This window comes from Streptomyces sp. NPDC101118 (assembly GCF_044759445.1).
Lineage (GTDB): Bacteria > Actinomycetota > Actinomycetes > Streptomycetales > Streptomycetaceae > Streptomyces.
Map to the genome: position 1 here is coordinate 150,362 of NZ_JBIVZG010000013.1, position 84,733 is coordinate 235,094.

Annotated in this window: 68 protein-coding genes, 11 tRNA genes, 1 other RNA gene, 1 pseudogene and 1 riboswitch (1 of these 82 only partly in view); of the genes and pseudogenes, 38 read left to right on the forward strand and 43 right to left on the reverse strand. The window is 72.8% G+C overall.

Annotation, left to right across the window (positions count from 1 at the left end):
- The 8 genes from ACIQUQ_RS21665 to ACIQUQ_RS21700 form a co-directional block, all read right to left on the reverse strand.
- A protein-coding gene (locus ACIQUQ_RS21665) for an RNA polymerase sigma factor SigF (RefSeq protein WP_399944415.1) crosses the window boundary here: on the reverse strand, positions 1-568 show its 5' portion. The gene continues 272 nt to the left of window position 1, outside the view; only the first 568 of its 840 coding nucleotides appear in the window; its start codon is at positions 566-568; its stop codon lies off the left edge, out of view.
- Between the two features lie 221 nt (positions 569-789).
- Positions 790-1,623, reverse strand: coding sequence for an RNA polymerase sigma factor SigF (locus ACIQUQ_RS21670; protein ID WP_403978177.1), 834 nt, complete (start codon positions 1,621-1,623; stop codon positions 790-792).
- A gap of 194 nt (positions 1,624-1,817) precedes the next feature.
- Positions 1,818-1,979 carry a hypothetical protein gene (locus tag ACIQUQ_RS21675; RefSeq protein WP_403668189.1) on the reverse strand — a complete coding sequence of 54 codons (162 nt, stop codon included), beginning with the start codon at positions 1,977-1,979 and terminating at the stop codon, positions 1,818-1,820.
- A gap of 406 nt (positions 1,980-2,385) precedes the next feature.
- On the reverse strand, positions 2,386-2,664 hold the full coding sequence (locus tag ACIQUQ_RS21680; RefSeq protein ID WP_403978179.1) for a hypothetical protein: 279 nt from the start codon (positions 2,662-2,664) through the stop codon (positions 2,386-2,388).
- An 80-nt stretch (positions 2,665-2,744) separates the two neighbouring features.
- Positions 2,745-2,829, reverse strand: a tRNA-Ser gene (locus ACIQUQ_RS21685).
- Positions 2,830-2,932: 103 nt separating this feature from the next.
- Complete coding sequence (tadA, locus tag ACIQUQ_RS21690) at positions 2,933-3,361, reverse strand: tRNA adenosine(34) deaminase TadA (protein ID WP_403978337.1); 429 nt, start codon at positions 3,359-3,361, stop codon at positions 2,933-2,935.
- 53 nt (positions 3,362-3,414) lie between these two features.
- Complete coding sequence (locus ACIQUQ_RS21695; RefSeq protein ID WP_403978340.1) at positions 3,415-3,963, reverse strand: hypothetical protein; 549 nt, start codon at positions 3,961-3,963, stop codon at positions 3,415-3,417.
- Between the two features lie 351 nt (positions 3,964-4,314).
- Positions 4,315-4,515, reverse strand: a complete 201-nt coding sequence (locus ACIQUQ_RS21700) for a hypothetical protein (RefSeq protein ID WP_403668180.1) — start codon at positions 4,513-4,515, stop codon at positions 4,315-4,317.
- Positions 4,516-4,655: 140 nt separating this feature from the next.
- Between ACIQUQ_RS21700 and upp the strand changes: the two genes are divergently transcribed.
- The gene (gene upp / locus ACIQUQ_RS21705) at positions 4,656-5,291 is read left to right on the forward strand and encodes a uracil phosphoribosyltransferase (RefSeq protein ID WP_365042905.1); all 636 of its coding nucleotides are present in this window, start codon (positions 4,656-4,658) and stop codon (positions 5,289-5,291) included.
- 48 nt (positions 5,292-5,339) lie between these two features.
- Here upp and ACIQUQ_RS21710 read toward each other — a convergent pair whose 3' ends face one another.
- A complete protein-coding gene (locus ACIQUQ_RS21710; protein ID WP_403978182.1) occupies positions 5,340-5,978 on the reverse strand; it encodes a LytR C-terminal domain-containing protein in 639 nt (212 codons plus the stop codon).
- 134 nt (positions 5,979-6,112) lie between these two features.
- Complete coding sequence (locus tag ACIQUQ_RS21715; protein WP_003955420.1) at positions 6,113-6,409, reverse strand: type II toxin-antitoxin system VapB family antitoxin; 297 nt, start codon at positions 6,407-6,409, stop codon at positions 6,113-6,115.
- 88 nt (positions 6,410-6,497) lie between these two features.
- Between ACIQUQ_RS21715 and ACIQUQ_RS21720 the strand changes: the two genes are divergently transcribed.
- Entirely contained in the window at positions 6,498-8,096 is a 1,599-nt protein-coding gene (locus ACIQUQ_RS21720; RefSeq protein ID WP_403978184.1) for a helicase HerA-like domain-containing protein, read from the forward strand.
- 103 nt (positions 8,097-8,199) lie between these two features.
- Here the strand turns inward: ACIQUQ_RS21720 and opcA are convergent, their stop codons facing one another.
- Together opcA and ACIQUQ_RS21730 are read right to left on the reverse strand one after the other, a co-directional pair.
- Positions 8,200-9,120, reverse strand: a complete 921-nt coding sequence (gene opcA, locus ACIQUQ_RS21725) for a glucose-6-phosphate dehydrogenase assembly protein OpcA (protein ID WP_403978187.1) — start codon at positions 9,118-9,120, stop codon at positions 8,200-8,202.
- Positions 9,121-9,140: 20 nt separating this feature from the next.
- Positions 9,141-9,740: an HhH-GPD-type base excision DNA repair protein gene (locus ACIQUQ_RS21730; RefSeq protein ID WP_403978190.1), complete on the reverse strand. Its 600-nt coding sequence runs from the start codon at positions 9,738-9,740 to the stop codon at positions 9,141-9,143.
- 112 nt (positions 9,741-9,852) lie between these two features.
- Between ACIQUQ_RS21730 and ACIQUQ_RS21735 the strand changes: the two genes are divergently transcribed.
- The gene (locus ACIQUQ_RS21735; RefSeq protein ID WP_403978192.1) at positions 9,853-10,653 is read left to right on the forward strand and encodes a VOC family protein; all 801 of its coding nucleotides are present in this window, start codon (positions 9,853-9,855) and stop codon (positions 10,651-10,653) included.
- Positions 10,654-10,733: 80 nt separating this feature from the next.
- Here ACIQUQ_RS21735 and ACIQUQ_RS21740 read toward each other — a convergent pair whose 3' ends face one another.
- Complete coding sequence (locus tag ACIQUQ_RS21740; protein WP_403978195.1) at positions 10,734-13,571, reverse strand: NACHT domain-containing protein; 2,838 nt, start codon at positions 13,569-13,571, stop codon at positions 10,734-10,736.
- Positions 13,572-13,742: 171 nt separating this feature from the next.
- On the opposite strand from ACIQUQ_RS21740, the gene ACIQUQ_RS21745 reads away from it, so the two are divergent.
- Positions 13,743-14,036: a hypothetical protein gene (locus tag ACIQUQ_RS21745; RefSeq protein WP_403978198.1), complete on the forward strand. Its 294-nt coding sequence runs from the start codon at positions 13,743-13,745 to the stop codon at positions 14,034-14,036.
- Here ACIQUQ_RS21745 and ACIQUQ_RS21750 read toward each other — a convergent pair.
- Positions 14,029-15,012, reverse strand: a complete 984-nt coding sequence (locus ACIQUQ_RS21750) for a DUF5937 family protein (RefSeq protein ID WP_403978201.1) — start codon at positions 15,010-15,012, stop codon at positions 14,029-14,031. The two genes, ACIQUQ_RS21745 and ACIQUQ_RS21750, sit on opposite strands and share 8 nt — an antisense overlap.
- A 128-nt stretch (positions 15,013-15,140) precedes the next feature.
- Between ACIQUQ_RS21750 and ACIQUQ_RS21755 the strand changes: the two genes are divergently transcribed.
- On the forward strand, positions 15,141-16,322 hold the full coding sequence (locus tag ACIQUQ_RS21755) for an MFS transporter (RefSeq protein WP_403978204.1): 1,182 nt from the start codon (positions 15,141-15,143) through the stop codon (positions 16,320-16,322).
- A 114-nt stretch (positions 16,323-16,436) separates the two neighbouring features.
- Here ACIQUQ_RS21755 and ACIQUQ_RS21760 read toward each other — a convergent pair whose 3' ends face one another.
- Entirely contained in the window at positions 16,437-16,619 is a 183-nt protein-coding gene (locus tag ACIQUQ_RS21760; RefSeq protein ID WP_403978207.1) for a hypothetical protein, read from the reverse strand.
- A gap of 280 nt (positions 16,620-16,899) precedes the next feature.
- Positions 16,900-16,984 (reverse strand) — tRNA-Ser (locus ACIQUQ_RS21765).
- Between the two features lie 108 nt (positions 16,985-17,092).
- On the opposite strand from ACIQUQ_RS21765, the gene ffs reads away from it, so the two are divergent.
- From ffs to ACIQUQ_RS21795, 6 genes are all read left to right on the forward strand, one after another.
- An RNA gene (ffs, locus tag ACIQUQ_RS21770) (signal recognition particle sRNA small type) lies at positions 17,093-17,191 on the forward strand.
- A 133-nt stretch (positions 17,192-17,324) separates the two neighbouring features.
- Complete coding sequence (locus tag ACIQUQ_RS21775) at positions 17,325-19,586, forward strand: DNA polymerase III subunit gamma and tau (RefSeq protein ID WP_403978210.1); 2,262 nt, start codon at positions 17,325-17,327, stop codon at positions 19,584-19,586.
- A 60-nt stretch (positions 19,587-19,646) separates the two neighbouring features.
- Complete coding sequence (gene purD / locus ACIQUQ_RS21780) at positions 19,647-20,900, forward strand: phosphoribosylamine--glycine ligase (protein WP_403978213.1); 1,254 nt, start codon at positions 19,647-19,649, stop codon at positions 20,898-20,900.
- 324 nt (positions 20,901-21,224) lie between these two features.
- The gene (locus ACIQUQ_RS21785; RefSeq protein WP_403978216.1) at positions 21,225-22,910 is read left to right on the forward strand and encodes a hypothetical protein; all 1,686 of its coding nucleotides are present in this window, start codon (positions 21,225-21,227) and stop codon (positions 22,908-22,910) included.
- A gap of 254 nt (positions 22,911-23,164) precedes the next feature.
- Entirely contained in the window at positions 23,165-24,658 is a 1,494-nt protein-coding gene (locus ACIQUQ_RS21790; RefSeq protein ID WP_403978219.1) for a N,N-dimethylformamidase beta subunit family domain-containing protein, read from the forward strand.
- Between the two features lie 92 nt (positions 24,659-24,750).
- Complete coding sequence (locus tag ACIQUQ_RS21795; protein ID WP_403978221.1) at positions 24,751-25,653, forward strand: phosphoribosylaminoimidazolesuccinocarboxamide synthase; 903 nt, start codon at positions 24,751-24,753, stop codon at positions 25,651-25,653.
- Positions 25,654-25,776: 123 nt separating this feature from the next.
- Here the strand turns inward: ACIQUQ_RS21795 and ACIQUQ_RS21800 are convergent.
- From ACIQUQ_RS21800 to ACIQUQ_RS21835, 8 genes are all read right to left on the reverse strand, one after another.
- Positions 25,777-25,849, reverse strand: a tRNA-Gly gene (locus ACIQUQ_RS21800).
- A 22-nt stretch (positions 25,850-25,871) separates the two neighbouring features.
- A complete protein-coding gene (locus ACIQUQ_RS21805; RefSeq protein ID WP_399944468.1) occupies positions 25,872-26,483 on the reverse strand; it encodes a response regulator transcription factor in 612 nt (203 codons plus the stop codon).
- Positions 26,480-27,712, reverse strand: coding sequence for a sensor histidine kinase (locus ACIQUQ_RS21810; protein WP_403978225.1), 1,233 nt, complete (start codon positions 27,710-27,712; stop codon positions 26,480-26,482). The genes ACIQUQ_RS21805 and ACIQUQ_RS21810 overlap by 4 nt, the downstream gene beginning before the upstream one ends.
- A 59-nt stretch (positions 27,713-27,771) precedes the next feature.
- The gene (locus ACIQUQ_RS21815; protein WP_403978227.1) at positions 27,772-28,695 is read right to left on the reverse strand and encodes an ABC transporter permease; all 924 of its coding nucleotides are present in this window, start codon (positions 28,693-28,695) and stop codon (positions 27,772-27,774) included.
- A complete protein-coding gene (locus ACIQUQ_RS21820; protein ID WP_403978229.1) occupies positions 28,692-29,633 on the reverse strand; it encodes an ABC transporter ATP-binding protein in 942 nt (313 codons plus the stop codon). The genes ACIQUQ_RS21815 and ACIQUQ_RS21820 overlap by 4 nt, the downstream gene beginning before the upstream one ends.
- 227 nt (positions 29,634-29,860) lie before the next feature.
- Positions 29,861-29,933, reverse strand: a tRNA-Gly gene (locus ACIQUQ_RS21825).
- Between the two features lie 79 nt (positions 29,934-30,012).
- A tRNA-Gly gene (locus ACIQUQ_RS21830) sits at positions 30,013-30,084 on the reverse strand.
- 143 nt (positions 30,085-30,227) lie between these two features.
- Complete coding sequence (locus ACIQUQ_RS21835) at positions 30,228-30,545, reverse strand: Lsr2 family protein (protein ID WP_403668059.1); 318 nt, start codon at positions 30,543-30,545, stop codon at positions 30,228-30,230.
- 344 nt (positions 30,546-30,889) lie between these two features.
- Here ACIQUQ_RS21835 and purS point away from each other — a divergent pair, with 344 nt between their 5' ends.
- From purS to ACIQUQ_RS21865, 6 genes are all read left to right on the forward strand, one after another.
- Complete coding sequence (gene purS / locus ACIQUQ_RS21840) at positions 30,890-31,135, forward strand: phosphoribosylformylglycinamidine synthase subunit PurS (RefSeq protein WP_352197884.1); 246 nt, start codon at positions 30,890-30,892, stop codon at positions 31,133-31,135.
- Between the two features lie 2 nt (positions 31,136-31,137).
- Positions 31,138-31,818: a phosphoribosylformylglycinamidine synthase subunit PurQ gene (purQ, locus tag ACIQUQ_RS21845; protein WP_403978233.1), complete on the forward strand. Its 681-nt coding sequence runs from the start codon at positions 31,138-31,140 to the stop codon at positions 31,816-31,818.
- A complete protein-coding gene (gene purL, locus ACIQUQ_RS21850; protein WP_403978236.1) occupies positions 31,815-34,064 on the forward strand; it encodes a phosphoribosylformylglycinamidine synthase subunit PurL in 2,250 nt (749 codons plus the stop codon). Before purQ ends, purL begins: the two co-directional genes overlap by 4 nt.
- A 96-nt stretch (positions 34,065-34,160) precedes the next feature.
- Complete coding sequence (locus tag ACIQUQ_RS21855; protein ID WP_403978239.1) at positions 34,161-35,438, forward strand: hypothetical protein; 1,278 nt, start codon at positions 34,161-34,163, stop codon at positions 35,436-35,438.
- Between the two features lie 18 nt (positions 35,439-35,456).
- Positions 35,457-36,236, forward strand: a complete 780-nt coding sequence (locus ACIQUQ_RS21860; protein ID WP_403978242.1) for a sterol carrier family protein — start codon at positions 35,457-35,459, stop codon at positions 36,234-36,236.
- 145 nt (positions 36,237-36,381) lie between these two features.
- Positions 36,382-37,185: an META domain-containing protein gene (locus ACIQUQ_RS21865; protein WP_403978245.1), complete on the forward strand. Its 804-nt coding sequence runs from the start codon at positions 36,382-36,384 to the stop codon at positions 37,183-37,185.
- Between the two features lie 75 nt (positions 37,186-37,260).
- On the opposite strand, the gene ACIQUQ_RS21870 is transcribed toward ACIQUQ_RS21865, so the two are convergent.
- Together ACIQUQ_RS21870 and ACIQUQ_RS21875 are read right to left on the reverse strand one after the other, a co-directional pair.
- On the reverse strand, positions 37,261-38,709 hold the full coding sequence (locus ACIQUQ_RS21870; RefSeq protein WP_403978247.1) for a sulfatase: 1,449 nt from the start codon (positions 38,707-38,709) through the stop codon (positions 37,261-37,263).
- A gap of 115 nt (positions 38,710-38,824) precedes the next feature.
- Positions 38,825-38,920: a putative leader peptide gene (locus tag ACIQUQ_RS21875; RefSeq protein WP_399944495.1), complete on the reverse strand. Its 96-nt coding sequence runs from the start codon at positions 38,918-38,920 to the stop codon at positions 38,825-38,827.
- 147 nt (positions 38,921-39,067) lie between these two features.
- Between ACIQUQ_RS21875 and purF the strand changes: the two genes are divergently transcribed.
- Together purF and purM are read left to right on the forward strand one after the other, a co-directional pair.
- Positions 39,068-40,585 (forward strand): amidophosphoribosyltransferase, encoded by a 1,518-nt coding sequence (purF, locus tag ACIQUQ_RS21880; RefSeq protein WP_403978250.1) that lies wholly within the window; start codon positions 39,068-39,070, stop codon positions 40,583-40,585.
- 37 nt (positions 40,586-40,622) lie between these two features.
- On the forward strand, positions 40,623-41,690 hold the full coding sequence (gene purM, locus ACIQUQ_RS21885; protein WP_403978254.1) for a phosphoribosylformylglycinamidine cyclo-ligase: 1,068 nt from the start codon (positions 40,623-40,625) through the stop codon (positions 41,688-41,690).
- A 91-nt stretch (positions 41,691-41,781) separates the two neighbouring features.
- Here purM and ACIQUQ_RS21890 read toward each other — a convergent pair whose 3' ends face one another.
- Complete coding sequence (locus ACIQUQ_RS21890; protein WP_399944503.1) at positions 41,782-42,042, reverse strand: DUF3073 domain-containing protein; 261 nt, start codon at positions 42,040-42,042, stop codon at positions 41,782-41,784.
- Between the two features lie 294 nt (positions 42,043-42,336).
- The gene (locus ACIQUQ_RS21895) at positions 42,337-43,428 is read right to left on the reverse strand and encodes a Leu/Phe/Val dehydrogenase (RefSeq protein WP_403978256.1); all 1,092 of its coding nucleotides are present in this window, start codon (positions 43,426-43,428) and stop codon (positions 42,337-42,339) included.
- 166 nt (positions 43,429-43,594) lie between these two features.
- Between ACIQUQ_RS21895 and ACIQUQ_RS21900 the strand changes: the two genes are divergently transcribed.
- Both ACIQUQ_RS21900 and bldC read left to right on the forward strand, forming a co-directional pair.
- Positions 43,595-44,449, forward strand: a complete 855-nt coding sequence (locus ACIQUQ_RS21900; RefSeq protein WP_403978259.1) for a hypothetical protein — start codon at positions 43,595-43,597, stop codon at positions 44,447-44,449.
- Positions 44,450-44,946: 497 nt separating this feature from the next.
- A complete protein-coding gene (gene bldC, locus ACIQUQ_RS21905; RefSeq protein ID WP_003949541.1) occupies positions 44,947-45,153 on the forward strand; it encodes a developmental transcriptional regulator BldC in 207 nt (68 codons plus the stop codon).
- 502 nt (positions 45,154-45,655) lie between these two features.
- Here bldC and ACIQUQ_RS21910 read toward each other — a convergent pair.
- Positions 45,656-45,729 (reverse strand) — tRNA-Asp (locus ACIQUQ_RS21910).
- A gap of 128 nt (positions 45,730-45,857) precedes the next feature.
- Positions 45,858-49,796, reverse strand: a complete 3,939-nt coding sequence (gene hrpA, locus ACIQUQ_RS21915) for an ATP-dependent RNA helicase HrpA (protein ID WP_403978261.1) — start codon at positions 49,794-49,796, stop codon at positions 45,858-45,860.
- Between the two features lie 121 nt (positions 49,797-49,917).
- Here hrpA and ACIQUQ_RS21920 point away from each other — a divergent pair, with 121 nt between their 5' ends.
- Together ACIQUQ_RS21920 and ACIQUQ_RS21925 are read left to right on the forward strand one after the other, a co-directional pair.
- A complete protein-coding gene (locus tag ACIQUQ_RS21920; protein ID WP_403978264.1) occupies positions 49,918-50,835 on the forward strand; it encodes a DsbA family protein in 918 nt (305 codons plus the stop codon).
- A gap of 2 nt (positions 50,836-50,837) precedes the next feature.
- On the forward strand, positions 50,838-51,683 hold the full coding sequence (locus tag ACIQUQ_RS21925) for a cytochrome c biogenesis CcdA family protein (protein WP_403978267.1): 846 nt from the start codon (positions 50,838-50,840) through the stop codon (positions 51,681-51,683).
- Between the two features lie 99 nt (positions 51,684-51,782).
- Here the strand turns inward: ACIQUQ_RS21925 and ACIQUQ_RS21930 are convergent.
- The 3 genes from ACIQUQ_RS21930 to ACIQUQ_RS21940 form a co-directional block, all read right to left on the reverse strand.
- A tRNA-Phe gene (locus ACIQUQ_RS21930) sits at positions 51,783-51,859 on the reverse strand.
- 23 nt (positions 51,860-51,882) lie between these two features.
- Positions 51,883-51,956 (reverse strand) — tRNA-Asp (locus ACIQUQ_RS21935).
- A 37-nt stretch (positions 51,957-51,993) separates the two neighbouring features.
- A tRNA-Glu gene (locus ACIQUQ_RS21940) sits at positions 51,994-52,066 on the reverse strand.
- Between the two features lie 125 nt (positions 52,067-52,191).
- On the opposite strand from ACIQUQ_RS21940, the gene ACIQUQ_RS21945 reads away from it, so the two are divergent.
- The 8 genes from ACIQUQ_RS21945 (at position 52,192) to ACIQUQ_RS21980 (ending at position 61,425) form a co-directional block, all read left to right on the forward strand.
- Complete coding sequence (locus ACIQUQ_RS21945; RefSeq protein WP_403978269.1) at positions 52,192-52,542, forward strand: metallopeptidase family protein; 351 nt, start codon at positions 52,192-52,194, stop codon at positions 52,540-52,542.
- Positions 52,539-53,030, forward strand: a complete 492-nt coding sequence (locus ACIQUQ_RS21950; RefSeq protein ID WP_403978271.1) for a fluoride efflux transporter FluC — start codon at positions 52,539-52,541, stop codon at positions 53,028-53,030. Before ACIQUQ_RS21945 ends, ACIQUQ_RS21950 begins: the two co-directional genes overlap by 4 nt.
- Positions 53,027-53,416, forward strand: coding sequence for a fluoride efflux transporter CrcB (crcB, locus tag ACIQUQ_RS21955; RefSeq protein WP_403978274.1), 390 nt, complete (start codon positions 53,027-53,029; stop codon positions 53,414-53,416). Before ACIQUQ_RS21950 ends, crcB begins: the two co-directional genes overlap by 4 nt.
- A 107-nt stretch (positions 53,417-53,523) precedes the next feature.
- Positions 53,524-54,108 carry a hypothetical protein gene (locus tag ACIQUQ_RS21960; protein WP_403978277.1) on the forward strand — a complete coding sequence of 195 codons (585 nt, stop codon included), beginning with the start codon at positions 53,524-53,526 and terminating at the stop codon, positions 54,106-54,108.
- 195 nt (positions 54,109-54,303) lie between these two features.
- Positions 54,304-56,475 (forward strand): DEAD/DEAH box helicase, encoded by a 2,172-nt coding sequence (locus ACIQUQ_RS21965; protein WP_403978280.1) that lies wholly within the window; start codon positions 54,304-54,306, stop codon positions 56,473-56,475.
- A gap of 147 nt (positions 56,476-56,622) precedes the next feature.
- Entirely contained in the window at positions 56,623-59,736 is a 3,114-nt protein-coding gene (locus ACIQUQ_RS21970; protein WP_403978283.1) for an FG-GAP-like repeat-containing protein, read from the forward strand.
- 31 nt (positions 59,737-59,767) lie between these two features.
- Entirely contained in the window at positions 59,768-61,282 is a 1,515-nt protein-coding gene (locus tag ACIQUQ_RS21975; RefSeq protein WP_403978286.1) for an FG-GAP-like repeat-containing protein, read from the forward strand.
- Positions 61,283-61,352: 70 nt separating this feature from the next.
- Positions 61,353-61,425: transfer RNA gene (locus tag ACIQUQ_RS21980), tRNA-Lys, on the forward strand.
- A 74-nt stretch (positions 61,426-61,499) separates the two neighbouring features.
- Here the strand turns inward: ACIQUQ_RS21980 and ACIQUQ_RS21985 are convergent.
- Together ACIQUQ_RS21985 and ACIQUQ_RS21990 are read right to left on the reverse strand one after the other, a co-directional pair.
- Complete coding sequence (locus tag ACIQUQ_RS21985) at positions 61,500-61,856, reverse strand: DUF488 domain-containing protein (protein ID WP_403978289.1); 357 nt, start codon at positions 61,854-61,856, stop codon at positions 61,500-61,502.
- Positions 61,853-62,446, reverse strand: coding sequence for a TetR/AcrR family transcriptional regulator (locus tag ACIQUQ_RS21990; protein ID WP_403978291.1), 594 nt, complete (start codon positions 62,444-62,446; stop codon positions 61,853-61,855). The genes ACIQUQ_RS21985 and ACIQUQ_RS21990 overlap by 4 nt, the downstream gene beginning before the upstream one ends.
- Before the next feature lie 60 nt (positions 62,447-62,506).
- Between ACIQUQ_RS21990 and ACIQUQ_RS21995 the strand changes: the two genes are divergently transcribed.
- Positions 62,507-62,995: an FBP domain-containing protein gene (locus ACIQUQ_RS21995; protein WP_403978294.1), complete on the forward strand. Its 489-nt coding sequence runs from the start codon at positions 62,507-62,509 to the stop codon at positions 62,993-62,995.
- A gap of 87 nt (positions 62,996-63,082) precedes the next feature.
- Here ACIQUQ_RS21995 and ACIQUQ_RS22000 read toward each other — a convergent pair.
- Positions 63,083-63,156: transfer RNA gene (locus ACIQUQ_RS22000), tRNA-Met, on the reverse strand.
- Between the two features lie 243 nt (positions 63,157-63,399).
- Here ACIQUQ_RS22000 and ACIQUQ_RS22005 point away from each other — a divergent pair.
- Positions 63,400-64,593, forward strand: a complete 1,194-nt coding sequence (locus ACIQUQ_RS22005; protein ID WP_403978343.1) for a PP2C family protein-serine/threonine phosphatase — start codon at positions 63,400-63,402, stop codon at positions 64,591-64,593.
- A 276-nt stretch (positions 64,594-64,869) separates the two neighbouring features.
- A riboswitch (cyclic di-AMP (ydaO/yuaA leader) is annotated at positions 64,870-65,005 on the forward strand.
- 9 nt (positions 65,006-65,014) lie between these two features.
- Positions 65,015-66,022, forward strand: a complete 1,008-nt coding sequence (locus tag ACIQUQ_RS22010; RefSeq protein ID WP_403978297.1) for a M23 family metallopeptidase — start codon at positions 65,015-65,017, stop codon at positions 66,020-66,022.
- 76 nt (positions 66,023-66,098) lie between these two features.
- Here ACIQUQ_RS22010 and ACIQUQ_RS22015 read toward each other — a convergent pair.
- The 4 genes and pseudogenes from ACIQUQ_RS22015 to ACIQUQ_RS22030 all read right to left on the reverse strand — a co-directional run.
- Positions 66,099-66,977, reverse strand: a pseudogene (locus ACIQUQ_RS22015) (PrsW family intramembrane metalloprotease); the annotation flags it as partial.
- 43 nt (positions 66,978-67,020) lie between these two features.
- Entirely contained in the window at positions 67,021-67,797 is a 777-nt protein-coding gene (gene trmB / locus ACIQUQ_RS22020) for a tRNA (guanosine(46)-N7)-methyltransferase TrmB (protein ID WP_399944552.1), read from the reverse strand.
- Between the two features lie 133 nt (positions 67,798-67,930).
- Entirely contained in the window at positions 67,931-69,127 is a 1,197-nt protein-coding gene (gene lhgO / locus ACIQUQ_RS22025) for an L-2-hydroxyglutarate oxidase (protein ID WP_403978299.1), read from the reverse strand.
- A gap of 44 nt (positions 69,128-69,171) precedes the next feature.
- Positions 69,172-70,947, reverse strand: a complete 1,776-nt coding sequence (locus tag ACIQUQ_RS22030; RefSeq protein ID WP_403978302.1) for a sporulation protein — start codon at positions 70,945-70,947, stop codon at positions 69,172-69,174.
- A 567-nt stretch (positions 70,948-71,514) separates the two neighbouring features.
- Here ACIQUQ_RS22030 and ACIQUQ_RS22035 point away from each other — a divergent pair.
- Positions 71,515-73,659 (forward strand): asparagine synthase-related protein, encoded by a 2,145-nt coding sequence (locus tag ACIQUQ_RS22035; protein WP_403978305.1) that lies wholly within the window; start codon positions 71,515-71,517, stop codon positions 73,657-73,659.
- Positions 73,660-74,945: 1,286 nt separating this feature from the next.
- On the opposite strand, the gene ACIQUQ_RS22040 is transcribed toward ACIQUQ_RS22035, so the two are convergent.
- Entirely contained in the window at positions 74,946-76,934 is a 1,989-nt protein-coding gene (locus ACIQUQ_RS22040; protein ID WP_403978308.1) for a sigma-70 family RNA polymerase sigma factor, read from the reverse strand.
- A 435-nt stretch (positions 76,935-77,369) separates the two neighbouring features.
- Positions 77,370-78,173: a TetR/AcrR family transcriptional regulator gene (locus ACIQUQ_RS22045; protein WP_403978311.1), complete on the reverse strand. Its 804-nt coding sequence runs from the start codon at positions 78,171-78,173 to the stop codon at positions 77,370-77,372.
- Positions 78,174-78,511: 338 nt separating this feature from the next.
- On the opposite strand from ACIQUQ_RS22045, the gene ACIQUQ_RS22050 reads away from it, so the two are divergent.
- Both ACIQUQ_RS22050 and ACIQUQ_RS22055 read left to right on the forward strand, forming a co-directional pair.
- Positions 78,512-80,182: an NAD(P)/FAD-dependent oxidoreductase gene (locus ACIQUQ_RS22050; RefSeq protein ID WP_403978313.1), complete on the forward strand. Its 1,671-nt coding sequence runs from the start codon at positions 78,512-78,514 to the stop codon at positions 80,180-80,182.
- A 196-nt stretch (positions 80,183-80,378) separates the two neighbouring features.
- Positions 80,379-82,205 (forward strand): SpoIIE family protein phosphatase, encoded by a 1,827-nt coding sequence (locus tag ACIQUQ_RS22055; protein ID WP_403978346.1) that lies wholly within the window; start codon positions 80,379-80,381, stop codon positions 82,203-82,205.
- 139 nt (positions 82,206-82,344) lie between these two features.
- Here the strand turns inward: ACIQUQ_RS22055 and ACIQUQ_RS22060 are convergent, their stop codons facing one another.
- Positions 82,345-83,619: an MFS transporter gene (locus ACIQUQ_RS22060; protein WP_403978316.1), complete on the reverse strand. Its 1,275-nt coding sequence runs from the start codon at positions 83,617-83,619 to the stop codon at positions 82,345-82,347.
- Positions 83,620-83,740: 121 nt separating this feature from the next.
- Here ACIQUQ_RS22060 and ACIQUQ_RS22065 point away from each other — a divergent pair, with 121 nt between their 5' ends.
- Positions 83,741-84,283, forward strand: a complete 543-nt coding sequence (locus ACIQUQ_RS22065) for a MarR family winged helix-turn-helix transcriptional regulator (RefSeq protein ID WP_403978319.1) — start codon at positions 83,741-83,743, stop codon at positions 84,281-84,283.
- The last annotated feature ends 450 nt before the right edge of the window (positions 84,284-84,733 follow it).

Sequence of the window (84,733 nt, forward strand, 5' to 3'; positions counted from 1 at the left end):
AGTCCAGCGAGGACGCGGTGTACGCGTTCCCCACCGCGAGGCCGTCGACGACCTCCTCCTCCGACACCCCGAGTACGGCGGCCAGTTCGGTCACCGTCGGCGAGCGGTCCAGCTTCTGGGCCAGCTCGTCGCTCGCCTTGGTCAGGGCCAGCCGCAGCTCCTGGAGCCGCCGCGGGACGCGGACCGACCAGGAGGTGTCGCGGAAGAAGCGCTTGATCTCGCCCACGACGGTCGGCATCGCGAACGTCGGGAACTCCACGCCGCGTTCGCAGTCGAAGCGGTCGATGGCCTTGATCAGGCCGATCGTGCCGACCTGGACGATGTCCTCCATCGGCTCGTTCCGGCTGCGGAAGCGGGCCGCGGCGTACCGGACCAGCGGCAGGTTCAGTTCGATCAGGGTGTCGCGTACGTAGGCCCTTTCGGGGCTGTCCGCGTCGAGAACGGAGAGCCTCAGGAACAGGGAGCGGGAGAGGGTGCGGGTGTCGATGGCTTCCGAGCGGTCGAGCACTGCAGGAGCCTCGCTCTTGACGAGCGTAAGCACCTTGGAGCTGCCCTGTTCTGCGGACATGCCACCCCCTTGAGGTCGCGGACGGTCGCGTACGGCGCGCCCGTCGGAGGAACGCAGCCTCCACCTGAATACCGGAGGCGGGGCTGCGGCAAACGCGGTTCCAGCAGAATGTCACATGTCGGCAACACGCTGTAGCGCCAAGTCGACATATCTGTGCAGCAACAAAGGGGTATGTGCCGGAACTGTCGGGAAAGGCGTCCCGCGATCTCCACCCGTTCTGATTACGCCTCGATCCGGTTTGCGGATCTGAGCCGGGCGAAGCTCCGGGCGAGCAGCCGGGAGACGTGCATCTGCGAGACGCCGAGCTCCGCGCTGATCTGGGACTGCGTCAGGTTGTTGTAGTAGCGCAGGAGCAGGATCCGCTGCTCGCGCTCCGGCAGCTGGACGAGCAGGTGCCGTACGAGGTCCCGGTGCTCCACGCCGGCCAGCTCGGGGTCCTCGTACCCCAGCCGGTCCAGCAGCCCGGGCAGCCCGTCGCCCTCCTGGGCGGCCTCCAGGGAGGTGGCGTGGTACGAGCGTCCCGCCTCGATGCAGGACAGCACCTCCTCCTCGGTGATCCGCAGCCGCTCGGCGATCTCCGGGGTCGTGGGGGTGCGTCCGTGGGCCGTGGTGAGGTCCTCGGTGGCCGCGTTGACCTGGACCCACAGCTCGTGGAGCCGGCGCGGCACGTGCACGGTGCGGACGTTGTCCCGGAAGTACCGCTTGATCTCGCCGACGACGGTCGGCATCGCGAAGGTGGGGAACTGCACGCCCCGGTCCGGGTCGAACCGGTCGATGGCGTTGATCAGGCCGATCGTGCCGACCTGGACCACGTCCTCCATCGGCTCGTTGCGGCTGCGGAAGCGGGCGGCCGCGTACCGGACGAGTGGGAGGTTCGCCTCGATGAGGGCCCCGCGCACCCGGTGGTGCTCGGAGCTGCCACGTTCCAGGCACTTCAGCTGTCCGAAGAGCACCTGGGTGAGGGCCCTGGTGTCGGCGCCCCGGCTCTGGGTCCGCTCCGGGGCGGGGGGCTCGTCCTGCTGGGGCGGCACCTGAGGCGCTGTACTGGCCGGCACGGTCACGCCACCCCTTCATGTCCACTCATCGATCAAAAGCGGTCATAGCATCACAAGAGATGTGCACTGTGTGCAAGCACCGTATATCGCCGTGTTGAGGGCAAGTTGGACATATCGGGGAGGGGGTGCACGGAAGGGCCCCCCACCCGTCGGATGGGGGGCCCGAAGTCCGGAAACCGCTTCAGCGTACGGGTTCAGCGCACCAGTTCGGTCATGAACTCGCCGATGCCCTGGGCGGCGTCCGAGATCCCTTGGAAGCCTATTTGGACGAAATCAGCGGCTTTGGCCGGCTGGGTGATGATCGTGTAGAGCACGAAAACGACGAGGGCCCCCAAGATGATCTTCTTGGTGTCCATGATCGGTTCGGCCTCCCCTGCCGCGCCCTGCAAAGTCGCGTGAGTCTATCGGGTCTGGTAATGGACCTCACCAGACCTTTAAGGACCAATGACCTGGCGGTCCAGGTCCTTTGCCGCCGCTTCTCCGGGTGTGACAGGAGCAGGATTGTTGACGAGCCCCCCGGTTCTGGCAGGAAACCGGAGGGTGGAGGGACAGGACCTCACTGCGGGGTCCGAGCCGCATGCTTCCCCCCTGACTGCGGCCCGGACTGGCAGGTCCGTCCTCATCGGGGGGAGCGGCTTGTCCCCCCGATGCCGCTCCCCCCGCCCCCACGTCAGAAGGCCCCGGCCCCCAGGTCGGGGCCTTCTGCGCGTCTCGGGGAGGGGTGGGGGCGGGGGAACGGGGAGGGCGGGCCGGGGGCGGCCGCTACTCGAAGGCGCCCAGCAGGTTCAGCACCGGCGCCGCGGGCTCGACCACCGGCATCAGCTGGTCGGGGACGCTCATCAGCTGGTTCAGCTCGTTGAGCTTGTTCAGCTGGCCGCCGATCTCCTGGACGGACGGCGAGGCCTCGGCCGGCACGTCGGGTGCCGAGGTCGGGAGGAGTTCCTCGACCGGCAGGGGCGAGGCCGAGGCGGCGGGGGCGGCGAGGCCCGCTGCGGCGCCCGCGAGGGCGATGGCGGCCAGGATGCGCTGGGTCTTCGTCATGCCGTGACAACGCGGCAACGGGGTCCCCGGAAACGGAAGAGAGCCCCGATTCGTCCGAACCGGGGCTCTCGTTCACAGAGCGGTGGTGGAGGGATTTGAACCCCCGATGGGTTGCCCCATACTCGCTTTCGAGGCGAGCTCCTTCGGCCACTCGGACACACCACCGAGAGAGATCCTAGCCCACGATGGGGAGTGCTCCGCAACTTTGCCCGCCGTGGCCCTCCTCACGGCCCCCTGCGGCCTGCGTTCCGGCGGGTGGAGCCCGGGCTCAGCGGTCCCTGAAGAAGGCCGTGAGCTGCGTGGAGCACTCCTCGCCGAGCACTCCGGTGATCACCTCGGGGCGGTGGTTGAGCCGGCGGTCGCGGACCAGGTCCCAGAGCGAGCCGGCCGCCCCGGCCTTCTCGTCGGCCGCCCCGAAGACCACCCGCGCCACCCGCGACTGGACGAGCGCGCCCGCGCACATGACGCAGGGCTCCAGGGTCACGACGAGCGTGCACCCGTTCAGCCGCCACTCGCCGAGCCGTGCGGCGGCCCGCCGCAGGGCGAGCACCTCGGCGTGGGCGGTCGGATCGCCGGCCGCCTCGCGTTCGTTGTGGCCCGTCGCGAGTACGGAGCCGTCGGGCGCGAGTACGACGGCGCCGACCGGTACGTCACCGGTCAGCGCCGCCTTCGCGGCCTCGTCCAGGGCCTGGCGCATCGGGGCGCGCCAGGGGTCCCGTACGGGATCGGGCCGGTCCTGCTCGGCGGGCACTATCGGACGGTCTCCAGCACCTCGGAGGCACCGAGCGCGTCCGCGATCTCCGCGAGCGCGTCGGAACCGAAGGAGAACAGCTCGCGGGCGGAGACCCCGAGGTCGGCCAGGATCCCCGGGTCGCCGAGCGGCCCGGGCGGCACCGCCGGGGTGTCCGCCGACCCCTCGGCCGCCTCGTCCTCGTCGAACCCGGCGGCGGGCTCCGGTTCGCCGTCCTCCGTGCCGTCGAGGTCGACGAGTTCGTCGAGGTCGTCGTCGGACGCCGGGTCACGGCCGAGCAGTTCGTCGGTCAGCAGGATCTCCCCGTACGAGCTGCGGGACGCGGCGGCCGCGTTCGACAGGAAGATGCGGGGGTCGTCCTCGCCGTCGACGCGGACGACGCCGAACCAGGAGTCCTCCTGCTCGATGAAGACGAGGACGGTGTCCTCGTCGGCCGAGGCTTCACGGGCCAGTTCAGTCAGATCGGACAGCGTCTCGACGTCGTCGAGATCCGTGTCGCTCGCTTCCCACCCGTCTTCGGTGCGCGCGAGCAGTGCGGCGAAGTACACCGTGACTCTCCCACTGGTCATAGGCGTGCCGGTTGGGGGTCCCCCCGGCCGGAGGTGGGAGAGGTGGAACGGCCGTCGCGCCGTTCTGTGCCCCGCCCAATCGGCATCGTGGCAGAAACGGCGGCTTTGCGAGAGGTCTTCCGCGCTTGCGTCGCGTGGCGCCGTCCGGGGCTCCGGCCGGATCAGGGCAGGTGGGGCGCGGCGAAGGGCCCCGGGAAGGGGTCCGAACGGCGTGCGAAAACCTTTCGGCGGACGGCTCGGGGACGGTTCGTCACGCCGTGCCGCACGGCGTGGCGGGGCAGGACGGACCGGCGCGGCGCTGCCGGGCGTACGGCCGCGGCGCCCCGTGCCTCACCAGCGGAAGGTGCGCATCCGCATCTGCTGGCGCATCCGGGCGGCGCGGGCCCGGCGCGGCTGGACCCGGTCCCGCAGCTCCCGGGCCTCGTGCAGCTCGCGGAGGAACTGCGCGCGCCGCTGTCTGCGCTGCGCGGCCGTCTCCTCCGGCTCCGCCTCCGCGGTTCCCCGGTCTTCCCTCAGTTGCTCGTCGGGCATCGGCACCACCCCGGGCTGGTCCGTCGTCCTCCTCCGCGACGCGAGGGAGACCCCCGGCTCCCACCTTCCCCCGGACAGCCCCGTTGATGCCAGTGCCGGAGAGCACTCGGCGGGCTTCCCGCCCGGTTACTGTTGGGTCCATGCGGATCCATGTCGTCGACCACCCGCTGGTGGCGCACAAACTCACCACCCTGCGCGACAAGCGCACGGACTCCCCGACCTTCCGGCGGCTCGCCGACGAGCTGGTCACCCTGCTCGCGTACGAGGCCACCCGCGACGTGCGCACCGAGCAGGCCGACATCGAGACCCCGGTCGCGCCGACCACGGGCGTGAAGCTTTCGACCCCGCGTCCGCTGATCGTCCCGATCCTGCGGGCCGGCCTGGGCATGCTCGACGGCATGGTCCGGCTGCTGCCGACCGCCGAGGTGGGCTTCATGGGCATGGTCCGCAACGAGGAGACCCTGGAGGCCTCCACGTACGCGACCCGGATGCCCGAGGACCTCTCCGGCCGCCAGGTGTACGTCGTCGACCCGATGCTGGCGACGGGAGGCACGCTGGTCGCGGCCATCCAGGAGCTGATCAAGCGCGGCGCCGACGACGTCACGGCCGTGGTGCTGCTGGCCGCCCCCGAGGGCATCGAGGTCATGGAGCGCGACCTGGCTGGCCAGCCGGTGACCGTCGTGACGGCCTCGGTCGACGAGCGGCTCAACGAGCACGGCTACATCGTGCCGGGCCTGGGCGACGCGGGCGACCGCATGTACGGCGCGGCCGAGTAGCCGTACCGTCCTGCCGTCCCGGTGCCCGTCAGGCGCGCCGGGACGGGTTCAGCACTTCCGGGAGGGCGCGGGAGCGGGGTGGGCCAGTGCGGCCAGGACCCGGTCCGCGTCCTCCTTCTTGCTGAGCTCCTTGAAGGCGGTGCCCAGGATCAGGTCGACGTCCGCGGTCTCGCGCGTGTCGGTCTGCTGGGTGACCCCGGCGAGCTGCGCGCCGAGCACGGAGTACATGGCCTTGTCGGTCCTGGGCGAGCCGAGCAGTATCCCGGTGCCGGCGACCTTCTTGTCGAAGGTGGCGGGGGCGTTGCCGACCTTGCCCACCCGGAAGCCGCGCTTGCGCAGCTCGTCGCCGACGGCCTTGGCGAGGCCGCTGCGCGGGGTGGCGTTGTAGACGTTGACCGTGATCTGGCCGGGCTTGGGCAGCGCGACGGCCGGGGCGGCGGAGGCGGCCGGTTTCCCGGGCCTGCCCGTGACGCAGTCCCCGGCGTGCCCGGCGGCGGTCTTCTTCTCGTCGCCCCTGAACACCCCGATGAGCTGCAGCGTCCCGTATCCGAGCAGGCCGAGGGCCAGTATCGAGCCGAGGAGTGCGAGCACGATCCGGCGGCGGCGCCGGGGGCGGCGCATGCGGGGGTATGCGGTACCCGTGACGCGGTACTTTCCGCCCATGCCTGGGGGAGTGAGCATGCTCATGGGCGCAGCGTAGTGCGACCCGGTGACGATGCCTACTAAATGATCTATGAATAGCCCAGGGCCGACCCGAAAGGATCAATCGGCCTGCTCGGAGGGGCGGACCGATTGGTTCCGGGGACGGCTCCCGCGGCCGCTCAGCCCAGTTCGAGGACGCGCGCGTGCAGCACCTGGCGCTGCTGCAGCGCGGCGCGGACGGCGCGGTGCAGCCCGTCCTCCAGGTAGAGGTCGCCCTGCCACTTCACGACGTGCGCGAAGAGGTCGCCGTAGAACGTCGAGTCCTCGGCGAGGAGGGTCTCGAGGTCCAGCTGGCCCTTGGTGGTCACGAGCTGGTCGAGCCGTACCGGGCGCGGCGCGACGTCCGCCCACTGCCGGGTGCTTTCCCGTCCGTGGTCGGGGTAAGGCCGCCCGTTTCCGATGCGCTTGAAGATCACACGGAAAGCCTACCGGGCAAGTCCCTGCGGGCGCAGCCTCGGGACGTTGGTGCAAAGGTGGCGAATAGCGCTAATTCGGGAGTGATAGATGACGGGAAGCACCCCCTCGGCCGAGCCGGTGGCCACTCCGGGGCCGGCCGGAGAGATCGCCGCCGGGTACGCGTTCACCGGACCCGCCCTCGAGCTGGGCGCCCTGCTCTGGGACGGCGCGTGCCTGCCGGAGCACCGGATCCGCATCCCGCTGGCCGTGCTGAACCGGCACGGACTGGTCGCGGGAGCCACCGGCACCGGCAAGACCAAGACGCTCCAGCTGATCGCCGAGCAGCTGTCCGCCAACGGGGTGCCCGTCTTCCTCGCCGACATCAAGGGCGACGTGTCCGGCGTCTCCGCCCCCGGCACCCCGAACGACAAGGTCGCCGAGCGCGCCCGCGAGGTCGCCCAGGAGTGGGAGCCCGCCGGCTGCCCCAGCGAGTTCTACTCGCTCGGGGGGATCGGGCCCGGCATCCCGGTCCGCGCGACGGTGACCAGCTTCGGCCCCGTGCTGCTCTCCAAGGTCCTGCAGCTCAACCCGACCCAGGAGCAGTCCCTCGGCCTGATCTTCCACTACGCCGACGCCAAGGGCCTGGAGCTGGTCGACCTGAAGGACCTGCGGGCCGTGGTCGCCTTCCTCGTCTCCGACCGGGGCAAGGCCGAGCTCAAGGGCATCGGCGGGCTCTCGACCGTCACCGCCGGGGTGATCCTGCGGGCGCTGACCGCCTTCGAGCAGCAGGGGGCGACGCAGTTCTTCGGCGAGCCGGAGTTCGACACCGGGGAGTTCCTGCGCACCGGCCCGGACGGCCGGGGTGTGGTCTCCGTGCTGGAGCTGCCCGCCGTCCAGGACAAGCCGCAGCTCTTCTCGACCTTCCTGATGTGGCTGCTGGCCGACCTCTTCAACGACCTCCCGGAGGTCGGCGACCTGGACAAGCCCAAGCTGGTGTTCTTCTTCGACGAGGCGCACCTGCTCTTCAACGGCGCCTCCAAGGCCTTCCTGGAGTCGATCACGCAGACCGTGCGGCTGATCCGCTCCAAGGGCATCGGCGTCTTCTTCGTCACCCAGACACCGAAGGACGTCCCGGGCGACGTGCTCGCCCAGCTCGGCAACCGGGTGCAGCACGCGCTGCGGGTCTTCACCCCGGACGACGCCAAGGCGCTGAAGGCCACGGTGCGGACCTTCCCGCACTCGCCGTACGACCTGGAGGAGCTGCTCACCCGGCTGGGCACCGGCGAGGCCGTGGTCACCGTGCTGAGCGAGAAGGGCGCCCCGACGCCGGTCGCCGCCACCCGGCTGCGCGCGCCGCAGTCGCTCATGGGGCCGGTCGAGCCGGCCGCGCTGGACCGGGCGGTCAAGGCCTCGCTGCTCTGGTCGCGCTACGCGGAGGCGGTCGACCGGGAGTCGGCCTACGAGAAGATCGGCGCCGAGCAGGCCGCCGCCGAGGCCGCGGCGGAGGAGGCGGCCCGGGCGGCCGAGGAGGAGAAGCAGGCCAAGGCCGCGGCGCGGGCCGCTCCCAAGGCCCCGAAGGAGGACAGGTCGCTGGCCGAGCAGGTGGTCGGCAGCAGCCTCTTCCGCTCGCTGGCCCGCTCGGTCGGCACCCAGCTGGGCCGGGAGATCTCCCGCTCGATCTTCGGCACGGCGCGCCGCAGGCGCTGACCGCAGACGTGACCGGGCCCGGTCCGTCCCCGGGCCGCGCGGGAGGGCCCCCGTCCGGTGACCGGGCGGGGGCCCTCCCGTATCGCTGCGGCCTGCGGCCGGGTTACGCCGGCACCCGTCCCTTCCGCAGCGCCGAGCCGTAGGTCTCGTCCGCCGTCAGCCGGCGCAGCTCCTCCGAGATCAGCTCGGCCGTCGTACGGATCTTCAGCGCCACCTTGCGGTCGGGCTGGCCCGGCACGCCCAGCGTGGCGAGCGCCCCGCCGGGCCGGTCGACGGATATCTCGCCGGCCGCCGTGGTCATCCGTACGCGGGTGATCACCGGCCCCTCCGTGGGCACCCGCTCCACGCGCACCCCCAGCCGGTCCTCCAGCCAGCGGGCCAGCAGCTCCGCGCTCGGGTTGTCCGCCTCGCTCTCCACGGCGGCACCGGTCACCTGGTCGTGCCGCTGGTCGAGCGCGGCCGCCAGCAGCGAGCGCCAGGGCGTGAGCCGGGTCCAGGCCAGGTCGGTGTCCCCGGGCGCGTACGAGGCGGCGCGGTGCTCCAGGACCGACAGCGGGTCGAGGTTCGCGTAGGCGTCGGTGATCCGGCGCTGTGCCAGGGCGCCCAGCTCGTCCCGCGCCACGTCGGCGGGCGCGTCCGCGGGCCACCAGGCCACCACCGGAGCGTCCGGCAGCAGCAGCGGCAGCACCACGGAGCCGGTGTGCGAGGTCAGCTCCCCGTGCAGCCGCAGCATCACGATCTCGCCGCTGCCCGCGTCCGAGCCGACCCGCAGCTCGGCGTCCAGCCGGGTCTGGCGCAGCTTGTGGTGTCCGCGGGCGGTGCGCTTGATGACGGCGAGGATGCGACAGGGGTGTTCGCGCGATGCCTCGGAGGCCGCCTTGACCGCGTCGTACGCGTTCTCCTCGTCGGTGACCACGAGGAGGGTGAGGACCATGCCCAGGGTGGGGCTGCCGATGGCCTGGCGGGCCTGCAGCAGGGCGGCGTTGACCTTGCTTGACGTCGTATCGGTGAGTTCGGTCTTCATGATCTGGGAGTCTCGCAGCCCTAGGAGGCCGGCTTGGTGGTCTTGGCGGCTTTGGCGGCGGCCTTGGCCTGCTGTTTGTACGCGCGGACCTTCGCCAGCGACTCGGGCCCGGTGATGTCGGCCGCGGAGCGGTAGCAGTCCTCCTCGCCGTAGGGGCCGGCCGCCTCCTGCCAGCCGCGCGGCCGTACGCCGTACTGCTTGCCCAGCAGCGCGAGGAAGATCCGTGCCTTCTGGTCGCCGAACCCGGGCAGCTCCTTCAGCCGCGCCAGCAGGTCGGCCCCGCTGCCGGCGCCCTCCCAGACCGCCGCCGCGTCGCCGTCGTAGTGCTCGACGAGGAACTGGCAGAGCTGCTGGATCCGCTTGGCCATCGAGCCCGGGTAGCGGTGCACGGCGGGCTTCTCCGAGAGCAGCGCCGCGAAGGCGTCGGGGTCGTACGCGGCGATGGCGTGGGCGTCGAGGTCGTCCGCGTCCATCCGGGAGGCGATCGTGTACGGCCCGGAGAAGGCCCACTCCATGGGCACCTGCTGGTCCAGCAGCATCCCGGTCAGCGCGGCCAGCGGGCTGCGGCCGAGGAGGGCGTCCGCGTCGGGCTGCTGGGCCAGGTGGATCTGGATGTCCATAACTCCATGTTCGACTGATTTCGGTTTCCACGCGCGGGAGGGGCGCCGGATGGCTAGCGTGTGAACCCGGACACACCCACCCATGGTGATCAAGTGAGACGGAGTCATGATCATGACGGCTTTCCCCGAAGGCACGCCGTGCTGGGCCGACGCCATGTTCAAGGACGTCGAGGGCGCGAAGGCGTTCTACGGCTCGGTGCTGGGCTGGACCTTCACCGAGGCCGCGACGGAGTACGGGGGCTACACGCAGGCCTACTCGGACGGCAAGGCGGTCGCGGCCGTCGTCCCGCCGATGCCGGGCCAGGAGGAGGAGGCGCACTCGGCCTGGTGTCTCTACTTCGCCTCGCCGGACGTCGCGGCGACGGCGGAGAAGGTCAAGGCCGCGGGCGGCGAGATGCTGATGGAGCCGATGCAGGTCGGCCCCTTCGGCTCGATGATGCTGGCGAAGGAGCCGGGCGGTGCGGTCTTCGGCGTCTGGCAGGGCGGTGAGCACACGGGCTTCGAGAAGCAGAACGAGCCCGGGGCGTTCGCGTGGGCCGAGGTCTTCTCGCGCGAGCCGGGCAAGTCGGACGCCTTCCTGACGTCGGTCTTCTCGTACCGCAAGCAGAAGATGGCCGACGAGAACATGGACTACGCGGTCTTCGACCTCGGTGAGCAGCCGGTGCTGGGGCGGATGCAGATGGGCGACGACTTCCCGCCGCACATGCCCTCGTACATCTGCGTGTACTTCGCGGTCGACGACTGCGACGCGGCGGTCAAGAAGGCCACGGACCTCGGCGCGAAGCTCCAGTTCGGCCCGATGAGCAGCCCCTTCGGCCGCTTCGCGGCCCTGACGGACCCCCAGGGGGCCAACTTCTCCGTCATCGACCTGAACACGACGGAGGGCGAGATGCCGAAGTTCTCGGACGCGTAGGGGCTGCGCCGCTGCGGTGTGCGGTGGGCCGCGCCCGGGTCGTACGGACGACCCGGGCGCGGCGCACGTGCGCGGGCGGCTCAGTAGTCGGCCGCGGCCAGGCGTACGACCCCGGGTGGGAACGCCAGGGTCCCCCTCACTTCGGAGAAGCCCTTGAGCGTGAGCCTGCGGAGCCCGGGCATTTCCGCGAGAGGACGGATGTCTGCCTCGTGGCCGCGGCTCATGGCCGAGACGGTCAGGGCCCGAGCCCCGGGGAACAGCCGGGCGAGCGGCGCCAGGGGGTAGCTGCGGGTGTGCACGGTGGCGCTGGTGATCCAGGGCATCGCCGCGACGTACCCGACCGCCGGGCGGTCCAACCTCAGGTCCACCAGGGTGAGGTGCTTCAGACGCGGGAGGTGCAGGGCGTCGGCCTGCTCCAGGAAGCACGACCCGGGGAGGAGCAGGCGCCGGAGTGCGGGCCATCGGTTGAGGTGGTCCAGCCGTCCCGGCTCCTCCATGGAGAGCTCGCGCAGCCCTTCGTGGCGCGGGAGGTCGGCCATGGAGATGTACGGCGAAGGCCCGAAGCCGAGCACGCGCAGCGACTCCAGTGCCCCGAGGGCGTCCACGTCCAGCACCGCGCCCGGCGAGTCGAGCGTGAGGCAGCTGATGCGGGTGTTCAGCAGGCCGCCCAGGTCCTGGGCGTTCTGGCAGTCGGACAGTTCGAGAACGCGCAGGTGGGGGAAGGCGGGGCCGATCCAGTCGAGCCCGGTGACGACGTCGTTGGCCTCCAGGGTGAGCGCGGTGACGCTGTCCCGGTGGCGCAGGCCGGTGATGGTCTCGGCCGTGTGACCGCCGCGGAGTGCGAGCTGCTTGACGGGGAGGCCGCTGATCGCCCGTGCCTGCCGTTCCTCCTGCACCGTCACGCGGAGTCGGCCCCCGAGCGGGCGCAGCACGTCGGACACGTAGTCGCACGGGTCGAACCGGCTCCACGTGGAACCCAGCAGCTCGCGGATCCGCGGGTCCCGGGTCCCCGTGAACGCCTTGAGATAGGCCAGCGCGCCGTCGCCCCCGATGCCCAGCGCCGTCTCCACGGCGTACGGGGCGGTGTCGGGGGCGAGCTTCTCCGGCCCTGGCAGCAGGTCCAGAACCAGCGGTCCGACGTCCACGAGTGAGCCCACTTCGGAGGCGGACCGCGGGGGCATCAGCAACTGGGCCCGCGCCTCGACGCGCTCGCGGACGGCAGCCGGAAGCTCCGTGGCGTGCTGGAGGCAGGCCAGTGCCAGCGCCAGCAGACGGCGTTCCTGCGACACCTCGCGGTCTGCCCGCCGGATGATGTCCTCCAGCAGCTTCGCCCGCTCGGCGGGCCGGGCATGCGCGACGGCCATCCGGACGACGTCCTCCCACTGCTCGTCGTGGGCGTTCCGGACGATCAGCGGCAGGTCCAGTGACTCCACCGCGGCCTTGGCGCCGAGGAAGTCCTGGAAGGTGCGGTGGACGAAGTCGATCGTGGAGAGGGTCGGGGCGCGCAGCAGCCCGGTACGTGACAGCAGATGGCCGAGCACGGCCCCTGCATCGCCCTGGGCCGCGACCGTGTGCATCGATTCGAGGGCGTCCTCCACCAGCGAGAGGGCGGTCTCCTTCTGCAGCTCCGTCTGGCCGTTGCGGACCAACCAGTAGGCCAGCTTCTGCAGGAGCTGGACGCTCTCCTTCTCGCTCAGCTCGATGCCCTCGGGGGCGATCACCTCGCGTTCCTGGTCCCGCCGGGTGATCAGCATCGAGAGGGCCGCCTGATAGAGCTCCACCCGGTCGGACGGCAGCCGTCCGCGCCGGTCCCGGTGCAGCGCGCAGACCAGCGCGCACAGCAGGGGGGTGGTGGTGAGGAGGGCGAGGTCGCGCTTGACCCGCACCTTGTCCTTGAGGTCGGACTCCAGGGTGTCGAGGTGGGCCGCCACTTCCGGGTCCGTCGCGCCCGCCCGTGCCGCGGCGTGCCAGCGGGACACGAAGATCCCGACGTCCCGGCGTCCCATCGGGCGGACGGCCAGCTCCCGGAAGCCGGCCGCGAAGAGCCAGCCGTCGGCGACGGCGCTGGGCCGCGTGGTGACGACGAAGCGCGAGTGCCCGTACGCCGAGACCAGCTCCCGCAGCCAGTCCCCGGCCCGGTCCCGCAGCCCCTTCGGTACTTCGTCCAGGCCGTCGACGAGGACCAGTCCGCGCCCCTCCGAGAGCACCCGGTGCGCCCAGCCGGGGGGCTGGTAGGCGGCGAGGGAGCAGTTCACGGCGGCCAGGAAGCCCGCCGGGTCCGCGGGCAGGCCGCCTGTCCGCGCGAGGGTGCGCAGCGGCAGCACGAAGGCGATGCTGCCGCTCAGCTCGACGAGCGCGTCGGGGAGTTGGCCCTCGGCCGTCGCGCAGGCCAGCCACTGGAGCAGGGTCGTCTTGCCGCTGCCGGCCAGACCCCTGACCAGGGTCCGGGGGCGCCCGGCGAGCGCCCGCTCGGCCCGGTCCACGCGCTGTGAAGGGCCGTCGTGCCCCGCCAGCTCCAGGCTGAGGTACGCGGTGTCCAGCGGCCAGCTCGCGGCGGCCGGGCCGCGCAGGTCCAGCCCGACGATGGTGAGCCGGCCGTGGCGCTGGAGGAGGTAGTCGCGGTACCGCGCCTCGAAGGCCGCGTCGACCGCGTCCTGTCCCCCGCGCCCTTTGGGGTCGTACCGCTCCGCGGCCGCCCTGTTCCGCAGCTCCAGCACGTCCTCCACGAGGAGGCCCAGCACCGGGGCCAGCTGGGCGAGGGTGTCCTTGGTGGGAACGCGCCGGGAGTTGAAGGCCTGGCTCACGGTCGTCCTGCTCAGCCCGGAGCGGCGGGACAGCGCCGCCATGCCGAGCCCGCGCTTCAACCGGGCCACGTTCAGCACCTGTTGTAAGCGGCTCAGCGGATCCTCTTCGGCCATCCGGTCACCCACCGTCCCCAAGGCCCTTGGTGTTCAGGGACGTTCATTCTTGTTCGCGCGAACGCCGCTGAACAGCGGAACCCGCAAGGTCGGAGGTGAGCCCGGACACGGCTCGCACCCGGACCGTACTTCGCGGCCCCGGCGCTCCAACTCGCGGGAAAGCGGACCGACATGACCACTTTCATGATCACGGCCACGGCCACGGCCACGGCCACGGCCACGGCCACGGCCACGGCCACGGCCACGGCCATGACCACGCCCATGACCACGACCTGGCAAACCGCAGACACCCTGCTCGCGATGGCCGTCGTCATCGCGTTGCTGATCTCCCTGCTGGCGGCCGTGGTCGCCGGAGTCCTGGCCCGCTCCGACGGCGCCACCCTCCCCGCCGCCGCCTCCCGCGCCGGCGCCGCCTTCGCCGCGACGCTGGCGCTCGCGACGGGCCTGCTGGCCCTCCTCAGGTGAGGGAGCCCGCCGGGGCCAGGAGGGCGTCCGCGACCGCCGTGCGCGCGTACAGGACCGAGCGGCCGCTCCGGTGGGCCGTGACCAGGCCCGCGTCGCGCAGGGCGGTCAGGTGCTGCGAGACGCCCGCGGGGGACAGACCGGTCGACCTGGCCAGCTGCGTCGTGGAGGCCGGGGTGTCCAGTTCGGCGAGCAGCATCGTGCGGGAGCGCCCCAGTACGGCGGCCACCGCCTCCGTGGCGGTGGTCCCCCGGGGCTCCCACAGGTTGCCCACGCCCCGCGCCGGGTACGCGAGCTGCGGCGGCTCCCCCGCGAGCGAGCGGGTCAGCACCCGGGGCCAGGCGAACGCGGACGGCACCAGCAGCAGGCCGGAGCCCGGCTGGTCCCGGGTGAGCGAGCACTGGCGGTGGACCAGGCCCAGGGTGCCGTCGTCCCACCGGACGGTCTCGTGCAGCTCGTTGAGCACGTGCGCGGCGCCGTGCTCGGCCACCTGCCGGGCGCGGTGGAACACGTCGGCCTCCAGCAGCTGCCGGACCCGGGCCCAGTACGGGGCGAGGGCGAGCTCCCAGTACGCCTCGATCTCCGCGGTCACCTTCTCCAGGCCGGCGTCCGGGTCCTCGTACAGCAGCCGCATCCGCGGCGAGGGGGTGCCGAGCCTGTCCACGTCCCGGCGCAGCTGCTCGGGCGTGCTGGCGCGGATCGCGCCGAGTTCGGCGGCCAGGGCGGGGAACGGGGTGGCGGGGACCGGGTTGAGGAAGTCCGCGAGGTAGCCGCGGGGCGGGATCAGGTCGGTCAGCCAGCCCGCGTCGAGCCCGGCGCGCGCCACGCGGGGGCGCACCTGGGCGGCCCAGCACTGGTGCAGCGGTGACGCCGCGGGGGCGCGGAGCAGGCGGAAGCTGGTGACGACCTCCCACATCGGGGACACCGCGAAGCGCATCTGCGCCAGGTCGGCGGCGGAGAAGTCGAGTACGTACTCCATGTCCCGTGCCCCCCGTCCGGCCCGTGGCGGGCGCTGCGCGGCCGTCCGCCGCACGCCCTCGGGCCCGTTTGGATTCGGTCTGAGCTTAATCAATTCGTCCGCGGGCGCCCGGGACGCAGGCTCCTCGCATGTTCTCGACCTTCCGCGGACTCCCGCCCACCGTCTGGACCGTCTTCGCCGGCTCGATCGTCAACCGGATCGGCTACCTCGTGACGCCGTTCCTCGTCTTCTTCCTCGCCGACCGCGGGGTGAGCGGGTCCGGTGCGTCGTACGTCCTCGGCGCGCTCGGCGCCGGCAACCTCCTCGGCCCGGCCCTCGGCGGCGTGCTCGCCGACCGGTTCGGGCGCCGCCCGACGATGCTGCTGGGCCTGACCGGCGCCAGCGCGGCGCAGGGCGCGCTGTTCGTCGCGCCCGGCGTCGTCACGATGGCGGCCGCCGCGCTGCTGCTCAGCGCGGCCGGTGCGGTGGTGGGGCCGGCCGCGTACGCGCTGATGGCCGACACCGTGGACGCCGGGCGCCGACGGCGGGCGTACGCGCTCTTCGGCTGGGGCGTGAACATCGGCACCGCCGTCGCGGGCGTCCTCGGCGGCTTCCTCGCGGAGCGCGGGTACTGGCTGCTCTTCGCCGTGGACATCGGCTCGATGCTGGTCTACGCGGCCATCGTGGCCACCCGGCTCGCCGAGCCGCCGCGCACGGTGAAGGCGGCGGACGGGGCCGGGTACGGCGTCGTCTTCCGCGACCGGCTCGCGCTGGTGCTGCTCGCGGTGCTCGGCGCACAGCTCTTCGTCTACTCGCTCACCGAGGTCGCCCTGCCGCTGGCCGTCCGCGACAGCGGGCTGTCCCCTGCGGTGTACGGCGCGATGGCGGCGGTGAACGCGGTGCTGGTCGTCGCCCTGCAGCCGTTGGCCACCGCCCGGCTGGCCGGGCTGCCGCAACTGCCCGTGCAGGCCGCGGGCGGGGTGCTGGTCGCCGCGGGCGTCGCGCTGACCGGGCTGGCCGACGGCGTCGTGGGGTACGCCCTGTCGGTGGTCGTCTGGTCGCTGGGCGAGCTGGTCGTGGCGGGGATCGCGGCCGCGGTGGTGGCCAACCTGGCGCCGGCCCACGCCCGCGGCCGCTACCAGGGCGCGTACAGCTGGGTCTGGGGCACGGCCCGCTTCGCCGCCCTGACCCTGGGCGTCGCCGTCTACACGGGCCTTGGCCCGGCGGTCCTGTGGTGGTCCGCCCTGACGGTGGGCCTCGCGGCCTCCGCGGCCATCCTGGCCCTGACCCGGCGCATCACCGGCCGCCTCACCCACGAACTGGCGGCGTGACGGTCCCGGGGCGCGCTCCCGGTCCTGGCACTGGAAAGACGGCCCGATGGTGGTCGAGCCGCCTCATGGGTGGTGCGCCCTCCTCTGCTGGAGGCCGGATTGCCTTCGGTCCCGCTACTTGCAGGCGCCTGCCTTGAATCCGGGCTGCGGGCTGCCGTGCTGGCCGGGGACGCACTGCTTGTCGCCCGGACCGGGGCGGTCGGCCAGTGCCGGAGCCGCGGACGCGACGCTGGCGAAGCCGGCCAGGAACACGGCCGCGGTCAGCCTGCGGATCTTGGTCGCCCTGGTGGCCTTCATCTTCCTGGTTCCCTCTGCGGATGGACTGCGGTGCCGCGGGGTGCGCCCACCCCCGGGGAGAGGGGCCGCTCACGGTGTCAGGGGGCTACTGGCACCTGCGTCCGGGTGGCCCGTCCCTTGCGGTCGTGCATGCCACCCCTCCACGCTAGACAATCCGGACAAACCACATCAAGAGCGCGGCGGGCGGCGAGAGAGCCACGGGGCGGCACGTGGGCAGGGGAACAGATCCCCGGGAACGCCGAAGGCCCGGACCGCTTACACGGTCCGGGCCTTCTGCCTGCGGAGGATACGAGATTCGAACTCGTGAGGGGTTGCCCCCAACACGCTTTCCAAGCGTGCGCCCTAGGCCTCTAGGCGAATCCTCCGCCGCAAACAATACAAGACGTTGAGGGGTGCTAGCGAACGTGATCGCCGACGGGCGCTCCGGATGGGGAGCGGGGTCGATCGCCGGGCTCTCCATCCGCTACGCTGGCCCCAGCCCCTCACGTGGCGCTATCTCACCCAACTCCCCCAGGGCCGGAAGGCAGCAAGGGTAAGTGGGCTCTGGCGGGTGCGTGGGGGGCGCTTTGCGTTTCCGGGCGGGGTGCGGATCCGGTCCACCTGCGGGCCGCGGGCGTGTGCGGGCGTGTGGCTCCGCCGCCGGGCCCCGGGGCCGTGGGATGCGGCGGCGCCCGGTTGTCGGCGGGCCCGGATAACCTCGTAAACGTGTCGTCCCTTGCGCTGTACCGCCGCTATCGCCCCGAGTCGTTCGCCGAGGTCATCGGGCAGGAGCATGTCACTGCACCGCTGATGCAGGCCCTGCGGAACAACCGGGTCAATCACGCGTACCTGTTCTCCGGGCCGCGCGGCTGCGGCAAGACGACCAGCGCGCGCATCCTCGCCAGGTGCCTCAACTGTGAGCAAGGTCCCACCCCCACGCCCTGCGGGGAGTGCCAGTCCTGCCAGGACCTGGCCAGGAACGGCCCGGGCTCGATCGACGTGATCGAGATCGACGCCGCGTCCCACGGTGGTGTCGACGACGCCCGTGACCTGCGGGAGAAGGCCTTCTTCGGGCCCGCCTCCAGCCGGTACAAGATCTACATCATCGACGAGGCCCACATGGTCACGTCGGCGGGCTTCAACGCGCTGCTCAAGGTGGTCGAGGAGCCGCCGGAGCACCTCAAGTTCATCTTCGCCACGACCGAGCCCGAGAAGGTCATCGGAACCATCCGGTCGCGCACCCACCACTACCCCTTCCGCCTCGTGCCGCCCGGCACCCTGCGCGAGTACCTCGGCGAGGTCTGCGGGCGCGAGGGCATCCCGGTCGAGGACGGGGTGCTGCCGCTGGTCGTGCGCGCCGGCGCGGGTTCCGTGCGTGACTCCATGTCCGTCATGGACCAGCTGCTGGCCGGCGCGGCGGAGGACGGTGTGACGTACGCCATGGCGACGTCCCTCCTCGGGTACACGGACGGCTCGCTGCTCGACTCGGTGGTCGACGCCTTCGCCGCCGGGGACGGCGCGGCGGCCTTCGAGGTCGTGGACCGGGTGATCGAGGGCGGCAACGACCCGCGCCGGTTCGTCGCCGACCTGCTGGAGCGGCTGCGCGACCTGGTGATCCTCGCCGCCGTGCCCGACGCGGGCGAGAAGGGGCTCATCGACGCCCCCGCCGACGTCGTGGAGCGGATGCAGGCCCAGGCCTCCGTCTTCGGGGCCGCCGAGCTGAGCCGCGCCGCGGACCTGGTGAACGCCGGGCTGACCGAGATGCGCGGGGCCACCTCGCCCCGGCTCCAGCTCGAACTGATCTGTGCCCGCGTGCTGCTGCCCGCCGCGTACGACGACGAGCGCTCCGTACAGGCCCGCCTCGACCGACTGGAGCGCGGCGGTGCCGCCCTCGCCGCGGCAGCCGGGGCCGGTGCCGTGCCCGCCGGACCGGCCATGGGGTACGTGCCCGGGCCCGAGGCGCACCAGATGGCACCCGTGGCGCCCGGTGGCGGTGCCGCCGCGGCCCGCGCGGCGGTACGCGGCCCCGGTGCGGCCCCCGCTGCGCCGGCCCCGGCCCCCGCCCCCGAGGTCCAGGCCCCCGCTCCGGCCGCCCACGCCGCCCCCGAGGCCCCGGCTCCGGCCGCCCCACCCCAGCAGCAGCCCCAGCCGCAGCAGGCCGCCGCGCCCGGCGCCTGGCCGGGCGCCGCGCAGCCCGGCTCCGGCCTCCCCGCCGCCCCGGCGGCCCCCGAGGCTCCGGCCGCCGCCGCACCCGCGGCCCCCGGGGCCCCCCAGCGGGGCGCCTGGCCCAGCGCGGCGCAGCCGGGGTCCGGCGTCCCCGCTCCCGCCCAGTCCGCGGCGGCTCCCGCCCCGCAGCAGGCCCCGGCGCCGGCCCAGGCCGCCGCCCAGCCCGCCCCGGCGCAGCCGTCGCCCGGCATGGCGCAGGGCGCCGGCCAGGTCCAGGCGATGTGGCCCGGCATCCTGGAGGCGGTCAAGAACCGCCGCCGCTTCACCTGGATCCTGCTCAGCCAGAACGCGCAGGTCACCGGCTTCGACGGCACCACGCTCCAGCTCGGCTTCCCGAACCCGGGTGCCCGCGACAACTTCTCCAGCAGCGGCAGCGAGGACGTGCTGAAGCAGGTCCTGGCCGAGCAGTTCCAGGTCAACTGGAAGATCGACGCCGTGGTCGGCGGGTCCCCCGCCGGCGCGCCCGGCACGGCGGCCGGGAACCCGTACGCCGCGCCGCCCGCGCCCGTACAGCCGCAGGCGTACGCCCCCGCCCCGGCGGCCCCCGGTCCCCACGCCGCCCCGTACCAGGCCCCGTCGGCCCAGCCGCCCGCGGCCGAGCCGCCCCGCGCCCACCAGCCCCCCGCCCCCGTGCCGGTCGCCCCCGAGGACGACGTCCCGGAGGAGGACGACCCGGACCTCGTCGAGAGCGCCCTCACGGGCCACGACCTGATCGTGCGGGAGCTCGGGGCCACGGTGGTGGAGGAATATACGAACGAGTAGGGCGGCCCGCTTGGGTGCCCGCACAAAGATCTCCAGGCCAGGCGGGCTAGGCTGCACCCCGTGAAGGTCCTCGTCATCGGCGGCGGCGCCCGCGAACACGCCCTGTGCCGCTCTCTGTCCCTCGACCCCGACGTCACCGCGCTCCACTGCGCCCCCGGCAACGCCGGGATCGCGGAAGTGGCGGAACTCCACCCGGTCGACGCCCTCGACGGCGCCGACGTGACGCGGCTGGCCACCGAGCTGGCGGCCGACCTGGTCGTCGTAGGCCCGGAGGCGCCGCTGGTGGCCGGGGTCGCCGACGCCCTCCGCGCGGCCGGCATCGCCGTCTTCGGCCCGTCCGGGGAGGCGGCGCAATTGGAGGGCTCCAAGGCCTTCGCCAAGGACGTGATGGCCGCCGCCGGCGTCCCGACCGCCCGCAGCTACGTCTGCAGCACGCCCGAGGAGATCGACGAGGCGCTGGACGCCTTCGGCGCCCCCTACGTCGTGAAGGACGACGGCCTGGCCGCCGGCAAGGGCGTGGTCGTCACCTCCGACCTCGCCGCCGCCCGCGACCACGCCCTCGCCTGCGACCGCGTGGTCATCGAGGAGTACCTCGACGGACCCGAGGTGTCGCTGTTCGCGATCACCGACGGCACCACCGTCCTGCCGCTCCAGCCCGCCCAGGACTTCAAGCGCGCCCTCGACGGCGACGAGGGCCCGAACACCGGCGGCATGGGCGCCTACTCCCCGCTGCCGTGGGCCGACCCCAAGCTGGTCGAGGAGGTCATGGAGACGGTCCTCCAGCCGACCGTCGACGAGCTGCGCCGCCGCGGCACCCCCTTCTCCGGCCTGCTGTACGCCGGCCTGGCGATCACCAGCCGCGGGGTGCGGGTCATCGAGTTCAACGCCCGCTTCGGCGACCCCGAGACCCAGGTGGTCCTGGCCCGCCTCAAGACCCCGCTCGCGAGCGTCCTGCTGAACGCCGCGAAGGGCACCCTCGACGCCGAGCCGCCGCTGAACTGGCGCCCGGACGCGGCCGTCACCGTGGTCGTCGCCTCGCACAACTACCCGGACACCCCCCGCACCGGAGACCCGATCGAGGGCCTCGCGGAGGTCGCCGCCGAGGACGGCCCCGAGGCGTACGTGCTCCACGCGGGCACCCGTCAGGAGGGCGACGCGGTCGTCAGCGCGGGCGGCCGCGTGCTGTCCGTGACGGCGACCGGATCCGATCTGGCGCAGGCGCGGGAGCGGGCGTATAAGGCCGTCGCCCGGATCCGGCTCGACGGCTCGCAGCACCGCACCGACATCGCGGAAAAGGCCGCCGAAGGCCGCTGATTCCACGGGCGACCCCGCTGAGCAGGGGTTCGGACGAATGAGGGCCCGGCCCGCGCAACGCGCGGCCGGGCCCTTTCGTACGACAGCATCAGGCCGCCTTCGAACGCACCCACCTTTACCCAAAGCCATTCCATCGGGTGAGCGATCCCCTATCCGGCTGACGCGGGCCGAAGCCCCAACTAGGGTGCCGCGCAGGCGTTCCGGCACTTGGCCCACCGGCATTGCGATGTCGGTGACGGGTGCCAGAGTGGGGGAGTGAGCAAAGTCGCCGCAGGGCAGAGGGGGTGACGTCCGGCCGTGTCCGGAACCGCTTTGGGTATCGAAATGGGCGCGCAGTCGGCGCGCCTCCGCGCCGTCTCCGTGCTGCGCCTGCGCGGCCGGGCGATGGGCGTCGCGCTGCTGCCGGCCGCCGTCGCGGTGGTGCTGGTGGCCGCGCGGGCCACGGGCCGGCTGGCCGGGGACCCCTGGCCCGCCGTGACGCTCGTGGTGTGCGGGGTCGCAGCGCTGGTGCTGCTGCTCGCCGGGGTCTTCGCGGCCGTGGTGCTGCGGGCCAGCCCGGCGACCACGCCGACGGTGCCGCTCTCCGAGACCGCCGCGCCCGACCTCTACCGCCTGGTGCGGGACCTGGCCGAGCGGCTGGAGGTGCCCGCCCCCTCCGCGATAGCGCTGACGCCGGACTGCGACAGCTGGCTGGAGGACCGTACGCACGCCACGCACCGCCGCGGCATATCCGGTGATCCCCCGCCGCGTGACGCCGACGCGGGCTTCGGCACCGCACCCGTGCTGGTCATCGGCTCCCCCTTCCTCTGGTGGATGCGGGTGGCGGAGCTGCGTGCCGTGCTGGCCCCGGTGGTCGCGGGCACGGGCCCGTCGGCCCAGGTGGACATAGCCGCCGCCCGGCGGTTCGTCCGCGGCCTGGACGCGGCGGTCGCCGTCGGACAGCGCCGCGGCCTCGGGTACGTCGCCTGGCTGGGCCGGCTGCTGCTGCGGCTGTGCCGGGACGACGCGGCCGAGATGGAGCGCGGCGTCGCCACGGCCGCCTCCGAGCGTGCACAGGCTGTGGACTACGGACTGAGGATCGTCGCCCAGGAGCAGGTCGGCCTCGCCTACGCGGGCTGGGACCGGCTGCTGACCCGGGTCGCGCTGCCCGCCTGGCGGCTGGGCCGCTGGCCCTGCCGGCTGGACGCGGGCGTGGTCTCGGCCCTCACCGAGCTTTCCCGGCGCGACCGGCTGGCCGAGGGCTTCACCTCGCGGCTGGGCGAGCGCCCGGCGTGCGACCTGCTGGAGGAGCCGGGGGTGGTCGACGAGGCCGCCTCGCTGCTGGCCGCGCGGCTCTTCCACGGCGGACCGGCCGAGCCGGGCCCCGACTGGTCCCCGGTGGACTGGTCGGCGTACCCGGAGGAGGTCGTGGACCGCAAGTGGCGCGTCGAGGCGGCCCGCCTGCACCGCGCCCTGGACGCCCTCGCCCTGCCGGGCGGCGGGTACGGCCCCCAGAACGCCGTGGGCACCAACGCCTCCGACACGAACGCCTCCGACACCGCCGGCACGGCCCCGGACCCGCTGCGGGCCGTGGTCACCGCCGGCTCCCGCGCCGCGGCGCCCGGCCCCACCCTGGAGCGGGTGCTCGCGTACCTCTCCGGAGGCGAGGGCGACGCGCTGGCCGGCCGGATCGCGGCCGACGTGGCCCGCGAGGAGCTCGCCCCGGGCGGGGCCGAGCGGCCGAACGGTTCGGACGCCCTGCCGCTCTTCCCGCTCCAGCCGCCCCGCAGCGGCCGGGACCTGCTGGCCGACCACGTGACCGCGATGGTCTGCTGTGCGGCCGTCGACACCGCGGGCGCCGCCCCGGGCCTCGACTGGCTGGACGGCCCCGCCCTCCTCGTGGACGGCGAGCGCCGCAACGACCTCTCCCCGCGGGTGCTCTCCCTCGTGGAGGACGGCGATCCGGAACCGCTGCGGTCCTGGCTGGCCGAACTCGGCGTGCGCGCCGAGAAGCCCGTCCGCCTGGTCTGATCCGGCCCGTTCGGCCCCCTGAGCTGCCCGAACGGTCCCCGCCCGGGCAGCCGTCAGGCGCGCCCCGGCCCGCATCCCAACCGGACGCCAATGTTCCGTTCACGTCAATTCGCGACGAACGGTGACGGAGTGCGTGCGTTATGTGATGTGCTGGGACCAGTCGTGGCCAGCAGACCACGTCCCCGGCACACCCCAGGCCCCGGCCGGAGGCAGGTCCGGGCGCCGTCGGGGGAGCGAGGGAGGGGAGCAGCGGTATGGGTGGTGCGGACCAGATCCGGCGGTGGGAGTCGGGTGCCCTCGCGCACGCGGTGTCGGACCCCTTCGGGCAAGGCCCGCTTCCCTGGCTCCGGGGCAGCGAGCTGTACTTCGGCGACACCGGGCAGGTCGTCCCCTGGTACGTCGACCCCGCGGCCCCGGGCCGGCTCGGCGACCAGGTCCCGCCGGCCCGGGTCCGTACCAGCGGCCCCCGGACGGCCGACGACGTCCACCGCCAGATCAAGGGCTTCACGTCCACCGGCGCGGTCGCCCCCGGCGAGGCCATCGACTTCCACATCACCGTCGACCCGCCCCAGCAGTTCTCCGTCGACGTCTACCGCATCGGCCACTACGGCGGCGACGGCGCGGCCAAGATCACCACCAGCCCCCGGCTCTCCGGCATCGTCCAGCCCGCCCCGCTGACCGCCGACCGCACCGTGTCCTGCCACCACTGGTGGCTCTCCTGGCGCCTCCAGGTCCCCTCGTACTGGAACCTCGGCGCGTACGTCGCCGTGCTGACCACGGCCGACGGCTACCGCTCCCACATCCCCTTCACGGTCCGCGACAGCCACCCGGCCGACCTGCTCCTGCTGCTCCCGGACGTCACCTGGCAGGCCTACAACCTCTACCCCGAGGACGGCCGCACCGGCGCCAGCCTCTACCACGCCTGGGACGAGCAGGGCCGCCTGCTGGGCGAGCGGGACGCGGCCACCACCGTCTCCTTCGACCGCCCCTACGCGGGCGCCGGCCTGCCCCTCCACGTGGGCCACGCCTACGACTTCATCCGCTGGGCCGAGCGGTACGGGTACGACCTCGCCTACGCCGACGCCCGCGACCTGCACGCAGGCCGCGTGGACCCCACCCGCTACCGCGGGCTGGTCTTCCCCGGGCACGACGAGTACTGGTCCGTCCCCATGCGCCGCACCGCCGAGCGGGCCCGCGACCACGGCACCTCGCTCGTCTTCCTCTCCGCCAACACCATGTACTGGCAGGTCGAGCTGTCCCCCTCCGCCTCCGGCGTCCCGGACCGACTGCTGACCTGCCGAAAACGCCGCGGCCCCGGCCGCCCCGCCCTCTGGCGCGAGATGGACCGGCCGGAGCAGCAGCTCCTCGGCATCCAGTACGCGGGCCGCGTCCCCGAACCGGCCCCGCTGGTCGTCCGCAACGCCGGCCACTGGCTCTGGGACTCCACCGGTGCCGGCGACGGCGACGAGATCGACGGCCTGGTCGCGGGCGAGGCCGACCGCTACTTCCCCCGCACCCAGCTCCCCGAGCACGAGGGCCGCATCCTCCTCGCCCATTCGCCCTACCGCGACGGCGACGGCGTCCTGCGCCACCAGGAGACCTCCCTGTACCGCGCGCCCAGCGGGGCCCTGGTCTTCGCCTCCGGCACCTTCGCCTGGTCACCGGCGCTCGACCGCCCCGGCCACGTCGACGAGCGGGTGCAGCGCGCCACCGCCAACCTCCTCGACCGGATCTGCAAGCGCGACTGATCCGAGGTCCTCCCGCCGGCCGCCCCCTGTCCAAGATCACGGCCAGGTGAGCGAGAATCGGAGTGCTTCATACAGAACCACAGGGAGACACCGTGTCCGGATTCGTCGAAAAGCCCGAGCCGGTTCAGGTTCCGGGCCTTCTCCACCTCCACACCGGCAAGGTGCGCGAGCTCTACCGCAACGAGGCGGGCGACCTCGTGATGGTGGCCAGCAACCGCATGTCGGCGTACGACTGGGTGCTCCCCACCGAGATCCCGGACAAGGGCCGCGTCCTGACGCAGCTCTCCCTCTGGTGGTTCGACCAGCTGGCCGACCTCGTCCCGAACCACGTCATCAGCACCGAGCTGCCCGAGGGCGCCCCCGCCGACTGGGCCGGCCGCACCCTGATCTGCAAGTCGCTCGACATGGTCCCCGTCGAGTGCGTGGCCCGCGGCTACCTCACCGGCTCGGGCCTCGCCGAGTACGAGCAGACCCGCACGGTCTGCGGACTCGGCCTCCCCGAGGGCCTCGTGGACGGCTCCGAGCTGCCCGCCCCGATCTTCACCCCGGCCACCAAGGCCGAGGTCGGCGAGCACGACGAGAACGTCTCGTACGAGGAGGTCGCCCGCCAGGTCGGCGCCGAGACCGCGGCGCTGCTGCGCCAGACCACCCTCGCCGTCTACGGCCGGGCCCGGGACATCGCGCGCGAGCGCGGGATCATCCTGGCCGACACCAAGTTCGAGTTCGGCTTCGACGGCGAGACCCTGATCGCGGCCGACGAGGTGCTCACCCCGGACTCCTCCCGCTTCTGGCCGGCCGACCAGTGGCAGCCGGGCCGCGCGCAGCCCTCGTACGACAAGCAGTTCGTCCGGGACTGGCTGACCTCGGCCGAGTCGGGCTGGGACCGCAAGAGCGAGCAGCCCCCGCCGGCCCTGCCGCAGCACATCGTGGAAGCCACCCGCGCCAAGTACATCGAGGCGTACGAGCTGCTCACCGGCACTCCCTGGCAGCACTGAGCCACCGCCGCGCCGGTCCGGCCCCCTCCCGGGAGCCGGGCCGGCGCCGGCGTACGCACCGGTGAACCCGGCGAACCCGGAAAACGCGGAAGGCCCGGTCTGATGACCGGGCCTTCCTTCACGAGCGGACGACGAGATTCGAACTCGCGACCCTCACCTTGGCAAGGTGATGCTCTACCAACTGAGCCACGTCCGCATGCGCCGTAGCGCGGGACCCACTATACCCAACCTTTGAGGCGGGCGAGACGCACGGCCGCGTGCCGGTTCTCGGCGCCCAGCTTCGCGGCCGCCGACGAGAGGTAGTTCCGCACCGTCCCGGGCGACAGCGCGGCCCGCTCCGCGATCTCCGCCACCGGCGCCCCGTCCGCCGCGAGTTCGAGCACCTCGGCCTCCCGAGCGGTCAGCGGCGAGTCCCCGGCACTGATCGCGTCGGCCGCCAACTCCGGGTCCACGTACCGGCCCCCGGCCTGCACGGTCCTGATGATCTCGGCCAGCCGGCGGGCCGACACGGTCTTGGGCACGAAGGCCCGCACCCCCGCCTCCAGGGCCCGCTTCAGGTACCCGGGCCGACCGTGGCTGGTCACGATCATGGTCCGGCAGCCCGGGAGTTCGGCCCGCAGTGATGTGGCCACGCTCACCCCGTCCGCCCCGGGCATCTGCAGGTCCAGCACGGCCACGTCGGGCCGGTGCGCGAGGGCCATCGCCAGCGCCTCCGGCCCCGAGGCCGCCTCGGCCACCACCAGAAGGTCGTCCTCCAGCCCCAGGAGCGCCGCGAGCGCCCCCCGGATCAGGTGCTCGTCGTCGGCCAGCAGTACGCGTACGGGCGTCATGCCCCCACCCCTTCCCCGGCGACGGCAGCCGCCGGAACCACGGCCGTCAGCCGGAACCGTCCCTTGGCTACCGGCCCGGCGTCCAGCGTGCCGCCGAGCGCGGCCAGCCGTTCCCGCAGCCCGGCGAGCCCCGAACCCGGCGGGCCCGCGGGCGTCCCGGGCGCCCCGTCGTTCTCCACCGCCAGCACCACACGGCCGCCCTCCCCGGGACCGCCGGTGAGCCGTATCAGGCAGTCCCGCGCGTCCCCGTGCCGCAGCACGTTCGTGGTGGCCTCCCGCACGACCCAGCCGAGCGCGGACTGCACCTCGGCCGGCAGCCCGCCCCCGGCCGCGCCGTCCACGCGGCATTCGATGCCCGCCGCGGCGAGCACGCTTCGGGCGCCCTCCAGCTCCACGGCCAGGTCCGCCTCGCGGTAGCCCCGCACCACGTCCCTGACCTCCTTCTGGGATTCCTGCGCGATCCGCTGCACCTCGACCATCTGGTCCATGGCCTCCGGGCGCTCCCGCCGGGCCAGTTGCACCGCCAGCTCGCTCTTGAGGGCGATCACGGCGAGGTTCCGGCCCAGTACGTCGTGCAGGTCGCGCCCGAAGCGCAGCCGCTCCTCGGCGACCGCGAGCCGGGCCCGCAGCTCCCGCGACCGGTCCAGCTCCCGGACCACGCGCACCAGCCACGAGGAGAACCCGGCGGTGACGGAGAACAGCAGGCCGGTGAGCACCACCGCGACCCCGAACGGGACCGCCTCCACGCCCCGGCCGAAGGCGAGCGCCGCCGCGGCCGTGAAGCCGGCCCAGCCCAGCACGAGGTACGTCATCTCCCGCACCCGCCGCAGGCACAGCACGAGCGCGCAGATCCCGAAGCCGACCGGCCCGATCACCAGGGTGAGTCCCAGGTCCCCGGTGATCAGCCCGCCCGCGGTCATCCCGAACACGCCGAGCACGATGGACGCGGTCAGCGCGGTCAGCGCGTACGCGGTCCTGTCGGGGCGCTCGCGCCGGCCGGCCGCCCAGCCCAGCGCCCGGGCGGAAAGGGTGGCGCAGAGGCCCGCGTGCCCGCAGACCAGGATCCCGATGCCGGCCGCGAGCGGGGTCGGCCCGAGCTGCCCGCCCGTCGAGCCCAGAGCGACGGTCAGCACCTCGATCAGGGCGAAGGAGTGGAAGGACCACCGCGTGTACAGCTCGACCTTGGCCGCGCTGCCCCGCCCCGCCCACCAGCCCGTCAGTCTGGACATCCCCGCCGTTCCCCCCTCGCGTCCGGCCGCTCCGCGGACCGCGCCCGCCGTCCCGTACGTCAGCGCCGCGGCTCCCAGCGGAACCACCGCCCCACCGCCGACACGGTGATGATCGCCCACACGAGCGTCATCACGCCCGCCTGGAACAGGTCCCCCGCGGCATCCGTGCCGAGCCAGCCCGCCCGTACGAACTCCATCACCCCGCTGAAGGGCAGCAGTTCGCAGAGATCGCCGACCGGCCCGGGCAGCGCGTCCCGCGGGGTCATCATTCCCGACCCGAGGACGGTGACGAGGAAGAGCGGCAGGGTGGTGAGCCCTGCGCTCTCGACGGTGCGCGTGACGGCAGAGGTGAGCGCCGACAGCCCGGCCATCAGCGGTACGGCGGCCAGCACGCCCAGCAGCAGCAGCTCGGGCCGCTCCGGCGCGGGCACGTCCAGCACCGCCACCCCGCCGGCCGTCAGCACGGCGCACTGGACGAGGGCGATCACGGCGGCCGGCAGCGCGGCCCCGGCCAGGATCTCGGGGTCGGTCGCCTCGCCGGTACGCAGCCGCTTGAGCACCAGCTCCTCGCGGCGGGCGGTGTAGGTGGCGACCAGGCCCATGTAGACGACGAGCAGCAGGGTCATGCCGGTGCCGCCGATGAGGGTGGCCGCGCCCGCACCCATGGGGAGGTCGCCGGACGGCATCCCGGCGAGCACCGAGCGCAGCACGAACAGCATCAGCGCGGGCATGAGGAGGGCCATGAACAGCCCGTTGCGGTTGCGCAGCAGGAGGGTCAGCTCGGCCCGCCCCAGGGCAGCGAGCCGGGCGGGACTGACGGCACCGAGCGCGGGGCGGTCCTGCGGGCCGCCGGCCCCGCCCTTGCCGTGGAACCCGTGCCGGAGCATCCGTGCGGCGGCCTCGCGGCCCCTGCCGCCGCCGGCCTTGGTGGTGCCGGTCTCGCCGCCGGTGCCAGCGTTCCCGGTGGTGCGGACGGTGCTCATCGGACGGCCTCCGGGGTGCTCGCGGCGATGTCGAGGAACGCCTCCTCCAGGGAGGCGGAGCGGGCGTCGAGCCGGTCCAGCGCGACGCCGGAGTCCTCGGCCCAGCGCAGGAGTTCGGCGAGGGTCTGCTGGAGCGTGGTGGTACGGATCTCCACGCGGGGCCCGTCGGCCGCGGCCCGCAGCGCCAGCGGCAGCCGGGCGGCCGGCACGCCTTCCGGCAGCCGGAACCTGATGCGGGCCGGGCGGGCCGCGGTGACCTCGTCGGGCGTGCCGGACAGGACGAGTTCGCCCGCGTGCAGGATGCCCAGCCGGTCCGCGAGCTGCTCGGCCTCCTCCAGGTAGTGGGTGGTGAGCAGCACGGTGGTGCCCTCGTCCCGCAGTTCGCGGACCAGGGCCCAGGTGTCGCGGCGGCCCTCGGGGTCCATGCCGGTGGTCGGCTCGTCGAGGAAGAGCACCTCGGGCCGGCCGAGCAGGGCGAGCGCGAGGTCGAGCCGGCGGCGTTCGCCCCCGGAAAGCTGCTTCACCCGTACGTCGGCCCGCGCGCCGAGTCCGACGCGCTCCAGCACCTCCGTACGGCGCCGGGCACCGGCGGGTCCGCGTGCGGCGGAGGTCACGCCGGCCCACATCCGGACCGTCTCGGCGACCGTGAGGTCGGAGGGGAAGCCGCCGTCCTGGAGCATCACTCCGGTGCGCGGCCGGACCTCGGCCCGGCGGCTCCAGGGGTCGAGGCCGAGGACGCGGACCTGCCCGTCGGCGGGGCGGGCCAGGCCTTCGAGGAGTTCGACGGTGGAGGTCTTGCCGGCGCCGTTGGTGCCGAGGAGGGCGAAGACCTCGCCGCGTGCCACGGCGAAGGAGACGCCCCGGACGGCCTCGAAGCCGCCCGCGTACGAGCGGCGCAGCCGCTCGGCGGTGATGACGTGCTCGTCGGTTGGGGTCATGCCTCCAGACTTCCGGCGCCCCGCGGGGCCGGGCAGTGCGCGCTGTCACGGCCTCCGATGACATTTGTCATCGCGGCCGCGGAACCGGAGGGTCCTGGAACGACCGGAGGTGGAGGGGGCCGGGAAGGACCGGAGGTGGAGGGACCGGGAAGGGCTGAAGGTGGAGGGGCCGGGAAGGACCGGGAAAACGCAGAAGGCCCGGTCTGATGACCGGGCCTTCTTTTACGAGCGGACGACGAGATTCGAACTCGCGACCCTCACCTTGGCAAGGTGATGCTCTACCAACTGAGCCACGTCCGCATGCTTCCGATCGGCTTTCGCCGGTCGGTGCGAGCACCACTCTACCTGATCCACCGGAGTGGTTGGCAAAGCGATGCAGAGCGGGTGACAGGAATCGCACACTGCGCCTTCCCCCTGGAAGGGGGATGTTCTGCTACTGAACTACACCCGCACGACCTTCGAGGCTTTGACCTGCGGTCTTGCCCCTCGGCGTGATCCACACACTAGCGGATCCCCGGGGGTGCTTGGCAAATCCGTTCCGGCCCGCGGGTCCGCGGGCACGCCCCGGACCCGCGGACCCGGACGGCCGGGCCGTCAGTGCGCCTCGCTGTAGGCCTCGTAGACCTTCTTGGGGATCCGGCCCCGCGGGGGCACGTCGAGCTGGTTCGAGCGGGCCCACGCGCGGACGACCGCCGGGTCGGGTGCGAGGGAGGTGTGCTTGAAGGTCTTGCCCGAGCGCGCCTGCCGCCGGCCGGCCGCCACGTAAGGCGCCAGGCTCTTGCGCAGTTTCTTCGCGTTCGCAAGATTGAGGTCGATCTCGTACGACTTACCGTCCAGCCCGAAGACGACCGTTTCCGCCGCTTCTCCGCCATCGATGTCGTCGGAGATCGTGACTACTACGCGCTGCGCCACGGATATCGGCCCCTTCGTGTCCCGACACCGCGTTGACGTGCGGTGATGGAGACTGTATGGATGTTTCGGAACAATGCGTCTTTACCGGGGAATCCCCGTGGATTCCTTTGTACCGCGATTCGCAATGAAGTGGGAAGCCCAGTTAATTGTCTCCGCGTGTCCCGCCGCAATCCCGGACGCGGGGTTTTCCGGGCGATTTTGTGAAGTGTTGGTGCGCCCGAAACCCTCCGCGGGAAGGGCGCCGTGATCTGCGCGTGATCGGGGCTCGCGATATCTACCCGCGTAGAAATTTCGGGCGGGTACGCTGAAGGAACCGCCGCACCAACCACCTTTCGGGAGTGCCAGTGGCACGCGTCGTAGTCGACGTCATGCTCAAGCCGGAGATCCTCGACCCCCAGGGCCAGGCGGTGCAGCGTGCACTGCCGCGCCTGGGCTTCGAGGGCATCGCCGACGTCCGCCAGGGGAAGCGCTTCGAGCTCGAGGTGGAGGGACCGGTCGACCAGGCCGCCCTCGACCGCATCCACGAGATGGCCGAAACGTTCCTCGCCAACACCGTCATCGAAGACTTCACCGTGAAGGTCGAGGCCTGACGGTGACCACTCGCATCGGAGTCGTCACGTTCCCCGGAACGCTCGACGACCGTGACTCGCTCCGTGCCGTCCGCCTCGCGGGCGCCGAGCCGGTCTCGCTGTGGCACCGCGACAAGGACCTCCACCAGGTCGACGCGGTCGTCCTCGCGGGCGGCTTCTCCTACGGCGACTACCTCCGGGCGGGAGCCATCTCCCGCTTCTCGCCGGTCATGGAGACGATCATCGAGCAGGCCAAGGCGGGCATGCCCGTCCTCGGCATCTGCAACGGCTTCCAGATCCTCACCGAGGCCCACCTGCTGCCGGGCGCCATGCTCCGCAACAACCACCTGCACTTCATCTGCCGCGACCAGAAGCTGCGCGTCGAGAACGCCCAGACCGCCTGGACCGGCGACTACGAGCAGGGCGAGGAGATCTCGGTCCCCCTCAAGAACATGGACGGCCGCTACGTCGCCGACGAGCGCACGCTCGACGAGCTGGAGGCCGAGGGGCGGGTCGCCTTCCGTTACCTCGACTTCAACCCGAACGGTTCGCTCCGCGACATCGCCGGCATCACCAACGCGGCGGGCAACGTCGTCGGCCTGATGCCGCACCCCGAGCACGCGGTCGAGCCGCTGGTCGGAACGGGTCGCACCGACGGCCTGCCGTTCTTCACCTCGGTACTGAAGAAGCTGGTAAGCGCATGACCCTCGACACCGTCAAGAACGCGACCGAGACCCCCGACGCGTCCCAGCCGTGGAAGGAGCTCGGCCTCAAGGAGGACGAGTACGCCCGGATCCGCGAGATCCTGGGCCGCCGTCCCACCGGTGCCGAGCTCGCCATGTACTCGGTCATGTGGTCCGAGCACTGCTCGTACAAGAGCAGCAAGGTCCACCTGAAGCAGTTCGGCGAGAAGGCCCCCGAGAACGACGCCATGCTCGTCGGCATCGGCGAGAACGCCGGCGTCGTCGACGTGGGCCAGGGCTACGCGGTCACCTTCAAGGTCGAGTCGCACAACCACCCCTCGTACATCGAGCCCTACCAGGGCGCGGCCACCGGCGTCGGCGGCATCGTCCGCGACATCCTCGCCATGGGTGCCCGCCCGGTCGCCGTCGTCGACCCGCTGCGCTTCGGCGCCGCGGACCACCCCGACACCAAGCGCGTCCTGCCGGGCGTCGTCGCGGGCATCGGCGGCTACGGCAACTGCCTGGGCCTGCCCAACATCGGCGGCGAGGTCGTCTTCGACTCCTGCTACCAGGGCAACCCGCTGGTCAACGCCGGCTGCATCGGCGTCATGAAGCACGAGGACATCCACCTCGCCAAGGCCTCCGGCCCCGGCAACAAGGTCATCCTCTACGGCGCCCGCACGGGCGGCGACGGCATCGGCGGCGTCTCGGTCCTCGCGTCCGAGACCTTCGACGACACCAAGCCCACCAAGCGCCCCGCCGTCCAGGTCGGCGACCCCTTCCAGGAGAAGCTCCTCATCGAGTGCACCCTGGAGATCTTCAAGGAGAAGCTGGTCGCGGGCATCCAGGACCTCGGCGGCGCCGGCCTGTCCTGCGCCACCTCCGAGCTGGCCTCGGCCGGTTCCGGCGGCATGCGGGTCGAGCTGGACACCGTCCCGCTGCGCGACGCGACGCTCTCGCCCGAGGAGATCCTCATGAGCGAGTCGCAGGAGCGCATGTGCGCGATCGTCGAGCCGCAGCACGTCGACCGCTTCATGGAGATCTGCGAGAAGTGGGACGTCATCGCCACCGTCATCGGTGAGGTGACCGACGGCGAGCGCCTGGAGATCTTCTGGCACGGCGAGCAGATCGTGGACGTGCCCCCGGGCACCGTCGCCCACGAGGGCCCGGTCTACCACCGCCCGTACGCCCGTCCGGACTGGCAGGACGCCCTCCAGGCCGACGACGCGAACAAGCTGCCCCGCCCGGCCACCTCCGAGGAGCTGCGCGCGCAGGTCCTGGCCCTGGTCTCGTCGCCGAACCAGGCGTCGAAGTCCTGGGTGACCGACCAGTACGACCGCTTCGTGCAGGGCAACACCGTCCTCGCGCAGCCCGAGGACGCCGGCATGGTCCGCATCGACGAGGAGACCAACCTCGGCGTGGCCATGGCGACCGACGGCAACGGCCGGTACGCCAAGCTCGACCCCTACACGGGCGCGCAGCTCGCGCTGGCCGAGGCGTACCGCAACGTCGCCGCGACCGGCGCCAAGCCGCTGGCCATCTCCGACTGCCTGAACTTCGGCTCGCCCGAGGACCCGGCCGTCATGTGGCAGTTCGCCGAGGCCACCCGCGGTCTCGCGGACGGCTGCCTGGAGCTGGGCACCCCGGTCACCGGCGGCAACGTCTCCCTCTACAACCAGACGGGCGACACCGCGATCCACCCGACCCCGGTCGTGGCGGTCCTCGGCGTGATCGACGACGTCAACCGCCGCACGCCGATGGCGTTCAAGGAGGAGGGCCAGCTGCTGTACCTCCTCGGCGACACCCGTGAGGAGCTCGGCGGCTCGGCCTGGTCCCAGGTCGTCCACGACCACCTCGGCGGCATGCCCCCGAAGGTGGACCTGGGCCGCGAGAAGCTGCTCGGCGAGATCCTGATCTCCGCCTCCCGCGACGGCATGATCGACGCCGCGCACGACCTGTCGGACGGCGGCGTCGTCCAGGCGCTCACCGAGTCCTGCCTGCGCGGCGGGAACGGCGCCCGCGTGGTCGTGCCCGAGGGTCTGGACGCGTTCATCTTCCTCTTCTCCGAGTCGGCGGGCCGGGCCATCGTGTCCGTCCCCCGCAGCGAGGAGCTCCGCTTCACCGACATGTGCGGCGCCCGGGGCCTCCCGGCCACCCGCATCGGTGTCGTGGACGGCGACGCGATCGAGATCCAGGGCGAGTTCGCCATCCCGCTGGCCGAGCTGCGCGAGGCCCACGAGGCGACCATCCCGGCGCTGCTCGCGTAACGCCGGTCAGGTACCGCACCCGGCCCGAGCGGCCGTAGCGATTCCGTTGCCCCCGCGGCCCTTCTGGGACGCGGGGGCGCTTCGCATACTGGCGGCGTGAGTGACCACGTCAAGTTCCTGCCGCCCGCCGCGATACCCGAGGGCGGCGCCGCCACCTGGTCCGTCGAGGACGCCGAGCGCTGGCGCGCGGCCGGCCCGCCCGCCGTCTTCGCCCCGAACGCCGGGAGCTGGGTGCTCTGGGTGCTCGTGTTCGTCTCGATCGTGCTGGTGGCCTGGAACGAACCCGAGGCGGCCGCGAGCGGCACCGGCTGGGAGGCCCACTGGGAGGGGTACCCCGAGGCCGTCCTGACGTTCAGCCTCCCGCTGGCCTACCGGCTCGCCCCGTGGCTGACGCTCGTGATGTCCGGCCTGCTCGGCGCCCGGCTGCTGGTGTCCTGGGGCGGTGTCCCCGTCGACGACACGCCGGCCCGGGCGGGCACGCTCCTGCTCCTCGCCCTCCTGGCCTGGACGGCCACCGGTGCCTGGTTCCGCCTGCGGGCCCGCCGGCGCCAGGGTGCGCTGGCCCTGGCCGCCGCGGGCGAGCGGCGCGTACCCGTGCCGGAGGGACTGCCCGGCTCCCACCGCCTCCGGGGCCTTCCGCAGCTGCTGTCCGGGTCGCTGCTCTGCCTGGCCGGAGGCGGGCTCCTCGTCTGGGGAGCGGTGGCGGAGGCCGCTGCCGGCACGGCCCACCCGTACGACCCGACGGGCCAGCAGGTCATCGCCCTCCTGGCCCTCGCCCCCGGGATGCCGCTGCTCGCGCGGGGGCTGTCCCGGCAGTGGGCGGCCCGCCGGCTGCACGCCGGCCCGCAGCCCGTCCTGGTCGTCGGCGTCCGGGCCGACAGCTACGACCACAGCTGGCTCTACCCGAACGCCGCCGACACCACCGGCAGGCCGCTGATCGGCTTCCGCGACCGCTTCGAGGACATGGCCTTCACCGGCCGGACCCTCGTCGGCGGCGCCGAGGAGCGGCTGCGCGCAGACCACCACGACGTCAACGAGTACGCCGAGCCGTACGAGGCGCTGCTCTACGGAGTCCCGCGCGAAGGGGCGGAAGTGGTGATGGAGTTCGCGGACTTCTACGGCGACACCCGGATCGGGGTGCGGATCAAGGCGGTCCCGCTGCTCGCGCGCCGCCGCCACTCCCTGTACGGGTGGCAGCCGGCGGGCACCTCGTACACCCTGGCGCAGCGTGCGGAGCGGGAGGCGCGCCGCGAGCGCCAGAGGGCGTCCTCCTCTTCGTCGTCCTCCGACAGCGGCGGCTGCGGGTCCTCCGGCGACTCCTGCGGGAGCAGTTGCGGCAGCAGCTGCGGCGGTGGCTGCGGCGGCGGTGACTGATCGGGCAGACTCGCCGGCATGGCACCCAAGACGCGCAGCTACGACCCGGCGAAGACCAGGGCGGCGGTGCTCGCCCAGTTCCGGCACCTCGCCGAGGCGGTGGACCGCCTGACCGAGGAGCAGCTCGCCGCGGACGCGGGCGTCGGTGAGTGGACCGTGCGGGACCTCGCCGAGCACATCGCCTGGGCCGTCGGCTCGCTGGCCGGGGCCGCGGGCCTGCCCCCGGCGGAGAAGGCCGAAGTCACCGTACGGACCTGGCCGTTCACCACCGAGCCCATCGCGGACCGGATCGTGGGCGCGCACCGCGGGGACGAGCCGCTGGACCTCGGGGAGCTGTACGCGCGGACGGGCGAGCGCCTCACCGAGCTGCTGGGCGTGCTGCCCGGCGACCGGCTGCTCGCGCTCTGGATCGGCGGCATGTCCGTGGCGGACTTCGTCGTGACCAGGACCGTGGAGCTGGTCGTCCACACCGATGACCTCAACCGCGCCCTGGGCCTGTCCGTCCCGCTCGACCGCCAGGCCCTGGCCACCTGCGTACGGGTGCTCGCCGACGCCCTCGCGACCAAGGCCCCGGGCGGTTCCGTCGAGGTCCGCGTGCCGCCCTTCGCCGTGGTCCAGTGCGTCGAGGGCCCCCGGCACACCCGCGGTACGCCGCCCAACGTGGTGGAGACCGACCCGCTCACCTGGCTCCGGCTGGCCACCGGCCGTACCGGCTGGGCGGCGGCGGTGGCGGACGCGGCGGTCAGCGCGAGCGGGGAGCGGGCCGACCTGAGTGCCGTCCTGCCGGTGATGAGCTGAGCCACACCGCGCGCCCGGACCCCGAACGGGGTTGATTCCAGGGCGTATCCGGCGCAACCGGGCGCGCTGCACAGCGGATCCGGAACGGATCCGGGAATCGGCGGATCCAGGGGAACCGGCCCGCCGTCCGCCACGTCAGAGCGGCATGCGTACCCATCACGTCATCACCGCGGCCCTCGCCGCGTCCCTGGCCCTGACGGCCTGCGGTGCCACCGAGACCGCCGGCACGGCCCCGGGCGGCAAGGGCGTGTCCGGAGTCAAGTGGACCGTCGAAACACTCGACAACGACGGCAAGCGCGAGGCGGCCCCCGCAGGTACGGGCGCCCACCTCCTGATCGAAGACGGCAAGGTGCAGGGCAACAACGGCTGCGCCGACTTCACCGCCCCGGCCGAGGCCGACGGCAACAGCCTCACCGTGAAGGACGCCGAGGTCACCGACATCGGCTGTGACCCGACCGCCATGAAGTTCGGCGAGGCCTTCCAGAAGCTGATCACCGGCAAGCTGACCACCTCGGTCTCCGGCGACCGGCTGACCCTCACCACCGCGGGTGGTGACAAGATCACCCTGACCTCGAAGCCCGAGACGCTCACCCCGCTCAACGGCACCCGCTGGACGGTCGACTCGCTGGTCCAGGGCGAGGCCGTGACCTCCGTCCCGCAGGACGCGAACGGCAAGGCCTGGTTCGTGATCGGCAAGGACGGCGCGGTCCAGGGCAACCTCGGCTGCAACAACTTCACCAGCAAGGCGACCGCGGCCGGCGGCGAGGTGACCTTCGGTCCGCTCGCCTCGACGCGGATGGCCTGCACCGGCCCCGCCGGCGAGGTGGAGAAGGCGGTCTCGGCCGTCCTGAAGGGCAAGGTCGCGTACTCCGTCGAGAGCGGCGCGCTGACGCTGACCGCCCCGAACGGCAAGGGCCTGCGCGCCACGGCCCAGCCGGCCGCCTCGTAGCGGCCCGCATGCGTCCCGTACCGGCCCCGGGTGGGCCGGGGCCGGTACGGGATCCACTCCCTCAGGGGTCACGGCTCAGTACGGGAGCAGCCCGGCGTCGGTGCGCTCCCAGGCCGCCCTCAGCTCCACCAGCAGGTCGGGCCGTACGGCGGCCCTGTCCGCCTGCTCGCGGACGTCGGCCGACAGGTCGAAGAGCTGGTCGCGGCCGCTCTTGCCGCGGTAGTACTTCCAGTCGCCGCGCCGCAGTGCCCGCTCGCCCCGCACCCGCCAGAACAGGTCCCGCTCGGGCAGCTCCTCACCGCGCAGCAGGTACCCGGCCAGGCTCGTGCCGTCCAGCGGGTACGCCGGGTGCGGCCGGGCCCCGGCCACCTCCAGCAGGGTGGCCGTCCAGTCCGGCGTGAACACCGGCTCGTGGCTGATCTGGCCCCCGTCGAGACGGGCTGGCCAGCGCACGATCGTGGGCACGCGGATGCCGCCCTCTTGGAGCGAGCCCTTGTTCCCGGCCAGCGGCCAGTTGTACGAGAAGCGCTCGCCGCCGTTGTCGCTGGCGAAGAACACCAGCGTGTCCCGCTCCTGGCCGGACCGCTTCAGGGCCTTCAGCACCTCGCCGACCGACCGGTCGAGGTCCTCGACCAGCTCCTTGTACTTCTCGATCGAGCCGCCGTCCTGGTGCCACAGCGCCCGGTTGTCGCCGGCCCTGATCCGGCGGGCGATCTCGGCCCCCTCCGCCTCGTCGCCTTCGGCGATCCAGGGCCAGTGGGGGGTCGTGAAGTTCAGGTTGAGCAGCCAGGGCCGGTCGTGGTCGCGGGCGATGTACTCGCCGGCCCGCTCGGTGAGGATCCGCGTGTAGTACCGCAGGTCCTTGTACTCGGCGTCACCCTCGTAGAGGTCGTACTCGCCGGTGTTGCTGAGCTTGGAGTAGTACTCCAGGGCCCCGCCGAAGTTGCCGAAGAACTCGTCCCAGCCGGACCGGGTGGGGCTGTAGTCGGGCAGGTAGCCGCAGTGCCACTTGCCGATCAGCGCGGTCGCGTAGCCGGAGTCCCGGAGCAGCGAGGCCAGCGTCGGGTGGGTCGGCTCCAGGCCCGCCGTCCTGTCCGCGATCGGCTCGGCCAGGCCGCCCTTGGTACGGCCCGGGAAGCGGCCGGTGTAGAGGCTGAAGCGGGTCGGGGAGCAGGTCGCGGAGCCCGAGTAGGCGTCGGTGAACCGCACGCCCTGCCGGGCCAGCCGGTCGAGGTTGGGGGTGCGGATGTGGCTGGATCCGTACGAGGACAGGTCCGCCCAGCCGAGGTCGTCACCCAGGATGAACAGGATGTTGGGCCGCCGGGAGTGGCGTCCGCGGGCCGCGCGGAAGGCGTGCTCGGCCGGGGCTCCGCCGGCGGCCGGGGCGGCCTCGGCGGCACCCGCGGCGGGGGCCCCGGCGAGGCCCGCGGCGGCCGCGGCACCGGCGGTGACGGCCCCGCCGAAGGCCCGGCGGGACAGGGGAGAAGCGGAACGGGAGTCGGAACGGGAGTCAGAGGAAGACACAAGTGCTCCAGGGCGCAGCCGGCCGGGCCCTCGGCCGGGTGGCGCGCGGGACGGCGCGCGGCGGCCCCGGACAGGGCTGGGCGGAGAAGAAAGGGAAAAGGGAAAAGAGTTGTGACTACGCGGAGCAGCGACAGATGGCGCTCGCGACACGGACCAGGTCCACGTGCCGGCGCTCGACGAGGGTGACGACTCGGTCACCGAGGGGCTGCATGGGGCGAGAGCCTCCACGAATTCCCTTGTAGATGTCAACAAACGATCCGAATACCGAGACGGAGGGGGTTCGTCACCCTCTGTGCTGTGACATTTCCCGGCCCTCCCCAATTCGGACCAGTGGTCGACGTCGCCTAGACTCGGTGTCGTGCCTCGTGGTGATGGACGACTCAACCACGACCTGCTCCCCGGCGAGAAGGGCCCCCAGGACGCTTGCGGCGTCTTCGGTGTCTGGGCTCCGGGTGAAGAGGTCGCCAAGCTCACCTACTTCGGACTGTATGCACTGCAGCACCGTGGACAAGAGTCCGCGGGCATCGCTGTGAGCAACGGTTCCCAGATCCTCGTCTTCAAGGACATGGGCCTCGTGTCCCAGGTCTTCGACGAAACCTCCCTCGGCTCCCTCCAGGGCCATATCGCGGTCGGTCACGCCCGTTACTCGACCACCGGTGCCTCGGTGTGGGAGAACGCGCAGCCCACCTTCCGTGCCACCGCCCACGGCTCCATCGCCCTGGGTCACAACGGCAACCTGGTGAACACCGCCGAGCTGGCCGAGATGGTCGCGGACCTGCCGCGCCAGGACGGCCGCGCCACTCAGGTGGCGGCGACCAACGACACCGACCTGGTCACGGCCCTGCTGGCCGGACAGGTCGACGCCGAAGGCAAGCCGCTGACCATCGAGGAATCCGCGGCCGTGGTCCTGCCCAAGGTCCGCGGAGCCTTCTCCCTCGTCTTCATGGACGAGAACACTCTGTACTGCGCCCGTGACCCGCAGGGCATCCGCCCGCTGGTCCTGGGCCGCCTGGAGCGCGGCTGGGTCGTCGCCTCCGAGACCGCCGCACTCGACATCTGCGGTGCCAGCTTCGTCCGCGAGGTCGAGCCGGGTGAGATCGTCGCCATCGACGAGAACGGTCTCCGTACGTCCCGATTCGCGGAAGCGAAGCCCAAGGGCTGTGTCTTCGAGTACGTGTACCTGGCCCGCCCGGACACGGACATCGCCGGCCGGAACGTGTACCTCTCGCGTGTCGAGATGGGCCGCCGTCTGGCCAAGGAAGCCCCGGTCGACGCCGACCTGGTGATAGCGACGCCGGAGTCGGGCACCCCCGCCGCCGTCGGCTACGCCGAGGCCAGCGGCATTCCGTACGGCTCCGGCCTGGTGAAGAACGCCTACGTGGGCCGAACCTTCATCCAGCCGTCGCAGACCATCCGCCAGCTTGGCATCCGCCTGAAGCTCAACCCGCTCAAGGAAGTCATCCGGGGCAAGCGCCTGGTGGTCGTCGACGACTCGATCGTCCGCGGCAACACCCAGCGCGCGCTCGTGAAGATGCTCCGCGAGGCCGGTGCGGCCGAGGTCCACATCCGGATCTCCTCCCCGCCGGTGAAGTGGCCGTGCTTCTTCGGCATCGACTTCGCCACCCGTGCGGAACTGATCGCCAACGGCATGTCGATCGACGAGATCGGCAAGTCCCTGGGCGCGGACTCCCTCGCGTACATCTCGCTCGACGCGATGATCGAGGCGACCACGATCCAGAAGCCGAACCTCTGCCGCGCCTGCTTCGACGGCGAGTACCCCATGGAGCTGCCCGACCCGGAGCTCCTGGGCAAGCAGCTGCTGGAGACCGAGCTGGCGGGCGGCGCCGACGCCGCCGACGCGCTCCGTCGCCCGTAACCCCTCACGCAGTACGAACACGAAAGTTCTCAACCCCATGTCTGAGACCACCGGTGCCTCCTACGCGTCCGCGGGCGTCGACATCGAAGCGGGCGACCGCGCCGTCGAGCTGATGAAGGAGTGGGTGAAGAAGACGCAGCGCCCCGAGGTCCTCGGCGGCCTCGGCGGATTCGCCGGCCTCTTCGACGCCTCCGCCCTCAAGCGCTACGAGCGCCCGCTGCTCGCCTCGGCCACCGACGGCGTCGGCACCAAGGTCGACATCGCCCGCCAGATGGGCGTGTACGACACCATCGGCCACGACCTGGTCGCGATGGTCATGGACGACATCGTCGTCTGCGGTGCCGAGCCGCTGTTCATGACCGACTACATCTGCGTGGGCAAGGTCCACCCGGAGCGGGTCGCCTCGATCGTCAAGGGCATCGCCGAGGGCTGTGTCCTGGCCGGATGTGCCCTGGTGGGCGGCGAGACCGCCGAGCACCCGGGCCTCCTGGGGCCGGACGACTTCGACGTCGCCGGCGCCGGCACGGGCGTGGTCGAGTACGACCGCCTGCTGGGCGCGGATCGTATCCGTACGGGGGACGCGGTCATCGCGATGGCGTCCTCCGGCCTTCACTCGAACGGGTACTCGCTGGTCCGCCACGTGCTCTTCGACCGGGCCGGCCTGTCCCTGGACCGCGAGGTCCCGGAGTTCGGCCGGACCCTCGGCGAGGAGCTCCTGGAGCCGACGAAGATCTACTCGCTGGACTGCCTGGCGCTCACCCGGACCTCCGAGGTGCACGCGTTCTCGCACATCACCGGCGGTGGCCTGGCCGCGAACCTGGCCCGGGTCATCCCGGACCACCTGCACGCCACGGTCGACCGTTCGACCTGGACGCCGGGCGCGGTCTTCGACCTGGTCGGCAAGGCGGGCCGGGTCGAGCAGCTGGAGCTGGAGAAGACCCTGAACATGGGCGTCGGCATGATGGCCGTCCTGCCCCAGGAGTCGGTGGAGGTCGCCCTGGCGACGCTGGCCGACCGGGGCGTCGACGCCTGGGTCGCCGGTGAGATCGTCGAGCGCGGCGAGCACACCGAGGGCGCGACCCTGACCGGCACCTACGCGAGCTGAGCAGCACGAAAACCCGGTCCGGGGTTCACCCTGGACCGGGTTTGGTGTTGTGGTCCTTGCCGGCGGGGGAACCGCCGGCAGACCGGATGCGTCAAGCGCCGCGACGCTGCGACGACGGGTCGGACTCCTCGTCCTCGTCATCGTCGTTGTACAGATCCGCGTAGCGGGCGTACGGGTCGTCGTCCTCGTCGTCGTCCTCGAACGGCTCGCCGTTAGGCGGCTGGTTCGAAACCGGCTGCGAAGTCGATGCGCCCAGCTCGTTGGCCAGACGCGACAGGTCAGTCCCGCCGCTGTTGTACTTCAGCTGGCGGGCGACCTTCGTCTGCTTGGCCTTGGCCCGGCCGCGCCCCATGGCTCGACCCCCTCGGTGACGGGGCTCGACGGCCCCAGAGTCTTGACACGCGTTCATGATTCGGAACGGACTCCCCGTGGAGAGACCGTGTCCGTAGGGCTTTAACGGTACCTGTTTCCGCGGCCATACGGTACGTCGCCCGCATGACGTGCCTCGGAGCAGTGCCGGCGAGGCGCCCTGTACTCGCTGGTCAGCTGCGATTTTAGCCCCTAATCGCGGGCCGACCCGCCGAAGTGCAGTGAGTCTTGTCTCGCTGCACCCCGGCGGGCCGTACGGTTGCCCGTTTTCCGGCCTTTACGCCGTACGGGCGGCGCGGGCCTCCGCCATGCGCTGCTCGGCGATCCGGTCGGACGCCGCGGCCGGCGGGATGCCGTCGGCCTTCGCGCGAGCAAAGATCTCCAGGGTGGTGTCGAAGATCTTGGTCGCCTGGACCTTGCAGCGGTCGAAGTCGAAGCCGTGCAGCTCGTCCGCCACCTGGATCACGCCGCCGGCGTTGACCACGTAGTCGGGGGCGTACAGGATGCCGCGGTCCTCGAGGTCCTTCTCGATGCCGGGGTGGGCCAGCTGGTTGTTGGCCGCGCCGCAGACGATCTTCGCGGTGAGCACGGGGACCGAGTCGTCGTTCAGGGCGCCGCCCAGCGCGCACGGGGCGTAGATGTCCAGGCCCTCGGTGCGAATCAGGGCGTCGGTGTCGGCGACGGCCGTGACCTGCGGGTGCTTGTCGATGATGCGCTGCACGGACTCCTGGCGGACGTCCGTGATGACGACCTCGGCGCCGTCCTCCAGCAGGTGCTCGACCAGGTAGTGGCCGACCTTGCCGACGCCCACGACGCCGACCTTGCGGCCGCGGAGGGTCGGGTCGCCCCACAGGTGCTGGGCGCTGGCGCGCATGCCCTGGAAGACGCCGTACGCGGTGAGCACGGAGGAGTCGCCGGCGCCGCCGTTCTCGGGGGAGCGGCCGGTCGCCCATCGGGTCTCGCGGGCCACGACGTCCATGTCGGCGACGAAGGTGCCGACGTCGCAGGCGGTCACGTACCGGCCGCCGAGGGACTCGACGAACCGGCCGTAGGCCAGCAGGAGTTCCTCGGTCTTGATGACGTCCGGGTCGCCGATGATCACGGCCTTGCCGCCGCCGAGGCCGAGACCGGCCATGGCGTTCTTGTACGACATGCCGCGCGAGAGGTTCAGCGCGTCGCGGACGGCCTCCTCGTCGGAGGCGTAGGCGTGGAAGCGGGTGCCGCCGAGGGCCGGGCCCAGCGCGGTGGAGTGGATGGCGATGACGGCCTTCAGGCCCGTGGCGCGGTCCTGGCACAGCACGACTTGCTCGTGGCCGCCCTGCTCCGTGCGGAACAGGGTGTGCAGGACGCCGTCGGTCATTTCGGTCACGGTGGTGACTCCCATGGAAGAGATGCGGCGGGGGCCCTCCTGCGGGTGGGGAGGGCGTGTGAGAGCAGCGTAAGTCCAAAGGGGTGCCCCGAAGGGCCCAGTGCCGAGGATCACCCTCTCCCGGAGTACCGGAGTAGCCGGGGCGGGCAGCGGGGAGGAGGTGGGGGTGACCGAATCCTCCGAGCGCAGGGCACCTTCCGCGCGGTCGGCGCTGACCGTCCCGTACGCCTCCTACCTGCGCGTGTACGAGCCCCTCGCGGCCTTCGACGAGCCCGAGCGCAGCCACTGGGCGGAGTACGCCCGGCGCGGCGAGATCCCCACGTACCAGGACGAACTCCGCCGGTGCCTGGCGGACTTGGTGCCGGTGCCGCCGGTCGGCGTGCCGGTGCACGAGAGTCCGGACGCCTTCGTGGAGCGGATCGGCGGGACGCTGCTGGTGTGTCCGTGGCGGACCAGGCTGCGGGGCTGGCTGGCGCTGGAGGAGCTGAGCGAAGAGTTCCCGGCGCCGGTGCTGGACGCGGCGCTGCCCCCGGTGGTGCGGCTCCAGGCGCTCGCGGACTTCGAGCGGTGGCGGGAGCGGCACCCGGACGCGCGGCCGTGGATCAGGTCGGCGGTGTGGCAGGTGCCACTGCGCTGGTTCGTGCTTTTCACGGACGATGAGCGCGAGTACGTTCCCGGGGAGCGGCTGAGGTACCGGGCGCCGATGGTCCAGGGCCGCCGGCGGCTGGCCCTGGCGCTGCGGGTGCTGCGCCGGGCGGAGGGCTACGGACCGCTGGCCGAGGGACTGGTCGACGTCGGGAAGTGGCTGGAGGAGTTCCACCCGCGCTCGATGCTCGAACTGGACTACGGCGGCCTGGTCCACGCCCTGCCGAAGGCGAGGCTGGCGGCCGACCGGTCGGCGGCGGACCTGGCGGCCGGGCTCGCCGCCCTGCGGGACGGTGACGAGCGGACGGCGGAGGAGCGGTACGAGCTGCTGGCCGAGCGCTGGCGCTCGGTTCGGGAACGACTCTTCGCCAACTAGTGACTTCCGCCACGGAATCAGAGATCGTTTACACGCTTCGGGTCCTTGGGTCGGGACCTACGTCCCGATCCGGGCCATTGGCTCAAGCGTGACGGACCGCACTAACCACACCCTTGCGCCGTTCCCCTACCCTCGTGCCAAAATAGGACAAGGAGTCCGGGGAGGGTTCCTTCCGTCCAAGTAAGGGCGGAATGCTCGGTATTGCACTCTATGGGGGGTCGAATGGCTCCCGATCGCTGTGTGACTGATCGTCACTGTGGGGTGACTGTCCGTTATGGGCGGGTCCGGCGTCTTCCGTCTTGGATGAACACCTCAGAGGGCAATTCCATCGGTTTGGCCGACGTGGCTGGACAGATGGTGTAGTTGTAGTGCCGAGGACAAGCCGTTCGTCCTATAACCGACTCGGCCCGCGTATGTCCATTTCGGGCAACGCGGGCCAAGGTGCAGAATTTAGAGGAAAGAACCGAGATGGTTCGGTTCTCCCGAGGAGGCCGCTCATGACCGCTCGCACCCCTGATGCCGAGCCGCTGCTGACCCCGGCTGAGGTTGCCACGATGTTCCGCGTGGACCCGAAGACGGTCACCCGCTGGGCCAAGGCTGGCAAGCTCACGTCCATCCGCACCCTGGGTGGGCACCGCCGTTACCGCGAGGCTGAGGTCCGCGCCCTGCTTGCGGGAATTCCGCAGCAGCGCAGCGAGGCCTGAGTTTCCGCAGCACCCCGTATTGCCGGGTCTTAATCGGGTCCCCCAACCCGATTAACCCACACAGCTCCATACGACGGGACCTGCCCCAACAGGTCCTCAGCCCCTGCTCGGCAGGGTGTGAAGTCGTCAGATCGCGCTGGACTCCGCCGGGTCCAGCGCGATCTTTTTGTGTCCGGCGCCGGCGGCCGTCCTGAGGTGCAATTGCACATATAAAATGGACGGGGTGTAGGGGGGCCATAAATAAGAGGGTTCCGAAAACTCGTCTGGTGACACCTGTCACACTGGTCCACTCTTGTCATCCCGGCAATGCACCCGTAAAGGGACTCCTCGGGTGAGACCGGTCATGCGAACGGGCGACTTTTGGCCCGACCTGTCGGAATTGGTCATTCCACTTTCGGGTGACAGTCAAACCCTGAAACTCGAACACGCGACTGGGGGCGCCTGCGAGGTGCGCGAACACGAAGAAGCCCGCATCCAGGGGATGCGGGCTTCTTCGGTAAGGCGATCCTGACGGGACTTGAACCCGCGACCTCCACCTTGACAGGGTGGCGAGCTAACCAACTGCTCCACAGGACCTCGTTGCTGCCGAATGCTCGGCTGCGAATCAGACTGTACAGCAGTTCCCGGGGTGCGGTCGAACCCGCTTCCCGCAGGCCCCGGCCGGGCTCCGGCCGGGGCGCTGTCGGGGCGCTGTCGGGGCGCGGTCAGGGCGCCGCGGCGTCGATGGCCTTCACGATCCGTTTGTCCGAGACGGGGTACGCCGTGCCGAGCGCGTGGGCGAAGTAGCTCACCCGCAGCTCCTCGATCATCCAGCGGATGTCCAGCACTTCCTGCGGCACCGGGCGCCCCTGCGGCAGCTGTTCCAGCAGCCAGGCGTACTCGTCCTGCATCTCGTGGACCTTCTCCATGCGGGTGGTGTCCCGCTGCACGCCCGTGGGCATCTGCTGGAGGCGCCGGTCCACGGCCACCAGGTAGCGCATCAGGTCCGGCAGCCGTCCGACGCCGGTGAGCGTCACGAAGCCGGCCGGTACGAGCGCCGCCAGCTGCGTCCTGACGTCCTGGACGTTGTTCAGGAGGGCCAGGCTGTTCGTCGCCTTCAGACGGCGCTCACAGGCCTGCCAGGCGGCCAGGATCTGCCTGACCTGGGAGACCGTGCGGACGGTCAGCTCCACGAGGTCGGCACGCACCTTGTCGTAGAGCTTCCGGAAGGACTCCTCGTCCCAGGCCGGGCCCCCGTGGTCGGCGATCAGCCGGTCGGCCGCGGCCGTGGCGCAGTCGTCGAACAGGGCCTGGACGGAGCCGTGCGGGTTCCGGGACAGCGCGAGCTTGTCCTGGTTGCCGAGCCGGTCCGAGGCGAACTTCGCGGGGTTCACCGGAATGTTCAGCATGATCAGCTTCCGGGTGCCCCGCCACATCGCCTGGCGCTGCTCCGCCTCGGTGTCGAAGAGCCGGACCGCGACGGTGTCGCCCTCGTCCACCAGGGCCGGGTACGCCTTGACCGGCTGGCCGGCCCGCCGGGTCTCGAAGACCCTGGTCAGCGTGCCGATCGTCCAGTCCGTCAGCCCGGCCCGCTCCACGGACTCGCCGCCGGAGCGCTCGGCGGTGGCCGCGGCGGCCTTGGAGAGGGCCTGGCGGGCCTTGGGCCGCAGCCTGAGGCGCAGGGCCTCCAGGTCCTTGTCCTCGGCGATCCCGCGGCGCCGCTCGTCGACGATCCGGAAAGTGATCTTGAGGTGGTCCGGGATCCGCGTGAGGTCGAAGTCCTCGGCGGTCACCGGGACGCCCACCATCCGCTGGAGCTCGCGCGCCAGGGTGACCGTCAGCGGCTCCTGCAGCGGGACCGCGGTGTCGAGGAAGCGGCCGGCGAAGTTCGGCGCCGGCACGTAGTGGCGCCGGATCGGCTTGGGCAGCGAGCGGATCAGCTCGGTGACGACCTCCTCGCGCAGGCCCGGGATCTGCCAGTCGAAGCCCTGGTCCGTCACCTGGTTGAGCACCTGGAGCGGAATGTGAACCGTCACGCCGTCCGCGTCCGCGCCCGGCTCGAACTGGTAGGTGACCTTGAACTTGAGGTTCCCCTGGCGCCAGGAGTCGGGATAGTCGTCCTTCGTGACCCCGGCGGCCTTCTCCGTGAGGAGCATCTCCCGTTCGAAATCGAGGAGTTCGGGTTCATCGCGGCGCTTGTGCTTCCACCACGAGTCGAAATGGGCGCCGGATACGACGTGTTCGGGGATGCGCTGCTCGTAGAAATCGAAGAGCGTCTCGTCGTCCACGAGAATGTCGCGACGCCGGGCGCGGTGCTCCAACTCCGCTACTTCCGTGAGGAGTTTGCGGTTGTCGGAGAAGAATTTGTGATGCGTGCGCCAGTCGCCCTCGACGAGCGCGTTGCGGATGAACAGCTCGCGCGAGACCTCGGGGTCGATCTTCCCGTAGTTGATTTTGCGCTGGGCGACGATCGGTACGCCGTACAGCGTCACCCGCTCGTACGCCATGACGGCCGCCTGGTCCTTCTCCCAGTGCGGCTCGCTGTACGTGCGCTTGATCAGGTGCTGTGCGAGGGGCTCGACCCACTCCGGCTCGACCTTGGCGTTGACCCGGGCCCACAGCCGGGAGGTCTCCACCAGCTCCGCCGACATCACGAACTTCGGCTGCTTCTTGAACAGCGCGGAGCCCGGGAAGATCGCGAACTTGGCCGACCGGGCGCCGAGGTACTCGTTCTTGTCGGTGTCCTTGAGGCCGATGTGCGAGAGCAGACCGGCCAGCAGCGAGACGTGGATGTGCTGCTCGGGGGCGTCGGCCTCGTTGAGGTGGATGCCCATGGTCTTGGCGACCGTACGCAGCTGCGAGTAGATGTCCTGCCACTCGCGGATCCGCAGGAAGTTCAGGTACTCCTGCTTGCACATCCGGCGGAACGCGGACGAGCCGCGCTCCTTCTGCTGCTCGCGGACGTACCGCCACAGGTTCAGGAAGGCCAGGAAGTCGCTGGTCTCGTCCTTGAAGCGGGCGTGCTGCTGGTCCGCCTGGGTCTGCTTGTCCGAGGGCCGCTCGCGCGGGTCCTGGATCGACAGGGCGGCCGCGATGACCATGACCTCGCGGACGCAGTTGTTCTTGTCGGCCTCGACGACCATCCGGGCGAGCCGGGGGTCGACCGGCAGCTGGGAGAGCTTCCGGCCGAGCTGGGTGAGCCGCTGCCCCTTGCTCCCCGACTGGGGGCTCTTCTGCGCCGGTTCCAGCGCACCCAGCTCCTGGAGCAGCTGCACGCCGTCGCGGATGTTGCGGTGGTCCGGCGGGTCGATGAAGGGGAACTTCTCGATCTCGCCCAGGCCGGCCGCGGTCATCTGGAGGATGACCGACGCCAGGTTGGTGCGGAGGATCTCGGCGTCCGTGAACTCCGGGCGCGCGTTGAAGTCGTCCTCGGAGTACAGCCGGATGCAGATGCCGTCGGAGGTACGGCCGCAGCGGCCCTTGCGCTGGTTGGCGCTGGCCTGACTGATCCGCTCGATCGGCAGCCGCTGCACCTTCGTGCGGTGGCTGTACCGGGAGATGCGGGCGTTGCCCGGGTCGATCACGTACTTGATGCCCGGCACGGTGAGGGAGGTCTCGGCGACGTTGGTCGCCAGGACGATCCGGCGGCCGGTGTGCTGCTGGAAGACCCGGTGCTGCTCGGCGTGCGAGAGCCGTGCGTACAGGGGGAGCACCTCGGTGAAGCGAAGCTTCAGCTTGTTGAGGGCGTCCGCGGTGTCGCGGATCTCGCGCTCACCCGAGAGGAAGACCAGGATGTCGCCCGGGCCCTCCGCCTGGAGCTCGTCGACGGCGTCGCAGATGGCGGTGATCTGGTCCCGGTCGGACTCCTCGGAGTCCTCCTCCAGGAGCGGGCGGTAGCGCACCTCGACCGGGTACGTACGGCCGCTGACCTCGACGATCGGGGCGTCCCCGAAGTGGCGGGAGAAGCGCTCGGGGTCGATCGTCGCGGAGGTGATCACGACCTTGAGGTCGGGGCGCTTCGGGAGCAGCTGGGCGAGGTAGCCGAGCAGGAAGTCGATGTTGAGGCTGCGCTCGTGGGCCTCGTCGATGATGATCGTGTCGTAGGCGCGCAGCTCGCGGTCCGTCTGGATCTCGGCGAGCAGGATGCCGTCCGTCATCAGCTTCACGAAGGTCGCGTCCGGGTCGACCTGGTCCGTGAACCGGACCTTCCAGCCGACCGTCTCGCCGAGCTCGGTCTTCAGCTCCTCGGCGATCCGCTCCGCGACCGTGCGCGCCGCGATCCGGCGCGGCTGCGTGTGCCCGATCATGCCGCGCAGGCCCCGGCCCAGCTCCATGCAGATCTTGGGGATCTGCGTGGTCTTGCCGGAGCCGGTCTCGCCCGCGACGATCACGACCTGGTGGTCGCGTATCGCCTCGGCGATCTCGTCCTTCTTCTGACTGACCGGGAGCGTCTCCGGATACGTGATCTCCGGCCGCCGCGCGGCACGCGCGGCCACCCGCTCGGCGGCCTTCGCGGCCTCGGCGGCGATCTCGTCGATGACCGCCTGGCGTGCCTCCGGCTTGCGGATGCGCCGCGCGCCCTCGAGACGGCGGCCGAGGCGGTGCGCGTCGCGGAGCGGGAGCTCCGCGAGCAAGGTCTGGAGGGCGGCGAAGGAAGTAGACATACCTGATCGAGGATCTCACCGATGCCCTCCGGGTGGCGAACCCATTTCAGAGGGCGGGACGTACCATTTCGGGACGAGTTCTCCCGTCATCATCCCCTCGCGAAAGGCCCGAGCCCCCCGCATGCCCTCTCCCGCCGCCAAGCCGCTGCTGATCTCCGCCGGGGTCGCGCTCGCCGCCGTCACCCTGGGTCTGGTCTCCTGGCAGGCCACCGAGCGCACGGACGGGTCCGCCGAGGGCCCGGCCACCTCCGCCTCCGCCCCGGCCACCGCGGGCGGCGGCGAGCAGCCCTCGCCCCAGACACGGGAGCTGATGAAGCTGGCGCGCCGGGACCGGGCGGACGGCCTCGCGCAGGGCAGCGTCGCCGCGCCGGTCGTGATGATCGAGTACGCGGACTTCAAGTGCGGGTACTGCGGGAAGTTCGCCCGGGACACCGAGCCCGAGCTGGTCCGCAAGTACGTGCAGGACGGCACCCTGCGCATCGAGTGGCGCAACTACCCGATCTTCGGCGCCGACTCCGAGGCCGCGGCCAAGGCGGCCTGGGCGGCCGGCCGGCAGGGCCGGTTCTGGCAGTTCCACGCGGCGGCCTACGCCGAGGGCAGCAAGGAGAAGGGCTTCGGCGACGCCCGCCTGGTGGAGCTGGCCGAGGAGGCCGGCGTGCCGGACCTGGACCGCTTCTCGGCGGACATGAAGGGCGAGGCCGCCCAGCTGGCGCTGCAGAAGGACCAGGACGAGGCCTACCGCCTCGGGGTGTCCTCCACCCCCTCCTTCCTGATCGGCGGGCACCCGCTCGCGGGCGCCCAGCCGATGGAGGCCTTCGTCCAGGCCATCGAGAAGGCGAAGGCGGAGGCGGCGCGGCAGCCGGCCGTCGGGCAGCAGGAGAACGCCAAGCCGGGCACCGCCGCCCCGGGCACCACCGCTCCCGGCACGCCTGCTCCGGGCACCCCGGCCCCGGGCACGCCTGCTCCGGGCGCCCCGGCCCCGGGGGCCTCCGTCGCGGCGGGCGCCGGTGCGTCCCGTACGCCCGGCGCCGCGGAGTAGCCGTGGAGATCGGCTACCTGGCCGCCTTCCTCGGCGGTCTGCTCGCGCTGCTCTCGCCGTGCAGCGCCCTGCTGCTGCCGGCCTTCTTCGCGTACTCGATCGACTCCGCCTCGCGCCTGCTGGCGCGGACCGGGATCTTCTACGCCGGCCTGGCCACCACCCTCGTGCCGCTGGGCGCCGCGGGCTCGTTCGCCGGGCGGTTCTTCCACGGCCACCGCGACCAGCTCGTCCTCTTCGGCGGCTGGCTGATCATCGCGCTGGGCCTCGCCCAGATCCTCGGCCTCGGTTTCGCCCCGCGCCGCCTGGCGGAGCTGTCGGGCCGGATCCGCCCCACCACCGCCCTGTCCGTGTACGCGCTGGGCGCCGTCTACGGGCTCGCCGGGTTCTGCGCCGGCCCCATCCTGGGCAGCGTCCTGACGGTGGCCGCGGTCAGCGGCAGTCCGGTCTACGGCGGTCTGCTGCTCGCCGTGTACGCGCTCGGGATGGCCGTACCGCTCTTCCTGCTGGCCCTGCTGTGGGAGCGGTTCGACCTCGGGCGGCGGCGCTGGCTGCGCGGGCGGACCCTGTCGGCGGGGCGGTTCCGGCTGCACACCACCTCGCTGCTGTCCGGGCTGTTCTTCATCGTGCTGGGCGCGCTGTTCCTGGCGTACGACGGGGCGAGCGCCCTGCCCGGGCTGCTGGACGTGGACGACTCGTACGCCGTGGAGCAGGGGGTGCGCGGCTTCGCGGACGCGGTGCCGGACTGGGCGCTGCTGGGCGGCGTGGCGGCCGGTGCGCTCGTGGTGGGCCTGGTGCGCTGGCGGCGGGCGGCCCGCGGCGAGGCGGCTGCCGGCAGCCGCGGGGAGTAGCGGCCCGTGCCGGCGGGGAGGAGCCGCCCGTGCTCCGCTCCCCCCTCCGGGGGAGTCCGGGCAACGCGAAAGGCCCCGTCCGAGGACGGGGCCTTCCAATGGTGGCTGGGGCCGGGGTCGAACCGGCGACCTATCGCTTTTCAGGCGATCGCTCGTACCAACTGAGCTACCCAGCCACGAGGACTCTTGCGAGCCTCAGCGATCCTGACGGGACTTGAACCCGCGACCTCCACCTTGACAGGGTGGCGAGCTAACCAACTGCTCCACAGGACCATGTTTGTACGAGATTACTCTCGCACAGGTTACAGCGTGCCCCCAACGGGATTCGAACCCGTGCTACCGCCTTGAAAGGGCGGCGTCCTGGGCCACTAGACGATGAGGGCTAAGGGCCCACCTGGGCGCTTCTCAGCGCGTCGGGGACGTGAGAAGCATATGGGATGGGAGGAGGTATCGCCAAAACGGTTTCCTCCGAGGGGGGAACGGCCGGTCCGCGGGGGAGAATGGCCGGGTGCTGGAGATGACGCGTGAGGAGTTCGAGGAGCTCGTCGCGGAGGCCCTGGACCGGATCCCGCCGGAGCTCACCCGGCTGATGGACAACGTCGCCGTGTTCGTCGAGGACGAGCCGCCGGCCGACGACCCCGAGCTGCTCGGCCTCTACGAGGGCACCCCGCTGACCGACCGCGGCGAGTGGTACGCCGGGGTGCTGCCCGACCGCATCACGATCTACCGGAACCCGACGCTGCGGATCTGCGAGACGCGCGAGGACGTGGTCGAGGAGACCGAGGTGACCGTCGTCCACGAGATCGCCCACCACTTCGGCATCGACGACGAACGGCTGCACGCCCTGGGGTACGGGTGACCCGGCCCGTACCGGGTGCGGAGGCCATCGACCCGGACGTCGACCTGCACGTGCCGGCCCACCGGGCCGAGCGGCGCGGGCCGGTGCTGGCCGCCGTGGCCGCGGGTGGTGCGCTGGGGGCGCTCGCGCGCTACGCGGTGGCGCTCGCCTGGCCCGCCGCGCCGGGGGCCTTCCCCTGGGGGACGTTCGGGGTGAACGTCCTGGGGTGCGGGCTGATCGGGGTGTTGATGGTGCTGGTCGGCGAGGGGGGCCGGCGGGCGCACCCGCTGGTGCGGCCGTTCCTGGGGGTGGGGGTGCTCGGGGGGTTCACCACCTTCTCAACCTATGCCCTGGAGTTCTCGCGGCTGCTGGACGCGGGTGAGGCCGGCACGGCGCTGGCCTACGCGGGGGCGACCCTCGGCGGGGCGCTCGGCGCGGTGTGGCTCGCGGCCTCCGTGACGCGGCTGCTGGTGCGGCGGTGGGCGTCGGCTCCGGCGGTGGGGCCGTGAGCGGCGGGGCCGGGACCTGGGTGCTGGTCGCGGTGGGCGGGGCGGTGGGGGCGCCGCTGCGCTACCTGACGGACCGTGCGGTGCAGTCCAGGCACGATTCGGTGTTCCCCTGGGGGACGTTCACGGTGAACGCCGTGGGGTCGCTGGTGCTGGGGGTGCTGACCGGGGCGGTGCTCGCGGGGCGGGCCGGCGGTGCGCTCCAGGCGCTGCTGGGGACCGGGCTGTGCGGGGCGCTCACGACGTACTCGACGTTCTCGTACGAGACCCTGCGGCTGGCGGAGCGCGGGTGGCGGTTCCTCGCGGCGGCGAACGCGGCGGCTTCGGTGCTGGTGGCGCTGGGCGGCGTACACCTCGGGCTGGAGCTGGCGGAGCAGTTGTCGGCGTGAGGACGGCGCGGGGTGTGGGGGCCGATGTGCGTCCGCACGCGTGTCCCTGACGGGGTGACGGGAGTTGGGCACATTGACCCGCCTGACCCCCGTTCCGGAGGTGCGCCGTGCGCCAGTTCCCCGCTCCCGTACGACTGGTCGTCGCCGCCCTCGCGGTCGCGGCGACCGCGGGCTGCATGAGTGTGAGCGACGACTCGGGCGGACCCGCGCCGAAGTCGTCCGCCGACCGGCGCGAGGCGGCGGCCGAGCCGGACGGCGGTGTCGGGTACGGCCAGGGCGGCCGGGGCCGGGGCGCGGGGCACTCCGGGAAGGGCGGCAAGGAGGCCGACGGGGGCAAGGCCGCCGAGGACGGCAAGGTTCCGGTCGGCGCCACGCCCAGCCCGGGAGCCGGGGCGTCGGCGGGCGCGGGTGCGGGCGCGGCGGGCGGTGCGGGGGTGCCGGGCGGCGCGACCCCGTCGGGCTCGGCCGGGCCCGGGCCCGGAACGGGGAGCCAGGAGCCGGAGCCGGGGGGCGGCAGCGGCGGCGCCGATCCCACCCCGACGGTCGAGACCCCGCCGCCGAGCCCGGACCCGGAGCCGTCCCCCGAGCCCAGCTCGCCCGCGCCGTCGTCCGAGAGCCAGCCCCAGGCGGCCGCGGAACGCTCCGTACCGCTGACGGAACCGGCGGCATCGCCGCAGGTGGGGCCCGCATGAGGCAGATCAAGTTGCCATCAGGGGGGTGAGGTGCGTATGGTTATAGATCGTTTGATCCCATTGCCCGGCGCCGAACCCGAAGAGCGCCGCGTGGCGCGTACTCTCCCTTGCCGTGGCTGACCGCATTGAGGCGGTCGTTTTGCGATTCACGGAGTTTGGGCGCGTGCCGAGACTCCGGAAGGTTTTCGCATTCGCATGTCCATTTCCAGTTCTGACCGTGCCGTCATGCCCGAGAACGACTCGGTGGAGGCCGTCGAGACCGTCGAGGTCGACGCAGTCATCGAGGCCTACGAGGCCGACGTCGCCGACGTGACGGTCGAAGAGGTCTCCGACGAGGCCACCGAGCCCACGATCACCTTCGCGGACCTCGGTCTGCCCGAGGGCGTCGTCCGCAAGCTCGGCCAGAACGGTGTCACCACCCCCTTCCCGATCCAGGCCGCGACCATCCCGGACGCGCTGGCGGGCAAGGACATCCTCGGCCGTGGCCGCACCGGCTCCGGCAAGACCCTCTCCTTCGGCCTTCCGCTGCTGGCGACCCTCGCGGGCGGCCAGACCGAGCGGAAGAAGCCGCGCGGCGTCATCCTCACGCCGACGCGTGAGCTCGCGATGCAGGTCGCGGACGCCCTCCAGCCCTACGGCGACGTGCTCGGCCTGAAGATGAAGGTCGTCTGCGGCGGTACGTCCATGGGCAACCAGATCTACGCCCTGGAGCGCGGTGTCGACATCCTCGTCGCCACCCCGGGCCGTCTGCGCGACATCATCAACCGCGGCGCCTGCTCCCTGGAGCAGGTCAAGATCGCGGTCCTCGACGAGGCCGACCAGATGGCCGACCTGGGCTTCCTGCCCGAGGTCACCGAGCTGCTCGACCAGGTTCCGGCCGGCGGCCAGCGCCTGCTGTTCTCCGCCACCCTGGAGAACGAGATCGACAGCCTGGTCAAGCGCTACCTGGTGAACCCGGTGACGCACGAGGTCGACCCGTCGGCCGGCGCGGTCACCACCATGACCCACCACGTCCTCGTCGTGAAGCCGAAGGACAAGGCCCCGGTCACCGCCGCCATCGCCGCCCGCAAGGGCCGCACCATCATCTTCGTCCGCACCCAGCTGGGCGCCGACCGCGTCGCCGAGCAGCTGCGCGACGCCGGCGTGAAGGCGGACGCGCTGCACGGCGGCATGACCCAGGGCGCCCGTACCCGCACCCTGGCCGACTTCAAGGACGGTTACGTCAACGTCCTGGTCGCCACCGACGTCGCCGCCCGCGGTATCCACGTCGACGGCATCGACCTGGTCCTGAACGTGGACCCCGCCGGCGACCACAAGGACTACCTGCACCGCTCGGGCCGCACCGCCCGTGCCGGCCGCTCCGGCGTCGTGGTCTCCCTGGCCCTGCCGCACCAGCGCCGCCAGATCTTCCGCCTGATGGAGGACGCGGGCGTCGACGCCTCGCGCCACATCGTCGGTGGCGCGGGCGCCTTCGACCCGGAGGTCGCCGAGATCACCGGTGCCCGGTCGCTGACCGAGGTCCAGGCCGACTCCGCGAACAACGCCGCCAAGCAGGCCGAGCGCGAGGTCGCCGACCTCACCCGCCAGCTGGAGCGCATCACCAAGCGCGCCGCCGAGCTGCGCGAGGAGGCCGAGCGCCTGGTCGCCCGTGCCGCCCGCGAGCGGGGCGAGGACCCGGAGGCCGCGGTGGCCGAGGCCGCCGAGGTCGCCGAGGCCGAGCTGGCGGCGGCCGTCGCCGAGCAGCCGGTGGTCGAGGAGCGCGAGCGCCGCGACGAGCGGGGCAACTTCGAGCGCCGCAACGACCGTGGCTTCGAGCGCCGTGACGACCGCGGTGACCGTGGCGGCTTCCGCCGTGACGACCGGGGCGACCGCGGTGGCTTCCGCCGTGACGACCGCGGTGACCGTGGTGACCGCGGTGGCTTCAACCGTGACCGCAACGAGCGCGGTGGCTTCGAGCGCCGTGACGACCGCGGCGACCGTGGCGGCTTCCGCCGTGACGACCGCGGTGACCGTGGCGGCTTCAACCGTGACCGCAACGACCGCGGTGGCTTCGAGCGTCGTGACGACCGCGGTGGCTTCAACCGTGACCGCAACGACCGTGGCGGCTTCGAGCGTCGTGACGACCGCGGTGGCTTCAACCGTGACCGCAACGAGCGCGGTGGCTTCGAGCGCCGCGACCACCGCGGCGGCAGCGACCGCCCGTTCAACCGCGACCGCCGCGACGACCGTCCCTCGGGCGGCTTCCGCTCCGGCGGCGGCGACCGCCCGTACGGCCGCCGCGACGACCACCGCCCCTCCGGCTCCGGCTCCGGCTCCTTCGGCGGCGGCCGCCGCGACGACAAGCCCCGCTGGAAGCGCAACGGCTGAGCGCCCCTCGGCTGACTGACGGACGCACAGGGCCCGTACGACACCTCGGTGTCGCACGGGCCCTGTGCGTTTTGTAGTATCCGCAGGCTTTGCCGGGGGGCGTGCACGGACCGCGTACCCCGGGCACTTCGTATTCAGGGGGAACGGATGGGACGGTCACGTGCACTCGGCGCCGCCGCGCTGGCACTGGCCATGGGGGCGGGGGCATTGACCGCCGGGGCGTGGGCCGTACCGGCCGCCGCGGCCGATGTGCCGGTGCGGGAGCTGACGATTCCGGCACCGCCGCACCAGACGCCCGCGGAGGAGAGCTTCTACGCGGCCGGGTCGGGCGTCACGACGTGGGACGCCGCCAGCAGCGATCTCCGTTGGCAGAGCCTCGGGGACGGCCGGGTCGAGCACCACGGCGCATGTGGATCCACGGACCGCATGGCGTTCCTCGGCGACGAAATGGCTTGCGATCCCGAGAGCGGTGACCGGGACGGGGACGGCTTCAAGATCTACAGCTTCGCCTCGGGCAAGAGCGAGAGCGTGCCCCGGCCCGAGAACCGGAAGTGGGCCCCGGCCTACTCCTCCCGTCGCGTGCTCGCGTACGAGCAGGGTGCGGACGGCGACCTGACCCTGCACCTGATCGGCCGGCGGAGCGAGCCGGGCGCCGACGACGTCGTGTCCGTACCCGGGCGGATCACCGATTTCCTCGAAGTGCTCGCCTTCGACGAGCGCGGCGCGCTCGTCCGCCACGGCGACGGCGGTACGGAGGGCGGTGTCCTCGGGCTCGTGGACTTCGGCACGGCCGAGCTGCGCTCCGTACCGCACGCGTTCGGTGCCCGCGGCAGCCACGTGGAAGTCGGACTCAGTGCCGGATGGGTGGTGCAGCACGCGGGTGAGACCACTGCGTACGCGTACTCCCGTCAGAACCTCTCGGCTCCGCCGCGCGCCGTTCCGGTCCCTTCGTCGGCGGATTCCGTGCAGCCCGTGGGCGACTGGCTCGTCGTCCATTCCCGCTGGACCGACAGCGAGGCCGTGACCGCCGTTCCCATGAAGGGCGGCACATCCCGGCTTCTGCTGCCCAGGTCCCGTGACGAACGGCTGCGCGCCGGGTCGGACGGCGGTGCCTACATCGTGGGCGGTACCGATTCCGAGCACTGGGGAGTACAGCGGATCGTCCCTGACGGGACGGGCACGCCGGTGGCCGGACAGGTGCTGCGCACTCCTCCCAAGCCGGCCGAGCGGGGTCACCACCTCGGCTTCGCCCATGGGCAGCTCACCATCGGCCAGCGGGGTACGCCGTGGACGCTGGAGGCCTACAACCTGTCCCTGAGCGACCCGGACACTGCTCCGAAAGCGCCTTCCTGGACCTGTGGCCGTGAGTCCGACACCCTCGTCTGCGCGGGCGACAACGAGGACGGCGGCTCGCCGGAGGTGTCCACCTGGAACGCGTCCACGGGAGACGGCAGGCTCGTGGGTCTGGCACCCGCGGACAAGGGCTTCGAGTGCATGTCCTGCGTCGTCGAGGCTCACGTCCGGGATGCCCGCGCCGGGGGCGCCGTCCGCGTCGTGCGGCTGGACAGTATGGACCGGCTGCGCCCCAGCAGGATCGAGTCCGCCTCCGGCCGCTACGTGCTGTTCCTCGCGACGCGGGGAGCCGAAGTCGTGTACGTCGTGGCGGACATCGACAGCGCGAAGGTCCTCAAAGTGATGAGCGGCGGTGTCTCCGCCCTCTGGGGCAGCACGCTCTGGGAGGCCGACGGAGACAACGGCGTGATCGCCGGCACCGACCTGCGCACCGGCCAGGTGGTGCGCCGGGTCGACCTCGGGTCGGGCTGCCGTCCGTACGACCTCAAGGTCGTGGGCGAATGGTTCCACGCGAGCTGTGCCTACGGGCGGAAGGCCGTCGCGTACAACGGCCGGACGAAGGCACGCTTCCCCCTGCCCGACGCGACCTGGACGCGTGGCGTGCAGCTCGGCGACGGGTACGTGGTCACGGTGACCGGTGACCGCCTCGTGCTCACGAACCTGCGCTCGGGAACGGCGGTGACCGAGTTCACGTCGGAGCCGATGGGGGACTTCAGGAACTTCGGACGTGACTGGGTCATCGACCCCTACGGCGGACGCCTCGCGTATACGGACCAGGCGCAGACCGTCCACGTCGTCCGTCCCTCCGGGGCGGCGAGCGCTGTCGTGGTCACCGACTCCGCGGTGCGGGGCGGCGCGCGGCTGACGGGCGGGGCTTCGTGGCAGCCCATGTGGTGGACCTCGAAGCCCACCGCGTCGTACACGCTGACCCTCACCCACAAGGCCACCGGAAAGGTCGTGCGGACCCTGACGGGAGGTCAGCGCCGGGGCCTGCTGAGCCCGGCGTGGACCGGCAAGGACGGCGACGGCCACAACGTCCCGAACGGCTCCTACGCGTGGTCGCTGACGGCGCGCCCGGCCGACGGAAAGGGTGTGGACCTCAAGGCCTCCGGCACGGTCACCGTGTCGGGCTCGGCCGCCCGGCGGGACTTCCTCGGGCAGGACGGACGGGGCGACCTGCTGGCCCTGAGCTCGTCCGGGACGTTCACCTTCCACCAGGGCAACGGCCGCGGCGGCTTCGGCGCGAAGCTGTCCGGGGCGGGCTGGCCGACGACCTCGCGGCCCGTGCCGTTCGGGGACCTGAACGGCGACCGGTGCAACGACCTGCTGGTGCGCGACGCGGCAGGGGTGCTCAGGGCGTACCTGGCCGACTGCGGCAAGGCGGTCGTGCCGACGACCCGCTCCCAGGTGATCGGCACCGGCTGGGGCCAGTACGACGTGCTGACCTCGCCCGGGGACCTGACCGGTGACGGGCGGGCGGACCTGGTGGTCCGGAAGGCCTCGACCGGCGACATGTACCTGTACGCGGCGAACGGCACCGGCGCCTTCAGGCCCGCCGTCCGCATCCAGCTCAACTGGAAGCTGTACCGCTCCGTCTTCGGCGCGGGCGACCTCAACGGCGACGGCGTCGGCGACCTGCTGGCCGTGGACGGCAACAACGCCGTCTGGCGGTACGACGGCGTGGCCACCGGCACGGTGAAGCCGCGCGTCCGGGTGAAGGACAACGGCTGGGCGGTGGGCCGCAACGCCTTCGTCGGCGTCGGCGACATCACCGGCGACGGCCGCCCGGACGTGGTCTCCCGCAACGCCGCGGGCGACCTCCTGCTGAACAAGGGCACGAGCACGGCGGGCCTCTCCGCCACGACGAGGATCACCACCGGCTTCGGTGCGTACAAGGGGCTGTTCTGACATGCACGACCGTGAGGGAAGAGAGGCGCGCGTGCGCGCACGAGTGAAGCGGCTGGGCGCGGCGGGAGTGACAGCGGCGGCGATGGTCGCCGGACTGCTGACGGGCGCGGGCCCGGCGGGGGCTGCGTCGGAGGCCGAGGCCTCCATGCCGTCGTGGCTGACCGCGATCAGGGCCACGGACGACGAGGACGGCCGGATCAAGCACTGTTCGGGCGTCGTGCTCGCCTCACGGCGGGCTGCGACGGGCCCTGACTGCTTCACCGGTCGCACCAAGTCGGACATGGTGTGGGACGTGGGAGGCGCGCGCTACCGGATCCACCCCCAGTACGACCCGGCCACCCGCCGGGCGGCCCTGGCCGTCGCGCACGCGGGCCGCTACACCCAGGCGCCCGTGCTCGCGACGGCGGCGGACGGCGCGCTGTACGCCGCCGGCACCAAGGCGGACTTCCACTCCTGGACGTTCGCCGTCCCGCGCGGCAACGAGGTCGCGCACTCCGAGCGGGTGGTGGTCGGCTCCGCCGCCGACTGCGCCGCGCTCCTGGGCCGCTCCTTGCCGGCCGGCACGCTGTGCACCACGCCCGCACCTGGTGCGCCGTACGTCCCGAAGGAGCAACGGTGTCTCGGTGACGCGGGGGGCGCGCTCGTCGCAGGCGGAAAGCTCATCGGTCTGTCTGCCACCCCCGCGAGCGGCTGTGCCTCGTCACGCGTTCGGCTCTACACGGCCGTGCGGACGTACCGTTCGCTGCTCGTCGAATGGTCGCGGGACAGGGAAGTGGACTCCTACGACGAGTCCGGCGGCGTGGTGGCGCGGCAGCGGGGCATCCTGGGGTTCATCGACTACTGCGGGACCTCGATCAACCGCACCCGGAACTGTGCCGCGGACGAGTACGGCACCACGGTGGACGTCTACCAGGAGTTCCCGCTGCTGACAGCCATGGGCGACGCCGACGGCGACGGCATCGGGGATCTGCTGGCCCGGCGCACGGACGGGAACCTGTACCGCGTCGACATGGAGCTGCCCCCGCCGCGGCTGCCGTCGGCCCCCAAGACGTTCATCGGCGCCAACTTCGACATCTACGGGGTGCTGCTCGCCCCCCGCGACCTCTCCGGCGACGGATACAACGACCTCGTCGGGCGGGACTCCGCGGGAGTCCTGTGGCTGCACCGGGGGACGGCGGACGGGAAGTTCCCCTCGCGGACGCGGGTCGGCAGTGGGTGGGGGCAGTACACCGCCATCGTCGGGCGTGGCGACTACTCGGGTGACGGGCGGTCGGATCTGGTGGCCCGGGATGCCGGCGGCACGCTGTGGCTGTTCCGCGGGAACGGGGCCGGCGGGTTCTCCGGGGCGACCCGGATCGGCGGCGGCTGGAACGCGTACAACGCCGTCGTCGGCAGCGGCGACATCGACGCCGACGGCCGCCAGGACATCGTGACGCGTACGCCGACCGGCGCGGCGTACGTCTACAACGCGGACGGGAAGGGCAACTTCCTGCCCCGCAAGCAGTGGGCCACGACCCAGTGGAAGAACTACCTCCGCATCGGCTGACGCAGCTCACCCCTGATAGTCGATCGGCTGACCGGCGGTGTCCGGCTATGCTCAGGGGTGAGCACACCGTGGGCCATTAGCTCAATTGGCAGAGCAGCGGACTTTTAATCCGTTGGTTGTCGGTTCGAGTCCGACATGGCCTACCGCTCGGCGGTCCCTCCGGGGGACGCCGCGAAGCGCCCCGTCCGGGTTTCCCGGGCGGGGCGCTTCCGTGTGTTCAGAGGTGGGCCAGGAGGACCGAAACGTGGCTGTGGGCCGGGTCCTTGACCGCGGTGAGGAGCGTCACGGGGCCGTCGGCGGCGAGGGCGCGCAGGCGGGTGAGGGCCTCCGCGGCCTCCGGGGCGGCGAGTTCGGACTCGTACCGGGCGCGGAACTCGGTGTCCGTCAGGTCGCCGGCGTGGAACTCCTTGCGGAGGTCGTCGGACGGGGTGAGGTCCTTGGGCCACTCGTCCACCCGGGCGTCCGCCTTCGACACGCCGCGCGGCCACAGGCGGTCGACCAGGACACGGGTGCCGTCCCCGTCGGTGGGCGGGTCGTAGACGCGGGCCACTCGGATCTCGCTGCTCCGGTTCATGGGGCCAGGGTGGGGGACGGGCCGGCCGGCGGCCAGTTCGCCAGGAGCGTGTCGAGGGCGTCGATCATCCGGGCCCAGGAGGCGTCCAGGTCGCGGGCCGCGTGGAAGGCGGCCGCGGCCTCCAGGGCGGCGAAGCCGTGGAAGGTGCTGCGGAGCAGCCGGACCGCGTCGGTCCGGTCCGGCTCGCCGAGCTCGTAGCCGCGGATCATCGCGTACGTGTACTCGACCATCCGCTCGTGCCCCGGCGAGGCGGCGAGCACGTCGGCGGGCAGCTCCAGCTGGGTGGCGGCGTAGCGGCCGGGATGTCCGACGGCGTACGAGCGGTAGGCGTGGGCGAAGCCGGCGAGGGCGGCCTTCCCGGCGCGCCCGGCGACGGCCGCGCCGATGAGGTCCGCGAACTCGGCCGCGCAGCGCACGGCGAGCCGGGTGCGCAGGTCCTGGAGGTTCCGCACGTGCGAGTACAGGCTCGCGTCCTTCACGCCGAAGCCGCGCGCGAGGGCGGAGACGGTGACGCCGCCGAGCCCCGCGGAGTCGGCCAGCTCGGCGGCGGCCTCGACGACGCGGTCGGCGGTCAGTCCTGCTCGGGGCATGTTCTCCCTAATCGAATTAATGGTTTGCCTAGGGGGTCTAGGAAGATTAGCGTGCCGGACATGAAGGCGCTCACCGAATCCGACATCCGCGGCTCGTTCATCAACTGCTCCAAGGGCGAGGCCCAACGCCTGCCCATGCCCCGCGACCTGGCCGAACGCCCCTGGGACGACCTCGACTTCCTCGGCTGGCGCGACCTCTCCGCGCCCGACCGCAGCTACCTCGTCACCGAGCGGGCGGGCCGTCTGGTCGGCATCACGCTGCGCTTCCCCTCCGTGAAGCGCGGGTTCCTGCAGCGCAGCATGTGCACCTTCTGCCTGACGACCCACCCCGGTTCCGGCGTCTCCCTGATGACCGCCCGCAAGTCCGGGCGCGAGGGCCGCGAGGGCAACTCCGTCGGCGTCTACATCTGCACGGACCTCGACTGCTCCCTCTACGTGCGGGGCAGGAAGCAGCCCGAGCCCGGCGGCCGCTTCGAGGAGACGCTCACCGTGGAGCAGCAGGTCGAGCGGATGAAGGGGAACCTGGACGCCTTCCTCGCCAAGCTCTGACGGGGAGGGGGCGTGGGGGGAGGAGGCGTGGGGCGCCCGTGGAACGACGAAGGCCCGGATCCAGAAGGATCCGGGCCTCGTGCTGAGTAGCGGGGACAGGATTTGAACCTGCGACCTCTGGGTTATGAGCCCAGCGAGCTACCGAGCTGCTCCACCCCGCGTCGGTGATTACAGCTTACGCCATTCCGGGGGGTGCTCGACGCCATTTGTTTCCCGGGGCGCTCCCGAGGGGGCGCGTGCCCCGGTCGCCGACCGGGGCACGCGCGGGGCACGACCGGGGCACGGCACCCGTTCGGCCCTGCCGGGTCGCCGTACGGCCGCCCCGCCCGCAGCCTTGGGAGGCGGGGCGGCAGCGGCCCGTGCCGCGGGCGCGAGCGGACCGGTCAGGGAGAGACGTGGTGGGGCTGGGGCAGCGAGGAGGTTCCTTCCGGGGGGCCCGGGTGGCGGGCAGGGCCCGGAGCCGGATCGGTGACGGCAGCGGCAGACGGTTCGCGCGGACCTTCCTGCGCGTGCTCCCGGTGCTCCTGATCGTCCTGGGACTGGTCTTCGACGTCCTGACCCCGCCCAGCTTCACCGGTGCGCCCTTCTTCACCGCCGCGCCGCTGATCGCGGCCCCGCTCTTCGCCTTTACCACCACCCTGCTGACCGGTGCGAGCGCCGCCCTGGCGGTCCTCGTGCTCCAGCTCCGCAACGGCAGCTCCGGCAAGGTCGAGGCGGTTACCGAGCTGGTGACCGTCTTCACCGTCGCCGTCCTGGCCCTGCTGATCAACCGTGTGGTCCGGCGCAGCGGCGAACAGCTCGCCTCCGCGCGCGGCGTGGCCGAGGTCGCCCAGCGCGCGGTGCTGCCCACTCCCGCCGGACGCATCGGGGGACTGCACGTCTCCGCCCGCTACGAGGCCGCCGACGCCGACGCGTTCATCGGCGGGGACCTGTACGCCGTCCAGGACACCCCGTACGGCGTCCGCCTCGCGGTCGGCGACGTGCGCGGCAAGGGGCTCGGCGCGGTCGAGGCCGTCGCGGTGGTGCTCGGCGCCTTCCGCGAGGCGGCCGAGCTCGAACCCACCCTGGAGGGCGTCGCCCGGCGGGTGGAGCGCGCCCTGGCCCGGGAGGGCACCCGGCGCGACAGCCTCGACTCCGTCGAGGGGTTCACCACGTGCGTACTGGCCGAGGTCACCCCGGACGGCGGCACGCTCCGCATGGTCAACCGGGGCCACCCCGAGCCGCTGCTGCTGCGCGCCAACGGGAAGCTGGAGGTGCTGGCCCCCGCGGAGGCCGCCCTGCCGCTGGGCATGGGCGAGCTGGGGGACGGGGGGTACCGGGCGGACGCGTGGCACTTCCCCGCGGGCTCGACGCTGCTGCTCTACACCGACGGGCTCTCGGAGGCCCGGGACGCCGCGGGCGCGTTCTACGAGCCGGCCGAGCGGCTGCGGGGGCGGATCTTCCCCGGGCCGGAGGAGCTGCTGTCCGGCCTGATCGCCGATGTGCGGCGGCACACCGGCGGCGGGGCCACCGACGACATGGCGCTGCTCGCGGTCGTCCGCCCGACGCCGGGTCAGACCGCCCGCCGGAGGTCCGTCTCCACCGTACGGCGCCGCTGAGCGCGTCCGACCGGCCACGCAGCGTGAGCGAAGCGGGTCGGGGGGCCGGGCAATTGACGGATCGTCAGGGTACGGAAGTGGCCGGAGTGGCGATGCCGGTGCAGGCGTCTCGTCCCCGTCTGGCGTCGGATGAGGCATTTGCCCTGGCCAACGTCGGTCACGGAATGGCCGGTTGATGTGAAGGATCAAGTAAGGGAGCTTGGAATCACTCCCTGTTGTCTATTACCGTTCGATAACGCAGTTCGGCTGTCCCAGCCGTCGCAAGTGACGGCACCGTGCGCGTGCGCGCCGAATCCCGTGAGGGAACCGGGGAACCACCAACTTGGGGTGAATCGGGTCGTTTTCCGACCCGTAGGAGACCTTCCTGCTCCGAACCCGTCAGCTAACCCGGTAGGCCAGAAGGAAGGAAAGGAGCGCCCCCGTGGCGTCCAGCAGGCCTGCCCCCGAAGCCGCCGGGTCCATCGAGACGGACTCGCCCTACCCGGGCGGAACCGGTGCCGGGGCATGGGGCGAGTGGAACCCCACAGAGGACTCCGCCCGTCCCGCCGGCGGCCGCCACCGCGTCGCCAAGCAGCGCGGCGGACTCGCCCGCAGCTCCACGGTCCTCGGCGTCGGCATCATCGCCGCCGTCGGCGCCACCGGCATGGCCACCGCCCAGGACAAGCCCCCGGTCGCGATATCCATACCCTCGCTGCTCCCCGACGACGAGGCGGACGCGGCGCAGGAGAGCACCCCCATCGAGGCGCCGCTCACCAACGCGGGCGTCACCCCCGAGCAGGCCGAGGCCGGCACCGACGCCGGCGAGGCCCTGCGCAACCGGATCCTCCAGCAGGCCGAGTCCCAGGCGGACGCGGCCGTCGCCCAGGAGAAGGAGGCGGCGCAGCGCGCCGCCGAGCAGGCCGCCGCCGCGAAGGCGAAGGCCGAGCGGGAGGCCGCGGACAAGAAGGCCGCCGAAGCGCGCAAGGCCGCCGAGGCCGCGGCGAAGGCGGCCGCGGAGGCCAAGGCCGAGGCGGAGCGCCTGGCCAAGCTGGCCGGCCAGTACGCGCTGCCCACCTCCTCGTACACCCTGACCTCCCACTACGGGGACTCCGGCTCGATGTGGTCCTCCGGCCACCACACCGGCCTGGACTTCGCCGCGCCGACGGGAACCCCGGTCAAGGCCGTGCACGGCGGCAAGATCATCTCGGCGGGCTGGTCCGGCGCGTACGGCTACCGCATCGTCCTCCAGCTGGAGGACGGCACGGAGGTCTGGTACTGCCACCTGTCCTCGATGTCCGTCACCTCGGGCACCGTCACCACCGGCGAGACCATCGGCCGCGTCGGCGCCACCGGCAACGTCACGGGCGCCCATCTGCACCTGGAAGTGCGGACCGGCGGAGCGACGGTGGACCCGCTGGCGTGGCTGCGGGACAAGGGCCTGACGGTCTGACGACGCCGGGGTACGGGGCCACGGCGCCCGGAGGGTACGGGGCCACGGCTCCCGCGTACGGGTCCACCGCTTCCGCGGCGTACGGGCCCACCGCACTCCCCGCGTACGCCGCGCCCCGCATCGCCGGTACGAACAGCGGGTCCCGGCGCCCCCGGGCCCGTACCCCGAGCCAGGCCAGCACCCCGAAGACCGGCACCATCACGGTCGCGTACACCACGTAGAACCCGTACTCGCCGAACTCCGACGAGCTGTTCCACAGCGCGTGCGTCGCCATCGCCAGCGCCAGCCCGGCCAGCGGCAGCCCGATGCGCCGCCACCGCCCGGCCGAGAAGGCCGCCCAGCAGAAGCCGAGCCCGGTCCACACGGTGAACAGCGGGTGCGCGAACGGGGACATCACCACCCGCACGAAGAAGGTCGCGGCCGTCACCGAGTCCAGCAGCGAGGTGCCGCTGCCGAGGTCCTCACCGAAGGCGTTGCCGAGGTAGAGGATGTTCTCGGTGAAGGCGAAGCCCGTGGCGGTGAACCCGGCCACCACGATCGCGTCCGTGATCCCGGTAAACCGCCGGCCGCGGAAGAGGAAGACCAGCAGCAGGGCGGCGGCCTTGGCGCACTCCTCCACCACCGGGGCGATGGCGATCGAGCCGAGCTGGTCGGCGTCGTGCGGGTCCAGGGTCGCGGCCGCTATCCACCGGGTCGCGAAGCTGTTGGCCACTATGGCGATGAGCGCCGCGGCGCACGCCCCCCAGGCGAAGACGAACAGGTGCTGCGGCCACGGCCCCGGCTTCGTCCGGTCCAGCCAGTGGAACACCGCCATCAGCGGTGGCACCGGCAGGACGGCGAGGCCGAGGCCGACGAGGAAGCCCTGGGTGCCGGTCTGCTCCCGTACGAGGGCGAGGATCAGCACTCCGGCGACCGCGAGCAGCCCGATGGACGCGCGAGACAGGACCCGGAACACGCCACGACAGTAGCGATCCGGACGCGTACCGGAGGGCTGGTTTTCAGTTCTCGGTGCGCCGGAACAACAGGTCGTGTACGACGTGGCCCTTGTCCAGGCCCTGTCCCTCGAAGCGGGTGAGCGGCCGGAACTCCGGGCGTGGCGCGTAGCCGCCGTCCGGCTGGGTGTTCTCGAAGTCCGGGTGCGCGCTGAGCACTTCGAGCATCTGCTCGGCGTACTCCTCCCAGTCCGTGGCGCAGTGCAGGATCGCGCCCGGCGCGAGGCGGGTGGCGGCGAGCGTCAGGAACTCGGGCTGGATCAGCCGGCGCTTGTGGTGGCGCTTCTTGGGCCACGGGTCCGGGAAGTACACGCGCATCCCGGCGAGGGCGGCGGGGGCCAGCATCTCGCGGAGCAGGATGATCGCGTCGCCGTTGGCGACCCGGATGTTGGTGAGGCCGTTGCGCTCGGCGAGGCCGAGGAGGTTGCCCTGGCCGGGGGTGTGCACGTCGACGGCGAGGATGCCGGTGCCGGGGTCGTCGGCGCCCATCTGCGCGGTCGCCTCGCCCATGCCGAAGCCGATCTCCAGGACCACCGGCAGGCCGTCGAACATCTTGTCGAGGTCGAGCACCTCGCGGCCGTCGATGTCGAGGCCCCAGGTGCCCCAGAGGCGGCGGAGCGCGTCCTCCTGGCTCGTGGTCACCCTGCTCCGGCGCGGCTGGAAGCTGCGGATGCGCCGCTCGTGGTGCGAGCCCGCCGGGTCGGGGGCGGGGCCGTCCGGGAAGCGGGGCTGGTGGCGCCACACCGGAGGGGGCTTGGGCTGGGGGTTCAGGGACTCAGACACAGTGCCGCCAATTCTACGGCGGCCGGCCCGCACGGCATCCCGGCAGCGGGAGCCGGCCCCGGCCGGGCATCCGGCCGGGCGGGCCGCCCTCCCGGCGTCGGCGCGGTCGCGCTGCCCCGCCCGGCATCCCCGGCTACGGCGCCAGCGCCGCCAGTGCCCGGCGGGCCACCTCCCGGCCGATGGGCAGGGAGGCCGTCGCGGCCGGCGAGGGGGCGTTGAGGACGTGGACCGTACGCGGCGCCTCGCGGATCAGGAAGTCGTCGACCAGCGTCCCGTCCCGCAGCACCGCCTGGGCCCGCACCCCCGCCGCGGCCGGGGTGAGGTCGTCCTCCGTGACCGCCGGCAGCAGCCGCCGGACCGCCTGCGTGAACGCGCCCTTCGACAGGGAGCGGTGGATCTCCCCCGCGCCGTACCGCCAGTGGCGCGCCGCCACGCGCCACATCCCGGGCCAGGCCGCGGTGGACGCCATGTCCCGCGGGCGCACCGCGCCCCACGAGTACCCCTCGCGCGCCAGTGCCGGCACCGCGTTCGGCCCGACGTGGACGCCGCCCCCGATGCCCCGCGTCAGGTGCACCCCGAGGAACGGGAAGGCCGGGTCCGGCACCGGATAGACCAGTCCGCGCACCAAGGAGGGCCGCGTCAGGTCGTAGTACTCCCCCCGGAACGGGATGATCCGCACCGCCGGGTCGTCGCCGGCCAGCCGCGCCACCCGGTCGCACTGGAGGCCCGCGCAGTTCACCAGCGCCTTCGCCCGCACCACCGTGCCGTCGGCCGTCCGCACCGCCACGCCCGACGCGCGGCGCCCGATGAGGTCCACCGCCGAGCCGTACCGGATCTCCGCCCCCGAGGCCCCTGCCAGCCGCTCCGCCACGGCGCCGTAGTCGCAGATCCCCGTGGTGCCGACGTGGATCGCGGCCAGGCCGCGCACCTCGGGCTCGTGGTCGGCGATCTGCGCGGGGCCCAGCTCCCTGACCGGGATCGCGTTCTCCCGGCCCCGCTGCACCAGGGCGTGCAACCGCGGCAGCTCCGAGCGGTCGGTCGCGACGATCAGCTTGCCGGTCACCTCGTGCGGGATGTCGTGCTCCGCACAGAACTTGACCATCTCCGAGGCGCCCTTGACCGCGAACCGCGCCTTGAGGGACCCGGGGCGGTAGTAGATCCCGCTGTGGATCACCCCGCTGTTGCGGCCGGTCTGGTGACGGGCCGGGCCCGCCTCCTTCTCCAGCACCACGACCCGCGTCCCCGGCGCGAGCCGCGACAGGGCGTACGCGGTCGACAGCCCGACGATCCCACCGCCGACCACCACCACATCGCAGTGCACGCGCTCCATGCCACCTCCCACCCCGATACTGCACCCCCCGACTGACATCCGGGTCACACGGGCGCCACCAGCAGCGGTCGCGCCCGCTCCCTGAGCTCCGCCACGCGCGGCTCGTCGCCGTACGGCTCCAGCCGGTGCAGCAGGTCGCGCACGTACTCCGTGGTGCGGGCCGAGGAGATCCGCCCGGCGACCTCCACGGCCCGGGTGCCCTGGGCGCAGGCCGCGTCCAGGTTGCCGGACTCCAGCTCGGCGACGGCGCTCACGACCAGGCGTAAGCCGTGCGAGCGGACGTACTCCTCGGTGGGCCGGGACAGGGCCTGCTCGGTGAACCGGCGTACCTGACGCGGCAGTTTGAGGTCGCGGTAGCATTCCGCCGCATCCGCCGCGAACCGGTCGTACGAGTAGAAACCCAGCCAGGACGGGTCGGCGTCGCCCTCCCGCGCCCGCTCCAGCCAGCCCTCGGCCGCCCGCAGCGCGGCGCCCGCGGCCGCCGAGTCGCCCGCCTTGGCGTGGGCCCGCGCCTCGACGAGCCGGAAGAAGCTCATCGTGCGGGAGGTCGCCAGGCCGCGGTTGCGCTCGATGGCCGCCTGGGCGAGGTCCACGCCCTCGTCGGCGAAGTCGCGGTAGGTGGCCTGGAGGGACATGGAGGCCAGCACGTACCCGCCCAGGGGGACGTCGGCCGCCGCCCTGGCGAGCCGCAGCGCCTGGATGTAGTACCGCTGCGCGGCCTCCTGCTGGCCGGTGTCGAAGGCCATCCACCCGGCCAGCCGGGTCAGCTCGGCGGTCGCGCCGAACAGCGCGCGGCCCACCTCGTCGGAGTAGGAGCCGAGCAGCAGCGGCGCCGCGTCGACGCGCAGGCACTCGGGCACCATCGAGGAGCGCCAGTCGCCCCCGCCGTACTTGGAGTCCCAGCGCCGGGCGTCCTCGGCGGCCTCGCGGAGCTTGGCCACGTCGCTGTGCCCGACGCGCTGCGGCGAGGCGTCGAGCGAGGGTCCGGCGGGTGCCGGCCCGGTGGGCGCGGCCCGCTCGGGACGCCCCTCGGTACGGTCGCCCCGCCCCGGTACGCCGCCGGCCCCCGCGGAGGCGCCGACGAAAGGTCCCGGTCCGGTACCGGGCGGAACGGCGGTCCCGGCAGCAGTGGTCCCGGATGCCGTGGTGCCGGCGGCTGCGGTCCCGGCGGCTGCGGTCCCGGACGCGGCACCTGCCGGGCCGGCTCCCGCGTACCCCGCACTCCCGGACCCGGCTGCCCCTGCACCTGCGGACCCCGTGCCCTGCCCCGCGGGGCCCGCGGGCCCCGGCCCGGGCGCCACGGCGGTGCCCGTGCCCCCCGGTGCGCTCCCGGCCGCCCCCGGCGCCTCCCGGGCCACCGAGCTGTCCGCGGGCGTTATCAGCCACCGCGAGGCGGGCATCGCGTACGCCGACACGGCGAACGACCCCGCCAGCGACTGCCAGATCCCGCCACCGCCCCGGCGGCCCGCCAGGTCCAGCCGGTACAGGTCCGTGGCCGACCGCACCGCGGCCGCCACGTCCCGCGGGAAGGCCAGGCCGACCTCGGGCGCCGGGTCCGCGTCCGCCAGCCCGATCTCGTGCAACGGCACCGGCCGGCCCAGCTTCGCGCCGATCGCGGCCGCGATCAGGTGGGGCGCGGCACCTTGGGGCACCATGCCCTTGGAGACCCACCGGGCCACCGAGGTCTTGTCATAACGAAGCGTCAGGCCGCGCTGCGCGCCCAGGTCGTTGACCCGTCGCGCCAGTCCGGCGTTGCTGATACCCGCGAGGGCGAGGACGGTGCCGAGCTTCTCGTTCGGCTCGCGGAGCTCCCTGGACATGCGCCACCCCTCACGCAGACGGCCGCCGGGGCATAGGCACCCGGCATTCGTAAACCCAGCGTAGTTCGCCGCATCCCAAGCGTTAAGGGCCCGAGTTCCACATGGCGGGATTGTTGTCCGTACCTTCGGCGTTGGCCGGGGCGCGTCCGTCCCGCGCTCCGGTGTCCCGTGCTCCGCCCGTGTGGCCGTGCGCCCGTGCGTGCGCTCTGCCCCGGCTCCCGGCCGGACGATTCCATGTGGGGTGCGTGGGTCGGCCCGCTGCGTGGAACCGGTGGGCCGGGGGACACCGCCGCCTCAATCCCCGCGGGTGGCGGACCGGTCCGGGAGGCGGACCGCGCCTCCCGGGCCGCGCCCCGCCGCCACGCGGGCACCGCCCGTACCGTCCGGCACGGAAACGGCGCGGAAAAGAATGGCCGAATCCGACCTATGGAACGGTTGGAACGGAACGCCAAATACCGCATGACCGGGGCGTGTTCGTTTGCATGTGCGCCCCCCATGGCACCTCTTGCGCGCCCTTCTCGTGGCAGCATGGACCCGAACTTGTCCACAGTCTGTGGAGGCGGGTCGATGCGGTGGTTGGTGGGCTGGAGCAGTATCGCCGCAAGCTTCGGCACGGCCGGGCGCCTGGCCGACACCGTGCGCGGCGGCCTGGCCGACTCCGATGACGCCCCCGAGGACGCCGCCCGCACCCTCCACCCCGTCGGCGCCCAGCTCCTGTGGGGGGACCCCGACCCCCTCTGGGCGGTGGGCGACTGGCGCCCGGACGAGATCCGCACCGTTGTCGCCGACCCGGCCGACCCCTTCACCCGCCTCGCCGTCCTCGGCTGCTGCGGGGCCACCGACGAGCAGCTGCGCCGGGGCCTGTTCGCCGCCCGCGGCGGCGCCCTGCGGCACCTGACGGCCTGGCCCGGCAGCTACACGGCCGTGGTGCAGGCCGGCCGCCGGATCACCGTGGTCGGCGACCTCGCCGGGGCGCGGCCCGTCTTCTACACCCCCTGGGCCAACGGCACCGCCTTCGCCACCGCCGCCCTCCCGCTGGCCGACCTCATCGAGGCCCAGCTCGACATCGGGCACCTGGCGGCCCTGCTGGCCTGCCCCGACAGCCCCGAGGCGCTGGGCGACGGGACCCCGTACGTCGGCGTGCGGCGGATCCCGCCCGGCCACGCGCTGATCCTGCGGGAGGGCTCGCGGGAGATCACCGGGTACGAGCCGGTCGCCTCCCTCGCCGTCGCCGCGCCCCAGGCCGACCCGGACAGGGCGGTCGAGGGCGTACGGGAGGCGCTCGTCGAAGCGGTGCGCGCCAGGCTCACCGCCCCGAGGCACGCTCCGGACACCCTTCCGTACGATCCGGGACCCGTCCCCGGCATGGGACCGGCCGAGCGGCGGGCGGCCCGCGGCGCCCCCGCCCCCGGCATCGGCGCCGACCTCTCCGGCGGCAGCGCCTCCGCGACCCTCGCGCTGCTGGCCGCCGGCCTGCCCGGGGTGCCCGGCACCGTGCTCGGCCACGGCGCGGGCGCGGGCGAGCGGCTGCTGGCCGTCACCTTCAACGACCTGGCCACGCCCCAGGGCCGCGAGGCCGAACTGGAGCGGGCGCGCGCCATCGCCACCAACCCGCGCCTGCACCACGTCGTCGTCGCGGCGGCCGAGGAGGCCCTCCCGTACGCCGAGCTGGACGGCCCCCTCACCGACGAGCCCGGGCCCTCCCTCGTCAGCGCCGCCCGGCACCGCCGCCGGCTCACCGCCGGCAGCGCGGACCACCTCGTCGGCCACGGCGCCCGGCAGGTCCTCGACGCCCACCCGGCCCGGCTGGCGGACCTGCTGCTGGACCGGCAGCGGCGGCACCTGGTCAGGCCGGTGGCCGCGCTGGCCCGTACGGAGCGCCAGTCCCTCGCGGTGCCGCTGACGGTCTACCTGGCGGCCCGGCGGCTCTCCCGCACGACCTACATGTCCGGGATCCGCGACGCCGCCTCCCGGCTGCGCGGGCACAGCTTCGACGACCCGGGCGGCGTGGTCGCCTCCTCGCTGGCCGCGCTGACCTGGTCCCGGCCGGGGCCGGCGGCGCGCTGGCTGACCGGCGAGGCGCTGGCGGAGGTGTCGATCCGGCTGGAGGCCGCGGCCGGCCGCCCGCCGCTGTCGCTGCGCCCGGGGGAGGCCAGGGCGCGGGCGGCGCTGGCCCGGCACGCGGCCGACCACCGGGTCTTCGAGCAGGCGGTGGAGGTGCGCAGCCAGCGGCTGCACGCCCCGTTCCTGGACAACCAGGTGGTACGGGCCGCCCGCGCCCTCCCCGAGGCGCTGCGGGTCCAGCCGGGCGCCCGGGCCTCGGTCCTGCGGGCGGTACTGGCGGGCACGGGCGTGCGGGAACTGCCGCCCGGCTGGGGCGCGGTGGCCGGCGACAATCCGGCGGCCCGGGCCGGTCTGCGCTGGGCCCTGGACGAGCTGCTCGACCTCTTCTCGGCACCGCTGCTGGCGGACGCGGGGCTGGTGGAGGCGCGGGTGGTCCAGCAGGCGCTCGTGGAGGCGGCGGACGGGGCGCCGGTGCCGCTGGACGGGCTGGCGGACCTCGTCTCGACGGAACTGTGGCTCCGTCGCCTCCTGGCGCGGCGGGGCACGTGCTGGACGGGGACGTCGACCCCGCGCCGCCGAGCGGTCCCGACGGGCGTCCCGACCCGCCCGGCCCTCCCGGACCCCGCGGGCATCCCCCGCCCCCTCTGACCCCCACCACGGGCCCGTGGCGCCGCTCCCTCGCGGGCGGCCGTCGCCCCCACCGCCGCGCGGTACCCCAGGGCCCCTGTGCCTGTGCCGGTGCCGGAGGTCCCGTGCGGGTGTGTGCCCGCGGCTGGGGCGGTGCCGGAGGTTCCGTGCGGGTGTGTGCCCGGGCTGTGCCGGTGCCGTCCGTGCGGGTGCGTTGTCTGCGGCCGGGGGCGGTGCCGTTGCGTTGCGGGTGGTTGCCCTGTGGCGCTGGTCTGGTGCCGGCTGCCGGTCTCCCAACGAGGCGGGTGCCGTGCGGGTGCCTGTCCGTTGCCGGGTGCGGCGTGGTTGGGGTGCGGGTGCTCGCCCTGCGGGGCGTTCCCCTCCCAGCCCTGCCTCCGTTCCTCCCCCAGCTACCGCTGGGAGGTGCCCAGGGCTCCGCCTGGACCCCTTACGGGGGCTCCGCCCCCCACCCCCGCTCCGCAAACGCCGAAGGGGCGGCAACGTGCCGGGACGCCGGACCTGCCTGTGGCGCGGAGGGTGCCGGGGCGCTGGATCTGCCCGCGGCGCGGAACGTGCTGGAGGGCCGGACATGCCTGGGGCGCGGAACGTGCCGGCTCGGGAGGCATGGATCTGCCCGCGGCGCGGAACGTGCTGGAGGGCCGGGCATGCCTGTGGCGCGGAACGTGCCGGCTCGGGAGGCGGGTTCGCGCAGCCAATCCAGCTTCGCCGGCGTTTGAGGCGCGGGGGCAGGGGCGGAGCCCCGAGGCATCAGCCACCAGGCACCCGACGTCCGCTGCGGAGCTCAGGGTGCTCAGCCGGCCCGGCGCTTGAGGGTTACGTGGGCTCGCTCCACGCATCTCAGCGCGCCCGGCGTCCGAGGGCTGACCGGGGTCCGGGGCGGAGCTCCGGTTCGGGAAGGGGCGGGGTGGGGAAGCGGCTCCGCGCAGCGGCAACGACCCGCACGCCAATGGCACCGCCCGGCAACGAACCACAGGGGCAGGGCCCATACCCGGCAACGAACCGCAGTGGCAACGGCCGGCACCGCGACGGCGCCGCATCCGGCAACGAACCGCAGTCGAATCGGCCGGCACGGCGATGGCGCCGCGCTCGGCAACGAACCGCAGCCGCACCGGCCCGCCGTACCGGTGCCGCACCCGGCAACGTCCGGCACGGGCAACGGGACCGCACTCGGCAGCCACCCGCACGCCGGCACGGGACCGGCACGGGACCGGCACCCCGGCACTGGCCCCGCGCCCGGTGCGGGAGCCGCTCGCGGCGCGGGGTCGTGTCCCGCAACCGCCGGGCGGCTAGCGGCAGGTGATCGTGGCCCCCGCCCAGTCCGCCAGCATCAGGCGGCCGCGCCATTCCTCGCGCTCCACCACCAGCCGGAGGGACTCGCGGCCCCGGAGCGGGACTTCGACCGGCACCGCCGCGTCGCCGACGGCCATCGCGGGGGAGCGCCACAGGCGCGCACCGTCCGCCCAGACCGAGAACCGCAGCGTCCCCAGCCCCATCGACATGTCGTCCACCCCGACCCGCGCGGAGAAGGACGTACAGGGCCGGTTCAGATCGACGGTCACCGCCGACTTCGAGTGGACGGTGATGCCGTGGGCGTAGTCCCGGCCCCCGACCGAGAGGCCCCACCGCTGCCAGACCCAGCTACTCCGCGCGGTCCGCAGCTCGGGACCGGAGTGGTCCCCGAAGACCGACTGCCGCAGGGACACCAGCTCGTACGCACGCGGCGCGGCCTCCGGCGGCTTCGAGGAAGGCCGGGGCGACGGCTTCGGCGAGGGCCTCTCAGAGGGTTTCGGCGACGGCTTCGGTGAAGGCTTAGCAGACGGCTCCGGCGAAGGAGCCCGGGAGGGAGCGGCGGCAGGCGCCGAGGGTCTGGGGGACACCGGCGGCTTCGGCGAAGCCGGCGGCACCACCACCCGCATCCGCGGCGGGGAGGCGGACGGCCCCGGCGAGGGCGCGGCGGCCGGCGGCTCCGGATCGTCCGGCACCATCGGCGCGGCCGCGCGGGGCGCCGGCTTCGCCTCGGCCTGGGGCTCCGCATCGTCCCCGGCGAAGGCGAACACCACCCCCGCGGCGGTGGCGACGGCGAGCCCCGCGGCGATCGCGGCCTTGGCCGGCAGCCCGAGCCCCTCGGAGGCGGCCCCGGCACCCACGCCGGACCCACCCGCCCCCGCACCACCACCGGCAGCACCAGCCCCACCAGCCGCACCGGCCCCACCCGAAGCCCCCGCGACACCAGAAGCCCCCGAAGCGCCCAGAGAGCCCGCAGCCCCCGCGCCCCCCGCCGCCGAGCCTCCCGTGGCAGCCGCGGCCGCACCCGCGCCGGCGGCCCCGACCGCGCCGGCCGCCTTGACCGCGTACCCGGCGGCGAACCACCCGATGACCGCGACCGGCAGCAGCGCCGGGATGCCGGCGTTGACGTCCTTCAGCTCACCGGCGGCCAGCCGGCACCGCGCGCACTCCTCCAGGTGCTTGCGCAAGCCCCGCTCCGCCCGCATCCGCAGCCCCCCGCGGGCGTACGCGCCGAGCCGGTCGGCGTACCTGGCGCAGTCGCCGCCCTCGGTCAGCGCGGCGCTCACATGGGCCTGGAGGTACGCCTGCTTGAGGCCCTCCCGCGCCCGGCTCGCCAGTACGGCCGTGGCGTTGGGCGTCAGCCCGAACAGCGGCGCGACCGCGCTGGGGGAGGCCTCCTCCACGGTGGTGTGCCACAGCACGGCCTGCCACCGCTCGGGCAGGCTCCGGAAGGCCCGCATGGCGAGCGACTGCTCCGCGTCGTGCATCGCGCGCACGTCGGCACCCAGGTCCAGGGTGTCCCCGGGACCCCCGGTGCCCGGCGCACCCTGCGCGGCCTGCTCGGCGAACAGCGCGAAGTCCTCGACCAGCTGCTCGCGTCTGGCGCTCTTCGTCCATCCGGCCGCCACCCGCCGCACGGTGGTCAGCAGGTAGGCCCGTACGGCCTGGTCGGGCCCGGCCCCGCCGCGCACCGCCTGCAGCGTGCGCGCGAACACCTCGGCCGTCAGGTCGTCGGCGGTGTGCGCGTCCCGGCAGCAGGTGCGCGCGTAGCGGCGCACTCCGTCCGCGTGCCGGCGGAACAGCTCCTCGTACGCGCCGTCGTCGCCGCCGCGCATCCGTGCGATCAAGTCGCCGTCGGACGGCGGGAGTTCCGCGGCCGTGGCGTTGCTGCCGCCGCCGCGCTGAGCGGGAACCTGGCGGGCGGGCAGCTCCTCGGCGCCCACCTCGCTGCCGCCGCCGAGTGACTCGTCCCGACCGTCAACACTCATCGCGGAAGCCCCCGAACGACACATTCCGACCCGTACACCGAGCCAGCGTGGCACACGGGGGCCCCGCTCAGGAGCGCGATGCGCGCCATCCACCCGTCCGGGCACACTTCGGCGGAACGCCGCACCGGTCATCACTCGTTCGAGTGGGTACGCGTTCTACGGCCGGCCCGTCACCCGCCCGGGCCGACCCGCACCGGACGAGGGCCGACCCGTGCCAGGCGAGGGCCGACCCGCGCCGGGCGAGGGCCGACCCGCGTCCGACGAGAGCCGGCCAGCGTCAGACGAGAGCCGGACGAGTGCCCGAGCAGAGCCGGGCGAGTGCCCGGCAGAGGCGGAAGAGAACCGGACGAATGCCCGGCAGAGGCGGAAGACAACCGGAAGACAACCGGAAGAGAGCCGGAAGAAAGCCGGAACAGATCCCCCCGGCCCCCCGCCTCAGGCCCCGCGCGAGCGCAGCCCCTCCAGCAGGATGTCCAGCAGCCGCGCGGAAGCCGCGGCCTGCTGCGCCGGGTCGGGCAGCGCCGGCGCCGCCGTGGCGATCACCAGCAGCACGTCCGCCACCGTGACGTCGGTCCGCAGTTCGCCCGCGGCCCGCGCCCGGTCGACCAGCCGCCCGACGACCTCCAGCAGTGCACCCGCACCCGCGTCGTCCGCCACGTCGTCGGAGGCACCCCGCGGCGCGACGACCCGCGCCTCGGCGGAAGCGGCGCCGCCGCCCACGCCGTCCAGCGCACCCCGCTGCTGCGGCACGCGCGCCTCGTCGGCGCCCTCACCGGCCTCCGCGCCCACGCCGTCCTCGACGCGGACCCGCAGCACCTGCGGCGGCAGCAGCCGGCCGGCACCCGAGGCGACCGAGGTCCGCAGGAAGCGCGACAGCGCCTGCCACGGCTCCTCCTCCTGCCCCAGCGCGGTACGCGCCTGCTCGGTCAGCCGGGCGGTCTCCTCCTCGGCGATCCGCCGCACCAGTACGTCCTTGCTCGGGAAACGGCGGTAGACGGTGCCCACGCCGACCCGGGCGCGCCGGGCCACGTCCTCCATCGGAGCGCCGTACCCCAGCTCCCCGAACACCTCGCGCGCGGCGCGCAGCACGTGCTCCAGGTTGCGCTGGGCGTCGACCCGAAGCGGCGTCGAGCGTCCTATCTGCGACGAGCCGCCCGGGCCCGTACCGCCTGCGATCAGGCGTCCGGCACCCTCGGTCGAGACGGCCGTCGCAGACCCATGGAAATCGGAAATGTTCATATGTTTCCCCCGGTAATCATTCGTCTCCCCCCGGAGACTCCCCGCCTGCGCGCCAGGAGGGCCACGGTCATCTGAGCCCCGGCCGACACCCCGGCGAGTTACGAACATAGTTGAGCCAGAGTCAATTCAGAAGAGGGGGCTCCGCTCGGAGCGACGCCCGATCGGAGCATTCACCCCCACTTTTCCGTTTCCGGCTCCTCCATTCTGCCTGTTCTCCCGCGCTGACCTGCGAACCTTCCCGCCGTACACCCCTTGTTCAGAGCCCGTCGCAGGGATGACCTTCGGTCACACAATCTGCCGGGCCTGTGGACAAAGTCCCGGCCACGTTGCGTCATGGGATGGTGAAGGCTGCATACACCCGGGGAACCGGCCCCGGCACCCCGCCCCGTACGCGCGTCCTCGTCGTCGGCGGCGGCTATGTCGGCATGTACACGGCGCTGACCCTCCAGCGGAAGCTGAGAGACGACGAAGCGGAGATCACCGTCGTCACCCCAGAGCCCTACATGACGTATCAGCCCTTCCTCCCGGAAGCGGCCGCCGGCTCGATCTCCCCGCGCCACGTCGTCGTGCCGCTGCGCCGGGTCCTCGACAAGTGCCGGATCGTCATCGGTGAGGTCCAGCGCATCGACCACTCCAAGCGCACCGCCACCCTCACCACCCTCGCCACCGAGGACGAGGGCACGGGCGCGGTGGAGATGGAGTACGACGAACTCGTCCTGGCCCCCGGCTCGATCTCCCGCGCCCTCCCGGTCCCCGGCCTCGCCGACTACGGCATCGGCTTCAAGACCGTCGAAGAGGCCATCGGCCTGCGCAACCACGTCATCGAGCAGATGGACATCGCCTCGTCGACCCGCGACCCCGCCGTCCGCGACGCCGCGCTCACCTTCGTCTTCGTCGGCGGCGGCTACGCGGGCGTCGAGGCGCTCGGCGAGCTGGAGAACATGGCCCGCTACGCCACGCGCTACTACCACAACGTCAAACCCGAGGACATGCGCTGGGTGCTGGTCGAGGCCAGCGACCGGATCCTCCCCGAGGTGGGGCCCGAGATGGGCAGGTACACGATCCGCGAGCTCCGCCGGCGCAACATCGACCTCCGCCTGGAGACCCGCCTGGAGTCCTGCGTGGACCGGGTGGCCGTGCTCAGCGACGGCGCGCGCTTCCCCACCCGTACGGTCGTCTGGACCGCGGGCGTCAAGCCGCACCCCGTACTCGCCGCCACCGACCTCCCGAAGAACGAGCGCGGCCGCCTCAAGTGCACCGCCCGCCTCACGGTCGACGGCGTCGAGAACGCCTGGGCGGCCGGCGACGCGGCCGCCGTGCCGGACGTCACCGCCGACGAGCCGGGCCGCGAATGCGCCCCCAACGCCCAGCACGCCGTCCGCCAGGCCAAGGTCCTCGCCGAGAACCTCATCGCCTCCCTGCGCGGGCAGCCGCTCCAGGACTACGCCCACAAGTACGCGGGCTCCGTGGCCTCCCTCGGCCTGCACCAGGGCGTCGCCCACGTCTACGGGCGCAAGCTCAAGGGCTACCCGGCCTGGCTGATGCACCGCGTCTACCACCTCAGCCGCGTCCCCACCTTCAACCGCAAGATGCGCGTGCTCGCCGAATGGACGCTGGCCGGCCTCTTCACGAGGGAGATCGTCTCCCTCGGGTCGCTGGAACACCCCCGCGCCGAGTTCGAGATCGCCGCCGGCGGCCGCGCGCGCCCCGACGCCATGGACCTCACGGCCGACTCCTCGCCCGACGCGGGGCGACCAGCCGCGGAACGCGGCGGGGAACCGGCCGGCACCCCGGCGGCAGACCAGACCGGCAAGGGCGCCGCGGCTCCTGCCCCGGACGCCACCCCAGCCGCACCGGCCGCACCGGCCGCACCGGCCACCCAGGCCACCCCGGGCGCCACCCCGCCCCCGGCCCCGGAAGCCGCTCCGGACGCCACCCCGGGCCCGGCCCCGAAGCCGAAGCCCTCCCCAGACCCGGGACCATCGGCCCCGAAGAACGGGAACGACTGATCCGGACCGTCCGGTCGGCCACACTGGACGTGTGACCATAGGTGGGCTCACACCTGCACAGAGTGATCGACGCCCAGCGACGGCCGGCCACCCCCTGGGGGCACTCCCCAGCCCCCGCCCGGGACCATCCCTCCCGGCGGCGGCCGGGAGAGACCGCAGACAGCGACCACGAGCGACACCACGAGGCTTGAACGCAGTGAACTTCACCCGCTGGAGCGCCCGCTTTCCCGGCACGCAGCGGCGCGCCGCGGCACGGACCGAGCACGCGGCCGCCCAGGCCAAGCGCGGCGAAGGCTCCGTGCCCGCGGCCCGCGGCCGAACCCAGGACCCCACGGGGAAGGACCCCGCCGCGGGCGAAGGCCCGGCACCCGGCCGCGACGCGCCACCCTCCGACCTCACCGTCTGCGGCACGGCCGGCGCCGCCGGCATCCCGGGCGGCGGGGGCACCGCGCTCCTCACCGTCCCCTCCCTCGACGAGCTCTCCGTCCGGGAGGTGCTCGGCCGCCTCCCCTCCCTCGTCGCGCTCGTCTACGGCGCCGACCACCGCACCGCGTACGTCAACGACGCGTACGCCGCCGGCTTCGGCCCCCGCCCCCTCGGCGTCCCGGCCCGCGAGGCCCTCCCCGAGCTCGCCGAACTCGGCCTGCTCCCCCTCCTCGACCAGGTGCTGCGCAGCGGCAAGCCCCGTACGGTCAAGAACCGCAAGGCGCCCGGCGGCACCTCGTACACCGTCACCTGCACCCCGGTCACCGGCATCGGCACCGAGCCCGGCACCACCGCGGAGGACGATCCCGAGGACAGGGGAGACAGGGGAGACAGAGGAGACAAGGGCGCCGGCGTCCTGGTCCACCTCGCGGACGTGAGCGACCACGCCGAGGCCGTCGAGCGCCTGCGCGCCAGCGAGCGCCGCCAGCGCGAGGCCGCCGTCACCCTCCAGCGCTCCCTGCTCCCGCAGGAGCTCGAACAGCCCGACGACCTGCGCATCGCCGCCACCTACCAGCCCGGCGGCACCGAGGCGGCGGTCGGGGGCGACTGGTACGACGTCATCACCCTCGGCGCCGGCCGCACCGCCCTCGTCATCGGCGACGTCATGGGCCGCGGCGTGCGCGCCGCCGCGGTCATGGGCCAGCTGCGCACCGCGGTCCGCGCGTACGCCCGCCTCGACCTGCCCCCGCACGAGGTGCTCCAGCTGCTCGACGGCCTCGCCGCCGAGATCGACGCCAGCCAGATCGCCACCTGCGTCTACGCCGTCCACGACCCGAACGAGGGACGGCTCGTCTACGCCTCGGCCGGCCACCTGCCGATCCTGGTCCGCGACGAGGACGGCACGGTACGCCGCGCCGCCGACCCCACGGGACCGCCCCTCGGCACCGGCGGCTGGCTCCACTCCTCCGGCACCATCGCGCTCGGCCCCGGCTCCACCGCCGTCCTCTATACGGACGGCCTCGTGGAGCGCAGGGGAGAGGACATCGACGAGGGCGTCGCCGCGCTGGAACGCGCGCTGTCCGGGGCCAAGGGCACCCCCCAGGTGATCTGCGACCGCCTGATGCGCGCCCTCGGCGTCGGCGCGGACCACGACGACGACGTGGCGGTCCTGGTCCTCCAGCACCCCACCCGCACGGGCCCGGACGCCGAGCTCTTCCACAACGCCGCCCTGGAACTCCTCGGCGGTGTGGAGGCAGCCCCGCGCGCCCGCGCCTTCGCCCAGGGCGTGCTCGCCTCCTGGCGCTTTCCGGTCGAGCTGTGCGACCTCGGGGTGCTGGCCGCGAGCGAGCTGGTCGCGAACTCCCTCCAGCACGGCACGCCGCCCATGCGGCTGCGCCTGCGCCGCACCGACCGCCGCCTGATCATCGAGGTCACCGACGGGGACGACCACCTGCCCAGGCGCCGCCGCGCCGAACCGGGCGACGAGGCCGGCCGCGGCATCTCGATCGTGGCGACCATCGCCTCCTCGTGGGGCTCGCGCCGCACGCCCGGCGGGGGCAAGGCGGTCTGGTGCGAGTTCGCGCTGCCGGAGGACTGACACCCGTACGCCGCCCGGGCGGCCGGGAGCAGACGTGAAGCGGGCCCCCGCACCGTCAAGGTGCGGGGGCCCGCGTACGTCATCGGTACCGATCTGCCTACGCGGAATCACGCAGGCGCCGGAGGCGCGGCATGCCAGGTCAGGCGGCGACCGGCTCGGCGGCCGGGGTGTGGGAGGCCACCACCCGGCTCTGCACGGACAGGGACGGGTTGTCCTGGACCGGCGTGAGCTGCCTACCCAGCCGCAGCGCGAGCCATGCGATGCCGAGCGAGACCAGGACGAAGATCCCGATGTAGAGCATCGGCAGCCCGGCACCCAGCGGCACGCCCAGCGGGCCCAGGGCCAGCGCCATCTGCTTCACCAGGGCGAAAGCGGAGTTGTACTGCCCGACGGACCCCTCCGGGGCCAGGTCGGCCACCAGCGGGGCGACGGTCGGCGACAGCATCGCCTCGCCGATCCCGAAGAGCGCGTACGTCGTCACGAACGCGGCGGCGGCCATGGTGGCGCTGCCGTGCCCGAGCCCCGAGAAGCCCGCGATCACCCAGGCGGCGGTCCAGATCAGGCCGACCAGCGCGATGACCCGGCTCCGGCGGCGCTTCTCGACCAGCCGCAGCACGGCGAACTGCGCCACGACGATCGCGCCGGTGTTGGCGGCGAGGGCGAAGCCCAGGGTGGACGGGGAGATGCCGGCGGCCTCGGTGCCGAAGGCGGCCAGGCCCGACTCGAACTGTCCGTAGCAGGCGAAGAAGAGGACGAAGCCCAGCACGCAGAGCTGGACCATCGCCTTGTGGCGCAGCAGCCGCTGCCAGCCGCCCTTGGCGCCGGCGTCCTTCGGGACGGAGCCCTTGAGGGCGGGCGCGTGCGGCAGCCGGACGGTGGCGATGACCCCGGCCAGCACCAGGAACATCACGGCCTCGATGGAGAAGAGGAGGACGAAGCTGTTCGGGTGGTTCTCGTCCACGATCTGGCCGCCGAGCAGGCCGCCGATGCCCAGGCCCAGGTTCTGCATGAAGAACTGCAGGGCGAAGGCCCGGGTCCGGGTGGCCGTGGTGGAGCACCAGACGATCATGGTCGCCAGCGCGGGCTGCATCGCGGCCTGGCCGGCGCCCAGTGCCAGCGCGGACAGCAGGATCGGCACCACACCGGTGGACAGGCCGAGGGACAGCGCGCCCAGGGAGGCGACGACCGCGGCACCGATGACCACCGGCGACGGACCGCGTCGGTCGATGGCACGGCCGACGAAGGGAAGCGCCACGAGGGCGCCCAGGGCGAACGCGATGAACGCGCACGTGGCCCACATGGAGCCAAGACCTCGCACCTGCGCCACGTAGATGTAGAGGAACGGAACCGTGAAGCCGATGCCGAACGCCGTCAGTGCGTTGCCGGCCTGGATCCGCCGCATCGCAGCGCCCATCACCCTGGTCACTTTTCACCTGCCCTAGTTCTGTCGTGAAGACTTCAACTCTAAAGTTCGATGCTTAACTGTACACATCGAAGGAGTTAGACGCCAACGGGGGCGTGTCATACTTCGCGACATGGGTGACACCCCCGACACAACGGGCCTCAACGGGATCAGCGAGCCGACCCTCGACGAGCAGATCGCCGTGTACCAGCGCGAGTTCCGGGACCTCGACCCCCAGGTCGAGAAGGTCGTCTCGGCACTCCAGCGCGTGAACCGCCGGATGAACGTCGCGTACGGCCGCCAGACCGCCGCCCTGGGCATCAGCAACGCGGAGTGGGAGGTCCTCAAGGCCCTCGTCCTCTCCGGCGCGCCCTACCGGATGGGCCCGAGCGAGCTCGCGAAGCAGCTGGGCCTGACGCCGGCCGCGATGACCCACCGGATCGACCGGATGACGGCAGAGGGTCTGGTGACGCGGGAACGCGACGAGACCAACCGCGTCCGCGTGATCGTCGAGCTGACCGACGAGGGCCGCAGCAAGTGGCTCGACGCGATGCGGATGGCGACGGTCTTCGAGGAGGAGCTCCTCCAGGACCTCTCCACGGCGGAGCGGGGCGTCCTCGGCGACATGCTGACCCGCCTGCTCGCCCGTGTGGAGGAGACCCAGGCCCGGGGCTGATCCCGGGCCGACCCGGGGTTGACACGACCCCTCGGGGTCCGTAAGGTTCTTCGAGTTGTCACGGGGCCGGAACGGTTCTGCGACAACGATCCCGCCGCCATGTTGCGGCAACCCAACTCAGCACGATCTCCCACCGGGAGTGAATTCGGCGTGCCCGAATTACTTTCGAAGACTCGATTTCGAGTCGCCCGGGAAATCCGCTAGAGTTCGGGAGCCGGAAGGGCCCAACAGCCCGGAAGGCAAAACCCGCTGACTGGGAGTCAGGCCCGAAAGAGTCTGATAGAGTCGGGAACGCCGAAGGGGAAAGCGACGGAAACGCCGCAGGAACCGGAAAGCACCGAGGAAATCGGGTCGGAAAGATCTGATAGAGTCGGAAACGAAGGAAGCGCCCGGAGGGCCCGGAAACGGGAACAAAGGAAGCGACCGCACCTTGAGAACTCAACAGCGTGC

Excerpts from the sequence above, each read along its gene's own strand:
- opcA (WP_403978187.1), bottom strand. The coding sequence starts at position 9,120 with ATGAAGACCGAACTCACCGATACGACGTCAAGCAAGGTCAACGCCGCC.
- ACIQUQ_RS22040 (WP_403978308.1), bottom strand. The coding sequence starts at position 76,934 with ATGAGTGTTGACGGTCGGGACGAGTCACTCGGCGGCGGCAGCGAGGTG.
- purL (WP_403978236.1), top strand. The coding sequence starts at position 31,815 with ATGACCCTCGACACCGTCAAGAACGCGACCGAGACCCCCGACGCGTCC.
- ACIQUQ_RS21745 (WP_403978198.1), top strand. The coding sequence starts at position 13,743 with ATGACCACTTTCATGATCACGGCCACGGCCACGGCCACGGCCACGGCC.
- tadA (WP_403978337.1), bottom strand. The coding sequence starts at position 3,361 with ATGCGCCAGGCCCTGGACGAGGCCGCGAAGGCGGCGCTGACCGGTGAC.
- ACIQUQ_RS21815 (WP_403978227.1), bottom strand. The coding sequence starts at position 28,695 with ATGAGCACCGTCCGCACCACCGGGAACGCTGGCACCGGCGGCGAGACC.
- ACIQUQ_RS21760 (WP_403978207.1), bottom strand. The coding sequence starts at position 16,619 with ATGAAGGCCACCAGGGCGACCAAGATCCGCAGGCTGACCGCGGCCGTG.
- purM (WP_403978254.1), top strand. The coding sequence starts at position 40,623 with ATGTCTGAGACCACCGGTGCCTCCTACGCGTCCGCGGGCGTCGACATC.
- ACIQUQ_RS21710 (WP_403978182.1), bottom strand. The coding sequence starts at position 5,978 with ATGAGCATGCTCACTCCCCCAGGCATGGGCGGAAAGTACCGCGTCACG.
- ACIQUQ_RS21730 (WP_403978190.1), bottom strand. The coding sequence starts at position 9,740 with ATGGACATCCAGATCCACCTGGCCCAGCAGCCCGACGCGGACGCCCTC.
- ACIQUQ_RS21805 (WP_399944468.1), bottom strand. The coding sequence starts at position 26,483 with ATGACGCCCGTACGCGTACTGCTGGCCGACGACGAGCACCTGATCCGG.
- ACIQUQ_RS21890 (WP_399944503.1), bottom strand. The coding sequence starts at position 42,042 with ATGGGGCGCGGCCGGGCCAAGGCCAAGCAGACGAAGGTCGCCCGCCAG.
- ACIQUQ_RS21985 (WP_403978289.1), bottom strand. The coding sequence starts at position 61,856 with ATGAACCGGAGCAGCGAGATCCGAGTGGCCCGCGTCTACGACCCGCCC.
- ACIQUQ_RS21735 (WP_403978192.1), top strand. The coding sequence starts at position 9,853 with ATGACGGCTTTCCCCGAAGGCACGCCGTGCTGGGCCGACGCCATGTTC.
- ACIQUQ_RS22030 (WP_403978302.1), bottom strand. The coding sequence starts at position 70,947 with ATGTCCAGGGAGCTCCGCGAGCCGAACGAGAAGCTCGGCACCGTCCTC.
- ACIQUQ_RS21970 (WP_403978283.1), top strand. The coding sequence starts at position 56,623 with ATGGGACGGTCACGTGCACTCGGCGCCGCCGCGCTGGCACTGGCCATG.
- ACIQUQ_RS21785 (WP_403978216.1), top strand. The coding sequence starts at position 21,225 with ATGGGCGCGCAGTCGGCGCGCCTCCGCGCCGTCTCCGTGCTGCGCCTG.
- ACIQUQ_RS21675 (WP_403668189.1), bottom strand. The coding sequence starts at position 1,979 with ATGGACACCAAGAAGATCATCTTGGGGGCCCTCGTCGTTTTCGTGCTC.
- ACIQUQ_RS22060 (WP_403978316.1), bottom strand. The coding sequence starts at position 83,619 with ATGGGCGCTGCGATGCGGCGGATCCAGGCCGGCAACGCACTGACGGCG.
- ACIQUQ_RS21820 (WP_403978229.1), bottom strand. The coding sequence starts at position 29,633 with ATGACCCCAACCGACGAGCACGTCATCACCGCCGAGCGGCTGCGCCGC.
- ACIQUQ_RS21680 (WP_403978179.1), bottom strand. The coding sequence starts at position 2,664 with ATGACGAAGACCCAGCGCATCCTGGCCGCCATCGCCCTCGCGGGCGCC.
- ACIQUQ_RS21750 (WP_403978201.1), bottom strand. The coding sequence starts at position 15,012 with ATGGAGTACGTACTCGACTTCTCCGCCGCCGACCTGGCGCAGATGCGC.
- ACIQUQ_RS21875 (WP_399944495.1), bottom strand. The coding sequence starts at position 38,920 with ATGCAGCCCCTCGGTGACCGAGTCGTCACCCTCGTCGAGCGCCGGCAC.
- ACIQUQ_RS22035 (WP_403978305.1), top strand. The coding sequence starts at position 71,515 with ATGCGGTGGTTGGTGGGCTGGAGCAGTATCGCCGCAAGCTTCGGCACG.
- bldC (WP_003949541.1), top strand. The coding sequence starts at position 44,947 with ATGACCGCTCGCACCCCTGATGCCGAGCCGCTGCTGACCCCGGCTGAG.
- ACIQUQ_RS21810 (WP_403978225.1), bottom strand. The coding sequence starts at position 27,712 with ATGTCCAGACTGACGGGCTGGTGGGCGGGGCGGGGCAGCGCGGCCAAG.
- ACIQUQ_RS21990 (WP_403978291.1), bottom strand. The coding sequence starts at position 62,446 with ATGCCCCGAGCAGGACTGACCGCCGACCGCGTCGTCGAGGCCGCCGCC.
- ACIQUQ_RS22065 (WP_403978319.1), top strand. The coding sequence starts at position 83,741 with ATGGGTGACACCCCCGACACAACGGGCCTCAACGGGATCAGCGAGCCG.
- ACIQUQ_RS21720 (WP_403978184.1), top strand. The coding sequence starts at position 6,498 with ATGACGGGAAGCACCCCCTCGGCCGAGCCGGTGGCCACTCCGGGGCCG.
- ACIQUQ_RS21965 (WP_403978280.1), top strand. The coding sequence starts at position 54,304 with ATGTCCATTTCCAGTTCTGACCGTGCCGTCATGCCCGAGAACGACTCG.
- ACIQUQ_RS21860 (WP_403978242.1), top strand. The coding sequence starts at position 35,457 with ATGGCACCCAAGACGCGCAGCTACGACCCGGCGAAGACCAGGGCGGCG.
- ACIQUQ_RS22050 (WP_403978313.1), top strand. The coding sequence starts at position 78,512 with ATGGTGAAGGCTGCATACACCCGGGGAACCGGCCCCGGCACCCCGCCC.
- hrpA (WP_403978261.1), bottom strand. The coding sequence starts at position 49,796 with ATGTCTACTTCCTTCGCCGCCCTCCAGACCTTGCTCGCGGAGCTCCCG.
- ACIQUQ_RS21790 (WP_403978219.1), top strand. The coding sequence starts at position 23,165 with ATGGGTGGTGCGGACCAGATCCGGCGGTGGGAGTCGGGTGCCCTCGCG.
- ACIQUQ_RS21920 (WP_403978264.1), top strand. The coding sequence starts at position 49,918 with ATGCCCTCTCCCGCCGCCAAGCCGCTGCTGATCTCCGCCGGGGTCGCG.
- ACIQUQ_RS22045 (WP_403978311.1), bottom strand. The coding sequence starts at position 78,173 with ATGAACATTTCCGATTTCCATGGGTCTGCGACGGCCGTCTCGACCGAG.
- ACIQUQ_RS21865 (WP_403978245.1), top strand. The coding sequence starts at position 36,382 with ATGCGTACCCATCACGTCATCACCGCGGCCCTCGCCGCGTCCCTGGCC.
- lhgO (WP_403978299.1), bottom strand. The coding sequence starts at position 69,127 with ATGGAGCGCGTGCACTGCGATGTGGTGGTGGTCGGCGGTGGGATCGTC.
- ACIQUQ_RS21995 (WP_403978294.1), top strand. The coding sequence starts at position 62,507 with ATGAAGGCGCTCACCGAATCCGACATCCGCGGCTCGTTCATCAACTGC.
- ACIQUQ_RS21740 (WP_403978195.1), bottom strand. The coding sequence starts at position 13,571 with ATGGCCGAAGAGGATCCGCTGAGCCGCTTACAACAGGTGCTGAACGTG.
- ACIQUQ_RS21755 (WP_403978204.1), top strand. The coding sequence starts at position 15,141 with ATGTTCTCGACCTTCCGCGGACTCCCGCCCACCGTCTGGACCGTCTTC.
- upp (WP_365042905.1), top strand. The coding sequence starts at position 4,656 with ATGCGGATCCATGTCGTCGACCACCCGCTGGTGGCGCACAAACTCACC.
- ACIQUQ_RS21700 (WP_403668180.1), bottom strand. The coding sequence starts at position 4,515 with ATGCCCGACGAGCAACTGAGGGAAGACCGGGGAACCGCGGAGGCGGAG.